This is a genomic window from Pseudomonas yamanorum, from assembly GCF_013386765.1.
In the GTDB taxonomy this organism is placed as follows: Bacteria; Pseudomonadota; Gammaproteobacteria; order Pseudomonadales; family Pseudomonadaceae; genus Aquipseudomonas; species Aquipseudomonas yamanorum_A.
Window position 1 is genome coordinate 1 of the sequence record NZ_JACARE010000025.1, and the last position, 115343, is coordinate 115343.

General features: G+C 61.3%; 99 protein-coding genes and 2 pseudogenes (1 of these 101 running past the window's edge). 43 read left to right on the top strand and 58 right to left on the bottom strand.

Annotated features, from left to right (window positions below):
• Positions 1-386 precede the first annotated feature (386 nt).
• Entirely contained in the window at positions 387-1382 is a 996-nt protein-coding gene (locus tag HX875_RS20680; RefSeq protein ID WP_177045166.1) for a succinylglutamate desuccinylase/aspartoacylase domain-containing protein, read from the bottom strand.
• 158 nt (positions 1383-1540) lie between these two features.
• On the opposite strand from HX875_RS20680, the pseudogene HX875_RS20685 reads away from it, so the two are divergent.
• Positions 1541-1969: pseudogene (locus HX875_RS20685) on the top strand (TetR family transcriptional regulator C-terminal domain-containing protein); the annotation flags it as partial.
• Here the strand turns inward: HX875_RS20685 and HX875_RS32825 are convergent.
• The 7 genes from HX875_RS32825 to HX875_RS20715 form a co-directional block, all read right to left on the bottom strand.
• Positions 1925-2923 carry a DMT family transporter gene (locus HX875_RS32825; protein ID WP_177115301.1) on the bottom strand — a complete coding sequence of 333 codons (999 nt, stop codon included), beginning with the start codon at positions 2921-2923 and terminating at the stop codon, positions 1925-1927. The pseudogene HX875_RS20685 and the gene HX875_RS32825 overlap by 45 nt on opposite strands.
• Positions 2920-3618 (bottom strand): ABC transporter permease, encoded by a 699-nt coding sequence (locus HX875_RS20690; protein WP_177045170.1) that lies wholly within the window; start codon positions 3616-3618, stop codon positions 2920-2922. Before HX875_RS20690 ends, HX875_RS32825 begins: the two co-directional genes overlap by 4 nt.
• 7 nt (positions 3619-3625) lie before the next feature.
• Complete coding sequence (locus tag HX875_RS20695; RefSeq protein WP_177045172.1) at positions 3626-4330, bottom strand: ABC transporter permease; 705 nt, start codon at positions 4328-4330, stop codon at positions 3626-3628.
• A gap of 269 nt (positions 4331-4599) precedes the next feature.
• Positions 4600-5436 (bottom strand): transporter substrate-binding domain-containing protein, encoded by an 837-nt coding sequence (locus HX875_RS20700; protein ID WP_177045174.1) that lies wholly within the window; start codon positions 5434-5436, stop codon positions 4600-4602.
• Positions 5437-5461: 25 nt separating this feature from the next.
• Positions 5462-7456, bottom strand: coding sequence for an aminotransferase class I/II-fold pyridoxal phosphate-dependent enzyme (locus tag HX875_RS33010; protein ID WP_177045176.1), 1995 nt, complete (start codon positions 7454-7456; stop codon positions 5462-5464).
• 103 nt (positions 7457-7559) lie between these two features.
• Positions 7560-8351, bottom strand: coding sequence for a CDP-diacylglycerol diphosphatase (locus HX875_RS20710; RefSeq protein ID WP_177045178.1), 792 nt, complete (start codon positions 8349-8351; stop codon positions 7560-7562).
• A gap of 70 nt (positions 8352-8421) precedes the next feature.
• Entirely contained in the window at positions 8422-9405 is a 984-nt protein-coding gene (locus HX875_RS20715; RefSeq protein ID WP_177045180.1) for an aldo/keto reductase, read from the bottom strand.
• Positions 9406-9517: 112 nt separating this feature from the next.
• Here HX875_RS20715 and HX875_RS20720 point away from each other — a divergent pair, with 112 nt between their 5' ends.
• Both HX875_RS20720 and HX875_RS20725 read left to right on the top strand, forming a co-directional pair.
• Positions 9518-10444 (top strand): LysR family transcriptional regulator, encoded by a 927-nt coding sequence (locus tag HX875_RS20720; RefSeq protein ID WP_177045182.1) that lies wholly within the window; start codon positions 9518-9520, stop codon positions 10442-10444.
• Positions 10445-10501: 57 nt separating this feature from the next.
• Complete coding sequence (locus HX875_RS20725) at positions 10502-11848, top strand: cation:proton antiporter (protein ID WP_177045184.1); 1347 nt, start codon at positions 10502-10504, stop codon at positions 11846-11848.
• Positions 11849-11851: 3 nt separating this feature from the next.
• Here HX875_RS20725 and HX875_RS20730 read toward each other — a convergent pair whose 3' ends face one another.
• From HX875_RS20730 to HX875_RS20740, 3 genes are all read right to left on the bottom strand, one after another.
• On the bottom strand, positions 11852-11992 hold the full coding sequence (locus HX875_RS20730; RefSeq protein WP_177045186.1) for a hypothetical protein: 141 nt from the start codon (positions 11990-11992) through the stop codon (positions 11852-11854).
• 11 nt (positions 11993-12003) lie between these two features.
• Positions 12004-12216, bottom strand: a complete 213-nt coding sequence (locus tag HX875_RS20735) for a hypothetical protein (RefSeq protein WP_177045188.1) — start codon at positions 12214-12216, stop codon at positions 12004-12006.
• Between the two features lie 72 nt (positions 12217-12288).
• On the bottom strand, positions 12289-12834 hold the full coding sequence (locus HX875_RS20740) for a hypothetical protein (protein WP_177045190.1): 546 nt from the start codon (positions 12832-12834) through the stop codon (positions 12289-12291).
• 413 nt (positions 12835-13247) lie between these two features.
• Here HX875_RS20740 and HX875_RS20745 point away from each other — a divergent pair, with 413 nt between their 5' ends.
• Positions 13248-14657 carry a circularly permuted type 2 ATP-grasp protein gene (locus HX875_RS20745; RefSeq protein WP_177045192.1) on the top strand — a complete coding sequence of 470 codons (1410 nt, stop codon included), beginning with the start codon at positions 13248-13250 and terminating at the stop codon, positions 14655-14657.
• Positions 14658-14659: 2 nt separating this feature from the next.
• Entirely contained in the window at positions 14660-15610 is a 951-nt protein-coding gene (locus HX875_RS20750) for an alpha-E domain-containing protein (protein WP_010169366.1), read from the top strand.
• 68 nt (positions 15611-15678) lie between these two features.
• Here the strand turns inward: HX875_RS20750 and msrA are convergent, their stop codons facing one another.
• From msrA to msrB, 3 genes are all read right to left on the bottom strand, one after another.
• Complete coding sequence (msrA, locus tag HX875_RS20755; RefSeq protein WP_177045194.1) at positions 15679-16374, bottom strand: peptide-methionine (S)-S-oxide reductase MsrA; 696 nt, start codon at positions 16372-16374, stop codon at positions 15679-15681.
• Positions 16375-16521: 147 nt separating this feature from the next.
• Positions 16522-18282, bottom strand: a complete 1761-nt coding sequence (locus HX875_RS20760; RefSeq protein ID WP_177045196.1) for a cytochrome c biogenesis protein DipZ — start codon at positions 18280-18282, stop codon at positions 16522-16524.
• 29 nt (positions 18283-18311) lie between these two features.
• Entirely contained in the window at positions 18312-18824 is a 513-nt protein-coding gene (gene msrB, locus HX875_RS20765; RefSeq protein WP_177045198.1) for a peptide-methionine (R)-S-oxide reductase MsrB, read from the bottom strand.
• Between the two features lie 299 nt (positions 18825-19123).
• On the opposite strand from msrB, the gene HX875_RS20770 reads away from it, so the two are divergent.
• Together HX875_RS20770 and HX875_RS20775 are read left to right on the top strand one after the other, a co-directional pair.
• Positions 19124-19834, top strand: coding sequence for a response regulator transcription factor (locus HX875_RS20770; protein ID WP_003217086.1), 711 nt, complete (start codon positions 19124-19126; stop codon positions 19832-19834).
• On the top strand, positions 19831-21297 hold the full coding sequence (locus HX875_RS20775) for a sensor histidine kinase (RefSeq protein ID WP_177045200.1): 1467 nt from the start codon (positions 19831-19833) through the stop codon (positions 21295-21297). Before HX875_RS20770 ends, HX875_RS20775 begins: the two co-directional genes overlap by 4 nt.
• On the opposite strand, the gene HX875_RS20780 is transcribed toward HX875_RS20775, so the two are convergent.
• Both HX875_RS20780 and HX875_RS20785 read right to left on the bottom strand, forming a co-directional pair.
• Entirely contained in the window at positions 21260-22201 is a 942-nt protein-coding gene (locus HX875_RS20780) for an alpha/beta fold hydrolase (RefSeq protein ID WP_177045202.1), read from the bottom strand. The two genes, HX875_RS20775 and HX875_RS20780, sit on opposite strands and share 38 nt — an antisense overlap.
• A complete protein-coding gene (locus tag HX875_RS20785) occupies positions 22158-22850 on the bottom strand; it encodes a helix-turn-helix domain-containing protein (RefSeq protein ID WP_177045204.1) in 693 nt (230 codons plus the stop codon). The genes HX875_RS20780 and HX875_RS20785 overlap by 44 nt, the downstream gene beginning before the upstream one ends.
• A gap of 206 nt (positions 22851-23056) precedes the next feature.
• On the opposite strand from HX875_RS20785, the gene HX875_RS20790 reads away from it, so the two are divergent.
• Positions 23057-24265 (top strand): serine hydrolase domain-containing protein, encoded by a 1209-nt coding sequence (locus HX875_RS20790; RefSeq protein ID WP_177045206.1) that lies wholly within the window; start codon positions 23057-23059, stop codon positions 24263-24265.
• Here the strand turns inward: HX875_RS20790 and HX875_RS20795 are convergent.
• The gene (locus tag HX875_RS20795) at positions 24225-26513 is read right to left on the bottom strand and encodes an ATP-dependent DNA helicase (protein WP_177045208.1); all 2289 of its coding nucleotides are present in this window, start codon (positions 26511-26513) and stop codon (positions 24225-24227) included. The genes HX875_RS20790 and HX875_RS20795 overlap by 41 nt on opposite strands.
• Positions 26510-28159, bottom strand: coding sequence for a VRR-NUC domain-containing protein (locus HX875_RS20800; RefSeq protein WP_177045210.1), 1650 nt, complete (start codon positions 28157-28159; stop codon positions 26510-26512). The genes HX875_RS20795 and HX875_RS20800 overlap by 4 nt, the downstream gene beginning before the upstream one ends.
• 189 nt (positions 28160-28348) lie before the next feature.
• On the opposite strand from HX875_RS20800, the gene HX875_RS20805 reads away from it, so the two are divergent.
• Together HX875_RS20805 and HX875_RS20810 are read left to right on the top strand one after the other, a co-directional pair.
• Positions 28349-28573, top strand: coding sequence for a YgdI/YgdR family lipoprotein (locus HX875_RS20805; RefSeq protein ID WP_177045212.1), 225 nt, complete (start codon positions 28349-28351; stop codon positions 28571-28573).
• A 120-nt stretch (positions 28574-28693) separates the two neighbouring features.
• The gene (locus tag HX875_RS20810) at positions 28694-28969 is read left to right on the top strand and encodes a hypothetical protein (RefSeq protein WP_256348145.1); all 276 of its coding nucleotides are present in this window, start codon (positions 28694-28696) and stop codon (positions 28967-28969) included.
• A 176-nt stretch (positions 28970-29145) separates the two neighbouring features.
• On the opposite strand, the gene HX875_RS20815 is transcribed toward HX875_RS20810, so the two are convergent.
• The 10 genes from HX875_RS20815 to HX875_RS20860 all read right to left on the bottom strand — a co-directional run bounded on the left by HX875_RS20815 (position 29146) and on the right by HX875_RS20860 (position 46581).
• Positions 29146-30576: a polyurethane esterase gene (locus HX875_RS20815; protein ID WP_177045214.1), complete on the bottom strand. Its 1431-nt coding sequence runs from the start codon at positions 30574-30576 to the stop codon at positions 29146-29148.
• 167 nt (positions 30577-30743) lie between these two features.
• Entirely contained in the window at positions 30744-33821 is a 3078-nt protein-coding gene (locus HX875_RS20820) for an autotransporter domain-containing protein (protein ID WP_371321492.1), read from the bottom strand.
• 149 nt (positions 33822-33970) lie between these two features.
• Positions 33971-36928: an autotransporter serine peptidase EprS gene (gene eprS, locus HX875_RS20825; protein ID WP_177045229.1), complete on the bottom strand. Its 2958-nt coding sequence runs from the start codon at positions 36926-36928 to the stop codon at positions 33971-33973.
• Positions 36929-37250: 322 nt separating this feature from the next.
• A complete protein-coding gene (locus HX875_RS20830; protein ID WP_177045231.1) occupies positions 37251-38588 on the bottom strand; it encodes a TolC family outer membrane protein in 1338 nt (445 codons plus the stop codon).
• 2 nt (positions 38589-38590) lie between these two features.
• Positions 38591-39925, bottom strand: a complete 1335-nt coding sequence (locus tag HX875_RS20835) for an HlyD family type I secretion periplasmic adaptor subunit (RefSeq protein ID WP_177045233.1) — start codon at positions 39923-39925, stop codon at positions 38591-38593.
• Positions 39926-40022: 97 nt separating this feature from the next.
• Entirely contained in the window at positions 40023-41747 is a 1725-nt protein-coding gene (locus tag HX875_RS20840) for a type I secretion system permease/ATPase (protein ID WP_177045234.1), read from the bottom strand.
• 104 nt (positions 41748-41851) lie between these two features.
• Positions 41852-42220 (bottom strand): protease inhibitor Inh/omp19 family protein, encoded by a 369-nt coding sequence (locus HX875_RS20845; RefSeq protein ID WP_177045236.1) that lies wholly within the window; start codon positions 42218-42220, stop codon positions 41852-41854.
• 74 nt (positions 42221-42294) lie between these two features.
• Positions 42295-43743, bottom strand: coding sequence for a serralysin family metalloprotease (locus HX875_RS20850; RefSeq protein WP_177045238.1), 1449 nt, complete (start codon positions 43741-43743; stop codon positions 42295-42297).
• 363 nt (positions 43744-44106) lie between these two features.
• On the bottom strand, positions 44107-45207 hold the full coding sequence (locus HX875_RS20855) for a DmpA family aminopeptidase (protein WP_177045240.1): 1101 nt from the start codon (positions 45205-45207) through the stop codon (positions 44107-44109).
• Between the two features lie 9 nt (positions 45208-45216).
• Complete coding sequence (locus tag HX875_RS20860) at positions 45217-46581, bottom strand: APC family permease (protein ID WP_177045242.1); 1365 nt, start codon at positions 46579-46581, stop codon at positions 45217-45219.
• 196 nt (positions 46582-46777) lie between these two features.
• Here HX875_RS20860 and HX875_RS20865 point away from each other — a divergent pair, with 196 nt between their 5' ends.
• Positions 46778-47572: a helix-turn-helix transcriptional regulator gene (locus HX875_RS20865; RefSeq protein WP_371321491.1), complete on the top strand. Its 795-nt coding sequence runs from the start codon at positions 46778-46780 to the stop codon at positions 47570-47572.
• 99 nt (positions 47573-47671) lie between these two features.
• On the opposite strand, the gene HX875_RS20870 is transcribed toward HX875_RS20865, so the two are convergent.
• From HX875_RS20870 to HX875_RS20890, 5 genes are all read right to left on the bottom strand, one after another.
• Positions 47672-48130 (bottom strand): REP-associated tyrosine transposase, encoded by a 459-nt coding sequence (locus HX875_RS20870; RefSeq protein WP_177045244.1) that lies wholly within the window; start codon positions 48128-48130, stop codon positions 47672-47674.
• 90 nt (positions 48131-48220) lie between these two features.
• On the bottom strand, positions 48221-49300 hold the full coding sequence (locus HX875_RS20875) for a polyamine ABC transporter substrate-binding protein (protein ID WP_010169417.1): 1080 nt from the start codon (positions 49298-49300) through the stop codon (positions 48221-48223).
• A 60-nt stretch (positions 49301-49360) separates the two neighbouring features.
• On the bottom strand, positions 49361-49702 hold the full coding sequence (locus tag HX875_RS20880) for a cupin domain-containing protein (protein ID WP_177045246.1): 342 nt from the start codon (positions 49700-49702) through the stop codon (positions 49361-49363).
• 27 nt (positions 49703-49729) lie between these two features.
• A complete protein-coding gene (locus HX875_RS20885; RefSeq protein ID WP_177045248.1) occupies positions 49730-51136 on the bottom strand; it encodes an NAD(P)/FAD-dependent oxidoreductase in 1407 nt (468 codons plus the stop codon).
• A 49-nt stretch (positions 51137-51185) separates the two neighbouring features.
• The gene (locus HX875_RS20890) at positions 51186-52001 is read right to left on the bottom strand and encodes a helix-turn-helix transcriptional regulator (protein ID WP_177045250.1); all 816 of its coding nucleotides are present in this window, start codon (positions 51999-52001) and stop codon (positions 51186-51188) included.
• Between the two features lie 260 nt (positions 52002-52261).
• On the opposite strand from HX875_RS20890, the gene HX875_RS20895 reads away from it, so the two are divergent.
• A complete protein-coding gene (locus HX875_RS20895) occupies positions 52262-52534 on the top strand; it encodes a DUF1652 domain-containing protein (RefSeq protein WP_177045253.1) in 273 nt (90 codons plus the stop codon).
• A 147-nt stretch (positions 52535-52681) separates the two neighbouring features.
• Here HX875_RS20895 and HX875_RS20900 read toward each other — a convergent pair whose 3' ends face one another.
• Complete coding sequence (locus HX875_RS20900; protein ID WP_177045255.1) at positions 52682-55150, bottom strand: UvrD-helicase domain-containing protein; 2469 nt, start codon at positions 55148-55150, stop codon at positions 52682-52684.
• 218 nt (positions 55151-55368) lie between these two features.
• Between HX875_RS20900 and HX875_RS20905 the strand changes: the two genes are divergently transcribed.
• A complete protein-coding gene (locus HX875_RS20905) occupies positions 55369-56064 on the top strand; it encodes a pirin family protein (RefSeq protein WP_177045257.1) in 696 nt (231 codons plus the stop codon).
• Positions 56065-56215: 151 nt separating this feature from the next.
• Here HX875_RS20905 and pgm read toward each other — a convergent pair whose 3' ends face one another.
• From pgm to HX875_RS20925, 4 genes are all read right to left on the bottom strand, one after another.
• Positions 56216-57862, bottom strand: coding sequence for a phosphoglucomutase (alpha-D-glucose-1,6-bisphosphate-dependent) (gene pgm / locus HX875_RS20910; RefSeq protein WP_177045259.1), 1647 nt, complete (start codon positions 57860-57862; stop codon positions 56216-56218).
• Between the two features lie 106 nt (positions 57863-57968).
• Positions 57969-59375: an aminotransferase-like domain-containing protein gene (locus HX875_RS20915; RefSeq protein WP_177045261.1), complete on the bottom strand. Its 1407-nt coding sequence runs from the start codon at positions 59373-59375 to the stop codon at positions 57969-57971.
• Between the two features lie 36 nt (positions 59376-59411).
• Complete coding sequence (locus HX875_RS20920) at positions 59412-60815, bottom strand: hypothetical protein (protein WP_177045263.1); 1404 nt, start codon at positions 60813-60815, stop codon at positions 59412-59414.
• 659 nt (positions 60816-61474) lie between these two features.
• The gene (locus HX875_RS20925) at positions 61475-62497 is read right to left on the bottom strand and encodes a zinc-dependent alcohol dehydrogenase family protein (protein ID WP_177045265.1); all 1023 of its coding nucleotides are present in this window, start codon (positions 62495-62497) and stop codon (positions 61475-61477) included.
• Between the two features lie 248 nt (positions 62498-62745).
• On the opposite strand from HX875_RS20925, the gene HX875_RS20930 reads away from it, so the two are divergent.
• From HX875_RS20930 to HX875_RS20985, 12 genes and pseudogenes are all read left to right on the top strand, one after another.
• Positions 62746-63660 (top strand): LysR family transcriptional regulator, encoded by a 915-nt coding sequence (locus HX875_RS20930; RefSeq protein ID WP_003217142.1) that lies wholly within the window; start codon positions 62746-62748, stop codon positions 63658-63660.
• Positions 63661-64006: 346 nt separating this feature from the next.
• A complete protein-coding gene (hxsD, locus tag HX875_RS20935; protein WP_122482579.1) occupies positions 64007-64306 on the top strand; it encodes a His-Xaa-Ser system protein HxsD in 300 nt (99 codons plus the stop codon).
• A complete protein-coding gene (gene hxsB, locus HX875_RS20940) occupies positions 64303-65790 on the top strand; it encodes a His-Xaa-Ser system radical SAM maturase HxsB (protein ID WP_177045267.1) in 1488 nt (495 codons plus the stop codon). Before hxsD ends, hxsB begins: the two co-directional genes overlap by 4 nt.
• Positions 65790-67025 carry a His-Xaa-Ser system radical SAM maturase HxsC gene (gene hxsC, locus HX875_RS20945; protein ID WP_177045269.1) on the top strand — a complete coding sequence of 412 codons (1236 nt, stop codon included), beginning with the start codon at positions 65790-65792 and terminating at the stop codon, positions 67023-67025. Before hxsB ends, hxsC begins: the two co-directional genes overlap by 1 nt.
• Positions 67022-67630 (top strand): His-Xaa-Ser repeat protein HxsA, encoded by a 609-nt coding sequence (gene hxsA, locus HX875_RS20950; protein ID WP_177045271.1) that lies wholly within the window; start codon positions 67022-67024, stop codon positions 67628-67630. The genes hxsC and hxsA overlap by 4 nt, the downstream gene beginning before the upstream one ends.
• A 51-nt stretch (positions 67631-67681) precedes the next feature.
• Positions 67682-68095: a hypothetical protein gene (locus tag HX875_RS20955; protein WP_177045273.1), complete on the top strand. Its 414-nt coding sequence runs from the start codon at positions 67682-67684 to the stop codon at positions 68093-68095.
• A gap of 143 nt (positions 68096-68238) precedes the next feature.
• A pseudogene (locus tag HX875_RS20960) lies at positions 68239-69388 on the top strand (IS3 family transposase).
• A gap of 145 nt (positions 69389-69533) precedes the next feature.
• Complete coding sequence (locus tag HX875_RS20965) at positions 69534-70460, top strand: LysR family transcriptional regulator (protein ID WP_177045274.1); 927 nt, start codon at positions 69534-69536, stop codon at positions 70458-70460.
• A 124-nt stretch (positions 70461-70584) separates the two neighbouring features.
• Positions 70585-71874, top strand: coding sequence for a flavin-containing monooxygenase (locus HX875_RS20970; protein WP_177045276.1), 1290 nt, complete (start codon positions 70585-70587; stop codon positions 71872-71874).
• 13 nt (positions 71875-71887) lie between these two features.
• Positions 71888-72601: an SDR family NAD(P)-dependent oxidoreductase gene (locus HX875_RS20975; protein ID WP_177045278.1), complete on the top strand. Its 714-nt coding sequence runs from the start codon at positions 71888-71890 to the stop codon at positions 72599-72601.
• An 89-nt stretch (positions 72602-72690) separates the two neighbouring features.
• A complete protein-coding gene (locus tag HX875_RS20980; RefSeq protein WP_177045281.1) occupies positions 72691-74040 on the top strand; it encodes an MFS transporter in 1350 nt (449 codons plus the stop codon).
• An 8-nt stretch (positions 74041-74048) separates the two neighbouring features.
• Complete coding sequence (locus tag HX875_RS20985) at positions 74049-74441, top strand: Rid family hydrolase (protein ID WP_177045283.1); 393 nt, start codon at positions 74049-74051, stop codon at positions 74439-74441.
• Between the two features lie 97 nt (positions 74442-74538).
• On the opposite strand, the gene HX875_RS20990 is transcribed toward HX875_RS20985, so the two are convergent.
• The 3 genes from HX875_RS20990 to HX875_RS21000 form a co-directional block, all read right to left on the bottom strand.
• Positions 74539-75423, bottom strand: coding sequence for a helix-turn-helix domain-containing protein (locus HX875_RS20990; RefSeq protein ID WP_177045285.1), 885 nt, complete (start codon positions 75421-75423; stop codon positions 74539-74541).
• The gene (locus HX875_RS20995; RefSeq protein ID WP_177045287.1) at positions 75420-76208 is read right to left on the bottom strand and encodes an aspartate/glutamate racemase family protein; all 789 of its coding nucleotides are present in this window, start codon (positions 76206-76208) and stop codon (positions 75420-75422) included. Before HX875_RS20995 ends, HX875_RS20990 begins: the two co-directional genes overlap by 4 nt.
• A 64-nt stretch (positions 76209-76272) precedes the next feature.
• On the bottom strand, positions 76273-77628 hold the full coding sequence (locus HX875_RS21000) for an MFS transporter (RefSeq protein WP_177045289.1): 1356 nt from the start codon (positions 77626-77628) through the stop codon (positions 76273-76275).
• A gap of 430 nt (positions 77629-78058) precedes the next feature.
• Between HX875_RS21000 and HX875_RS21005 the strand changes: the two genes are divergently transcribed.
• Positions 78059-78886, top strand: coding sequence for an SDR family NAD(P)-dependent oxidoreductase (locus HX875_RS21005; protein ID WP_177045291.1), 828 nt, complete (start codon positions 78059-78061; stop codon positions 78884-78886).
• A gap of 43 nt (positions 78887-78929) precedes the next feature.
• Here the strand turns inward: HX875_RS21005 and HX875_RS21010 are convergent, their stop codons facing one another.
• The 11 genes from HX875_RS21010 to HX875_RS21060 all read right to left on the bottom strand — a co-directional run bounded on the left by HX875_RS21010 (position 78930) and on the right by HX875_RS21060 (position 90633).
• Positions 78930-80366, bottom strand: coding sequence for an NAD(P)(+) transhydrogenase (Re/Si-specific) subunit beta (locus tag HX875_RS21010; RefSeq protein ID WP_177045293.1), 1437 nt, complete (start codon positions 80364-80366; stop codon positions 78930-78932).
• Complete coding sequence (locus HX875_RS21015; protein WP_003187417.1) at positions 80366-80686, bottom strand: NAD(P) transhydrogenase subunit alpha; 321 nt, start codon at positions 80684-80686, stop codon at positions 80366-80368. Before HX875_RS21015 ends, HX875_RS21010 begins: the two co-directional genes overlap by 1 nt.
• A 15-nt stretch (positions 80687-80701) precedes the next feature.
• The gene (locus HX875_RS21020; protein ID WP_177045294.1) at positions 80702-81823 is read right to left on the bottom strand and encodes a Re/Si-specific NAD(P)(+) transhydrogenase subunit alpha; all 1122 of its coding nucleotides are present in this window, start codon (positions 81821-81823) and stop codon (positions 80702-80704) included.
• A 119-nt stretch (positions 81824-81942) separates the two neighbouring features.
• Entirely contained in the window at positions 81943-82446 is a 504-nt protein-coding gene (locus HX875_RS21025; RefSeq protein WP_218171981.1) for a DUF1097 domain-containing protein, read from the bottom strand.
• Positions 82447-82580: 134 nt separating this feature from the next.
• Positions 82581-83864: an OprD family porin gene (locus HX875_RS21030; RefSeq protein ID WP_177045297.1), complete on the bottom strand. Its 1284-nt coding sequence runs from the start codon at positions 83862-83864 to the stop codon at positions 82581-82583.
• 177 nt (positions 83865-84041) lie between these two features.
• Complete coding sequence (locus tag HX875_RS21035; RefSeq protein WP_177045299.1) at positions 84042-84746, bottom strand: helix-turn-helix transcriptional regulator; 705 nt, start codon at positions 84744-84746, stop codon at positions 84042-84044.
• Positions 84747-84775: 29 nt separating this feature from the next.
• Positions 84776-85957 (bottom strand): MalY/PatB family protein, encoded by a 1182-nt coding sequence (locus HX875_RS21040; protein WP_177045301.1) that lies wholly within the window; start codon positions 85955-85957, stop codon positions 84776-84778.
• A gap of 14 nt (positions 85958-85971) precedes the next feature.
• Entirely contained in the window at positions 85972-87405 is a 1434-nt protein-coding gene (gene nhaC / locus HX875_RS21045) for a Na+/H+ antiporter NhaC (protein ID WP_177045303.1), read from the bottom strand.
• Positions 87406-87465: 60 nt separating this feature from the next.
• The gene (locus HX875_RS21050; protein ID WP_218171982.1) at positions 87466-87840 is read right to left on the bottom strand and encodes a RidA family protein; all 375 of its coding nucleotides are present in this window, start codon (positions 87838-87840) and stop codon (positions 87466-87468) included.
• Positions 87841-89022: 1182 nt separating this feature from the next.
• Entirely contained in the window at positions 89023-89496 is a 474-nt protein-coding gene (locus HX875_RS21055; protein ID WP_177045305.1) for a hypothetical protein, read from the bottom strand.
• A 96-nt stretch (positions 89497-89592) separates the two neighbouring features.
• Positions 89593-90633, bottom strand: a complete 1041-nt coding sequence (locus HX875_RS21060) for a LacI family DNA-binding transcriptional regulator (RefSeq protein WP_177045307.1) — start codon at positions 90631-90633, stop codon at positions 89593-89595.
• Between the two features lie 138 nt (positions 90634-90771).
• Between HX875_RS21060 and HX875_RS21065 the strand changes: the two genes are divergently transcribed.
• Both HX875_RS21065 and HX875_RS21070 read left to right on the top strand, forming a co-directional pair.
• The gene (locus tag HX875_RS21065; RefSeq protein ID WP_177045309.1) at positions 90772-91695 is read left to right on the top strand and encodes a TIM barrel protein; all 924 of its coding nucleotides are present in this window, start codon (positions 90772-90774) and stop codon (positions 91693-91695) included.
• Between the two features lie 20 nt (positions 91696-91715).
• Positions 91716-92885, top strand: a complete 1170-nt coding sequence (locus HX875_RS21070; protein WP_177045311.1) for a Gfo/Idh/MocA family protein — start codon at positions 91716-91718, stop codon at positions 92883-92885.
• 67 nt (positions 92886-92952) lie between these two features.
• On the opposite strand, the gene HX875_RS21075 is transcribed toward HX875_RS21070, so the two are convergent.
• Together HX875_RS21075 and HX875_RS21080 are read right to left on the bottom strand one after the other, a co-directional pair.
• A complete protein-coding gene (locus HX875_RS21075) occupies positions 92953-93822 on the bottom strand; it encodes an NmrA/HSCARG family protein (RefSeq protein ID WP_177045313.1) in 870 nt (289 codons plus the stop codon).
• Between the two features lie 34 nt (positions 93823-93856).
• Positions 93857-94792, bottom strand: a complete 936-nt coding sequence (locus HX875_RS21080) for an NADP-dependent oxidoreductase (protein ID WP_177045315.1) — start codon at positions 94790-94792, stop codon at positions 93857-93859.
• Positions 94793-94894: 102 nt separating this feature from the next.
• Here HX875_RS21080 and HX875_RS21085 point away from each other — a divergent pair, with 102 nt between their 5' ends.
• The 14 genes from HX875_RS21085 (at position 94895) to HX875_RS21150 (ending at position 110456) form a co-directional block, all read left to right on the top strand.
• Positions 94895-95770: a LysR family transcriptional regulator gene (locus HX875_RS21085; RefSeq protein ID WP_177045317.1), complete on the top strand. Its 876-nt coding sequence runs from the start codon at positions 94895-94897 to the stop codon at positions 95768-95770.
• 294 nt (positions 95771-96064) lie between these two features.
• Positions 96065-96856 carry a hypothetical protein gene (locus HX875_RS21090; protein ID WP_177045319.1) on the top strand — a complete coding sequence of 264 codons (792 nt, stop codon included), beginning with the start codon at positions 96065-96067 and terminating at the stop codon, positions 96854-96856.
• A 40-nt stretch (positions 96857-96896) separates the two neighbouring features.
• The gene (locus tag HX875_RS21095) at positions 96897-97802 is read left to right on the top strand and encodes a transporter (protein ID WP_177045321.1); all 906 of its coding nucleotides are present in this window, start codon (positions 96897-96899) and stop codon (positions 97800-97802) included.
• Positions 97803-97834: 32 nt separating this feature from the next.
• Positions 97835-98584: a DUF2092 domain-containing protein gene (locus HX875_RS21100; protein ID WP_177045323.1), complete on the top strand. Its 750-nt coding sequence runs from the start codon at positions 97835-97837 to the stop codon at positions 98582-98584.
• Positions 98581-99111, top strand: a complete 531-nt coding sequence (locus HX875_RS21105) for a hypothetical protein (RefSeq protein WP_177045324.1) — start codon at positions 98581-98583, stop codon at positions 99109-99111. The genes HX875_RS21100 and HX875_RS21105 overlap by 4 nt, the downstream gene beginning before the upstream one ends.
• A 24-nt stretch (positions 99112-99135) precedes the next feature.
• Positions 99136-100110, top strand: a complete 975-nt coding sequence (locus HX875_RS21110) for an AAA family ATPase (protein ID WP_177045326.1) — start codon at positions 99136-99138, stop codon at positions 100108-100110.
• The gene (locus HX875_RS21115; RefSeq protein WP_177045328.1) at positions 100107-101030 is read left to right on the top strand and encodes a DUF58 domain-containing protein; all 924 of its coding nucleotides are present in this window, start codon (positions 100107-100109) and stop codon (positions 101028-101030) included. The genes HX875_RS21110 and HX875_RS21115 overlap by 4 nt, the downstream gene beginning before the upstream one ends.
• Positions 101027-101494 (top strand): DUF4381 domain-containing protein, encoded by a 468-nt coding sequence (locus tag HX875_RS21120; protein ID WP_177045330.1) that lies wholly within the window; start codon positions 101027-101029, stop codon positions 101492-101494. The genes HX875_RS21115 and HX875_RS21120 overlap by 4 nt, the downstream gene beginning before the upstream one ends.
• Positions 101481-102488 (top strand): vWA domain-containing protein, encoded by a 1008-nt coding sequence (locus HX875_RS21125; RefSeq protein WP_177045332.1) that lies wholly within the window; start codon positions 101481-101483, stop codon positions 102486-102488. The genes HX875_RS21120 and HX875_RS21125 overlap by 14 nt, the downstream gene beginning before the upstream one ends.
• On the top strand, positions 102469-103968 hold the full coding sequence (locus HX875_RS21130; protein WP_177045334.1) for a VWA domain-containing protein: 1500 nt from the start codon (positions 102469-102471) through the stop codon (positions 103966-103968). Before HX875_RS21125 ends, HX875_RS21130 begins: the two co-directional genes overlap by 20 nt.
• A complete protein-coding gene (locus HX875_RS21135) occupies positions 103965-105014 on the top strand; it encodes a BatD family protein (protein ID WP_177045336.1) in 1050 nt (349 codons plus the stop codon). Before HX875_RS21130 ends, HX875_RS21135 begins: the two co-directional genes overlap by 4 nt.
• Entirely contained in the window at positions 105011-106012 is a 1002-nt protein-coding gene (locus HX875_RS21140; protein ID WP_177045338.1) for an HAD family hydrolase, read from the top strand. The genes HX875_RS21135 and HX875_RS21140 overlap by 4 nt, the downstream gene beginning before the upstream one ends.
• A gap of 76 nt (positions 106013-106088) precedes the next feature.
• Positions 106089-107675, top strand: a complete 1587-nt coding sequence (locus HX875_RS21145; protein ID WP_177045340.1) for an arylsulfatase — start codon at positions 106089-106091, stop codon at positions 107673-107675.
• 288 nt (positions 107676-107963) lie between these two features.
• A complete protein-coding gene (locus HX875_RS21150; protein WP_177045342.1) occupies positions 107964-110456 on the top strand; it encodes a fused MFS/spermidine synthase in 2493 nt (830 codons plus the stop codon).
• A 32-nt stretch (positions 110457-110488) separates the two neighbouring features.
• Here HX875_RS21150 and HX875_RS21155 read toward each other — a convergent pair whose 3' ends face one another.
• A complete protein-coding gene (locus HX875_RS21155; RefSeq protein WP_177045345.1) occupies positions 110489-111157 on the bottom strand; it encodes a DUF3313 domain-containing protein in 669 nt (222 codons plus the stop codon).
• 196 nt (positions 111158-111353) lie between these two features.
• On the opposite strand from HX875_RS21155, the gene HX875_RS21160 reads away from it, so the two are divergent.
• Positions 111354-113612 (top strand): tetratricopeptide repeat protein, encoded by a 2259-nt coding sequence (locus HX875_RS21160; RefSeq protein ID WP_177045347.1) that lies wholly within the window; start codon positions 111354-111356, stop codon positions 113610-113612.
• 23 nt (positions 113613-113635) lie between these two features.
• On the opposite strand, the gene HX875_RS21165 is transcribed toward HX875_RS21160, so the two are convergent.
• From HX875_RS21165 to HX875_RS21175, 3 genes are all read right to left on the bottom strand, one after another.
• Positions 113636-114469: an oxidoreductase gene (locus tag HX875_RS21165; RefSeq protein WP_177045349.1), complete on the bottom strand. Its 834-nt coding sequence runs from the start codon at positions 114467-114469 to the stop codon at positions 113636-113638.
• A gap of 69 nt (positions 114470-114538) precedes the next feature.
• The gene (locus tag HX875_RS21170; protein ID WP_177045351.1) at positions 114539-114721 is read right to left on the bottom strand and encodes a hypothetical protein; all 183 of its coding nucleotides are present in this window, start codon (positions 114719-114721) and stop codon (positions 114539-114541) included.
• Position 114722: 1 nt separating this feature from the next.
• Positions 114723-115343, bottom strand: the end of a protein-coding gene (locus HX875_RS21175; RefSeq protein WP_177045353.1) for an FUSC family protein. Its footprint extends 1251 nt past the window's final position; 621 of the gene's 1872 nt are visible here — the last part of the coding sequence; its start codon lies beyond the right edge, outside the window; its stop codon occupies positions 114723-114725.

Genomic DNA, 115343 nt, shown 5'->3' on the forward strand with positions numbered 1-115343 from the left:
CCCACAGTAGAACGTGCCCGCTGTAGCTTTAGATTTTGATTTTGCCTTTGCTTCACCACACTCAAGCCGGCCTGTAGGCCGCTGTGCTTTGCTTTTGATCTGCTTTTGATCTTGATCTTAGGCGCCCCGTTAAACCACGCTGGCCGAACGCAGGTAGTACGGAGCGGGTAAACCGGCAGGACGCCGGTTTAGCCGCGACGGGGCAGGGACGCCCCGTCGCGGCGGCCCGCTTCGTGCTGCCGGAGTGCGGGCACACCGAGCCTAAGCGAGGTGCCGAGTGGTGGGGCAAGAGCGTTTTGCTTACTTTTGCGCTTTTCAAAAGTGAGCCGCTGTAAGAGCGGAACCCATAGCGGCCGTTACAAAAACAACGGATATGTACACCTCTACTAAGGATCCAACACCCCCCCGCTGTAACTGTCAGACACCCGCGAACCGGTAAACTTGGCCACCACCGCCCCCTGGGACACCAACCGCTCCCGATGCCCGGTCACCATGCGCCCGGTTTGCGCCGCATACAGCACCACTTCGGAAGCCGGATCCCCAGGCCGCCGGATAATCCGTGCAAACCGCTCCCCCTCTTCCACCTGCTCGCCCAGGCCTTTCTCAAACACCAACACCCCGGCACACGGCGCCAGAATGGTCTCCATACACCCCATGTCCACCACCTGCCCCCGCCAATCGGCAATCACCGGGGCTTCGTCGATCACCCCGCTTGCACAGAGCCAGGCCCAGATACCATCGCCATCCTGCCCGGCCAGGGCGTCACTCACATCCGCCTGCCCGCGCAATTCAATGGTCGCCGCCATTCGGGGGTTGGCGTGATTGATGATGGTTTCCTCAAACGACCCGTCGCCGCCCTCGTCCCAGACAATCACCACATCCACCTGCAACGCCGCCGCCAATGCCCGGCCCTCGGGCCAAAAACTGCGGTGGATATACAGGTACGGCAGCGCTTCATCATCCGTGTGCAGGTCCAGCACCAACTCGGCATCGGCCGCCAGTTGCACCAGGCTTTTCTGCCATTGCGCCAGGTTGCTGGCCGGGCGCTCCATCGCCAATGAATGATCGAATGCCCGGTTAAAATTTTGCCCGGTGGCTTCGTGAAAACGCCCCAGCAACCGCCCCTGGCGAAACTGGCCAATGCCGAACGGGTTGGCCTGGGGCACCACCGTCACCGTGCCTTTGAGCCGCCCCTGCTCCTGGCACGCCTGCAAACGCGGCAACAGTTGGTGCAGCACCAGCATCCCGGCGATCTCGTCGGCGTGCACACCGGCTTGCAGGTGCACCCGCGGACCGCTACCGTCTCCCTCGAAGCGCCAGGCGCCGATGTGCAAGGTGTTCCCGGAATCGCCCGGGACTTGCCACGAAAGGTCTTTTGCCATGCCGTTGCCCTCCTCTTGTTGGATCTGTGGGTATATATTGAACACACGTTCAACCATGTATCTTGACCAAGGGTGTGCCTGTGACCGAAGACCGTCGCGACCTGTTGATTGCCGCCACCCTCACCAGCCTCGCCCGGGACGGGCATGCCGGCATTTCCGTGCGGCGCATCGCCGCTGAAGCCGGGGTTTCGGTGGGGTTGCTCAATCACCATTTCGGCAGCATCGATGCCCTGATCGCCGAGACCTACCACAAGCTCGCCAGCGAACTGACCACCGCCCTGTGGCAGGAAGTCGATCAGGCCCAAGGCCCGGCGGCGCGGCTGGATGCATTCCTCGCCGGGTCGTTTTCCTCACGGGTCATGGACCCGAAATTGCTCGGTGTGTGGGTGGTGTTCTGGAGCCTGATCCGCCATTCGGACCACGTGAACGACTCCCACGAAAAAAGCTACCGCGCCTACCTCGAACTGATTCGCCAATTGCTCGACGACCTGGCCGCGAGCGAAGGCTTTGTGATCCACGACACGCGCCTGGCGGCCATCGGCTTATCGGCGATGCTCGACGGACTCTGGCTCGAGTGGTGCCTCAACCCCGGCACCTTCAGCCCCGCCAACGGGCTGCACATCTGCCGCTGCTGGATACAGGGGCTGCGTCACGGAGCATTCGGCGCCGACCACGTCCTGTGACACGGGATGCCGGGCACTGAGCATGGCCAGGGTGCCGCTGATGGCGATCAGCACCGCGCCGAAGATCAGCGACACGTCCATCACCGTGCCCCACACCAGGCTCGACAGCAGGAACGCCCAGATCAACCCGGTGTACTCAAACGGTGCTAACAGCGTCGCCGTGGCCCGGCGGAAACTCGCAAACAGCAGGAACTGGCCAATGCCACCCACCAGCCCGGCGCCGAGCATACCCAGCCACGCCGGTGTGGGTGACGGTGTATGCGTCCAGGGCAGCGTCACCGCCATGCAGATCACAAACACCACGTTGGTGATCAGCATCTGTTCCAGCACTGAAGTGTTGTCGTCTACCTGGCGCAGCTGGATATAGGTAAACGCCCAGCACAGCGCCGCCGCCAGCGTCAGGCCGATAGGCAGCGGGTCGACCATGCTGCTGGGACGACAGGCGATCACCACGCCCACAAAGCCGATGATCAGCGAAAGCCACTGGCCACGACTGGCGCGCTCCTTGAGGATCAGCGCTGCCAGCAAGGTGACCATGATCGGCGCGGAAAAATACAGGGTGGTCATTTCCGCCAGGGTCAGGTCCTTGGCCGCGGTGTAGTAAAGCAACCAGGCCAGCAGCGACAGCAGGCCGCGGATGATCAACAGCTTGCGGCTGACCGAATTCCAGGCCCGCTTGAGCAGGCCAAGGCGCCCGGCGATCACGCACGCGGTGACCACCACCAGGCTGCGCCAGAACAGGATGGTGAACACTGAATAGTCGGCCACCAGCCATTTGATTCCGGCGTCCTGCAATGCCAGGAACGCATAGGCCAGCGAGCACAGGGCAATCCCTTGCAACGAGCGATCGGTTTTCATCCGGCCGACCTGCGCAACGGTGTGCCACGCCGCTCGGCAATCGCGTACAGGGCTTCAATCAGGAACGTCAGGCACAGGTAAACCCCGGCCACCAACAGCAGCGGCTGATAGATCTGCAAGGTCTGGGCACGCACCACGTTGGCGGCGCCGAGCAGGTCGACCACCGCGATGGTGGACGCCAGTGCCGTGGACTTGAGCAACATCACCGTCTCCCCCGCGAGTGTCGGCAGCAACAGGCGCATCGCTCGTGGCAAGCGCACCCGCAACAGTGCCTGGCGTGGCGTCATGCCGAACGCCGAGGCGGCTTCCATTTCGCCCTTGGGCACCGCCAGCAGGCCGCCGCGAATCACTTCACCGACGTAGGCGCCTACCGAGAGCACCAGGGCGAACACAATGTACCAGTAGCCGTCCCGCAGGAACGGCCACAGGAAGCTTGCGCGAATCATCGGGAACTGGGCAAACAGGCTGCCCAGGCCGTAGTAAAAGATGTAGATCTGGATCAGCAACGGCGTGCCCCGCAGCACGCTGGTGTACCCCAGCGCACAACGGGCCAGCCACTTGCGCCGCGACAGCCGCGCCAACGCCACCAGCACCGCCAGGGCGAAGCCCAACAGTGCCGAGATCACCAACAGCGACAGGGTCGTCTGCAAGCCCTTGGCGATCAGTCCTGCGTAATAACTTATCCACTCAGGCATGTGCGGCTCACTCGACAACCGGCATCCAGCGACGAATACGTCGTTCCAGGCGCCCGGACAGGTAGTTGGAGGCCAATGTCACCAGGTAATACAAGGCGGCGGCCGTGAGGTAGAACAACAGGTAATGCCGGGTCGAGCCCGCGGCCTGCTTGGCGGTGTACAGCAGTTCGTTGGTGCCCACCACGCTGATCAGCGCGCTGTCCTTGATCAGGTTGATCCACAGGTTGGACATGCCGGCCAGCGCGTATGGCGCCATGATCGGCAGGGTCACCCGGCGGAACAGGCCAAAGCCGCTCAAGCCAAAGGCCCGTGCCGCTTCGATCTGCCCGTGGGGAATCGCCAGGATCGCCGCGCGGAAAATCTCCGAGGCGTATGCGCCTTGCACCAGGCCCAGCACCAGGATCGCCACCAGCGGCCCGCTGATATTGAACTGCTCGAACCCCAGCCACAGCATCAATGCGTTGAGAGCCATGGAGCCTGCGTAATACAACAACAGGATCAGCAGCAACTCGGGCACCGCGCGGAACACCGTGGTGTAGCCGCGCATCAGCATGGCAATCGGGCGCGGCGCACTGAGCTTGGCACAGGCCACCACCAGGCCGATCAGCAGCCCCACCGCAAACGAGCCGGCGGAGATCTGCAGGGTCATCCATAACCCTTTGAGCAGTGCGTTGCCCCAGCCTTGCTCGCTGAAGTTGAGTAGATCGAACATCGGCGCTCCCTATTTCTATGACAAGCAATGACCCTCTGGCGAGGGAGCTTGCTGTTGCGACGGAGCTTTTGTGGCTAGGGTGTTGCTGTGGTGAGGGAGCTGTTGTGGCGAGGGAGCTTGCTCCCGCTGGACTGCGTAGCAGGCCCATTTTTTGGGGGCGCTTCGCACCCCAGCGGGAGCAAGCTCCCTCGCCACAACAGCTCCCTCATCACAAGAGCTCTCTCATTACAGCAAGCTCCCTCACCACAAAAGCGCCCCCCTCTACCGGGTTAGTTTGTGTAGGGGCTGTCACATACTTTGCTGATGTAGGCTGGCGTGTCGGCGCGCTTGCACGGGCTCACCGACACACCAAACACACTCTGCGACAGGTCAGCGTAGTCCTTGCTCACCAGCAACTCACCGATGGCCTTGTCCAGACGGGCCTTGAGTTCAGTGTCTTCCTTGCGCAGGCCAGCGCCCACGCCACGGCCGATGATCGGGTCGTAAGGCACTTCGGCGATCTCGGCCAGCCCCTGGGCTTCAGGAGTTTTCACCATCATGGCGATGGCGACACCGTCGGCCATCATCAAGTCGGTGCGCCCGGCAATCAGGTCGGCGTTGGCCGATTCCTGGGTGTCGTAGTACTTCAGGTCAGCAATTTTCTCGTAGTACTTCTTCAGGTAGTTGGCACTGACCGTGGAGATCTGCACGCCGATGATCTTGCCCTTCAGCCCTGCCGGCGAAACCTCGACAGTCGTGCCCTTCGGCCCAGCAATGCCCAGCAGCGAATCGTAGTAGGCGCGGCTGAACGCGATCTGTTTTTCACGCTCTTCGGTGACCGACATCGAGGAGAAGATCACGTCGATTTTCTTCGCCAGCAACGACGGAATAATCCCGTCCCACGCCACTTCCTTGATCTGGCACTCGGCTTTCATCAAGCCGCAGAGCTTGTGGATCAGGTCCACCTCAAAGCCCGTCCACTCGCCGTTACCGCCCTTTACCGTAAACGGTGGGTAAGGTTCTGCCGCTACCGCGAACACGATGGGTTTCTCCGCCGCCAACGCAGTACCTGCCGCCAGCATCAACACTGCACTGCTCAACCACTTTGCCAAACGTTTGGATTTCATGATCTTGCCCCGTCTTTTTTTGGAGTTAGCGAGTTTGATGCGCGTTGACGAACTGCCGGCAACGTTCACTGCGTGGGTCGATAAACACTGAGTCCGGCGAGCCGGTTTCCTCGATCAGGCCTTGGTGCAAAAACGCGACTTTGGATGACACATCCCGGGCGAACGCCATTTCATGGGTGACCAGGATCATGGTGCGGCCTTCCTCGGCCAGGGAACGAATCACCCGCAGCACTTCGCCCACCAGTTCCGGGTCCAGGGCCGAGGTGGGTTCGTCGAACAACATGACTTTGGGGCGCATGGCCAGGGCGCGGGCGATGGCCACCCGCTGCTGCTGGCCGCCGGAGAGGAACGCCGGGTATTCGTTGCGCTTGGCGGCCAGGCCGACCCGGTCGAGCAAGGCCTCGGCGCGTTCGATGGCTTCGGCACGGCTTTCCCGCAGCACCTGGATCGGCGCTTCGATCAGGTTTTCCAGCACGGTGCGATGGGGCCACAGGTTGAAGTTCTGGAACACCATGCCCAGCGTCGAGCGGATCCGTACCAGCTGTTTGGCGTCGGCCACCAGCGGTGCGCCGGGGCGGCCGTAGTTGAGTTTGATGCTTTCACCGTCCACATGAATGCTGCCCTGGTCCGGCACTTCGAGCATGTTGATGCACCGCAGCAGGGTGCTTTTGCCCGAGCCGCTGGCGCCGATCAGCGAGATCACCTCGCCTTCGTGGGCCGTCAGGGAAATGCCCTTGAGCACTTCGATATTGCCGAAGCGTTTGTGCAGGTCGAGCACCTCGATCATCTTTTTCGCGACCACCGGCTGCACGCTGATGATTTTTGCCGCAGGTTCTATGCGTGGCTCGCCGGCGAGCTTGGCGACGAAGCGGCTGATGCGCTCGCAGGCCTCGGCCAGTCGCGCTTCACCCAGGGTGAATGACAACCGCACAAAGCCCTGTGCCGGCTCACCGAAAGCGGCAGCATCCAGTACGGAAACCCCCGCTTCGCGGAACAGCCGCCAGGCGAAGTCCAGGGAACTGAGGCCGGTGTCCCGCACATCCACCAGCACGAACATGCCGGCTTGCGGGGCGCGGACATGAATGCCCGGGCAACCGGCGAGGCCGGTCACCACCAGGTCGCGGCGACGACGGTAGGTCTCACGCATGCCATGGGTGACTTCATCGTGGGCCAGCACGGCGGCGGTCGCGGCTTGCATCACAAACCCCGGCAAGCCGTACAGCATGCTCAACACCAGGGTTTCGGCGTGGGCCACCATGGCAGGTTCTGCGACGATCCAGCCGATGCGCCAGCCGGTCATGGCGTGGGATTTGGACAGGCTGCCAATCACGATGCAACGCTCGGCCATGCCCGGCAGCGCGGCCAGGCTGTGGTACTCACCGTCGAACACCAGGCTTTCGTAGACCTCGTCCACCACGACCCACAGTTCATGCTCGATCGCCAGGTCGGCAATCGCTTGCAGCTCCTGGGGGGTGAGCACCACGCCTGTGGGGTTATTGGGGTTGGAGAAGAAAATCGCCCGGGTGCGCGGCGTGATGGCGGCGGCCAGCAGCGCCGGGTCAAGACGAAAACCCGAGTCGGCGGAACACGGCACCCGCACCAGCGTTGCGCCGCTGGCCTTGAGGGTAGCTTCATAGGTGACATACATCGGGTCGAGGACGATCACTTCATCACCGGCCTGCAACAGGCACAGCGAGGTGACGAACAAGGCGTTTTGCGCACCGGCCACGGTGATGACGTTTTCAGCGCTCAGCGGTCGGGCCAGGGATTTGCTGTAACGGGCGGCAATCGCATCCCGCAGCGCCGGGCGGCCGGGAATTTCGGTGTAGTGGGTGTCGCCCTGGCGCAGGGCTTCGACGGCGGCGTCGGTGATGAACGAAGGTGTGGCGAAATCCGGGTCGCCGACACTCAGGATAATGATGTCTTCACCTTTGCTGCTGGCCTGGAACGCGGCGTGGTGGATGTCCCAGGCGGCTACGCCCTGCCCTGCAATTCGCTCAACAAAGGGTGAAAACCGCATGCCAGTGCCTCTCGTTCAATCAGAAAAAGCGCAAGCCCGCTTGTTGGCAAGCGGGGGGTTGCAGCCAACATAATTGAAACTGAACACTCGTTCAACGGCAAAATCAGCGGATGTCGTTAACAGCTAAAACAGGTCGTTGTGGTGGTTTGCCCATCAGGTTGCACTGGTGGTCTTGCAGCTCCTCGGCAGACGCCAGGTTCCACTCCTTGAGGGTCAGCCGGGTGGTCAACAGCACGAAGTTGCCATCTGCCTCGGGTGCCAGCAACAGGCTGTAGCTGGCCATGGCGTCGCCCTGGGCCTGTACGTACTCATTCAGGATGGCGAGCGGGTCACGCAGGTCGAAGTCTGCCGCCGACAGGGTACGGGCACTGTAGGTGTGCCCCTGCAGTTTCACCGGCAGGGTTTGCCAGTGCTCGTCGAGGGTCGCGGCGCGTTCGTTGAGGGTGTTGAACACATCGGGGCGCAGGCAGGCGATATGGATATGCAGCTGGTTTTGCGAGCGGCCATACCGGGAGTTGATCGCCAGCGACACATAGCGGTCGGCAATCGGCGCAGGCAGGCCGCTGGACAGTACCGCGTGGTTCTTCCAGGCCTGGGCGAAGTAATGCGGCAGCAAATCCCGGGTCAGGGCAATGTCTTCGATGCCGGTGACCTTGTCGGTGGGGATCAACAAGTCCTGATACGGGCCGTTGAGGTCCTTGAGCAGCACGAAGCCCTTGTCCGGGTCCACCTTGAGGCATGGGCTGGGGTTTTGGTGCTGGTTCTGGTCGGGCACGCATTGGCGGCTGACGATCTGCCACAGCACATCGGGGTTGCCCCGCCATTTCAAGGCGCCCGCCAACGCCGCCACACACAACAAGCCACCGATAAGCGTAAATACGGTACCGCGCTTCATGCCAAAAACCTCGACGCCAAAGGGATGTCTATTGTTGTTTTGCAACTGCCGGACATCCCTGTCGCAAAGGTTAACGTGTGGCCGGGGCCATAAATTCCGGCCCAACCGGATCTTTTATCGTGTTGGCCAGAATACGGTCGATATGTTGCAGGTCATCGGCGGTCAGTTGCCAGCCGAAGGCGTCCTCGATGCCTTTGAGTTGCTCGGGGCGGCGGGCGCCCCACAGCGCCACCGTCGGGCCCTGGTCCAGTACCCAGCGCAACGCCAGGGCCAGCACGGACTTGCCGTGGCATTCGCGGGCATACACATCCAGCGCCGCGACCGCTGCCAGGTATTGCTCAAAGCGTGGCGCCTTGAATTTCGGGTCGAGCTTGCGCACATCATCCCCGGTAAAGCGCGTGGCGGCGTGCATGCTACCGGTCAACAGGCCCCGGCACAGGGAACCGTAGGCCAGTACCACCAAGGAATTTTGCTTGGCGTACGGCAGGATGTCGCTGTCGATCGCCCGTTCGAACAGGTTGTAGGGCGGCTGCACCGTGTCCAGGTGGGTGTACTGGCGGAAGTCGTCCATTTGCGCAGGGGCGTAATTGCTCACGCCCACGGCGAGAATCTTGCCTTCGCGGCGCAATTTTTCCAGCTCGCCGGCGGTCTCTTCCTGGGCCACCAGCGGGTCGGGCCAGTGGATCTGGTAGAGGTCGATGTAGTCGGTTTCGAGGCGCAGCAGCGAGTCTTCGATTTCCTTGCGGATGCGCTGGGCCGTGGCGTTGCGGCGCACGGTGCCGTCGTCCCATTGCAGGCCGGCCTTGGTGGCGATCACCGCGGTATGACGCACGCCGCGCAGGGCCCGGCCAATCAGTTCTTCAGACAAACCGAGGCCGTACACCGGCGCACTGTCGATAAAGTTGATGCCGCTGGCCAGCGCATGGCGGATGGTCTTGATCGACACCTCACTGTCGGCACCGCCCCACATCGAACCGCCCATGGACCAGGTGCCCAAGGCAATCCGCGAGACTGCCTTGTCGATCCCCGGGATCTTGATGGTTTCGATACTCATTAAAAAAGCCTCCGCCAGAAACATTCAGTAAAAAAACGATTACTCTAGATCATCCGAGGTTGAATCGGGCTCAACGCCGCGTGAAACCCAAACCCTACAAAAGGTGCTTGATATGGCAGCGTTCAACCGCTCCGAGTTGGCCGACCTGAATGTGTTCATGGCGATCATCCGTCGCCGTAGTTTCCGGCATGCCGCCCACGAACTGGGCGTCACCACCTCGGCCCTGAGCCACACCATGCGCAACCTGGAAACCCGCCTGGGCGTCAAGCTGCTCTACCGCACCAGCCGTGCCGTGGAACCTACCGATGCCGGCGTGGTGCTGGCGGAAAAACTCAGTGCCGGCTTCGCGACGATCCAGGATGGCCTCGACACCCTTGAGCTGTACCGCGAGGCGCCGATTGGCCGGCTGCGCCTGAACGTACCCCGGGACGCGGCCGTGTTGCTGATCTCGCCGGTGCTGGGGGAATTCACCCGCACCTACCCGCAACTGCGCCTGGACGTGATGATCGAAGACCGCATGCTCGACATCGTCGCCGAAGGCTACGACGCGGGCATCCGCTATGGCGCCACGGTACCCCAGGACATGGTGGCCGTGCCGCTCACCGGCGAGTTGCGCTGGATCATGGTCGCCTCCCCTGCCTACCTGGCAACCGCCGGAACGCCCAAGGTGCCCAAAGACCTGCTCGCGCATTCCTGTGTGCGCATGTACCTGGGCGACAAGACCACCTACAAGTGGGAGCTGGGCAACGGCGCCCGCCAACAGCGCCTGGACGTGCCCGGCCACTTCAGCGCGGCCGACACCCAGACCATCGTCGATGCCGCGCTGCAAGGCGTGGGTATCGCCTACTGCCTGGAAAATCGCGTGCTATCGGAACTGGCAGACGGCGGCCTGGTGGAAGTGCTGCCCGACTGGGCCTGCATCGGCGCGCCGCTGTGCATGTACTACCCCAGTCGCCGGCAGTCGCAGCCGGGGTTGCGCCAGCTGATCGACATGATCCGCCTGAAAACCATCGGTTCGCAGTTGCTGGAATCACATTGAACCTGCACCGGGCCGCACTCCTCAAACCTGCATAGACCACGGCCTGGTGCACACCCTATGACGTTTATTCTGTGGATGGCCGTACTGGGTGCCGTCTTGCTCACCCTCGCCCTCACCTCCTCCTACCTGCGCTGGATGCCGGTCACCACGTCGGCTGTATGCCTGCTGCTGGGTATCGGCATCGGCCCGCTGGGCATGGACCTGCTGCACCTGGACATAAAGGGTTCCGCCCGCTGGATGGAGCATCTGACGGAAGTCGCGGTGCTGTTCTCGCTGTTTGTCAGCGGGCTGAAATTGCGCCTGCCACTCAAGCATCGCACCTGGCGTATCGCGTTTGGCATGGCCGGCCCGGTAATGCTCTTGACCATCCTCGGGACGTGCCTGGTGCTGCATTGGCTGCTGGGTTTGTCGTGGGGCGTTTCGCTGTTGGTGGGGGCGATTCTCGCGCCCACCGACCCGGTGCTGGCGGGCCTGGTGCAGGTCAACAACGCCCAGGACTATGACGCGCTGCGTTTCGGCCTCTCCGGTGAGGCGGGCTTGAACGATGGTACCGCCTTCCCGTTTGTGATCTTTGCGCTGATCTTCATGCAGCACGGCGGGTTCGACGGTGACTGGCTGGGCGGCTGGGTCCTGAAGAACCTGCTCTGGGCAGTACCTGCCGGGTTGCTTGTAGGGTACTGGATGGGCCGTGGCATCGGCCAGGTCACCCTCAAGATGCGTATCACCAATGCCGACAGCACCCTGTCACCCAATGATTACCTGACCCTGGCCTTGATCGCCCTCGCCTATGTAGTGGCCGAAGCCATCGGCGGCTATGGCTTTCTTTCGGTGTTTGCCGCCGGCCTCGGGCTGCGGCAGGCCGAGTTCAAGTCCACGGGCAACGCTCAAACCCCTGCCGAGCATTTGGCGCAACCGGTGGTCGGTCACATGGAGGTTGAGCCGGAGAACGCATTGCATGGGGATGTCGGGCAGTTACAGGACACGCAGATCGCCGCCGGGGTGATGATGGGCGACATGCTCGCCTTCGGCAGCCTGGTGGAACGTTCGATGGAAGTGTTCCTGGTCACGCTGCTGGGCGTGGTGCTGGCCAGCCATTGGGATTGGCGAGCGCTGGTGGTAGGCGCGGTGCTGTTTTGCGTGATTCGCCCGCTCAGTGTGCTGTCGATACCCTGGGGCACCCTGCTGGATCGCAATCAACGCGGGCTGGTGGGCTGGTTCGGGATTCGCGGGATCGGCAGCATCTACTACCTGTTCTACGCCATCAACCATGGGCTGGTGGGCACCAGCAGCACCGTGGCGGTGAACCTGACGCTGTCGGTCATTGCCCTGAGCATCATCGTTCATGGCCTCAGCACACAGCCGATGCTGGTGTGGTATGAACGACGTGCCCAGGCACAACGATGAGGGCTATTCCTGGTTTTCGGTGTTGCCGACGTCGGCGGCATCATCCAGGTCGTTAAGCGGTACTTCGGCATCATCCATCAACGAGCCCGGGTCTTCATTGCCCGGGTCATTGAGTTCATCGTCATCTTCCAGGTCTACAGACATGACCGTCTCCTCTAACCGCCTTGGGTATCGATATCGGCATCGGTTTCAGGCTTGGGCTCGCGCTCGGGCTTGAAGTCTGGACTGTAGTCGTTTTCTTTGGCTTTTGGGTCGGTGGCAGGCGCTGGGTCTTTGGGCGCGTCTGCGCCTGTGCCCGGTGCCGGCTCGCCGCGGTCGATGGCCGGGTCGTTACGGTTGCTGACTTGGGGATCGTTGTCTGTGCTCATGGCTCACCTCTGTTGAAAAACGCAGACTGCGTAAAGGTAAGGTCGTGCGCCGTGGGATGAAGTTCCCGTAAGTTATGAACCCGGGTTGTCCACCTGGATATAGAACGCATAGGCCCCCAGGATTACCCAGAACACCATGAACAGCCACGGCGCACGCATCGAGAACAGCAGCGACTTGCGATAGCCCTTGTGGGACGACTCCATTTCACTGAACAGCGGCGATTCATCATAGGCCAGGCCCATGACCGGCTCGCTGCGCAGCAGTTCGCTCTGCTTGTAGTGCCAGTGATCGATGATGTCGTACGCCGCCCGAATGCCCGGCCAGGCGTTCAGGGAACTGAGGATGCCGAGCATCGCCAGGAATACCGGCACCACCAGGGTGAACAGCTTGCCCCATTCCGGGTTGAGGTTGCCCATGCCGGAAACGAAGGCGATCACCAGGAACGACTGCGCCGTGAGGTAGGCGTCGGTGCGGTTGGCCAGGATGCTGGTTTCGTACTGGATCTCGCGCCGGTAGAAATCGAGACGGTCCTTGGGCGAACCGAAAATCTTCGCGTTGTGTTCGCTGTGGTCGGTCTGGTTCGACTCCGGAGTGTCGGGTGAAATGATTCTGGGCACATCCGTGCTCCGTGCTGGCATTTGAAGCAGTTTAGAAGAACCGGGCTGGTGCAAAGTTCAAGTAATCAGTGCACCGTTTTGAGGCGATAGAGCTACATCTGTGGCGAGGGAGCTTGCTCCCGCTGGACCGGGACAGCGCTCCAGTGCACAGCGCTCTCATTCCTTTTTGGGGCCGCTGCGCAGCCCAGCGGGAGCAAGCTCCCTCGCCACAAGGTGGATGGCACAGGCATTGCTTTATTGATTCATCTGCCCGGATACAGGAGCAATCGTTACCCCCCGACCCAGAGCCCACCCCAAAAGAAAGTAAGGACCAGGTCTGCTGGCACCATCAGCCACGGGCTCATAAAAAAATGCGTTTTCTAAAGCGGCAGTGCCAAAGCGCAGTTAGTCCCGGCACTGACAAGGTAATTGGAATGGCTCGATCTTTCTTTGATGAAATGAATGACGCACAAGGCGTTTGCCGTGCGCACTATCAGGAATTCTCCCGCTGGCTGGCCAATACGCCGCCAGAACTGCTGGCCCAGCGCCGCCGTGAAGCCGACCTGCTGTTTCACCGCGCCGGGATCACTTTCACCCTGTATGGCGACGAGCAAGACACCGAGCGCCTGATCCCCTTCGACATCATCCCCCGCAGCATTCCCGCCAGTGAGTGGAGCGTCATCGAGCGCGGCTGTATCCAGCGGGTGAACGCACTGAACATGTTCCTTGCCGACATCTACCACGACCAGCGCATCATCAAGGCCGGGATCATCCCCGCCGACCAGGTGCTGGGCAACGAGGGTTACCAGAAGGCGATGGTCGGGCTGGACCTGCACCGCGATATCTACTCGCACATCTCCGGGGTCGACCTGGTACGCGACGGCGACGGCACCTACTACGTGCTCGAAGACAACCTGCGCACCCCCAGCGGCGTGAGCTATATGCTCGAAGACCGCAAGATGATGATGCGGTTGTTCCCCGAGGTGTTCGCCAAGCAGCGCATCGCCCCGGTGGACCACTACCCCAACCTGCTGCTCAAGACCCTGAAAAGCTCCAGCCGCCTGGACAACCCGAATGTGGTGGTGCTGACGCCGGGGCGCTTCAACAGCGCGTTTTTTGAACATGCGTTCCTGGCCCGGGAAATGGGCGTGGAGCTGGTGGAAGGCGCCGACCTGTTCGTGCACGACCTCAAGGTGTTCATGCGCACCACCGACGGCCCCAAGGCCGTGGATGTGATCTACCGCCGAATCGACGACGCGTTCCTCGACCCGCAAGCCTTCAACCCCGACTCGATGCTCGGCGTGCCCGGCCTGGTGGCGGCCTACTGCGCAGGCAATGTGGTGCTGGCGAATGCCATCGGTACCGGCGTGGCGGACGACAAGTCGATCTACCCATACGTGCCGGAAATGATCCGGTTCTACCTGGATGAAGAGCCGGTGCTGCAAAACGTGCCGACCTTCCAGTGTCGCAAGCCGGATGAGCTGTCCCACGTCCTCGCGCACCTGCCGGAACTGGTGGTCAAGGAAACCCAGGGCTCCGGCGGCTACGGCATGCTGGTGGGCCCCGCCTCCACCGCTGCCGAGATCGAAGACTTCCGTCAACGCATCAAGGCCCGCCCCCACGCCTACATCGCCCAACCGACCTTGAGCTTGTCCACCTGCCCGACCTTTGTCGAAAACGGCATCGCGCCACGGCATATCGACCTGCGGCCGTTCGTGCTGTCGGGCAAGGAAACCCGCCTGGTACCCGGCGGCCTCACCCGCGTGGCACTGCGTGAAGGCTCATTGATCGTCAACTCGTCGCAAGGCGGCGGAACCAAGGACACCTGGGTGGTGGAGGGCTGAGTATGCTGAGTAGAACCGCCGCAGATCTGTATTGGATGTCCCGTTACCTGGAGCGTGCCGAGAACCTGGCGCGCATGCTGGAAGTCAGTTATTCGCTGTCATTGATGCCCCAGGCCGGGCGCAGTGACGGGCTGGATGAGTTGGCCATGTCGTTGCTCAGCAGCGGCACCCTGGACAGTTACCTCGAACGTCATCAGCAACTGGATGCCGAGCGCATGTTGCACTTCTTCGCCCTGGATGAGGAAAACCCCGCGAGTATCTACAACTGCCTGCGGGCCGCCCGGGGCAACGCCCATGCGGTGCGCGGCCGGATCACCGCCGACATGTGGGAAAACCTCAACGCCACCTGGCTGGAGATGCGCAGCATTGCGGCCGGTGGGCTGGCGCGCCATGGCATCAGCCACTTTTGTGACTGGGTGAAGCAGCGTTCGCACCTGTTTCGCGGGGCGACGTCCGGGACGATCATGCGCAATGACGCGTATCGGTTTATTCGCCTGGGCACGTTTGTCGAGCGGGCGGATAACACCTTGAGGCTGCTGGACGCACGGTATGAGATGTTTGGGGAAGAGTCCGAAGAGGTCAGTGATCTTTCGGCGCGTGGGTATTACCAGTGGAGCGCGTTGTTGCGGGCCCTGTCGTCGTTTGAGGCGTACACGGAGCTGTATCCGAATGCGCTGAATGCACGGTCGGTGTCGGAGCTGTTGCTGTTGCGCAGTGATGTGCCGCGGTCGTTGCATGCGTGTATTGAGGAATTGAGCCATATCCTGGCGGACTTGCCCGGGAGTTATGGGCGTACGGCGCAGCGTTTGGCGGCGGAGTTTGAGGCGCGGCTGAGGTATACCGGGATTGATGAGATTCTGGAGGATGGGCTGCATAGCCGGCTGACGGAGTTTATCGACACCGTGCGGGAGTTGGCGCGGGCGATTCATAGTTCGTATCTGGAGGTGGTCTGAACACCGGTGCAGAACCCATGTGGGAGCTGGCAAGCCAGCTCCCACCTTTGAAATGTGCTGGGGTTGGGTTATTGGTTTTTCACCAGTACGGGCTCGGCGCGGTATTGGTCGGGGAACAGTTTTTTCAGCTGTTTCACCTTGGGCAGGTCGTTGATCACGATGTACGGGTAGGACGGGTTTTCCGTCAGGAAGTCCTGGTGGTACGACTCGGCCGGGTAGAAGGCTTTGCCCATCTCGATCCTGGTCACGATCGGCTTGTCGAAGGATTTGGCCGCGTCGAGCTGGGCGATGTAGGCCTGGGCGACTTTTTGCTGTTCGGCATTCTGGGCAAAGATCGCCGAGCGGTACTGGGTGCCGCTGTCCGGGCCCTGGCGGTTGAGTTCCGTGGGGTTGTGGGCCACTGAGAAGTAGATCTGCAGCAGCTTGCCGTAGCTGACCTTGCTCGGGTCGTAGGTCACGGAGACGGACTCGGCATGGCCGGTGTCGCCGCCGCTGACGCTTTCGTACTGGGCGGTGCTGGCCGCGCCGCCGTCATAGCCGGAGACGGCGTTTTTCACGCCCTGTACGTGTTGGAACACGCCCTGCACGCCCCAGAAGCAGCCGCCGGCAAACACGGCGGTTTGCAGGTTGCTGCCGTCTGCCGGCAGGTCCATGGCCGGGGGCGCGATGGCTACGGCGTCGTCGGATGGGCCGAAGGAGAAGGCCGAGCTGTGGCCAACGAAGGCGGCGAATGCCAGCGCTGGTAAATATTTGAATAGCTTCATAAGGTTCACTCCAAAAAAGGCTGATCAAACCCGGTCAACTGTGGGGGCTGGCTTGCCTGCGATGGCGGCGGTGAATTCAACACCGCTATCGCAGGCAAGCCAGCTCCCACATTGATCGGGTTTCCACTCCAGGATTTCGCTGTTGGCTTAGCCGAAGGTGAAGGCGTAGGCCGCCACTTGCGGGTCAATAAATTCGATGGTGAATGTCCGGTCCTTGACGGCGCCCGGCTGGCGCACCAACTGGTACAAGCGTTGTTCGGTCACGGTGCCGCTGCCATCCGGGGCGACGTCGGTGCCGTGGGCATCCCCCGGCGCCTGGCCGTCGACGGTGACTTTGAAGCGCACCGGCTTGCCGTCGGCGCCAGGGCCCAGCACCAGGTGCAGGTCTCGGGCGTGGAAGCGGTAGACGATCTTGCCGTTGGCCGCCGCGAGGGTGGCTTGCTGGCCGCCCACGTTCCATTGGCCTTCCAGGGTCCAGTCATTCAGGGCCAGGTTGCCGGCCGCCGGGTAATTCACGACCTTGTCGGTACCCAGGGTGGCGGTGGACACGAAGTTCTCGGCGCGCTGGAAGCCCAGGTAGGTTTCCGGCGATTGCACTTCGTTCATGTCCGGTGCGGCCTGGATGCCTTTGGCGTCTGCTTCGATCAAGCCTCCCGCCACCTTGGTCGCGCCGGCTTCACGCAGCAGCTGCTGGATAACCCGTTCGGACTCGGCGTAGTCACCCTCGCCAAAATGGTGGTAGCGGATCTGGCCCTTGGCGTCGGCAAAGTAATGCGCCGGCCAGTACTGGTTGTTGAAGGCGCGCCAGATCTTGTAGTTGTTGTCGATGGCCACCGGGTAGGTGATGCCCAGGTCCTTCATGGCCTTGGTGACGTTGTTCACGTCACGCTCGAAGGCGAATTCCGGGGCGTGCACACCGATCACTACGAGGCCTTGATCGCGGTACTTCTCGGCCCAGGCCTTGACGTACGGCAAGGTGCGCAGGCAGTTGATGCAGGAGTAGGTCCAGAAATCCACCAGCACTACCTTGCCTTTCAATGCCTCGGCGGTCAGGGGCTCGGAGTTCAGCCATTGCACGGCGCCGTCCAGCGGCGGCAACTGGCCTTCCACCGGCAGTGCGTCGCTATGGTTGGCAGACATCATCATCGCGCCACCGGCCATCATCGCCCCGCTCTTCTGTTCGGGCTTGGCGCCGAGTTTCTCCACCAGGCTTTGTTCCAGGCCACCGGTGGACGCCGTCGACAGGCGCGCCAGGATCCCGGTGTCCAGGCCCAGGGCGATCGCCGCCACACCGGCCAGCATCAACGCACCCAAGCCGCGACGCAGCCATTCACCGGCGCCCAGGGAGCGCTTCATGAAACCGAAGACTTTACCGCCGACCAGCAACGCCAGGGCCAGGGAGGTGGCAGCGCCGGCCGCGTAGGCCAGCAAGAGCAAGGTAGTGCCGATACTGGCGCCCTGCAGCGCGGCGCCCGTCAGCACCAGCCCCAGGATCGGCCCGGCGCACGGCGCCCACAGCAGCCCGGTGGCCACGCCGATCAGGAATGAGGCGCCTGGACGCGGCCGCGAATCGGCCCCGGCGGCTTCCGACAGGCGACTGCCTGCGGCCACCAGTGGCCGGGTCAGGCGCTCGGACAGGCTGGGCAGCAGCAGCGTCAGCCCGAATAGCGCAACAAACAGCAACGCGAGCCAGCGACCGTACTGATTGACTTGTACCACCCAACCGCCGCCCACCGCCGCGAGTGAGGCGACCAGGGCGAAGGTCATCGCCATCCCCAGCAACAGCGGCAAGCCACTGCGCAAAAACGGCTGGCCGGTGCGAGCGAAGACAAAAGGCAGAACCGGCAGGATGCACGGGCTGACAATCGTCAGCACGCCGCCCAGATATGCGAGAACCAAAAGCCACATGGGGTAGACCCTTATAGGAAGACATTGAATTAAGCCGCGGTGAACGTCATGGCTGCGCCGTTCATGCAGTAGCGCAGGCCGGTGGGGGCTGGGCCGTCATCGAACACGTGGCCCTGATGGCCGCCACAGCGGCGGCAGTGGATTTCCTTGCGTACCACGCCGAAGGAGGTGTCGACGTGGCTGGCCACGGCGTTTTCCAGGGGTTGCCAGAAACTTGGCCAACCGGTGTGGCTTTCGAATTTGGTGGCTGAGGAATACAGGGGCAGTGCGCAACCGGCGCAGGCGAAGGTGCCGTTGCGGTGTTCGTCATTGAGGGCGCTGCTGTAGGGGCGTTCGGTGCCCTCCTCCCGCAGGATCGCGTATTGCTCGGCGCTCAGCAGGGTGCGCCATTCGGCGTCGGTGTGGCTGACTTCGAAGTTTTCGGCGGCTTCGGCTTCTGCGATCAGGGCGGGGCCGGCGTTGATTTTTTGCAGCAGGCCGCCGGCGGTGACTGCAAGGCCGAGGCCGCCGCCGGCGAGCAGGATCTGTCGACGTGAATACATGAGTTTCTCCTAAGCTCCAACTCTATATGGCCGGCAAATGACCCTGTGGCTGGAACTGTGGCGAGGGAGCTTGCTCCCGCTGGGGCGCGTAGCGGCCCCAAAAAACCGGGAGCGCTACGCACTCCAGCGGGAGCAAGCTCCCTCGCCACAATGATTGGGTTGTGTATTTTTGCCATTGCGAGGGTGAAGGTTAGGCCTGCTGTGGTCGCGGAATCCTCACGCAGAGTTAAACAATTCGTGATAACTACACTGTTGCAAAAGCCGCACAATGCGCGAATCAAGAAGACAGGTTTTTATCAATGGATCAGCCCAAACGTGTCCTGGTGGTCGAGGACGATGCCCATATTGCCGATTTGATCTGCCTGCACTTGCGGGACGAGCAGTTCGAGGTGGTCCACAGTGCCGACGGCGATGAAGGCCTGCGCCTGCTGGAACAAGGCGGCTGGGATGCGCTGATCCTCGACCTGATGTTGCCCGGCGTCGACGGCCTGGAAATCTGCCGGCGCGCCCGGGCCATGACGCGCTACACGCCGATCATTATCACCAGTGCCCGTTCCAGCGAGCTGCATCGCATCCTGGGCCTGGAGCTGGGGGCCGATGATTACCTGGCCAAGCCGTTTTCCATGCCGGAGCTGGTGGCGCGGGTCAAGGCGCTGTTGCGCCGGGTCGACGCCATGGCACGCAACCTGAAGATGGACGCCGGCAGCCTCGACCTCGGCCAGTTGTTCATCAACCCGCTGACCCGTGACGCCACCCTGCAAGGCCAGCGGCTGGATCTCACGCCCCGGGAGTTCGACCTGCTGTATTTTTTCGCCCGTCAGCCGGGCAAGGTGTTTTCGCGCATGGACCTGCTCAACGCCGTGTGGGGCTACAGCCACGAAGGCTATGAACACACGGTCAACACCCACATCAACCGCCTGCGGGCCAAGGTCGAGGCCGACCCGGCCAACCCGGCGCGCATCCTCACGGTGTGGGGCCGTGGCTACAAATTTGCCGAGCAGTCGGCATGAGGCTGACCCTTACCCAACGCCTGTCCCTGGTGTTCGCCCTGCTGCTGCTGATTTGCAGCGGCACCTCGGCGTGGCTGCAAGTGCGCTCCAACCACATGCATGAACTGGAAGTGGTGCAAGGCCTGTCCCGCGACCTGGCCGCACACATCGCCCGTGATACCCAACTGATGGACGCCGATGGGCTCAAGCCGGACGCGGTGCGCAACCTGTTCAGCCAGTTGATGCTGGTGAACCCGAGTGTCGAGGTGTACCTGCTGGACATCAACGGCCGCGTGGTCGGCAATGCCGCCCCCAGCGGCCACCTGCGCCGGGACCAGGTCAACCTGGAACCGGTGCGCCGTTTCCTCAGCGGCGCGATGCTGCCGATCCTCGGCGACGACCCGCGCAGCGTCGACGGCCTCAAGGTGTTCAGCGCCGCGCCGCTGCGGGTCAACGGCCAGCAAGCCGGCTACTTGTATGTGGTGCTGCTGGGCGAAGCCCATGATGTGTTCGACGCCAGGGACGCCACCGGCATGGCCTTGAACATCGCCCTGTGGTCCATCGCCCTGGTGGCATTGCTGTGCCTGTTGGCGGGCTTGACCGCATTTGCCTGGATCACCCGGCCGCTGCGGCAGTTGACCGAAAAGATCGGCCAGTTCGATATCAATGGCGCACCGAAAGTCCTGCAAGCTGTGGCCCCGGAGGTTACCAGCCAGGATGAAATCGCCGTGCTCGACCACGCCTTTGTACAGATGGAGAACCGCCTGGGCGAACAATGGCGCGCCATCACCCATCAAGAGCAGGAACGCCGGGAGATGGTCGCGAATATTTCCCATGACCTGCGTACTCCATTGGCCTCCTTGCATGGCTACCTGGAAACCCTGTCCCTGAAAGACGCCAGCCTGACCCCACAGGAGCGCCGGCGCTACCTGGGCATCGCCCTGGACCAAAGCCGCAAGGTGGGCGGCCTGGCCCAGTCGCTGCTGGAACTGGTACGCCTGGAGCACGGTTTTGTGCAGCCGGTGATCGAAGGGTTCTCGTTGCCCGACCTGGTGCAGGACATCTTCCAGAAATTCGAACTCACGGCCGAAGCCCGCAGCATCACCCTCACCGCCAGCCTGCCGCCTGTGGTACCTACCGTATTGGCGGACCTGGGCCTGATCGAACGGGTGCTCACCAACCTGTTGGATAACGCCCTGCGCCACACGCCGCTCAATGGCAACGTTGAAGTGACACTGGCGCCCAGGGCCGGTCTTGTTGAAGTGACCGTCAGCGACAGCGGCCCGGGGATCGCGGCGGATTTGCGCGAAGGCCTGTTCCTGCGCGCGTTCACCATTGGCGGCGCCCGTCGTGATGGCGGGCTGGGCTTGCGCATCGTGCACCGGATTTTGCAATTGCACGGCCAGGAAATCCGCCTGATTGATGTAGCTGGGCGCGGCGCGACCTTCACGTTCGCCCTAGAAACCCGGCCAGCAGTTCGTTGACCTTGGCCCCCTGCTCGTTCTGAATCCAGTGGCCGCAGTTGGCCAGGACGGCTTGTTGCAGATTCGGCACGGATTCGGGCATGCGCTTGAGGGTGTGGGCTTCGAACACGCCCACCGGGTCGCGGTCGCCAATCAGGAACAGCGTCGGTTGCAGCACCTGCTTGCCGGCGAGAAACTCGGTGCGTTGCCAGTTGCGCTCGAAGTTGCGGTACCAGTTCAGCGGGCCGCGGAAGCCGTCGCCGGCGAAGGTCTGTACATACACGTCGAGGTCCTGCTGGCGACACCACGCCGGGAGCTTGCCCGGCAGTGAAACACCTTCCAGCAAGGTGGCGCTGGCGGGTTTCTTCTGCAGGAACACATCCTGGTCCTGCATGAACAAGCGCAAGGTCCGCTCGATATCGGCATCCAGTTCCTTTTCGGCCACACCCGGCGTCTGGAAGTACAGGATGTAATTGAAGCGATCGGCATACAGCTCACGCATGATTTCGATCACCGGCCTGCGGGAGCGCCCGGCAAAAGGCACCGACATCGTCACCAGCCGGGTGACGCGCTCAGGCTCCAGCAACGCCAGGTGCCAGGCCACCACGGCGCCCCAGTCATGCCCGACCATGACGACCTGGCGATGCCCGAACAGGTCCATGGCGCCCTGGATATCGGCGCACAGCGTCAGCAGATCATAGTCGGCCACTTCCGGCGGCGCGCTGGATTGTCCATAGCCGCGCATTTCCGGGACAAACACCCGATAACCCTGGGCCACCAGCGCCGGAATCTGCTCGCGCCAGGAGTGCCAGCACTCGGGAAACCCATGCAGCAACCACACCGGCGGGCCGCCCTCGGGCCCTGCGATGTGCACGTTCAGTTCAATGCCGTTGACCTTGACCTTCTGCTGCTGGATATCGCTCATCACGGGGTTCCTTGTGTGGGGTACGCTCGCGGTATTCCCGGGGAGAACAGGCCATCACGCGCTTGAAAGCATTGCTGAAGGCGCTGTCTGACTGATAACCCAGGGCCTGGCCGATCGTGGACACGCTGTTGTCGCTGGCTTTCAACGCCTGCACTGCCAGGTGCATGCGCCAACCGGTCAGGTACTCCTGCGGTGCCAACCCCACCCGTTGCTTGAAGTGCAAGGCAAAGGTGGAGCGGGATTGACTCGCCACATCGGCCATTTCACTCAATGTCCATCGGCGGGCCGGCGCGGCGTGAATTTCCCGCAACACCGGGGCCAGCCTCGGATCGTTAAGCGCCGCCAACCAGCCGGTAGTACTGGCGCCCATGGAAGATTGATAGAGCCGCAGGATTTGCACCAGCATCATTTGCGCCAAATGCTCGGTCATCAATGCCGCGCCTTGCAACGGGCTGGCGTATTCCCGGGCCAGGCGCATCGGCACCGCGAGCCCTTCCACCTCCAGCCAGCAACTGCCCTCCACCACCGCGTTGAACTTGATGCCGTCCGGCGCCGCGAAATTGATGGCCCAGGTGCCGCCAGCCTTCAGGCCGGCGAAGGTCGAGCGATGGCTTTTTAGCAGTGCCAGCACATCGGAAAGGGTATCCATAAAAGCTCCGGACGATCGCGACAGAAACACGGACTCTAGGGCATTCCGCGTCCGGGCTCCAGCGGGGAACCTAGGCTTCCCATAAGGAGATTTTTCATGACTGAAAAACAAACCCCAATCGACAGCGGCTGCAACATCACGTTGTAGTCCAGGGCTCTAGTGTTCATATTTGGCAGCCCTGCACTGCCAAAGAGTGAGCCTGACCCATGCAGCCGCCTGCCCGACACCTTGTGCCCCTTGCCGCCGCCCTTTGCGCCACCCTCGCCTGCGCCGACAGCCCGGACCCGCTGCTCACCAAGCGCGTGGATGCGGTGGTCGACAGTGCCATTGCCGACAAACGCCTGGTGGGCGCAGTGGTGCTGGTGCTGCGGGACGGGCAGCTGGTTTACCACCGTGCTGCCGGCTTGGCGGACCGCGAAGCCGGGCGCCCGATGACCGAAGACACGATCTTTCGCCTGGCATCGGTCACCAAGCCATTGGTTTCGGCCGCCGCAATGCACCTGGTGGACCAAGGCCGTTTGCGCCTGGACGATCCGGTCAGCCGCTGGCTGCCCGACTTCAAGCCCAAGCTGGCCGATGGCACCACCCCGGTGATTACCGTCAGCCAGTTGCTCAACCATACCGCCGGCCTCAGCTACGGATTCCTGGAAAGCCCGCACGGCCCGTACCGCACCGCCGGGGTTTCCGATGGTTTGGGCGAGCCGGAGATCGGCTTTGCCGAAAACCTGAAACGCATCGCCAGCGTGCCCCTGAGTTACCCGCCGGGCAAAGGCTGGCGGTATTCGATGGCCACCGATGTGCTGGGTGCGGTGCTGGAAAAGGCGTCCGGCCAGAGCTTGCCAGCATTGGTCCGCGAATCGGTGACCGAACCGCTTGGGTTGCGCGATACCGGGTTTGCCGTGACGGATCTCAAGCGCCTGTCCGCCGCCTATCAGGATGGTTCACCGCAGCCGCTACGGGTGGTCGACAAGGCCACCATCACCTCGGGCGACAGCACCGCACTGTTTGATGTGCGGCGGATTCTCGATCCTAAGGCCTACCCTTCCGGCGGTGCCGGCATGGCCGGGACGGCAGGTGATATTGCGCGGTTCCTGGAAACCATTCGCAGGGGCGGCGCACCGATCCTGTCGGCGCACAGTGTGCAGTTGATGGTCACCGATTCGGTGGGCGCCAACCCTCCAACCCAAGACCCAGGCTGGGGGTTCGGTTATGGCTGGGCGGTGCTGGATGACCCTGCGCTGACGGGCACACCGCAATCGCGGGGCACCTTTGAATGGGGCGGCGCCTACGGTCACAGCTGGTTTGTCGACCCGCTGCAAAAGCTCACGGTGGTTGCACTGACCAATACGGCTTACGAAGGCATGTCCGGCCTGTTCACCCATCAGTTGCGGGATGCTGTGTATCCGCCGCAGTGATCGACCACCAGCGCGGCAACAACTGCCGTACCCGGGCTTCACCAAAACGGTCATCGATCAGCATCACCACGCCGCGGTCCTGCTGGCTGCGAATCACCCGGCCCGCGGCCTGCACCACCTTCTGGATACCCGGGTACAGATAGGTGTAGTCGTAACCGGCACCAAAAATCGCGCCCATCCGCAGTTTGAGCTGCTCATTCACCGGGTTCAGTTGGGCCAGGCCCAGGGTGGCGATGAATGCGCCGATCAGCCGGGTGCCCGGCAGGTCGATGCCTTCGCCGAAAGCCCCGCCCAGTACCGCAAAACCGATGCCCTGGCTGTGCTGGGTGAACTGGTCGAGAAACCCCTGGCGCTCGGCCTCGGCCATGCCCCGTGACTGGTGCCACAACGGGATGTGCGGGTGCCGCTCGGCGAGCAATTGCGCCACTTGCTGCAAATAATCGAAGCTGCTGAAGAACGCCAGGTAGTTGCCCGGCGCCTGGGCAAACTGGGTGGCGATCAGCTCGACGATGGGTTCCAGGGACGCCTGGCGGTGGACGAACCGGGTGGAGATCCGGTCGACGATATGCACCTGCAGCTGTTCGGCCTTGAACGGTGATTCCACGTCGACCCAGGCGGTGTCGGGCGGCATTCCCAGCAGGTCTGCGTAGTAATGGCGCGGGCTCAGGGTCGCGGAAAACAGCACGCTGCTGCGGGCCGCCGTCAAGCGGGGGCGGATGAATTCGGCGGGCACCACGTTGCGCAGGCACAGGGTCGATGAGCTGCGTTTGCCGCTGAGTTCGCGCTTGCTGATGTCGAAGATGAAGTGTTCGTTGAACAGCTCGGCGACCTTGGCAAATTGCAACGCCTCGAAGTAGAAGGCTTGCAGGTCGCCATTCAGGGCTTCGGGATGGTCGTTGAAATATTCGCCCATGGCGCTGGTGCACAGGCTCAGGGCTTGCAGCAGTTTGTCGGGCTTGCGGGCGTAAGCCTGATACGGCGCGACTTGCTCCTTGTGCAGGGCGTTCCATTCACGGTTCAGGCGCTGCAAGGATTTCTTCAGCGGTTGCGGAGCGGTGTCGCGCAAGGTCTTGAGGCTGTACTGATCGAGGGCGGCGCTGTACATCGAGCGGCCGCGCTCCACGAGGTTATGGGCCTCGTCCACCAGCACCGCGACCCGCCACTGGTTGAGCTGGGCCAGGCCGAACAACGTGGCGCCGAAGTCGAAGTAGTAGTTGTAGTCGGCGATCACCACGTCGGCCCAGCGCGCCATTTCCTGGCTCAGGTAGTAAGGGCACACGTCATGGGCCAGGGCGACTTCCCGCAAATTGCGCTGGTCCAGCAGGCGTACCCTGGACGCGGCTTCGCGGGCGGCGGGCAGGCGGTCGTAAAAGCCCTTGGCCAACGGGCACGAATCGCCGTGACAGGCTTTGTCCAGGTGTTCGCAGGCCTTGTCCCGCGCGACCAGTTCCAGCACCCGCAGCGGCAATCCCGGGCTGCTGTCGTACAGCACCTGCGCCGCATCCAGCGCCAGTTTTCGGCCCGGGGTCTTGGCGGTCAGGAAGAACACCTTGTCCAGTTGCTGGGGCGCCAGGGCCTTGAGCATCGGGAAGATCGTGCCCACGGTCTTGCCGATACCGGTGGGCGCCTGGGCCATCAGGCAACGGCCGGTGCTGACGGCCTTGTAGACGGTTTCCGCCAGGGAGCGCTGGCCCGGGCGAAACGCCGCATGGGGAAAGCCCAGGGCGGCCGCTGCGGCGTTGCGGGCTTCACGCTGATGCATTTCCTGTTCGGCCCAGCCGAGGAACAGGGCGCATTGCTGATTGAAGAAGTGTTCCAGGTCGGCGGCCTGGAAGGATTGGCTCAATAGGGTTTCGTGCTCGCCGACAATGTCGAAGTACACCAGCGCCAATACAATCTCCGACAACCCGAGCTTCCGGCACATCAGCCAGCCGTAGACCTTGACCTGGGCCCAGTGCAGTTGCCGGTGGTTGGCCGGCTGCTTGGCCAGGTCGCCGCGATAGGTTTTCACCTCTTCCAGCTGGTTGCGGTCCGGGTCGTAGCCATCCGCCCTGCCCCGGACTTTCAACTGAAGGTATTCGCCCTCAAGGGCCACTTCGTTCTGGTAGTGGGCACTGCGCCGCGACGCCACGGTGCGGTGGCCGACAATCCCTTCCTGGGCGCTGGGGGATGGCGTAAAACGCAGGTCGAGGTCGCCGACCTTGGCGGTGAATTCACATAACGCACGCACCGCAACGCTGTAGCTCAAGCCACCTGCTCCGCCCAGCGCACATAACACACGGTCACGGGCATCTGGTGTTCGCCGCAGAATTCCAGCCAGCGCAGTTGGTTGTCTTGCAGGCGGTCACCGGGGCCTTTGACTTCGATCATGCGGTAGGTTTTTTCTTCGGGCCAGAACTGGATCAGGTCAGGCATGCCGGCGCGGTTGGCGCGGATATCCAGCAGCAGGCGCTCGAACCAGTGGCGCAGGTGCACGGCGGGCAGGCAATCCAGGGCCTGGTCGAGCAGTTCTTCGCTGAGGACGTTCCAGAACACGAAGGGCGACTGAATGCCCCATTTGTCCACGTAGCGCTGGCGGATCGTGGCCTTGTAGCGCTCGTCGCCGAGTTGGTCCAGGCATTCGGCAAACAGCTCGGCCCGCCGCTGATGAAAGTCCTCACTGTGCAGGTCCACCGGACCGCGCTGGAATGGGTGGAAAAACGACCCCGGCAACGGCGCGAAAATCGCCGGCCAGCACAGCAAGCCGAACAACGAGTTGATCAGGCTGTTCTCGACGTAATGCACCGGCGCGCCGTGGTCGCTCAGGTGCGCCTGCACGCAATACTCCACCGACATCAGCGGCTCGGGGGCCGGCAGTTCAAGGTCCAGGCGCACGATCTCGCGGGGTTTTACCCTGGGCACCGCCGGTTCACCCAGTTTGCGCCCCAGCCTGGGTATGACCCGCAACAGATGCTGCTGCTCGGCGGCGCTTTCCGGTGCCAACTGCGCCTCACGGGCCAGGCGCATCGCCTGGGCAAAGTCCTCCTGGCGCTCCAGCACCCGGATCAGCCGCGCCCGGGCGCCGGGATAGGTGCAGCCCCGGTAGATCGCCTCGGCCAGGGCCAGCTCGGCGCTGCGCTCACAGTATTGGCCCACTTGAAACAACAGCTTGGCCCGACGCTTTTCCAGCCAGGGGTTGTCGGTGTGCAAGGTGGCGATATTTTCCAGCACCACCTCCAGCGGCTCGCCCGCCTCAAAGGCTTGCTGGCACTGGTGCAGGAACAGGAAGCCATGCACATCGTCACGGCTGCGCAGACCGCGGGACTCGGCGCAGAACTCGACTTTCTCGTAAGTGAAAATCCCCAGGTCCGCCAGCACAAACTCCGACCAGTCCTGATAGAGATTGCCGAAGAACATCAGCCGCAAGCGGTCGCACAGGTCCATCACGGTCAGGCTGTAGAGCTGGTCGGCGAGGTCCGGACACCACGCCTGAAAGCAGCGCGCTTCGCAGAACTGCGCTGATAGCTCCTCGAGCCAGTCAGCCTTTTTCGCCTTGGGCTGCTCGATCCAGGGTTTGAACGTCGCGAGGATTTCGGCTTTCTGCAACAGGCCGAACAGTTCGTCGAACGACAGCAGGCACTGATCCGTCACCCAACCCTGTTCCAGCAAAGGCACGACCGCCTCCTGTGCTGCACCGATCTCGGCATAGTTGAGTTTGCCAGCGCGAAAATGCATGCCCTTGCGCATCACCATACGTACCAGCAAGGCCTGGGACGCCTGGGGCAAGCTGTCAAATTGCTGAATGAAATGCGCTTCTTCCGGGGCCAGTAAATCGGCATAACGCTGCCCCAGCCAGTCGAGCACCTGGCGGAAGTTGTGCAGGTAATACAGCGGGTTTTCAAGGGGATTGGGCATTTCACGCACTGAATCAAACACTGGTTATGCATACAGAGTGCCGTCCCTGAGCGGCTGTTGCAATCGGTAATAGATCAAAGGCACACGCAACTTTTTGCGTAATAATGATCAGATGGCTGTCAGCCACATTAAATGTGTCTCCCCCCGACTGCTCAGGCACGGGGTTTTCGAAGGGTCAGGGTAAGGGTTATGAGCATGAAGAATTTAGGTCTGGCACTGGGTATGTTGACGATGCTGGTATTGGCCGGTTGCTCCACGCAAACCGTGGTGACGTTGCAGAACGGTACCCAATATTTGACCAAGGACGTACCGAACGCGAAGACCGCGGATGGTTTCTACGAGTTCACCGACATCGCCGGCAAGCATGTACGGGTCAAGGCCGCCGACGTTGCGACCGTGATCAAAGAGAAATAAAGCAGTAATCCGCCCTCGGGCAGCGCAAAAAATAAACAGATTTTCACCGAAGGATTTTCCCCGTCGCCGCGTTTAACCGATCAACCACCTTCAACTTCGAGGGTGGTACGACGGAGAACCATGGCCATGACATTCATGTCCCGAGCGGTGCGCGCTCTGCTATTCATTCCCTTGATGTGGGCTGCGCTGGCGAGTACGCCGGTGTTTGCCGACACCATAATCATCCGCCAGGCGCCCTCGCGCGTGGTGATCGTGCAACCCCCTCCTCCCGGCTACTACGGCCACTGGGGTTATGGCTACGGCCCGCGAGGCTACTGGCCACACGGTCATTACTACGGCTACGGCTACGGCCAACCCCATCGCCCGTACTGGAACCACGGCCACTACTGGCGATAACCCAACGCCCAAACCCTGAATAACCCGGTGCTGACTAACCCTATGCTGATTAACCCTAGCTGACTAACCCTGTGGCGAGGGAGCTTGCTCCCGCTGGGGCGCGAAGCGGCCCCAAAAAAAGGGCCTGCTACGCAGTCCAGCGGGAGCAAGCTCCCTCGCCACAACAGCAGCGCTATTTAGCCGATGGAAATTCCATCGCCCCAAACCCCGCCCAGCCCAACCCCCACCAGCGTCACCGAATCCGCGCCAAAACTCAGCACCGTATCGCCACCCACCACCTTGGCGTGATCACGCCAGTCGGCACTGCCCTCCACGTCCCGGAACACCAGCTTGTCAGTGGACTGATACCCGATCACCCGATCCTGCCCAAACTGCCCGCTGAACAGAAAAGTGTTATGCCCACTGTTATCGCGGATCGTGTCATTGCCCTTGCCGCCCTCGATAAAGTCCACGCCCTTGCCCCCCTGGATCAGGTCATCACCGTCACTGCCAATGATGAACGTATTGCCCTTGTGAGGCTCGGCATTGCGGTTGAGGTCCTGCACCCAGGTATTGGCCCGGGCCGGGTCTGACAGGTTGGCCACGATAATCGTCGAATCCCGGCTGGTCAGGTCGTAGAACGCCGAGTCCAGCACCCGGCTCATGCCATCCCCGTAGGCCGTGGGCAAATGGGAAATCCAGGTCGGCACATTGACGATGGAAAACGGCAGCACATTCCACAGCGTCGACGCATAGTGATCGTTGAAGCTGACGATATTGTCGGTGGTCGACTCATGGGGCTTGTCGTGCACCCCCAGTGACGAAAAGTTGAACGACGAACCGTCCAGCGCCCGAAATACCGGGTCATTTTCATAGCCGATGTTCAGCACTTTGTCGCCGCTGCTCTGGGTCGGCGAGGCGTAGGCCACGTAGTTGGAATCCTTGTAGAACCCCGACCATTTATTGCCGCTCAAGTCGGCCATGCTGTTGACCGCCAGGCCACCCAGGCTGTGGCCGCTGACCACCACATCCTTGCCCGTGAGCCCTTGGCTGGCGGCATACGCCGCGACATCCTTGAGCAAGGTGCCAAACGCCTCGCCCGCGTAGTTTTTCGCGTAATCCTTCGGCCCCAGCGCCGCCAGCAAATCACTGACCAAATCGCCAATCGAGTCGCTGATCAGGGTTTCCCGAGGCCCGGAAGTCCCGCGAAAACCGATGCCGATTTCCAGCAACTTGCCGTCGCCATCGTACTTGCCCAACACTTCGACCTGAGCCGTGGTGTAGCCGGCCTTTTCACCGAAAAACGTGCCCCGGGCATCGACCTTGCCGCCGTAGCCCAGGGTGCTGGCACTGATGGGCGTCCAGCCGGCCTTGTTGACGGCGTCGAGGGCGGCCTTTTCCGAATCGAGGTTCCAGGGAATCCCCGGAATCACCCCCTGGGAATCGGTACTGCCCAGCAACGCGCCCACCAGCGTCGCCGGCAGGCCCAGGCCAAACCCGTTGTGTTGATAGCCCACGGCAAAGCCGTTATCCAGGTTGTGATAGGAGTACAACGTGATCGCCATGGCATCGGCGAACAACGCTTTGGAGCCCTCGGCCCCGAGGTTTTTATAGTCAAAGACACCCATGGTATTGCCTCTCTTTTGTTGGAATTGTCGAGAAAGCCACATCTGCACAAATTGACGATTGGAACAGAGTCCATGTGGGAGCGGGCTTGCCCGCGATGAGGCCGTATCAGTCGATGCATCGTTGACTGACCCGACGCTATCGCGGGCAAGCCCGCTCCCACAGGTGTTTAGAACGCCCAGTCGAGGCTCAAGCCGACGCCATGGACTTTCTCCTTGCTGGCCAGCAGGCCGTTGTAATCTAGATTCACCTTCGCGTCCTTGCTCAGCGCCAGGCTGACCCGCGCGCCCACCAGGGCCGCATCACGCACCATCGGCGAACTTTCCACGGAGAACGACGAGCCGCCCGACGCAAACGCCAGGTGCCGCTCGGAGTCGACGCTGCTCAGGTTGTGCTGCCAGCCCAACGTGCCGGAAAGCTCCAGTTGCTGGTGATCGCTCACATTCAGGGTTTTCAACGCCCGCACACCCAGGGTGCTCAAGACCACGTCGCGACTGTCATCCCCGCCCTTCAGCGCTGCCGCATCACCCTTCTCGGTAAACCCGTCGGCATCCAGGTGCACATACGCCAGGTTGGCGAACGGCTCCACGGCCAGCGGTTGCAGGTTCAGGCGATACGCCGCTTCGGTAAACACCTGGGTGCTGCGGGCATCCACCTTGGCTTTCTGCTTGCCGGCGACTTCACCGTATTGCAGCTCGCGCTTCACATCGGCGCGGTGCCAGCTGTAGGTTGCGCCACCGCTCAAACGCAAGGCGCCGATCTCGTGGCCGGCATACGCACCCAGGTGATAGCTATCGACCGATGCGCGGGAGTGGGTGTCACTGCCCATGTTCAGCGAGGTGTCGCTGTAGCCCGCCACCAGGCCCAAACGGGTGTCTTCATCCAGCGCGCCGTCCACACCCGCCAGCATGCCGCCGATGGAGGTGGTGTAGCCCGCTGTGTCGCTACGGCTGTCGGTCTTGCCCCAGGCGCCGAGGGCCTTGACCCAAACGTTGCCGCGGCTGTCGATAGTCTCGGTCGATGCGCCCATTTCGCCTTGCTGCAAACGCTCACCCACGGCTTCGCGCAGGTAGCGGTTGTCATTGACCAGCGCGGTTTCCAGCGCCGGGTAGATTTCCCCGGACAGCTGCTGGAACGCACCCTGGGCCGACGCCGCATTCGGCGACGACAACAGGCTTTCATACACCGCGTTACCGGCGCCCAGCTGTTCAGCGGCCGCTGCCACCGAGCGTTGATTCGGGGTAGCCGCCACGCTGGCGAAGGTGTTGGCGTTGCGCGCCACGTCCAGTTGCACGCCGTTGGCGGCGTAGTTCAGGGTGCCGCCGAGAAACAGGTAGTTGGGCAGTACCGAACCGAAGCTGCCAGTAATGCCGCCGGCGGCCTGAAGGATGTTGTACTGCCGACCGATCAAGCTTTCGGCCTGGGTCTGGGTCAGCAGTGTCGGGCTGTTTTCCAGGGCCAGGGTCACGGTGCCGCCGCTGAGGGTGGCCTTGCCACCGGCGACGATGCGATCACTGTTGGTCGCCGACAGCTCCACCGCATAGGTAGAGCCCGCCGCAAAGTTCACATCCCCCGCCACATTCAGGGTGCCGATGGAATTGCCCGGCGCCACGGTACCGCCGCTGTTGGCGGTGAGTGAACCAATGTGCCCGGAACCGCCCACTACCCCGCTGCTGCCCACGGTGACGTCGGAGGTGATCGAGCCATTGACCGCCAGCAACCCTTGATTGACCAGGGTCGGGCCGCTGTAGGTGTTGGTGCCGGTCAGCACCAGCGCGCCAATACCCTGCTTGGTCAGGCCGCCATGCCCGGAGATGTCGTTGCTCCACACATCCAGCCCGCAATGCACGTCGGTGCAAAGACGCTGGGTCGGTTTACCGGCATCCACCACGGCGCCAATCCCTGGCAGGTCCGCGACGAATTGGCCGGAGCCGTAGGCGCCGTCGATACGAAACTCGGCTGGAATATCCTCAGCCGTCACAAACATCCCCGGGCCGTTGATGGCCTTGCCCAGATTGATCATGCCCCAGCCGTACAGCGAGTCGATGCCCGGTGCGCCGAGGTCGGTCGCGGTGGTTTTGAGCAGCGTGGAAATCTGGTCGCCGCTCATGTACGGGAAGCGCTCCATCAACACCGCCGCGCTGCCGGCCACATGCGGCGCGGCCATGGAGGTGCCGTTGAAGTTGGCGTAGTCGGTGGTCAGGTTTTCCAGGGTGGTGCCGTTGATCACCGAGCTGTAGATCTTGGTGCCGGGCGCCGCGACGCAAAAGCTCGCGGCATAACCGCAGCGTGAGGAGAAGGTGCTGATCACGTACGGGTCGGCACTGGCGGTGTCGGGGTTCTGCTGCAAGGCCGCCACCGACAACCAGTTGGGTGCGATCTCCGGCACGAAGTACGCCAGGCCCGAAATCGCATCCGGGTTGTTGCGGTTGTAGTCGTTGCCGGCGGCAAAGATCGTCAGCACGCCGCTGCGGGCCGCATCGATCGCGCCTTGATAAGCGCCGCCTGCGATCGTGCCAAGGATCGGACGGATGTTATTGAACTGCGCCTGGGCTTCATTGACCGTGAAGTTGGGGAACGCCGGATCACGCCCGCCCTTGGCGTACTGGTCACCGATCCCAATGCCCCAGCTGTTGTTGATGATGCGCGCACCGCCGGCCACCAACGCGTCCCAACCGGCTTTGTAGACCGCGCCGTCGTTGCCCAGGATGATCCCGTCTTCGGGGCCTGGGTCGCCGTTTTCGGCGCTGATGATTTGCGCATCGAACGCCACGCCATGCATCGGCCCGCCATCGCGATTACCCGCAGCAATGCCGCCCACATGGGTGCCGTGGTTGCCGAGCTTGCCGTTGGAGCCCAGGGACGGCGTGCCGTCATAGCGAAAGGCATCCCCGGCCTTCACCGGGATGTACGGGTCGGTGTATTGGCGGATGCCCTCGGTCACGATCGTGACCACTTTGCCGGGGCTGGCGAACTCCGGATGCTGGGCGTACACCGGCTGGTCGAAGATCCCCAGTTTCACGCCCTTGCCGGTGTAGCCGGCGGCGTAGGCGGCGTCTGCATGCACGGCGCCCAGCCCCCAGTCGGCCTTGAACTCATTGCTGCGCCAACTGGCAGCGTCCCCCAGTTTCCCGGTTTCGACGTAGGGTGCGGCCTGGGCGGTACCCAGGCTGGCCAGGCAACACAGCAACGCGCCGTATGGCACGCAACTCCTGGCCTTGAGCGGGTAGCCCGGGCCTGTTGGGATGGCGGATTGAAACCTTCGTTTTTTTGTTTTCACGGTGGACTTCCTTGTAGGAGCGAGCTTGCTCGCGATGATCGTTAACGATGACTCGGGCTGCGGTGCCTTCACGTTTTTCGCGAGCAAGCTCGCTCCTGCATGAAGAGGCGCAGCGTTTAGAACTGCCAGTCCAGGCTCAACCCCACGCCCTGGATTTTTTCCCGGCCAGCCAATTGGCCGGTGTAGTCGAGGTTGACCCGTGTGCTTTTGCTCAACGCCAGGCTCGCCTGCACGCCCACCAATGCCGCATCGCGCATCAGCGGCGAGCTTTGCACCGCAAACGACGGCCCACCGGCGACAAACGCCAGGTGCTCTTCGGACTCGACGGCACTCAAGCTGTGCTGCCAGCCCAACGAACCGGAAACGTCCAGTTGCTGCCGGTCATTGAGGGCCAGGGTTTTCGACGCCCGCAGGCCCAGGGTGCTCAGCACCGCGTCGCGGCTGTCACTGCCACGCGCCAGGGCGGCGGCGTCGCCTTTCTCGTGAAAGCGTTCGTTGTCCAGATGCACGTAAGCCAGGTTGGCGAACGGCTCAAGCGCTACGGATGGCAGGTTCAAGCGGTAGGCGGCCTCGGTAAATACCTGGGCGCTGCGTGCATCCAGCTTGGCCTTCTGCTTGCCGCTGACCTCGCCGTACTGCAAGTCACGTTTCACGTCGCCGCGATGCCAGCTGTAGGCGCCGCCGACGCTCAAGCGCCAGTTACCCAGCTCATGCCCGGCATAGGCGCCGAGGTGGTAGCTGTCGATGGACGCCGAGGAGTGAGTGCCACTGCCCATGTTCAGCGAGCTGTCGCTGTAACCGGCCACCAGCCCGGCACGGGTCTGCTCGTCCAGGGCGCCGTCGACACCGGCCAGCATGCCGCCCAGGGAGCTGGTGTAGCCCGCGGTTTCGCTGCGGCTGTCGGTCTTGCCCCAGCTGCCGAGCGCCTTGACCCACACGTTGCTTTCACCGGCCACCGGCGTATGGCGCAGGCGATCGCCCACGGCGTCACGCACTTGGCGGCTGTCATTGATCAACATCGTGCCAATGGCCGGGTAGATTTCCCCGGACAGTTGCCGCAAGCCCTGTTGCGCTGTGGCCAGTGAGTCCGAGCGCAGGATGCTTTCATACACCGGGTTGCCGGCGCCCAGTTGCTCGGCAGCCGCCGCCACCGAACGCTGGTTACGGGTGGCGCCGACACTGGCAAAACTCGCGTCACTGCGGGCAATGGCCAGTTGCACTCCGTTGGCGGCATAGTCCAGCGTGCCGCCCAGGAACAGGTAGTTGGGCAACACGGCACCGAACTGTCCCTGGATTCCGCCCGCCGCCTGCAGGATGGTGTACTGGCGCCCCACCAGGCTCTCGGCCTGCTGCTGGCTGAGCAGGGTCGGACTGTTTTCCAGGGCCAGGGTCACGGTGCCGCCGCCGAGGGTAGCCTTGCCGGTGGCGATGATCTGGTCGCTGCTGGTGGGGGTGAGTTCGACTGCGTAGGTGGAGCCGGCGGCGAGGTTCACATCCCCGGCCACCTGCAGGGTGCCCACGGAATTGCCCGGCGCCACGGTGCCGCCGTTATTCACCTGCAAGGCCGCGATGCGACCGGAACCGCCCAAGGTGCCGCTGTCATTGACCGTCACGGCAGAGGTCAGTGAACCGTTCACCGCCAAACGGCCGCCGTTCACGGTGGTGGGGCCACGGTAGGTGTTATCACCCGTCAGGATCAGGCTGCCCGCGCCGGACTTGATCAGGCTGCCTTCGTAGATACGCTGGGCCGCTGCCGCCGCCCGGGCTGTACCGACGGCGTAGTCGGTCTGGTCCTGCTGACTCGCACCCGCCCCCACGCCGTTTTCCCAGCCCTTGTCGCGCAGGGTTTGCTGCCAGGCCAGGGTTTCCACACTGTCTTCGGCCTGACGCTGGATCAGCGCCTTGTCGGAGATCGCGTTACTCCACACATCGCCCTGCCCGGCCGCCAGCGTGACCGTCATGGGGCCCAGCAGTTGCCCAGGCCCATGCATCGCCCGGCCCAGGTCCGGCACGCCCCAGCCGACCTGGGTGGTGGGTGCGTCAGTGACCGCGCCATTAAGCTGGGTGGCCGTGGTCAACAACACCTGCAAGGCCTGTTCGTTGTTCAGGTACGGGTAGCGTTCCATCACCAGCGCCAGTGCACCGGTGGCATGGGGTGCCGACATGGATGTGCCGGATTTCACCCCGTAGCCGCCCTCGGGAATGGTGCTGTTGATCAACGCTCCCGGCGTGGAAATGCACCAGTACTTGGCGATGCCGCACTGGTTGTATTTCTGGTTATTCGCCTTGTCCAGGCCCGACACCGCCAGCCAGTGACCTTCCAGTTCCGGCTGGAAATACGGCAAGGCCGAACGCACGCTGGCGTTGGCGTAGCCGCTGTTGCCGGCGCTGAACACGTTGATCACCCCGGCCCTGGCCACATCGGCGGCGGCGTCGAGCCAGGTGTTCTGGTTGTAATGCTGGGCATAGGCCGCGTGCAGGTCGCCCAGGGTCTGGTAGCTGACATCCTTGGGCTGGCTGCCCCAGCTGTTGTTGATCGCGCGCACGCCGGAATCCACCAGGGCGCTGTACACCGCCTGGAAGTACTTGGGGTCCGGTGTGGGGCCAAACAGGAAACTGTCGTTGGCGTTGGTGTTGCCGACGTAGATCTGCGCGTTGTACGCCACGCCGTGCATGCCCACGCCATCCCGGGCCGCGCCCATGGTGCCGGTCACATGGGTGCCGTGGGAGTCGTTGTTGGGGTTGAGGGCGCCGGTGGTGTTGAACGGGCTGCCATCGACGTAGGTACCGCTGGCGGTGACCGCGTGATAGCGGTCCTTTGAGGCTTCGGGATGATCGGGGTCAAAACCCGAGTCCAGCGCGCCGATCTTCACGCCACTGCCGGTGATGCCAGCCGCGTAGGCCTCATTGGCTTTCATCCGGTCCAGACCCCAGTCGCTCTGGAACTCGGCCGAACGCCAACTGGCGGGATCGCCCGGTTTGCCGGTTTCGAGGTACTGCCCGTGGGCCGCCACGGACAGCAGCAGCAAGGAGCCTGCGGTGAAGGGTTTGAAGCGAGGTGAATCGGTGATCATGAAGAGTCCTTTTTCTTATTGTTGAAATACCTGTGGTGAGGGCGCGCCCTGTGAGAAGGGAGCTTGTTGTGGTGGGGGGGCTTGCAGTGGCGAGGGAGCTTGCTGTGGCGAGGGAGCTTGCTCCCGCTGGAGTGCGCAGCGCTCCCAAAGATTCTGGGGCCGCTACGCAGCCCAGCGGGAGCAAGCTCCCTCGCCACAGCAAGCTCCCCGCCACAGCAAGCTCCCCACCACTGCAAGCTTCCCCACCACTGCAAGCTCCGCCACCACAACAAACTTCCCCACCACAGAAGCCCCCTTGCACCAGGCAATACTCATCCAGGCATCAGCGGCTCATAGGCCCGAACGCCTCATCCACCTTCGCCAGGTCGGTATCGCGCAAATTGCCCGCGTAGTAATGCAACTTGGTCCAGGCCATCAGGTAGTCGTAGCGCGCCTGGGCCAGGTCGCGACGGGTGCTGTACAGCTGCTGCTCAGCGTTCAGCGCATCAAGGTTGACCCGCTCGCCGCCGAGGATGCTTTGCTTGGTCGACACCACCAGCGCTTCGGCCGAGGTCAGTGCCTTTTGGTAGGCGCGCAACTTGCTGACGCCCGACAGGCAAGCGCTGAACTGGCGCCGCAGTTCGATCAGGGTCTCGCGGGTCTTGCCTTCCAGCTCGTACTCGGCCTGCTCCATGGCGCGGCTGGCCTGGCGGGTGGAGGCCGAGACGCCGCCACCGGCATACAACGGCATGCTGACCTCGATGCCGATGGTGTTGGTGTCGTAGCGCTGGTTGTAGGTGTTGCCGCTGTCGGATTCCTGCTGCCGCGAACTGGCATAGGCCGTGACCCGCGGCAGGTGCCCCGAACGGTTGCGCTCCACTTCATAACGCGCCACTTCCACGGACTGGCGTTGCGAGGCCAGGTTGGGGTTGTTGGTCAGCGCGAGTTCGTGCCAGGTGTCGTAGTTGGCCGGGGTCAGGGTGAAGGCGGCAAACCCCGGGTTCAGCGGCGCCAGGTCGGTGATGTTGACGCTCTGCACGCCAATCAGCGCCCCCAGTTCCCGCAACGAAGCGTCTTGCTCATCCAGCGCCTGGATTTCCTCGGCGGTGGCCAACTCGTAACGGGACTCGGCTTCCAGGATGTCGGTGCGGGTGCCTTCGCCCTGCTGGAACAAATGCTGGTTCTGCTGGAACTGTTGCTCGTACGCCTTCTTCTTGGCGCGGGCAATATCGATCTGGTCCTGGGCGAACAGCGCCTGGGTGTAATAGGTCAGCACCCGCACCAGCAGCGCCTGGCTCTTGTCGCGAAAACTCTCGTCGGCAAACAGCGCCTGGGCCACGCCCTTGCGGTAGTTGGCATAGGCTTCGTAGTCGAACAGCGGCTGTTGCAGGGTGAAGGTGGAGCCGTAGCTGTTGTAGTTGCGGTCATCGTGATAATTGCCGCCGCGCCCGTCGGGCAAGGTGGCCTGGGAGTTGTTGCGGCCCTTGTTGTAGTTGTACGACAGCTTGGGCAGCAGGCCGGCGCGGCCGATGGTGCGGTTCTCCAGGCCGGCGTCGCGTTCCTTGATGGCGCCAAGGAACACCGGGTCGTTGCGCAGGGCTTGCTCGTAGACATCGAACGGGCCCATGGCCGCCTGGGCGCTGCCGCAGGTGAGTAACAAGGCGATGAACATCGGCTTCATGTTCATTCCTCGGTCAACGCCGAGCCGGCGCGGTCCAGCAGCGGCTTGAACAGGTAGTTGAGCAAGGAGCGCTCGCCGGTGCGGATGAACATCTCGGCGGGCATCCCCGGCTTGATCACCAGGCCATGGAGTTTTTCCAGGGCGCTGCTGCCGACCGTGGTGCGCAGCACGTAGTAAGGCATGCCGGTTTTTTCGTCGAGCATCTGGTCGGCGGAGATCAGGCTCACCTCCCCCGGCACCCGCGGCGTGCGGCTTTGGTTGAAGGCAGTGAACAGAATGTCCACCGGCAAGTGAGTGCCGACTTTGTCCACCAGGTGCACCGGCAAGCGCCCTTCCACTTCCAGCCGGGTGTCCTGGGGCACGATTTCCAGCAGGGTTTCACCGGCACGCACCACGGCGCCCTCGGTGTGCACGCTCAGGTTGACCGCGATGCCATCGGCCGGGGCGTTGATCTCGCTGTGCTGCAGGTCGAAACCGGCGGAGGTCAGTTGCTGTTCCAGGGTCAGGCTGCGCAGTTGCGCGTCGGCCAGCTGGCTGCGGACTTCCTTCTGGTACTCCTCGCTGTGCTGCTGCAGCTTGAGGCGCGATTCGAGGATCCCCTGCTCCACCCGCCCACTTTCGCCGGTGTTCTGCGCCAGGTCCTGTTGCACCTGGGACAGTTGCCGCTGGTATTCCATCAAGCGGTTGCGCGGGATGTAGCCGTTGTCGGCCAGGGGTTGCAGGTTGTTCAGTTGGTCGCGCAGGGATTGGGCCTGGGCGGTCAGGTCGCTGCGGGCGCGGCGCATGCCGTTGAGTTGCGCGGTGGCGCCTTCGATACTCGCGCGAATCCCGGCCTGTTCCCGGGCGAAGGCTTCGCGGCGGCTGCTGAACAGTTGGCGTTGGCCTTCCAGCACCAAGGCCAGGGCTGGATCCGGGTTACCGCTCAGCTGCGCCGGAAAAGTGATGATCGATTGGTTGTCACGCTCGCTCTGCCAGCGCGCCACGCTGGCCCAGGCCATGCGGTACTGGGCTTGCAGGGAGTGCACGTCAGCCTGGTTTTGGGTCTGGTCGAGCTGGAACAGTGGCTGGCCTTGCTTCACCGCTTCGCCTTCACGCACCAGAATCCGGCTGACCACGCCGGGGCTCAGGGTTTGCACGGCCTTGCGTTTGCCCGAGACCACCACCGTGCCTTGCACCGGAATCCCCTGGTCCAGCGGCGCCAGGCTGGCCCACAGGAAAAAACCGCCGGCGCCGATCACTGTCAGCAGCCAGCCCATGCGGGCAAAAAAACGTGCGTCGTGCTCGGGGTGAGTCTGTTCGTAATCGCGGTTGATTTGAATGCTGCTGTCGCTGCTCATGCGCCTGATCCTTGCGGCTTGATGAAAAACTGTAGGAGCGAGCTTGCTCGCGAAAAGCCCGAGGGCGCCGTGTTGATTCAGGCTGCCCACGTCATCGTTAACGACCTTCGCGAGCAAGCTCGCTCCTACCGCTGGGCTGTTCTCGCTGGCCGGACAGCGCCCGCAGCACGTCCTGGCTGGGACCGAAGGCCTGCATGCGGCCTTCGTTTAGCACCAGCAGCTTGTCAGCCTGGGCCAACGCCGAGGAGCGGTGAGTCACCAGCACCACCGTGCTGCCCTGGGCTTTCATCTGCATGATCGCGCTGGCCAGGGCCGCTTCGCCCACGGTATCGAGGTTGGAGTTGGGCTCATCCAGCACGATCAGGCGCGGGCCGCCGTACAGGGCACGGGCCAGGGCCACCCGCTGTTTCTGGCCACCGGACAGGCCGCTGCCCTCGTCACCGAGCACGGTGTCGTAGCCATGGGGCAAGCGCAGGATCAGTTCGTGCACGCCGGCTTGCTGGGCGGCCTGCACTACTAACTGCGGGTCGGCTTCGCGAAAGCGTGCGATGTTGTCGGCGATGCTGCCGCTGAACAGTTCGATGTCCTGAGGCAGATAGCCGATATGCGGGCCGAGGTCGTCGCGGTCCCAGCGATGGATATCCGCGCCATCCAGGCGCACGGTGCCGGCCAGGGTTGGCCATACGCCCACCAGTACGCGGGCCAAAGTCGATTTGCCGGAGCCAGACGCGCCCAACACACCGAGGACTTCGCCGGCAGCCAGGTTGAAGCTGACCTGATGCAAGGTCGGCATACGCCGCCCCGGCGGCCCCGCGCTGACCTGCTCAAAACTCACATTACCCTTGGGCGCCGGCAAGGCCATCTGCTCGCACTGGGGCGGGAACTCGCGCATCAGGTTATCGAGGCGCTGGTAGGCCAGCTTGGCCGAGCTCCATTGCTTCCACACGGCAATCAACTGGTCGATGGGACTCAACACCCGGCCCATCAGGATGGAACCTGCGATCATCATCCCGGCCGTCATGTCGCCCTTGATCACCAGCAACGCCCCCAGGCCCAGCACCAACGATTGCAGGCACAGGCGCAGGGATTTACTCAGGGAACTGATGATCGAACCCGTGTCGCTGGCCTTGTTCTGCAAACCGAGAAACTGCGAATGCACCTTGAACCAGCGCTTGCGCAACGCCCCCAGCATGCCCATGGCCTGGATGGTCTCGGCGTTGTGCAGGTGGCTGGTGGCCAATTGCGTGGATTGCTGGGAATACCCGCTGGCTTCACCCAGAGGTTTTTTGGTCAGGTATTCGTTGAGGCACGCCAGCCCGATCAGCAGCACCGCGCCTGCGCTGGCCAACACCCCGAGCCACACGTTGAACAGGAAGATCACAAACAGATAGATCGGAAACCACGGCGCATCGAAAAACGCGAACAGCGCAGGCCCTGTAATGAACTGGCGGATATGGGTCAAATCCCCCAGGGATTGCCCGCCGTGGCCTTCACCCCGTTGCAGGTTGCGTTCGAAAGCGGCCTTGTACACCCGCAGGTTGAAGCGTCGTTCCAGTTGGCTGCCGATGCGGATCACGATAAAGCTGCGGATCACTTCCAGCACGCCGATAAACGCAAAGAAGCCCACCACCATCAGCGTCAACATCACCAGGGTGGTTTCGTTCTGTGAAGACAGCACGCGGTCGTAGACTTGCAACATATAAATCGACGGCACCAGCATCAGTACGTTAATCAATGCCGTGAAACAGCCAATACTGATCAGAATGCTTTTGTAATCGCCAAGTGCTTTAAATAGTGGTGCAACGGGAGTGGTCTTCGCCATGTTGCCTGATCTTCCCTGAGCCTGATGACGCGCAATAGTTTGCCCAGCGCCCCAATAAGGCGCGAGCAAACATTAAAATCGGGTTATAGCGTTATAACGAACTCTTAGGGTGCGCGTTGTAATAACAACACGGCGCCGGATTTGGAACGGCCCTCATATTCGCCTTCTTTCTGGCGATTCAAGTGAGTAATGCCCGTGCCCTCGGCATTCATCAACCAAATACCATCGGGAGTCGGCGTCCAACTAACGGGGGCTTCTCCCAGCCATTGCCCGGCGCACGCGACATCGCCGCCCAATGCATTGGCCTGTTCAATCAAATCCAGCGCGCACACCTGTTCCTGCTGGTGCAGCGCCCAATGCCCGGCCAGTTGCGCGGACGTAGGTAAAACCAGACTGCTTGCCATTGCTGAGGCTCCTGCCGACATAAGCAATACCTGGAAACACCAGGCCACTGTAGTGCGAAATAACGTCATCACCATCGCCCGTTCAAGGGGTGGATGCAAGGGCAGAGGGCAGCGCGTGTGCGCCGCCCTCCTTTACACGTGTATCAAGCCACTATGTCGCTGACGGCTGCCTGGCCAACGGTGGTGACGAGGAAATCCGCCACGCCGTGCCCGGAGAAGTCTACGGCCAGGGTGCCCAGGTTGGTACCCGAGGCGTAGGACAACACCGCATCGCCGGCATGCCCGGTAAATGCATTGACGAAGGTCAGGCCTGCACCTTTGGTGATGCCGCTAAGGTCGATCTTGTCCGAACCCGAGGTGAAGTCGAAGATCTTGTCGGATGCGCCTGGCTTGGAGTCCGAGCTGGCACCGAACACGAAGGTGTCCGAGCCTGCGCCGCCCCACAGCTGGTCTGCACCGCCGCCGCCGTAGATGATGTCGTTGCCGGCACCGCCTTTGAGGACGTTGGCTGCAGCGTTACCGATCAGCAGGTCGTTGCCCGAGCCGCCGATGGCGTTCTCCACGGTCACACCCTGGGCGATGGAAACGTTGCCCACCAGGCCGCCAACGTCGGAGAACGAGCCTGCATTGAGGTTGATCTTCTGGTTCTGGGTAAAACCGGAGAAGTCCAGGGTGTCGTTGCCACCACCGTCCCACACCGAGAACACCAGCTTGTCGGCCGATGACGTGGCGCTGAGGAAATCACGCCCGGTGTTGGAGTTGAAACCGTAGGTGGTGTCGCCGGCGCGGGTGTTGTAGTTGGCGCCGTAGAGTTTCTGGATCGCGGCAATGTCGTCGATCAGCGGGCCGGAAGAGTAAGCCTCTACCCCGCCTTTGCTGAAGTTCTGGTTGGTGTTGCTCTCGCTCCAGTAACTCATGACGCTGTAGCCACGCGTGTCCTGTCCATAGTCCGCGTCTTTGTACGAAGGGTTGCCGGTCCCGGCGTTGTAGTCGCCAGGGTGATCCAGGCCCAGGGTGTGGCCGATTTCGTGAGTCAGGGTCTGGCGGCCATAGTTGTTCAGGTCTGGCGTTTTGTTCGGCGTGTAGCTGCTGTTGGTCAGGTACCAGGAGGTGCCGTCAAGGCCGCTTTCGTTGTACTTGGCGTTGGTGCCCGGCAGGTACGCAAAGGCTGCCGCGCCGTCCTGGCCGCCGCTGTAGTTGCCGAAGGTCATGTGGAAGTCACCGCCCGAGGCTTTCTCGGTGAAGGTCACGTTGGCCACATCGGCCCAGGATTGCATGGCCAGTACGGCCTGTGCTTTCTGCTGGGTGTTGAACTGGCTGAACCCGGTGATCCCATGCTTGTTCATGGTCGCGTTCGAGGCCGAAGTCAGGAAGGTGTAGGTGAGGTCGATCTTGCCGTTGCCATCCACGTCCCGGTACGCGGCGTTCTCACGCAGCAGGTGGTCAGCAGCCTGGTCAACGGTGAACGAAGGTTTGCCATTGACCGTGAGGTTACCGCCACGATCATATTGATGGCTAAAGCTATCGATTTGCGTATAGGCAGTACTTGCTTGAGCCGCCGACACAATAGCTTTGTCTTTTACTTTTGACATAAACGTACTTCCTTGTTTGCAAGTGGAACAGTTTTTGTCCGATAGAACCCACTCTGGCGAGTAAGTCCTATCACTCGCCCCTTTTGAAGGCGAAAGAAAACTGACACAACTTGAAATCATTCGTCCAGCGCTATTTTTGCCGGGCAAAACATGGCGCAGTGAACAATTCCTGCAAACGCTGGCTAGTCGCGGCTTATAAAAAGACCACTATTTAAATATTAAATATCGCTAAAGCGGTTTTATATGGAATGGATCCAAAGTATTGACTGGGGTGCACTAAGAAAGTGTCACCGTGTCATAGTTAGTATTAACTGGCCACTATCTAAGTCTTGTCCCGTATTACCGGGACAAGACTTAAAGTATTTATTGGCCCTTCCACCCTGTTTGGCGCAATGCCTGCAAGAGTGCCTGCGAGTCCAGCGCCGGCACCCGCACACCGTGGTCGGTGGTCATCTCTTCACCGGCCACGATGGCATTGATGATCGCTTCTTCTACCGCCTCTGCCGCCGCACTGAACAACGGCGAAATGTGGTCGTTATTGACCATTTGCAGCGGCGTACTGAACGGCACGCCCTTGCGCCCATAGTCGGCCACCGGCAAATCCTGGTTGCCAGTGGCGAACGCCAGGAACAGGTCCCCGCTGGAATCCTCGGTGCCGCCGCCCGTGCGCGCAATGCCGATGGAGGCCCGCTGCGCCAGGCGCTTGCACTGGTGCGGCAGCAACGGTGCATCGGTAGCGATGATCACCACGATGGAGCCCATGCCGGGGGTGCCGCGATCGGCGAACGGTGACGGGATGTCCATCAGCTTGCGCCCTACCGGATAACCATCCACCCGCAATTCCTGGCGCTTGCCATGGTTGGCCTGCACCAGCACGCCCACGGTCCAGCCGCCCTGCTCCGCCGGAAGCCGCCGCGACGCCGTACCGATGCCGCCCTTGAACTCATGGCAGATCATCCCGGTGCCGCCACCCACGGCGCCCTCCGCCACCGGCCCGGATTCGGCGTTGGCCAGCGCCTCACGCACATGTTCCGGGCCGACATGCTGGCCCCAGATGTCGTTGAGCAAGCCGTCGTAAGTCTCCATCACCACCGGCATGCACCAGTACACCGCCGGGTCGGCCAGGCTTTCGCGCTCCAGGGCGATCAGGGTGTCGCGCACAATGCCGATGCTGTGGGTGTTGGTGATGGCCAGCGGCGTGGTCAGCAACCCCGATTCGCTGATCCATTCCAGGCCGGTCGCATCGCCATTGCCATTGAGCACGTGGTAGCCGGCAAAGCACGGTTGATACCGCGCGGCACCGGCCCGCGGCTGGATCGCCGTCACGCCGGTACGCACCTGCTTGCCGTCGATGCGGGTGTTGATGGTGCTATGGCCGACCCGAACCCCAGGAACGTCGGTGATGGCATTCAACTCACCGGGCGTGCCCAGTCCCAACGTGATGCCCAATTGCCGTGCGCGCATAACCACTCCTTACAATTTCTGAAACGCCGGACTCAACCGGCCACTGATGCAATACAGGATCACCGACAGCGCCAACAGGCCGATGATAATCATGATGTCGCGACCCGAGGCGGCAATCGCCAGGGTCACCAACAGGTAGCCGGCGCCCAGTACCGCCAGCAACGCCGGCACCGGCCACAACGGCATGCGATACGGGTGCTCACGGTCACGCAGCAATACCCGGCTCATCAACGCACTCAGCGCGACGATCAGGTACACCAGCATGATCAGCAGCACGCTGAAGGACGTGAGGTCCGCCAGGTTGGAGCTGAAGCTGAGCAACGCCGAAGGGATCGCCAGGAACAGCGTAGCCAGCCACGGTGAATCCCAGCGCGGATGAATCCGCGTGAACAGTTTGTTGATGGTCGGCGTCCACAGCGCATCGCGGCCGCTGCTGAACACCACCCGGCCAATCTGGATCACGATGGCGACGATGGCGTTGAACACCGACAGGAAGATCCCGGCACTCACCAGTCGTGACAGGGTTTCATTGCCGTGACTGGTCAGCAGATAGCCGATGGGATCGGGGCTGCTGATCATCGCGCTGAGGGATGGCGCGCCGATCAGCAGCGCGGTGATGGGCACCAGCTCGATCACCACCACCAGGCCCAGGGACCACAGCACCGCCTTGTGCACGCCCTTGCCGCCGCACTTCATGTCTTCCGCCAGCAGCACCGCCGGGCCGTAGCCATTGAACGAGAACAGGCCGATGCCCACCGCACCGATCACCAGCGCCCAGGGAGCCAGGTGCAGCACACCGTTTTCGACAATCTGCGGCTGCAGCAGCACGCTGACCGGCTGCACCGGGTTGCCGAAGCCGATAAACACGATCACCAGCAACGCCGCCACTTCCAGCAGCAGGCAGGTGCCGGTGATCCAGGCATTCAGCTTGATATTCAGGATGCCCAGGGCGTAACTGCACACCACGATGACCAGGGCCACGGTCTGTGAATCGAATGTTGTGCCCAGGGCGTTATTCAGGTACGTCGCCGCCCCGGTTGCCAACACCGGCGGGATAAACAGCAACATCACCAATACCGTGAGAAACGTCGCGTAGCCGGCCATGCCGCCGAACACCCGCTTGGCGTACACGTATTCGCCGCCGGCGCTGTTGTGGGCGCGGCCGAGTTCGGCGTAGCAAAAGGCAAACATCAGCGCGAGCAGCCCGGCCATCACAAACGCCAGGAACACCCCGCTGCCGGCCTGCTGGATGGCAAACGGCGCAATCACGAAAACGGAACTGGCCGGGGTCACCGCCGAGACGGTGATGGCCACTACATCGAACACGCTCAAGGTGGGTTTCAGCACGCCGTCGGGCGTGGAAGGAGCACTCATATCGTTATCCTCTTGATTGTTCTTGGTTTGAGGCAGAAACGAAAAGGCAAAGCGACGCAGGGTATGTTCCCCGCTGACTGACGGCCAACTTAAACGCTGCGCACAGAGCGGCCAATTCCCCTATTGGAGTACTCCCCTTGACGCCGCCGGGCAAAAGTCGAACCCTTGCGGCCTAATCCTTTGCGTGGAGCTGCACATGAGCCTGTTCAGGGAAGTCGGCATGCACGCAGGGCTGGGCCGTACCGTCGCGCAGATCGGCACCGAACGCTTCTGGAAGCAACTGGTGCTGTTGCTGCACCAGTGCGTGCCTTTCGATAATGCCCTGGCGATCTTCTACCCCGCCGATGGCCCGCCCCAGGCGCTGGAGGAATACGACGCGCAACCGAGCAGTAAACCGGCGTCGATGCTGGTTTATCTCAATGGCCTGTACTTGCTCGATCCGTTTTTCCAGGCGTGTCGCGAAGGCTATGCCAGCGGCGTGTACCGGCTTGAAGAAGTGGCGCCGGACCATTTTCGCCAGAGTGAGTACTTCCTCAATTACTTCCACGACAACGTGCTGGAGGACGAAGTGCAATTCATCCTGCAACTGCCCGGCGCGGGGACGTTGTCGCTGTCGTTGGGCATGCAGCGATTGTTTAGCGGTGAGGAAACCGGGTTGATGACGACGTTGGCGGCCTGGGTGCTGCCGTTGATGCAACAGCATTGGCAGCAAAGTACTCAGCGGGTGGCAGCCCCTGCGCAAATGGCCAGCCAGATTCGCGATGCGCTGAGTCATTTTGGGAGTGGGGTGTTGTCGGAGCGGGAGCTGGAGATTGCGCGGTTGGTGCTGCGCGGGTTTTCTTCGAAAGCCATGGCCGAGCGGCTGAGTATTTCACCGGACACGGTCAAGGTTCATCGTCGGCACCTGTATGCCAAGCTGGATATCTCGTCGCAGCCGGAGCTGTTTTCGTTGTTTATCCAGTCGTTGGGGCATGATCTGGAAAACCCTTAGGTTCGGCGGTGTGGCTACGCAGCCTCGCTTGGGCTCGACAGCTGCTACGCGGGGTGAGCCGTAGCAGCTGTCGAGCTTTAGCGAGGCTGCGTGAGGCCCTCAAAGCCACCAAACATCCCAAAGCGGATAATCATGCACGCGCCTCACCAACCCCGCGCGAATCGGATTAAACACCACATAACGGGCGAAATCCTTCAGATCCTCCTCACGCCGCACACCTCTATCGTGATAGCCCTTCTGCCAGAGTCGGCCACGACGCCCAAGCGCACGATTGACCGTCAAACTGCTGCGCGATTTTATTCGGCACATCAACTCGGCCAACGACTTGTCGTGCAGTTGAACCAACCAGTGAAAATGATCCGGCATCACCACAAACGCGAGTGAATTCGCCCACTGATCTTCATGTGCCTGCCGAAACTCTTTGACGAGCAGCCGCCCGACTTGCCAATCGCTGAAGATCGGCAAGCGCTGGTCGACCACGGCCGTCAGCAGATACACACCGCCAATCTCTGAGGCCCTTCCAATCCGCAAACGTCCAGACTTGTTTGATACAGGCATTCCTTGCCTCCGAATCAACATTAGGAGGCAAGGAATTTAGAGGGCGCAGGGCTTAAAGGCAGCCATTGATGATCGACGAAATGTTGCCAATCAACGGCCGGTACGAATGGTGTTCCACACCCGCGTACGAATCCGGTCGATGTTCAGCGGCATCGCTTCCAGTGCAAACAGCTTGCCCATCATTTCCGGGCTTGGGTACACCTTGGTGTCGCTCTTGATCGCCGGGTCTACCAGGCTGTCTGCCGCTGCGTTGCCGTTGGCGTAGTGCACGTAGTTGGTGATGCTGGCCATCACTTCCGGGCGCAGCAGGTAGTTCATGAACGCATAACCGGCCTTCTCATCCGGTGCGTCGGCGGGCATGGCGACCATGTCGAACCAGATGGCGGCGCCTTCCTTGGGAATGTTGTAGCCGATGTTCACGCCGTTCTTGGCTTCCTTGGCACGGCTTTCGGCCTGGAGGATGTCGCCGGAGAAGCCGACGGCCACGCAGATGTCGCCGTTGGCCAGGTCAGCGGTGTATTTCGAGGAGTGGAAGTACGCCACGTATGGCCGTACTTTCATCAGCAGGTCCTCGGCCTTTTTGTAGTCTTCGGCCTTCTTGCTGTGGTGCGGCAGCCCCAGGTAGTTGAGCGCCGCCGGCAGCAGTTCCGGGCCGTTGTCGAGGATCGCCACGCCACATTTCTGCAGCTTTTGCATGTTTTCGGGCTTGAAGATCAGGTCCCAGGAATCCACCGGGGCGTTGTCGCCCAGCACGGCCTTGACCTTGTCGATGTTGTAGCCGATGCCGGTGCTGCCCCACAGGTACGGGAAGCCATGGGCGTTGCCCGGGTCGTTGTTTTCCAGGGCCTTGAGCAGCACCGGGTTGAGGTTCTTCCAGTTGGGCAGCTGGCTCTTGTCGAGTTTCTTCAGCGCCCCGCCCTGGATCTGCCGGGCCATGAAGTGGTTGGAGGGAAACACCACGTCGTAGCCGGATTTACCGGTCATCAACTTGCCGTCGAGGGTTTCGTTGCTGTCGTACACGTCGTAGGTGAAGCCGATGCCGGTTTCTTTCTGGAAATTCTTGGTGGTGTCGGGGGCAATGTAGTCCGACCAGTTGTAGATCTTCACCGTCTCGGCGGCTTGGCTGAGGGTGGCGACAAATACCAGCGGCAACAGGGCAATGGGTCTCATGGTTCGATTTCCTGGCGGTTTTAGGGCTGTTTTTATGGCAGGCGATCAAAGATCAAAGAATCAGAGGATCAATACATAGGTCTTGCGCACGGTTTCCTGGATGTCCCAGATACCGGTGCTGTTGGCCGGCAACATCAGTGCGTCGCCGGCTTCTATGTGGAGCATTTCCCCGTTGTCGGGGGTGAAGGTGCAGCGTCCCTGGATAAAGTGGCAAAACTCCTGGGCTACGATCTGCCGGCGCCAGCGCCCGGGCGTGCACTCCCAGATGCCGGTTTCCACGCCGTCACTGCGCTCCACGCTCAGGGTCGAGGCCACCGCCACCGGTGTGCCCAACGGCACGGCGACGGGCGAGGAATCCGGCAAATGGGCGCTGAGTGTGTCTTTGAACTGGGTAATGCTCATGTTCATACCTGTGGTGATTGAAACGACTTAGTGCATGAAACCTTCCATGAACCCGGCGACGCCGCTGGCCAGCTTGCGGCGCCACGGCGCGGTGTTGGGGTTGGCCAGCACCTGGTCTTCGTGGACAAAGCTGCGAATGATTGCGTTGTAACCCAGCCAGCGGCAGGGTTCCGGTTCCCAGGCCTTGAGCCCGTCCAGCCGGCCCGGCTGGATGACCCACGGCTGCTGTACCAGGGGCGTATCGAGCCCCAGGATCAAGTCCGCCAAGGTGCGGCCGCCCAGATTGCTGGCCCCTACGCCCTCGCCGCCGTAACCACCGGCCAGCGCAATGCCTGCCGCGTGATCGCAAAGCATGTGTGGTTTGAAGCGTCGGGACATGCCCAGGTTGCCGCCCCACGCGTGGGTGATTCGGACTTTTTTAAGCTGCGGAAATAGCTCGCCGAACAGGTAGCGACGCAGCTCGATTTCGCCCTCGGTGAGCTCGAAGTTGTGCCGCAACTTGCCGGCAAACTGATAACCGCCACGAGCACCGAACACCAGGCGGTTGTCTGCCGAGCGCTGGCCGTAGGTGACCTGGCGGCTGCTTTCGCCGAAGGCCTGGCCCCGGCTCAAGCCAATCTCATCCCAGGTACTGGCCGGCAACGGCTCGGTGGCGACGATCAAGCTCTGCACCGGCAACTGATAGCGGCCCAGCGGAGCCAGGGTGGTGGCATACCCTTCAACCGCCGGCACCACCCAGGAGGCGCGCACCGAGGCTTTTGCCGTGCGCAAGCTGCCGGACTGCCAGTGGGTAACGGGGCTGTTTTCGTAGATCCTGACGCCCATCTGCTCCACCACACGGGCCAGGCCGCGCACCAGCTTGGCCGGGTGAATCGTGGCGACGTGGGGGGCATAGATGCCGCCGTAGGGCTTGGCAATGCGGATTTGTTCGGCCAACTGCTGCGGGCCGAGCCAACGGTAATCGTCCTCGGTCAGGCCCTGGCTGTGGAGTTTGGCCAGGTACGCCCGCAGGGTGGTTTCCTGTTCGGGATAACGCGCGGCGCAATACAGCACGCCGCCCTTGCGGTAGTCGCAGTCGATGCCTTCACGCTCGATCACCTGGGCCACTTCATCGGGAATCGCGTGCAGCAGGTCGAACGAGGCCCGGCGCTGCTCCGGGGACAAGCCGGCCAGCAGCCGGTCTTCCCCCAGCAGGTTGCCCATCAGCCAGCCGCCGTTACGGCCTGAGGCGCCAAACCCGGCGGTTTGCGCCTCGATGATGGCGATCTTCAGCTCGGGAGACTGGCGCTTCAGGTAATACGCAGTCCACAGCCCGGTGTAGCCGGCGCCGATAATGGCCACGTTGACGTCCAGGTCCTGTTCCAGGGACGGCCGCGCCACCAGCGGCTCGTCCAGCTGGTCCATCCATAAACTGATATTGCGCCATGCAGGCATGCCAAGCTCCACCACCACACTTCGATGGCGGTGATCCTAGAGCCTGGCCTCAGGGACTGTCTTGCGCGCGTGCACGCAGGGAAATTTGTTTGACGTAGGCCTTGGGCGACTGGCCGGTGTGCTGGCGGAAACAGCTATAGAACGCTGACGTTGAATTGAAACCGGCAGCAAACGCCAGTTCGTCAATGCGGATCGGCGGCGTGGCCTTGTCCAGTGCCGCCAGCAGGTGCTGGAGACGCGCCTGGTTGACGTAGCGATAGAAACTTTGGCCCAGCACCTGGTTCAACAGGTAGGAAATCTGGTTGCGGCTGTACCCGCACTCCTTCGCCACTCGCTGCAAATCCAGCTCGGGGTCCAGGTACGGTTGCTGGCGCTGGAAGTACTGCTGCAAGTCATTGGCCATGTAGCTCAATTGCTGGGGCGACAGGCCCAGGCGGCTGACGGTCGGGCGTGTGGTCTCGCTGCGGCTGGAGGACTGCTCGTGCACCAAAGACGCGTATTCGTTGACCCGCCAGATCAGGCCGTCGCGCACGGTGATGGCTTCGCTGGTACGAAACGACACCAGGCCCTGGCCACCGCGCAAGGTGATGCGGTACTGGATGAACGCCGTATCGCCGTCGGCGCGAATGCGGTCGGTGTGCTCGATCGCTTCATCCGCACCACGGGGCATGCTGGCTTGCAGGTACTCACGCAGTTCGCCTGCCCCTACGACCCGGTTCTGGAAGAAATCGTGGTACTGGATGTCCGGGTGGTAGTACGACATCACGCCGTCCAGGTCCCGGTGTTTCCAGCACAAATGATGGCGCAGCACCAGCTCTCCGGTGGCTTGGGTCTGCAGTGAATCATCCGGGACGAAGTCGGGCATGGGGCGCTCAAAGGCTGGTGGAACCAGCGAGCTTGCCGAACTTTCCAGGTGGCTTCAATGGCCAATTGACAGTTCTGACTAATGGCCTTTCGCCCACTAATGCGTAGGACATGACCCACATCAACTTTCTTGAAAACAACCGCCGAACGGGACAAAAAAACTCCCCTGCCGGATGCGAACGAATGCTATTTTTAGAGCTCAAGACGGCCATGACCAGTGACGGTGATGGCGCCCCTGCAGCGAGCTAAAGGAAGCGCTCAATGAACAAGGTGGGCAACATGAATAAAGTGACGTTCCCCAACGCCTGCCAGCTGATGCGCTGGCATTTTCATCCCATGGGCTTTGAGGCGAGCATGGACGCTCCCGGCAGTATGATCGCCCGCCTGTTCGACCGCGCCAGCGGAGAAACCCTGATCGCCATTGCCGGCATTCCCTGCGCCACCGTCATGAACGCTGCCGACGTGGAGCGGATCATCGAAGCCGTGGAGGATGAGCTGGAGTCGTTTGTGCTGCCGTTGTCGTTGCGGGCTTAATCTGGCGGCGCGAGTACCCTGTGGCGAGGGAGCTTGCTCCCGCTGGACCGGGCTGGCGCTCCAGTGCGAAGCGCTCCCAGGATTTTGGGGCCGCTTCGCAGCCCAGCGGGAGCAAGCTCCCTCGCCACAGCAGTTTGATGTCACTGCTTATGAATTCTGGGTGCGCTGGTCATCAAAAAACGCTTTGTCCCCGGCCACCCGGTCCGACGCCTTTGGCACATTCACCCCTTGGCCATCCTGGCTTTCGACATACCAATAGCAATGGCTCACCGCCCGGGTAATCCCCACATAGGCCAGCCGCAGCACTTCGTCTTTTTGCGCGCTGTCGTAAGGCTCGGTGTCGCCGTCCTTGCCCAGGCCCGCCAGGCGGTACACCTGGTTTTTGTAAGGCGAACAGGTCAAGTGCTGGCAATCTCCCAGCAGGAATACCGCATCCGCTTGCAGGCCCTTGGCACTGTGATAGGTCAGTTGCTTGAGCCGGCGGGCGTCATACGGCAAGCTAGAATCCACATTAACAACAGACTGAATATGCTCTTGTATCAATAGCTTATCGCTGCTTTTTCGATACAGCATTAATATCGAGTCACCCTTTTGGTAGTGCGCCAGCAGTTGCTGGCCCAACGCCGCGTCGTCACGATCACGCACCGTGACAGGCACCAATGCTTTCGGGGTTCCACTCGCCTTGGCTTTCTTGCCGCTGATGGCCGGGGCAGCACGCACGATGTGTTCGGCCGCGTCGATAACGTGCTGGTGGCTGCGGTAGTTCTCGCCCAGCATCACCCGCGTGGTCGCCGGTGACGGGAATTCCTTGTTGAACTCCATGAAGTACTTGGGCGAACTGCCCCGCCAGCCATAAATCGACTGCCAGTCATCCCCCACGCACAACAGCGAAGAACGCTGGGCGCCACGGCCCACATGCATGGCCGGCCCGCGACTGCGGATCTCCCGCAGGCTGGCGCGGATCCACGAGACGATCTGCGGGGATACGTCCTGGAACTCGTCGATCATCAGGTGCGACATCGGCCGCAGCAGCGGGTCGCTGAGCAGCTTGAGGTTTTCCGGGGTGTTTTCGCCGAACAGCGAGAACATCCGGTTGTAGGTCATGACCGGTGGTGACTGGTCCAGCAGATGGTCTTCCAGGGCCTTCCAGAAAATGCTCAGGGCTTCGAAGTAAAAACGGTCCGGGTCGTCCTTGGCAAAGCTCATCTTGCCGACGGCGGTGGGCACGTCCAGCCCGAGGTTTTCGATAAACCCGGCGGCGGCGACAAAGCTGTCCAGCAGCGGCGCTGAACCCAGTTCGCCCTTGACCTTGTAATCGAAGCCCGGGCCCGCTGTGGCATCGCCCGCCAAACTGCTCAGAAGTCTCTTGGATGATTCGTAACTCTCAAACCATATCAACGGCTTACGGCAGAAAGCTTGAAACAGAGTGCGCTTGACGGCCCACTCTGCGCGTACCGAGAGCTTCGAACCGGGACGGCTGACCTGGGCGTTTTCCCGCGGGTCGAAACCCAGCACTACCCAGGCATCCAGCTCGGCAATGTAACCATGGCAGTGAAACTGTGCGCCGTTTATGTCGAAGGTCTGGCGATTGGGCTCGATGCCCTTGATCGGCCAGGCGCCGGCGCGAAACCACAGGTCTTCGATCACATCGCAGAGTTCTTCATCGCGCTTGGCCGCCAGTTCGGTCACCGCCACGCGCTTCTGCACGTCCGGATGGTCCCGTTCCAGTTCCTTGAGTTGCAGGGCATGCCGCGCCAAAGGGGCAATCAGCTCGCGAAAGCGCGCGTGGCGGCCATGCAACTGGTGATAGCAGGCATTGAGCTGCTGGCGCTGGGCCTCGTTGATCCGCAGTTCAAAGGGGTTGCTGTCGGCTTCATCAAAGCCCGCTTCGGTGCGGGTATTGAGGTTCTCAAAAGCTTGCAGCCGCTCAAGGCCCGGCAGGCTGCGCACCATCGGCAGAATGCGCGAGTGAAAGGTGCGCACCACCGCTTGCGCCTCTTTCATACCAAGGGGTTGGCCCCACAAGGCGAGAATTTCCATGAGCTTGTTGATGAAGTCCTTGCGCGACTCGCGGGTGAAAGTCACCACGGTCATCGAGCTCAGCTCAAAGCCCAGGTAATGGGTCAGCAGCAGGATACGCAGCACCAGCGAGGTCGATTTACCCGCGCCGGCGCCCGCGATCACTGAGGTGGACGGCGTATCACTGAAGATCATCTTCCATTGGGCCACGCTCGGCTGGGCATGGGCCGGCAGCAGGCGTGCCACGTCGGCCTTGATGCGTTTCTTCAATTCGGCGGTCAATGGCAGGCGCCAGTCGTCGAACAGGTCGTCGTCGACACCCGGCGCAGTGTGTTCATCCGGCCGAAAGTCGCGAATCAGCAGGACCTGACGGCCCTCTTCGATGCCGTCCGCCTTGCCTTCCTGATAACCGTACTCCACGCCTGCCGTATGGCCGCTGCGAAAGCCGTCGGCCTGGCCATGCAGCCAGGAGAATCGATGCTGGGCGCGCAGGCGCGTGAGGCCGTGGCCGAATAATCGGGCGGCCAGCCGTTTCAACAGGGGCATTTCGGCCAGTGGCCGCAGTTCGGGAGGCAGATCGGGGGTGTGTTGCGGCACGCGGACTCCTGCGATGCTTTAACTCGGACAAGAGCCCTATGTTCGCCGCAAATGCCCCTCAGTTCCAGCCAATTGCTTTGGGCTCATGCAGTTAGGCGATGAAGTGAAGATAAGCTCTGAGCATCGGCATCGAAGCATTCGATAGGAATCCTGCATTTTTTACGCTTTTTATCGATCTGGCGCTGATGGATCATGGCCCCCATCCACAGGAGACGATCATGCTCGAACTTCGACCTTTCAACACCCTGGGCGGCGCCAACCATGGTTGGCTGGACGCTCACCACCACTTTTCCTTCGCCGAATACCACGACCCCAAGCGTATGCACTGGGGCAACCTGCGCGTCTGGAACGATGACCTTATCGCGCCAGGCACCGGCTTTCCACAGCACCCGCACCGGGACATGGAAATCATCACTTATGTGCGTGAAGGCGCCATCAGCCATGCCGACAACCTGGGCAACAAGGGCCGTACCGAGGCCGGCGACGTGCAGGTGATGAGCGCAGGCACCGGGATCGCCCACAGCGAATACAACCTGGAAGCCACGCCGACCAAGATTTTCCAGATATGGATCATTCCCAACGAGGCCGGTTTACCGCCGTCGTGGGGCGCCAAGCCGTTTCCGAAGGGTGACCGCGAGGGTTTTGTGACCTTGGCCAGTGGCAAGGCCGGAGACAGCGAAAGCCTGCGTATTCGTGCTGACGCACGGCTGGTGGCGGCGAACTTGAAAGCCGGTGAAAGTGCCGAGTATCGGCTGGACAGCGGGCGCCGGGCGTATCTGGTGCCGGCCACCGGGGTGATTGAAGTCAATGGCTTGCGTGCACAGGCTCGAGACGGTGTGGCGGTTGAAGATGAGCCGGTGCTGCGGGTGACGGCGGTTGAAGACAGCGAGATCGTGTTGGTCGACCTGGCTTGACTGAATTTAAATGTGGCGAGGGAGCTTGCTCCCGCTGGAGCGCGTAGCGCTCCCAAGATTTTGGGGCCGCTTCGCAGCCCAGCGGGAGCAAGCTCCCTCGCCACACAAGCTCCCTGCCACAGGTTAATCAGTCACAGGTGCAATTGGGGTGTCAGTTAGACGAGATCGCCCCGTCCACCAACACCTGCGCCTCTTCCACCAGTTGCTTGAGGTGATCCTCACCCATAAAGCTCTCGGCGTAGATCTTGTAGATGTCCTCGGTGCCCGATGGCCGTGCGGCAAACCAGCCGTTTTCGGTCATGACTTTCAGCCCGCCAATCGCCTGGTCGTTACCCGGCGCATGGCTGAGGATCTGCTGGATGCTTTCCCCCGCCAATTGCTTGGACGTTACCTGGTCCGGCGACAGCTTGCCCAGCAAGGCTTTCTGCGCCGGGGTGGCCTTGGCGTCGACGCGGATTGCGAAGGGTTCACCCAGCGCGTCAGTCAGCCCACGGTAGATCTGGCTCGGGTCCTGGCCTTTGCGCGAGGTCATCTCTGCCGCCAGCAATGCCGGGATCAGGCCGTCCTTGTCGGTGCTCCAGACGCTGCCGTCCTTGCGCAGGAATGAGGCCCCGGCGCTTTCTTCGCCGCCAAAACCCAGGGAGCCATCGAACAGGCCATCGGCAAACCACTTGAAGCCCACCGGCACTTCGTACAGGCGGCGGCCAATGCGCTTGGCGACGCGATCGATCAAACCGCTGCTGACCACGGTCTTGCCCACGGCCGCATCCGCACGCCACTCAGGACGGTTCTGGAACAGGTAGTCGATGGACACCGCGAGGTAGTTGTTCGGCGCCAGCAAGCCACCGGACGGTGTCACGATGCCGTGGCGGTCGTGGTCCGGGTCGCAGGCAAAGGCCACGTCGTAACGGTCCTTGAGGCCGATCAAGCCTTGCATGGCGTAGCTGGAGGACGGGTCCATGCGGATCTGGCCGTCCCAGTCGACGCTCATGAAGCGGAAGGTCGAATCGACTTCGGTGTTCACCACGTCGAGGTTCAGGCGGTGATGCTCGGCGATGGCCGACCAATAACGCACCCCTGCTCCACCCAGTGGATCAACGCCCAGGCGCAGGCCAGCGCTGCGGATCGCATCAAAGTCGATGACGTTGACCAGGTCGGCCACGTAGGTGTTGAGGTAGTCGTGGCGATGGGTGGTGTCGGCCTTCAGCGCCTGGGCGTGGGTGATGCGCTTGACCCCGGCCAGCTTGTTGCCCAGCAGTTCGTTGGCCTTTGCTTCGATCCACTTGGTGATGTGGGTATCGGCCGGGCCGCCGTTGGGCGGGTTGTATTTGTAGCCGCCGCTTTGTGGCGGGTTATGGGACGGCGTGATCACGATGCCGTCGGCCAGGCCGCTGGTGCGGCCGCGGTTGTAGCAAATAATGGCGTGGGAAATCGCCGGTGTCGGGGTGTACTCATCGCCTTCGGCGAGCATCACGTGCACGCCATTGGCGGCCAGCACTTCCAGGGCGCTGGCGCCGGCTGGCGTGGACAGCGCGTGGGTGTCCAGACCGACGAACAACGGGCCGTCGATGCCCTGGGCTTCACGGTAAAGGCAAATCGCCTGGCTGATGGCAAGCACGTGCCATTCATTGAAGCTCAGGTCGAACGAGCTGCCCCGGTGCCCGGAGGTACCAAAGGCGACGCGTTGGGTGGAGATCGCTGCATCAGGCTGGCCGGTGTAATAGGCCGTTACCAGTCGCGGGATGTCTACCAGCAGTTGAGCTGGTGCCGGCTTGCCCGCAAAAGGACTGAGAGTCATGCATAAACCTCTGAAAGAGAAGGATTCGGAAAAAGAGTGCAGTTTACTGGGAGTTGGACTGCTCCGCGACGTTATAAATCCTACAACAATCAGCGAAATTTCATTCTTATTCGGTCTGCGCCTGCTTCAACGCCAGGGCCAGGTCACCCAGAGCATTCCCCAGGTTATGCGCCCCGTCGAAGGTATGGCTAAGCCGCAGATGCTGGCAGTGCAGACCGCTGATGCTGAATAACTCCCCCGGCGCGATCACCACCTGCCGGCCCAGCAGCCGCTGAAACACCTGGCGCATGTCCACCGCCGCCCGCGAGCGCAACCAGAAGGTCGCGCCAGCCGCCGGCATCCGGTAGGTCACCTGATCCCCCAGGTGCTCATCCAGGCGCAGGCTCATCAGCCGGGCCTGCTCCTTGAGTTGCGGTCGCAAGTCCCGCAGGTGCTGGTCGATCCGCCCGCTTTGATAAAGCCGCGCAATCGCCCGCTGGCGGATAGGCGACAGGCAGAATGCGCGCAGCAGGAACTGGCGTTGCAACTCACTGCTGAGATGACTCGACAGCAAGTAGCCAAAGGGCGCCTCCGGGCCGAGCATTTTCTCGAAGGTGGAAAACACCATCAGCCGCTCGGGGTTGGCCAGGTCTCGCAGTGGGCTGATCGGCTGCTCGAAGCCCAGTTCGCCATAGCTGTCATTTTCTAACAGCCAACAGCCATGCCGGTTCAGTAACCCCACCAACTGCATGCGGTCAGGGTTGGGCAGCGCGATCCCTGACGGCAGGCTCACGCCCGACGACAACAGCGCCAATTGCACCGGCTCGTGGGTCAGCAATTGTTCTAGCAGCATCAGGTCCAGGCCGCCCTGCGCCGTAAAAGGCAGTTCGATGATCCTTACGCCCGCCCCCTGCAACAGCCGCAGAATCAGCCAATCACAGGGTGACTCGACGATGACGGCGGCGCCTTTGAGCCCGAGCACCTCAATCAGGATTTCGAGCACCCCGCGCAGATCGGCACCGATATACACCTCGTCCGCCTGCCAACAGCGCGTCGGCGACGAGGTGTAGCGGGCCGCGAGGGCCGCGCGCAGTTCCCAGACGCCACACGGCTGCGACCAGGGCTGCAAATGGCGCGGGTAGTGACGCAACAATTCACGCTCCAGCAGCAACAGTGCCCCGTCCAGAGACGCCCCCAGTGCCGGTTCATCGGCGCTGAGCACCAGCATGCCCGGGCGGCGCGCACTGGCGTAGAGACGCTCCAGCAGGTCGCCACCGTTGCTGCCTGGCGGTTTATTCAACACCGGCCAGGCGTAATAGCCCGACTTGGCCACCGAATACACCCGGCCTTCCTTCTCCAGCAGCGAATACGCGTATTGAATGGTCGAGATCGACACATTCAGGCGCACCGACAGCTGGCGCAATGAGGGCAATTTCACCCGGGCCTCGGCGCCGACCTCGCTGATGAGGTTGATCATGTAGCGATACACCGCCTGGTAGGCGAACTCGGTTTGCCGGTCGTCCTTGAGGCTCATCGCGCTTCGCCCGCCGTTACACTCGGCGCCACCCCCTTAACGCCCTGACAGCTGGCAGGTTGCCATGGCCGGCGTGTCCGACTGCGGCACCATAGTGGCGGATCGCTTGCGATAGAGATGTTGGAGCAAGTCGAGCGGTAGCCCGCTGACGTCGGTCACCCATTGCGCCAACATATCGGCCACCGGCTTGCCTTGCAGTGCCTTGTGCAGCTCAGGGAGTGCCACCAGCATGCCGGGATGGCATTGGCGCAAAAAGCTTTCGAGGCGCTCGCCGTGCCGGATAAACGGCGAGAACATCAGGCAATTCAGCTGGCTTTCCTCCAGCCCAAACAACTCGTGGGCGTACCCGGCAGACAAGGCGCGACCCTCGGCAGTGGCTGCCCGGGCAATCAGGTGTTCGCTAATCTGCTTGCGTCGCATGAACGGCGTGGCCTGCTGTACAAACCCCAGGACGCCCTCCTCATAGTCCAGTTCCCGCAGGGACTCTGCCTGCAGGCCCCGCAGGTGGGCCATCAGCAGCGGGTTCACGTGGCTCGGGTGGCTGAAATGAAAGCCAAACTCGTCCGTCTGATAGGCCAGGAACTGCCGCAGCAACGGCCCGGACGCGTAGTCGACCGCCTCCATCAGGTCCGCAACGCAGATGTAGGCGAGATGGCGGTGGCTGTCCTTGTCTTCAGGGGTACCGTCGGCGTAGTGCTCGCCGTACAGGTCTCGGTAATACCCGTCGCTCCACTCATCCATGCGCGCGAACAGTCCGCTGAGCACCCGGGGTTGCCGCGCGGGCACCACAACGCTGGCCGACAGCGCCGCCTTCTTCAGCCACGCCAGGTACGCCCGTTGCTTGCGTGAGGAATCACCGCTGACCAGCGCATGCACCCCGCCGTTCCATGTGGTCACGCGCTGGTAAAAGTCGCCGAGGGCCAGGTAAGCGTCACTGCACAGCGTCTGGCCAAGGTCCGCCGACGTCATATGCCCCACCATCAACAGGTTGCGCCGGCTGCTGTCGCGCGCTGTAGCGGCTGCCGGTCGCAGGTGGTTGAACGGCAACACCTCCTGATTCTCCACCATCAGCAGTTCCACCCGAGGGTCATCATGCAGGAACAGCGCGCTGTAGCCGCGATGCAGGGTGTCCAGCGCGGTTTGCGTCATGCCGGCATGGCGCAAGGTGGCGACGCGCAATTGAAAGGTCCGGGGCGTGCGGCCCGCGAGTGTCAGTTGTGCCGCACGCAGCAAGGTCAGGACGTAGCTGCTGCCGGGGCCGGTGCCGTGGGCGACCAACACCCTGTACTCACCGAGCCGCTCAATGCCGCCTGCCGCCACGACGATTCGTTGAATCAACAATTGCAGCGAAGTGCGCTCTGTTCGAGAGAAATGCCCTACCAAGCGTTGCAGTACTTGTTGATAGACATAGTTCATGGCTTGCTCGTGAATTGCGCTCATAGTTCTACTACCTGAGTTGAAATATCAGTTTCGGGCAACCGTTAACGGTATTTGCCAGACCTGTTGTTTCCATAGGGGGTGTTGTCTATTGCAACATGTGACATTTAATCGAGATTAGCACCGGACCATGCCCGCCAATCGGCGTATCGGGGCTTCCAGTCCCGGACAAGCGCCAAGCAGTCGAGGCGCAGAGCTCAAGCGGGCGGTCTTAGGAAGGCTCTTACAACTTCCTACCCTGTTTTAACTTACAAACTAAAGAAGCATCTGACGCAACCAACTTTAATAATGCTTTTCCGCATGAGCGGGCATACGAAACGTTATTGGGCTTAACGGATGCGCGGAGTAGTTTCAGATATTCAATCATTGCTCAATCCTTGAGATGAAAGTGACGGGGCAATTATCAGCGCTTGAATAATGATTAACAGATACAGAACCTGGGCTAAAACCAGTGCAGATGAGCACGCGCCAAGGGTCGGGATCGTCCAGACACGACAACGCCGCGCTGGGATTCAGGGCGGCGTCAGGGGGAAGCGGGTGATTTACCGGGCTCAAGGCCTTGAATCCCGGGTCAAACAGTCGGCAGGTTAAATCCTGTCAAATGGCGCATTTACCCCATGCGCCCGGGGGCAGGAAGACTCGCTTGAGAATATTCCCACAGATCAAACAGCTTCTACCTGCAAGGCAACCCGCTCACGGCATGGACATTCGTCCATGTAACGGTGCGCTTCGACGAACTGGCTGAACGGAAATACCGTGGTTTTCAGCGGTACCAGTACCTTGTCGGCCGTCAGTTGGTTGATGTCACGCAGGGCACGCTGCAAGGCCACCTGGTCCTGGATGATGCCCAGTTCCGGTTTGCCGGTGAAGTTACCGATGCAGTGCACAAAGAACTGAATGTTCTTCTGGAAGGCTGCGCAGGCCGGGAATGGCGTCTGGTTACCACCTTGCAGGCCATACAGCACCAGGCTGCCACGGGGCGCCAACACATCACCCAGCAACGACATCTGCGGGCCACCCAAGCCATCGAACACCACGTCCACGCCGCGGTTGTCGGTGAACTTGTTGACTTGCATCAGCAGGTCCTGTTCTTCGGTGACGATAACCTTCTCCGCCCCCAGGGACAGCAGGTATTCACGCTCGTCGCTGGTCTTGGTTGCAGCAATCACCCGCACACCCAGGGCTTTGCCCAGTTGCACGAACGAGGGGCCGGCGCAGTGGCTGGCGTCCGTCACCAGGGCGAATTGCCCGGGTTTGACTCGTGCCAGGTCCATGTACGCAAAGTAGGCAATCAGCAGCGGCGTGTAGTGCACGCTGGCTTCGATCGGGCTCAGGACATCCGGGTACCGGGTCAGGGCCGAGCGCGGCAGGACGATCTGTTCGCCGTACACCGGGTAATCATTCGGGCTCTCGGCCGGGAAACTGGCGACCTTGTCACCTACATTCAGGTCGTCAACGCCTTCGCCAACGGCCACAACCACGCCGGCCATTTCATGACCCAGGCCTGATGGCAGGCGGGCATGGGACGACGCCAGGTTCTGGCGCCACAGAATGTCGTACCAGCTGATGCCAATCGCCTCGACGCGCACCTGCACTTCGCCCGGTGCGGGCTTAGCGGCTGCATGCTCTTCGCATTTGAGCACCTCGGCCGGACCAAACTTGTGAAAACGGATCGTGCGGGACATCGCAAACCTCGTCAAAGTAACCTCTATTGCCATGAACTCTATCTGGGCTTTCGGAGCAAGACCACCGGTCGCCGTTAATAGTCGACATGCCTGTCATTGATTCCGCACATACGGAAAACGTACCAAGCCATGTAGGAAAACTGAATTAGCCGGTGCAGAGTACCAGCCTTTCCCCGTAAGATTCATGCCGGTCATTGTTCTTATATGACCGCTCCCGTCAAGTTTACTGACGCCGCCTGGGACACAAGATGAACCGTAACGACCTGCGTCGTGTCGACCTCAACCTGTTGATCGTATTCGAAACCTTGATGCATGAGCGCAGTGTGACCCGCGCTGCCGAGAAATTGTTCCTGGGCCAGCCGGCCATCAGCGCCGCGTTGTCGCGCCTGCGGGGCCTGTTCGACGACCCGTTGTTTGTGCGTACCGGGCGCAGCATGGAGCCATCGGCCCGTGCGGTAGAAATCTTCGCCCTGCTCTCCCCGGCCCTGGACTCGATCTCCACGGCCGTCAGCCGCGCGTCCGAGTTCGACCCGGCCACCAGCACCGCCGTATTCCGCATCGGCCTGTCGGACGACGTCGAATTCGCCCTGCTGCCCCTGCTGCTCAAACGCCTGCGGGCCGAAGCTCCCGGCATCGTGCTGGTGGTGCGTCGCGTCAACTACATCCTGATGCCGGGCCTGCTGGCCTCCGGCGAAATCTCGATTGGCGTGAGCTACACCACCGACTTGCCGGCCAACGCCAAGCGCAAGGTACTGCGCCGCAGCAAGCCGATGCTGCTGCGGGCCGACAGCATGCCCGGCTCCATGAGCCTGGACGACTTCTGTGCTCGGCCCCATGCCCTGGTGTCGTTCGCCGGGGATTTGAGCGGGTTTCTGGATGAAGAACTGGAGAAACTGGGCCGCAAGCGCCATGTGGTGCTGGCAGTGCCGCAGTTCAACGGGTTGGGCACGTTGCTGGCGGGTACCGATATTGTCGCGACCGTGCCGGACTATGCCGCAGAAGCGCTGACCTCTGCAGGTGGTTTGCGGGCCGAGGAGCCGCCACTGCCGGTGCGCACGTTTGAGTTGCACATGGCGTGGCGTGGGTCACAGGACAATGATCCGGGGGAGCGTTGGTTAAGGTCGCGGATTCAGATGTTTTTTGGGGATCCTGACAGTCTTTAGGGGGGCGTCTGGCAGACTGTTCGGCTGATCATTTCTGCCTTTCCACAAACCACGGAGCTCCATTCACTTCCAGTGGATTGCTACGTTGGGGGCACATTTGAGGGCATGCTTTGGATGGTTTGAAAAGGATGCCCCCAGCCTTGGGCCAAGTGGGCTATTGATGAGGATGGATACACTAAGGGAGATGTGGATCCTCGCCCCTACCCATATCAATGACCGAGCCCTAGTGAACGCACCACCCACCACGCTGAACAAATGCGTGCAAATGTAAAAAATTATGATGGCATAATGCCTTGGCAACCGGCAAAATCCACACGTTCCCAACGGACTTGAAGGACCGGTTCCGATGACATGGCCAGTCACGCTGAAACTCGACAGCGCAGCCTACCCGCTCAGCGTGGTGCAACGCGCCGCTTACTCCCTGGCCGACACTGTCGCGATCCAGGTCGGTATTGAAGCCAATCAGATAAGCCTCACGGCCCGCCCCGCTGAAGTTAGGCTAACGCTTTCCCCGGAGCAGGCTCACTCGCTGATCCTCCAGCATCTGAACGACTTCGCCCTCCGCGACCATATCAACCGCGAAACTACAGGGTTGCGCGAAGTACTGGCTCGAGCCGCGCTCGCTGGATGTGGGATTTCGCAGTGACACTAATTGCGACAGATTCCAAGCACTACCGCTTGCTGCCTTTTCGATTCATGCGCATGAACACGGGACATGACCGTGACATCCTGCTCACCTCCGATACCGGTGAGTACATGCACGTGAACGACGCTCAATTACGAGCCCTCAGTTACTTCGAAGTTCAAGCAAGTACGCCTTTTTACAAGGACCTGCTGGCCCGCCACTTCATCTATGAACCAGGCCGCCACGACCCGTTCCCGGAAATGGCCGCGCAGTATCGCAGCCGCAAGGACTTCCTCTTCCAGGGCCCTGCACTGCACTTGTTCGTGGTTACATTGCGCTGCAACCACACCTGCCAGTACTGCCAGGTGTCGCGGGCCCCTCTGGGAGGATCCGGCCACGACCTGTCGGAAACGGATGCACAGGCGGCGGTCGATCGCCTATTCGAATCGAACGCTCCCGCCCTGACTGTGGAGTTTCAGGGTGGCGAGCCGCTTCTGGCCTTCGAGCGCGTCCGCCAGATTGTCGAATGGGTCGTCGAACGGAACGTGGTCGAACAACGGGATATCCAGTTCGTCATCACCACCACACTGCACCACCTGACGGAGGAAATACTCGACTTCGCAGAAGAATATCGCATCCAGTTTTCGACCTCGCTCGATGGGCCGGCGCCCTTGCACAATGCCAACCGCCCTACCCCGTCACGAGACTCCTACGAGCGCACTGTAAAAGGCATCCAGTGGGTCCGTGAACGCTTTGGCCATGATGCAGTTTCCGCGCTGACCACGCTGACTTCAAGAAGCCTCGAACAGCCTGAAGCGATCATCGATGAGTATGTAAGCCAGGGCTTCTCCAGCATCTCGCTTCGACCTCTGAGCCCTTATGGGTTTGCCACCAAGAGTGCCCATCGACTTGATTACCCTATTGAGCGATACCTAGCCTTCTACAAGAAGGCACTGGCCTATTTGCTGCATATCAACCAACAGGGCGTATACCTCTCAGAGAGTTATACGAGCCTGTTGCTGAAGAATATCCTGACACCCTTCTCCTCCGGCTATGTAGACCTCCGCTCCCCTGCTGGCGCTGGCACTGCGGCGCTGGTTTACAACTATGACGGTTACGTCTATCCAGCGGACGAAGCCCGAATGTTGCTGGAGATGGGTGAAGAAGGCTTTAGGCTCGGCACCGTACACCAACCCTTGTCTGAATTACTCGCATCGCCCGTTATGAATGCGTTGCTCGCCAGTGGTGTAGCAGAGGCGCTGCCGGGCTGCTCCGACTGCGCACTTGTCCCGTACTGTGGTGCCGACCCTATCGAACACTATGCCCGCCAAGCCGACCCGATCGGACACCGAGTGTTCAGCAGCTTCTGCAAAAAGAACATGGGGCTGCTGAAACATCTTTTCGGCCTGCTTTGCGATGGCGACGACAACGTCCAAAGGGTGCTGCTGTCTTGGTTGAACAGGCGCTCTTACAACGATGTTCGATTTCCGGGTTACAGGGGCTGATGGCGATGCTACGCAAAGATACCCACTTCGAAATCCATCATCTTAATGAGCCGAAACTGCTCAAGGTCATCACTCTGGATGAGTTCATCGAACAAGGCTTGGCTGTTTGTGCCGGAAACGCTGACTTCGGTGATCTGCTACTTTGGCTACCAAACCAAGAAAGGCTAAGAAGCCCGAACTTGCTTTCATTGCCAGTGGGTGGATTCCTGACCCCAGAGCCATTGATTGGCGACTTCGATAGCGCGCAGCTACACCTGCACACACCCAAAGATGCGGATGTCGTGCAGCCCGGCGATGTCATTGCCATCACACCCGGCAACGCTTTGGTGCGAGTGCTCTATCGACGAGGCTCGGACAGCAACCTGCTGTTTATGACCGATCGTTGCAATAGCCTCTGTCTAATGTGCTCGCAGCCGCCCAAAGATATTGATGACCGTTGGCATATCGAGGAGAACCTACGGCTAATCGACCTGATGGACCAGGGCGAGGAAAATGTGGGAATCAGCGGCGGAGAACCAACGCTTTATCGCGATGGCCTGCTCGAAATTCTGGCCAAGTGCAAAGCCGTTTTGCCGCAGAAATCCATTCATGTGCTCAGTAACGGGCGTCTGTTCCAAGCCCCGAGCTGGATCGCTGCGCTTTCTTCCATCGGTCACCCTCAGTTGAGCTGGGGCATCCCGCTGTATGCCGACAATGCCGAAGACCATGACCATGTGGTGCAGGCTCCCGGCGCGTTTAGCGAAACCCTGCAAGGCCTTTACAACCTGGCGCGCGCCAACCAGATCATCGAGATACGCGTGGTGCTCAATCGCCTGACCGCGCCACGCTTGCCAGAGCTCGCCCACTACGTGTTCAGGAACCTGTCCTTCGTGCGGCATGTTGCGCTGATGGGTATCGAAAGCACCGGCCTGGCCAGGAAAAACTACGAAGATCTGTGGATTGACCCGCTGGACTATCAGGAGTCGTTGAGCCAGGCCGTGTATTTCCTGTTCAACCGCGGAGTGCCGGTTTCGATCTACAACCTGCCCCTGTGCCTGATCCCGGCCCACCTCTCGCGTTTCGCCCGGCAGAGCATCTCGGACTGGAAGAACCTGTTCATCGATACCTGCCAGCATTGCGCAGCCGTCAAACATTGCTCCGGCTTCTTCAAATCCCACACCGACCGCTGGCAGAGCCGCGGCGTACGACAACTATCGACAGAGGCCTTTAGCGCCTACGCAAGGAGTGCACAGTGAAATTGCTTGACCGCTGGAAAGTCCTGATCAGTGGGATCACCCTGCTGCCGATGGCAGGTACCACCCTGGCACAGGCAGGCAATATGTCGCTCGCCGATGCGAACTGGCAGCCTTCCGACAAGCTGCAACCCCCGGTATTTGCCGATACGCTCAATGTGCCAGACGCCGTGAACATCTATGCGGCACATCGCTCGCACAGTTCACATAGCTCCCACAGCTCGCACAGTTCTCACTACAGCGGCTCGGGTGGCTATAGCGCACCTCGCTACTACAGCCCACCCGCTACCAGCACCCGAAGCTACAGCGCGCCGAGTGCTTCGAGCAGCACCCCAAGCAGCAACAGCCTTTATCAGTCGTCTGGCACTACCAGCGGGACAAGTTCGAGCACGCCTAAGAGCCGCGCGACCAATGAGCAGAAAAGCAACCTGGTCACCCGTGTGCAGACCGCGCTGATGGTGCGCCAGTATTACCAAGGCACCATTGATGGGGTGATGGGCAAGACGACACGTGGTGCGTTGATGGCCTTTCAGATGGACAGTGGGCTGACCGTGAATGGCCGGATGGATACTCCATCGCTGAATGCGTTGGGTATCAAGATTCCATAAGTCGCCTCAGGTTAAAGCTAGCGTCCGTTCAGCAACGAAGGAATTTATCCCATGCAGCACATAATTCAAGTCGACAACACTCTCTGGGCATTGATCAGCCGCCTGCAGGGCAAGGAGCTGCAAACACCGTCGCGTAGCGCCCGTTTCCGTATTACGACCGTTGATGCAAATCGCGTTATGATTGAGACCGGATCGGAAGACTCGCAGTTGGCGCTGACTCGAGCAGCTTTCCAGCAAACGTTGGACTACCTCGCCGGAAACAATCATTTCGGCCAAGCACAAGCGGTGGAAATCAGCTCTAACCATACGTACGAAAAAGCCGGCCCACTTTGCCAGGCTGCTCGTTACCGAGCAGAAGGCAAGCCGGGGCGTACCAACATCACCTACATTCTGCCGATTCTGGAACAATGCCATGCAGTCGGAATCCGTTCAACCACCCCAAACAGCACTTGGTTACTGCCCTGAGCCAGGTTATATGCCTCCTTTAAGGCCTAAACTTGGTCGACCTAAGATAACAGCCGTAGTTGGTTAACAAGCTATGTAAACTGAATCGCCCCTGGTTTCGTAGACACCTCTTTGCCTTAAACTGAGGCCAATTAGGAGGTGTCATGAGCAACCCGCGTTACCCCGAAGAATTCAAAACCCAAGCGGTCAATCAAGTGACTGAAAAGAAGCTGCCTGTCGCTGATGTAGCGGCACGTCTTGGCGTGTCGACGCATAGCCTCTATGCCTGGATAAAGCGCTACAGCAAACCTCAAGAGGAGCGGCAGCAGGACGATGATCAGCACGCTGAACTGCGTCGTCTGCGAGCGGAACTCAAGCGGGTCACTGAAGAGCGAGACATCTTAAAAAGGCCGCCGCGTACTTTGCCAAGGAGTGCGGCTGAAGTACGCCTTTATCAAGCAGCGAGCAGGCGACTATTCCATACGACGGCTTTGCCTGACGCTGAAAGTCCACCCCAGTGGTTATTACGCTTGGTTGTCTGAGCCGCAATCTGCACGCGCTAAAGACGACCAGCGATTGCTGGGTTTGATCAAGCATTCATGGCTGGAGAGCGGCGGAGTTTATGGCTAGCGCAAAATTCATGACGATCTGCGCGAGGTCGGTGAAGATTGTGGTCGGCATCGTGTGGCGAGGCTGATGCGTCTTGAGGGTCTGCGCTCTCAGACAGGGTATCGACGACGCCCTGGAAAGTACGGCGGTAAGCCAGCGGTTGCCTCACCCAATTTGCTGAAGCGCCAGTTCGATGTCGTAGAACCCAATAAGGTTTGGGTCACCGACATCACCTACATTCGTACTTATGAGGGCTGGCTGTATTTGGCTGTGGTCCTGGATCTGTTTTCTCGTCAGGTCGTTGGCTGGTCAATGAAGTCGCAAATGACCAGTGATTTGGCCATTGATGCGTTATTGATGGCGGTTTGGAGGCGTAAACCGAAACAGGAGGTGATGGTTCACTCCGACCAAGGCAGCCAGTACAGCAGCACCGATTGGCGCAGCTTTTTGAAGGCGAACAATTTAGTTGCCAGCATGAGTCGCCGAGGCAACTGTCATGACAACGCCGTGGCCGAGAGCTTTTTCCAGCTTCTAAAGCGGGAACGAATCAAGCGGAAAATCTACACCACGCGGGAAGATGCTCGTAGTGATGTGTTCGATTACATCGAGATGTTCTACAACGCAAAACGCCGGCATGGTTTCAACAATCAGCTGTCACCGATAGAGTTTGAAAAGCGTTACGCAATGAGCTTGAAAGGTGTCTAGAAAATCCGGGGCGATTCAAGATGTGTCAAATGGAAGGACGATTTTCACTTGGGAAGAGGACGGGTATTCAGGACAATAGCCTCACGCCGCTTCGCGATACGCCCGATGTATGCCATGTTGTGCAAAATTGGTGATGGTCAGCCCTATGACACTGCAACAGCTCAACTACTTTCTCGCCGCTATCGAGCACGGTACGTTTTCCAAGGCCGCCGAGAGCCTGCACATTTCCCAACCCTCACTCTCCGAGCAGATCCTGCGGCTGGAGGAGCACTTGGGCACCCATGTGTTTATCCGCACCAACCGCCGGTTGATGTTGACCGAGGCCGGCAGGCGTCTGCAGCCGTTTGCGCAGGGCATGGTGACCTCGGCCCGCCAGGGGTATGAGGCCGTGCAGGCCGTGCGGGAATTGTCTGGCGGGGTGGCCAGCTTCGGCACCTTTGGCACCGCGCATCACTATTTTCTCACCGACTTGATCGAAGAATTCCGCACGCTGCACCCGGACATGCGCATCAAGATTGTCGGCTACAACTCGTCGGAGATCGCCGAGCTGGTCAGCCAGGGCGAGATTGAAGCCGGCCTGGTGATGCTGCCGATCAAGCAGCAGAACCTGACGGTCAGCGAGCCGGTGTGGTCGGCCCAGGTGGGGTATATCAGCGCCGACCCGGAACGGCTCAAAGGCCCCAAGACCATCAATGACCTGGCCGTGGCGCCGCTGATTCTCACCGAAGCACGCTGGCGCTCGGCCGACCCGATTCGCCGCCTGCTGGCGCAACTGGCGGCCAAGGGCGGCGAAGTGCTCGACCCGATCATCGAGGTCGAGCACCAGATCACCGGTTTCGAGCTGGCCGCGCGCGGGCTCGGTGATGTGATTGCAACGCGGCCGATCCTGCACCACCTGGGCTTCAACGACCGCCTCGGCTGGGTGCCGATCACCCCGGCGATCTTCGAGGTGTTTGGCTTCATTCACCGCCACGACACGCCCATCTCGCCGCCGACCCGCGTGCTGCTCAACCTGATGCGCACGCACCTGAGCCGTATCCAGAACCGCTACGCACACCTGGAGTCGTTCTAGCTATAGGCGATCCCTATAGGACGCACATGACTTGCCCCATTCATCCGCTCAGCCCTTGACCGGATACTCATTCCACGGACGCCAACAATAGGCGCTTCCAACGTTCGAGTAATGGGGAGTCATAATGTCCAATCAACCACGCTACTGCATCATCGGTGCCGGCGCCGCAGGCCTCGCCGCCTTGAAGACCATGACCGACGCGGGCTTTCAGGTGGACTGTTTTGAAAAGTCCGCACAGATCGGCGGCCACTGGAACACCGACTACGATGCCTTGCACCTGATCACGCCCAAAAGCAGCTCGTTTTTCGACGGTTTCCCCATGCCCGCCGACTACCCGGTGTACCCGAGCCGCGACCAGATCAAGACCTACATGAACGCCTACACCGACCAGTTCGGCCTGCGTGAAAAAATCACCTTCAACACTGCGGTCAGCGCCATCAAGCCTTTGGGCGACAACGGTGAAGCCGGTTGGGACGTGACCCTGGCCGACGGCACCACCAAGCGCTACGCCGGCGTGCTGGTCGCCAACGGGCATTTGTGGGACTGCAAGGTGCCGGAAGTCGGCAAGCGGTTTACCGGAATTTCGATTCACTCCGGCGAATACCGCAACGTGCAGCAGATCAAAGGCAAGGTGCTGGTGGTGGGCTTCGGCAACTCCGGCTGCGACCTCGCCGTGGATGCTGCACAGGCGCGCCTGGACACCACCATCGCGATCCGCCGTGGCCAGTTGTTCCAACCCAAGACCGTGTTCGGCCTGCCCCGTGGCGAGTTGCCGTTGCTCGGCCAACTGGCGCCGGAACAACAGAACATGATCATGAACATGCTGATCATGGCCAGCGTCGGCACCCACAAGAATTACCCTGGCCTGCCAGCCCCGGAAACCTATGACCTGGACGCGCAGCCACCGGTGGTCAACACCCTGTTGCTGTACTGGATTCAGCACGGTCGCATCAAGGTCGCGCCAGGCATCGACACCATTGAAGGCAAGACCGTGACCTTCACCGATGGCAGCCAGGCCGACTACGACACCATCCTCTGGGCCACCGGCTTCAACACGCGTTTGCCGTTCCTCGATGAGAGCCTGCTGCAATGGCGTGACGGCGCCCCGCTGCGCACCGCCGCGATGACCCTGCCGACTAACCTTGAAGGGCTGTTCTACATCGGCCTGGGCGCGCCACGTGGCCCGCAATGGCCGGTGTATTGCGAGCAGACCAAGCTGGTGATGCGCTTCCTCAAGCTGCGCGCCTCAGGCATGAAAGGCCTCGCCGCCAAGTTCGCCCAGCTGCAAACCGCCGACTCGCGCATCGACATCGTCAAACGTGAATGGCTGGCCAACTACCAGGAAACCCAGAACCAACTGGACGTCCTCGAATTGGCCCTGCCCGCTCCTGCCCCACAACCTCAACTCGCCTGATCGGATACCCACTATGAACAATGCACCGAACGCCAGCGTCATCATCACGGGCACTTCCTCAGGCATGGGCCAGGCCGTCGCACAACGCTTCCAGGATGAAGGCTGGCATGTGGTCGCCGTCGATGTGACCCCCAGCAAACAAGCCGCCAGCGCACTGTTTTCCCCGGTAGTCGGCGACATCACTCGCGAAGACACCCTGACCGATGCCATTGACGCCGCCCTCGACAGCAAGGCGCCCTTGCGGGCCGTGATCAACGCCGCCGGGATCTTCCCTACCTCGTCCCTGGACAGCTTCAACGAAGCGCTGTACCGCAAGATTTTCGACATCAACGTGCTCGGTTCGCTGAACATTGCGCGCATCGGCAGCCGTCACCTTAAAGCCGCGGGCGGCGGCGCCATCGTGTTTTTTGCGTCGGTGGATGCCTTTACCGTGTCCAAAAACCAACTGCTGTATAGCGCCTCCAAGGCGGCCGTGGTGGCGATGACGCGCTCGCTGGCCATTGAGTTGGCCGACGACAACATCGTGGTCAACGCCCTGGCCCCGGGCTGGGTCGACACCGAAGGCACCCGCGCCGGTGGCCGTATCGAAGCCGCTGTCGCTTCCATCCCGCTCAAGCGTGCCGCCAAAGTTGAAGAAATCGCCGACTGGGTCTGGCAACTGAGCGCCAAGCCAGGTTATGTAACCGGTGAATCGCTGTGCATCGCCGGTGGTGTGTTTATGCGCTGACCCGCTGCCTTGCAGGCCCCACGCGCCAGACGTGGGCCTGACTCCCTATTGACTGCTGCCTCACTACAATTATTCCAGAGGGCAATATCATGGGCGAAGTTTACGCTTCCTCGTCTCACCCCGATTTTTCAGCCGCGCGTGCGCCGGCCCAACCCGCTCCCAAGCGCCTGACCAAAGCCGTGGTCGGTGTGACACTGGGTAATATGGTCGAATGGTTCGACTTTGCGCTGTACTCCTCCCTGGCGGGCATCATTGGCAAAACCTTTTTCCACGACGACAACCCCACCACGCAGTTGCTGGCGATCTACGCCACCTTCGCCGCCGGCTTCCTGATTCGCCCCCTGGGCAGCCTGGTGTTCGGCCCGATTGGCGATAAATACGGGCGCCGCACGGCACTGTCGCTGAGCATTAGCCTGATGGCCATCGCCACGTTTGCGATTGCGCTTATCCCCAGCCATGACAGCATCGGCATCTTCGCGCCGATCCTGCTGATTTTGATGCGCCTGCTCCAAGGCCTGTCTACCGGTGGCGAATACGGCGGTTCCTGCACCTTCATCGCCGAACACGCGCCAGATAAACGCCGTGGTTTTTTCACCAGTTGGCTGGAGTTCGGCAATATCTCCGGCTTCCTGCTCGGCGGTGCAGTGGTCAGTCTCTTTACCCTGGGTTTGGGTGACGAGGTGATGCAGGCTTGGGGCTGGCGCGTGCCGTTTGCGATTGGCGGCCTGCTCGGCCTGATCGCGCTGTACCTGCGCCTGGGCCTGGAAGAAACGCCGGTGTTCAAGGAGATCCAGGCCAGCGAAAAACTCAACAAAGCCAACACGCCCAAGCAAAGCCTATTCAGCCTGTTGGTCAATGAGTGGCCGAAAATCCTGCAGTGCATGGGCCTGGTCACCGTGTTCAACGTGACCTACTACATCATCCTCGGCTACATCCCCGGCTACCTGGAAAACGTGCTGGGCTACAGCAAGTCGTTTGCCATGTCCCTGGGCATGACCGCGACGCTGTTCATGCTCGTTCTGATCCCCGTGTCCGGCCTGCTCGCCGACCGCCTCGGGCGCAATCGGATGATCATCAGCGGTTGTGTGTTGCTCATCGTGATGGCGTTTCCCTGCTTCATGCTGCTGCACACCGGCAACGCTGCATTCCTGCTCGCGGCGCTGCTGATTCTCACGCTGTCGCAGTTGTTCTTCGAAGGCGCGATGCCGGCGACCATGACGTCATTGTTCTCCGCACGGGTGCGCTTCAGCGCCCTGGCCCTGAGCTACAACGTCGCGGTGTCGCTGTTCGGCGGCACTGCACCCTTGATCAATACCTGGCTGATTTCCACCACCGGCAACCAGATGATCCCCGCCTGGTACCTGATTGCGGGTGCTGTGGTCGGCCTGGTGTCGATCCTGTTCGTCAAAGATTCCACCGGCAAACCCCTCCCAAAATGAGAGCTACCATGACCAGCAAAACCGCAACTCGCCAGAACATTTCCTCCGGCGGCCAGTATGAATCCGTATTCGGTTACTCCCGCGCCGTGCGAGTGGGCAACCACCTGCATATCTCCGGCACGTGCGCGTCGCCGGACTACGAGCACAGCAATGCCTACGAGCAAACCCAGGCCATCCTGGTGACCGTGAACAAGGTGTTGGCCGAAGCCGGCATGAGCGCCGAGGACGTAGTGCGCACCGTGGTTTACCTGCGCGACATCAACGATGCAACGCCGGTGGCGAAGGCCCACAGCGAAGTGTTCGACAGCATCCGCCCGGCCAGCAGCCTGATCCAGGTGGACTCGATGCTGCGCCCTTGGCAGAAAGTCGAGATTGAAACCTACGCGATCGTCGCCGACTGAACCGAGCTCACGCTCATAGAGTGTAAGAAACACCTGTGGGAGGGGGCTTGCTCCCGATAGCGNNNCGCTATCGGGAGCAAGCCCCCTCGCACATTTTTTATGCGTGGCGTTTCTGGCGAAACAGCTTGGGCGAGATGCCTGCGTGGCGTTTGAAAAACCGTGTGAAATACGCTGGGTCATCAAAGCCCAGTTCATCGGCCACCTGGCTGATGGTCAGGGTGGTGTAGATCAGCAGACGTCGGGCTTCGAGCATCAAGCGCTCATGCAGGATGTGCAATGCATTGCTGCCAGTCAGGCGCTGGCAAACCTGGTTCAGGTAAGTGCCGGTAATGCCCAACTCATTGGCCAGGGCTTCGATACCCAAGTGTTGTTTGAAGCACTGCTCGACGCGCTTCTGAAAACGCTGCAAGTGGTGATGGCCCTTGCTCTCACACGCTCGCTGCGGCGTATCACCGACGCCGACCAGGCGCGCAATCTGCACCGCCAACACTTGGGTCAAGCCCTGCAGAGCAGCATCCCGCCCCACACCCGGCTCGCTGTATTCGGCGTGCAACAGGCTGAACAAGCTGTCGAGTAAGGCCGCCTGGGGTTGCCCTGCGAGAGGGTGATGGCGGCCGCGCTCGAAGGGTTCGCCAGGCGGTGTGAGTTCATCAAGGAAGGTTTTGTGCACCGCCACCGAGTAGCCATCCGCACCCGGTTCCAGGTCAAAACCATGGATGGCCATCACCGGCACCACGATCAATGCCGGCCCGTTCAACGCATGCCGCGCCGCTTCCAATTGCAGCACCAGTGCGCCACTGCGCAAGTACACAAAGTGCACCAGGTCGGCGTGGCGATGGTTGGGGATATGCCAATCCAGGCGCCCGCTGCGCTCGCTGATCAACTCGCTGTGCAACGGCTCGGGCGTGGCCCACGGCAATATCTCGCCGTACAGCTTGAAGGTCGGTACCGTGCGCTGCAAGGCATCGGGCAGCGCCCTCATACCAAACCCAACGCCTTGCGCGCCTGGGCGATGGACGCAGCATCGATACCGGCGAACAGGTTTGCCGCGCTCTTCACCACGCCGGTGCAGTGAGCAATGCCCACCATGGCTTCCAAGTACTTGAGGGCCACGGTCGAAGAATCCACAACCGGCACGTTGGTCCCCGTGACCTGGCAATAGCCGATGCGACGCAGCAAGGGGCCGTAGTAGGCGCAGCCCACCAGGATCACATCGGCGCCCTCGGCGATGCACTGCTGCGCCACCGCTTCTAGCCGGGGAATAAACGTTGCGTCGGGCGAATGGGTCGCTTCCAGCAGCAGGTCAGCCGTGGAGTACGGCTTGATCGTGCGCACTGGCTGGCGAATGCAGCGATCGGTCAGGCCGTAGCCAACAATGTCGCGCTCGATGGCTGCTGCGGTTTTATCCGAGACGGTGATCACCGCAAAACGCTGGCCCATGGCGAGCGCTGCCAGCATCGACTGCTCGCCCACCGAGGCCACCGGGATATCGAGCATTTCACGCGCTTCCCATAACGGGTCATTCCAGCAACCGAGGAATACACCGTCGTAACCGTTAGCCTGGGCCTGGATCGCCGCTTCCACCATCAACACCGAATTCAGGTGCTCGGCGTATAGCGAGCGGGTAAAGCCGCCGCTGTTGTCGAGAAAACGGAAGTCCAGTTGCACACCCTGGGCCACAGCGCTGCCAACGGTTTCATGGATGGTGTTCCACAACGGTTCAAGGGCCGCGTTACGGCCCGTGGGGTGAATCCAGCAGAGTTTCATCGCGCGTCATCCTGTGGGCGAAAAAAAACCGGCGAACCGAGTCGCCGGCAACGAGGAAACAGCTTCAGGGCATCGGTTTACCGGTGCGGTCTTCGGTCATCAGGATAGCGACCAATCCCACCACAGCGGCGCCGATCAGGTAGTACGCGGGGATCATGGTGTTGCCGGTCTGGCCAATCAACCAAGTGTTGACCAACGGCGCGGTACCACCGAACAACGACACCGACAGGTTGTAGCTCAAGGCCAGGGCACTGAAGCGCACCGGCGCCTTGAACAGCGACACCAGGGTGGCGCCCATCGCCCCTTCAAACAGGAGCTGGGCAACCAGCAGGCCGAGCACCGCGACATACACCAGCACCACGTTGTGGGTCTGCAGCATGGTGAACGCCGGGATCGAGAACACGATCAGCAGGATGCAACCCAGAGCGATCAGGCGCTTGCGCCCTACCCGATCCGCCAGCAACCCGGAGAACGGCACCAGCAGCAACATGCTCAGGGTCCCGACCATGCCCAGCACGCTGCCGAAGCTGGCGGAGTAGCCCAGCTCGTTGGTCAGGTAGCCCGGGATGTAGCCCAGCACCACGTAGTAGCAAACGTTATAGATCGCCACCAGGCCCATGCTCTTGACCAGGTTGGGCCATTCTTCCACCAGCATCGACATCAGGCTGCGCTTGTTGGCCACCTGCTTGCGTTCGTTCTCTTGCAGCTCCTTGAAAATGGGTGTTTCTTCCAGGTTCAGGCGCAGGTACAAGGCGATCATGCCCAGCAAGCCGCCGATCACAAACGGCACACGCCAGCCCCAGGCCCGCATGGTTTCTTCGCCCAGGGCGAGCATCAACGCACTGACCACCACACCGCCAAGCAGGAAGCCGGACAAGATGCCGACCTCCAGCCAACTGGTGAGGAAACTGCGGCTCTTGTCCGGGGCATGTTCGGCAATAAAAATCACCGAGCCGCCGTACTCGCCGCCGGTGGACAGCCCCTGCAACATGCGCATCGCCACCAACAATATGGGCGCCGCGATGCCAATGCTTTCATAGGAGGGGATGAGGGCAATGCAGAAGGTTGCCACCGCCATGAGCGCGATGCTGAGGGTGAGCGCCGCGCGGCGCCCATAGCGGTCGCCGATGGGGCCGAACACTAGGCTGCCCAATGGCCGCATCAGGAAGCCGGCGGCAAAGGTGGCATAGATCGCAATCAATTGCGTGGTGCGGCTTTCGCTGTGAAAGAAGATGTCGCCGATCAATACCGCCATCGACGAATACAGCGCGAAGTCGAACCACTCCACCATATTGCCCAGCGTCACGCCGAGCACGGCTTTATTCAAGGGCTTGCTGTTGGACTTGCTCTGTTGCGCATGGGGGTCACTACCCGCCTGCCCTTCGATCAGGCCGGGGGCTGCTGTCGATGTACCGTTCATGGTGCACGCCTCTGAAATTATTGTAGTTCGTGGCAGAGTGGTGGACGGGTCAATCACTCAAGGAGCGGCACGGCAGGATCGAGTCTTGGCTGCGATCTTCTGCAATGTGGCCGGCCCATGGGTACAGAGTGATCAGGAGCCCGTGGCGCATTGTTGCGCCCTTTTTGCGGGGGAATGAACGGGGCGAATCCAGTGGACTGTATAGGCAAGCCCTATACCTGACGATGCAGTCAAGCGGCGCTGTAACGACCGCGCAACAGCGTCTATTCCGTGGGCGTTCTGCCGCGAAGTGTGGGCTGCAGTTATCCAGCCGCAGTTAGGAAAAGTGCAATTTTGCGCAGGTTTCTGCCCTTATCTTCGCCGGCTGACTCATGAAGACTACAGGCGTCCTTTTCGGGTTTTTTCGCGATCAACCTCAGGAGATTCAACAATGACAACGCCCTCCTCCACCCACACCGATTGGCTTGGCATTGCCGGCAAGGTCTGTGTCGTCAACGGTGCCGCCAGTGGTATCGGCGCCTCGATCGCCAGTGCACTGGCAGAAAGCGGCGCCCATGTGGTGCTGCTCGATCGCAACCTGCAGGGCTGTGAAGCGTTGCAACACACGTTGAACGCTTACTCTGGCCGTACGTTGAGCATCGCCTGCGATATCGCCGATGAATTCCAGGTCAAGGCTGCAGCCGAACGTGTCGCCCAAGAGTTTGGTGGGTGTGATGCGCTGGTCAACGCTGCGGGCATCCTGCGTGCGGCCAACCTGGCCGATATCGAACTGGCCGACTGGAATACCCTGCTGTCGGTCAACCTCAATGGCTACCTGCTCTGCGCCCGGGAGTTCGGGCGCCAGATGCGTGAGGCCGGTGCCGGCAGCATCGTGCATATCAGCTCGATCTCAGCGCAAATTCCCCAGCCCTACAGCGGTGCGTACTCGCCGAGCAAGGCCGCCGTGGAGGCGCTCTCCAAGCAGCTCGCAGTTGAATGGGGGCCGTACGGCATTCGCAGTAATTGCGTTGCGCCGGGGATGATTCGTACAGCGCTTACGGCTGCGTATTACGACCACCCAGGCATCACCGAAGCACGCGAAGCCTTTACGGCGACGCAACGCATCGGCACGCCCGAAGACATCGCCAACGCCGTGCTGTTTTTGCTCAGTGAGCGCTCGTCCTACATCAGCGGCACCGAGGTCGATGTGAATGGCGGGCTGTCCTGCATGTTGATGGGCAAGATCCCACGGCCAGGGTTTGCGGCGACCGCTAAATAACTCTGGCTCACGTAGGAAACCGGCCCGTTGCAGGCCGGTTTTTTTATTCGACGGCTTTGACCATGTCTTCGATGACCTTCTTGGCGTCACCAAAGACCATCATGGTCTTGTCCAGGTAGAACAGCTCGTTATCCAGCCCGGCATAACCACTGGCCATCGAGCGCTTGTTGACGATGATGGTCTTGGCCTTGAACGCTTCGAGGATCGGCATGCCGGCAATCGGCGAATTTGGATCGTTCTTGGCGGCCGGGTTGACCACGTCGTTCGCGCCGAGCACCAGGACTACGTCGGCCTGGCCGAACTCCGAGTTGATGTCTTCCATCTCGAACACCTGGTCGTAAGGCACTTCCGCCTCGGCCAGTAGGACGTTCATATGGCCAGGCATACGGCCCGCCACCGGGTGGATCGCGTACTTCACGGTCACGCCGCGATGGGTCAGCTTCTCTGTCAGCTCTTTCAGTGCGTGTTGTGCGCGTGCCACCGCCAAGCCGTAGCCCGGGACGATAATCACGGTGTCGGCGTTGGTCAGCAGGAAGGTTGCATCATCAGCCGAACCGGATTTGACCGGGCGCGCTTCTTTAGAGCCTGCAGCAGCACCGGCATCCGGCGCATTACCGAAACCGCCGAGCAGTACATTAAAGAAGGAGCGGTTCATCGCCTTGCACATGATGTACGACAGGATCGCGCCGCTGGAGCCTACGAGCGAACCGGCGATGATCAGCATCGAGTTGTTCAGCGAGAAGCCGATACCCGCCGCTGCCCAGCCGGAATAGCTGTTGAGCATCGAGACGACTACCGGCATGTCGGCGCCGCCAATCGGGATGATGATCAGCACGCCCAGCACGAAGGCCAGGGCCAGCATCACGGCGAAGGCCGTGAGGTTGCCGGTGAGCATGAACGCCAGACCCAGGCCCAGCGTCAGCAGCCCAAGCACCAGGTTCAGCTTGTGCTGCCCACCGAACTGTACCGGTGCGCCCTGGAACAGGCGGAACTTGTACTTGCCCGACAGCTTGCCGAACGCGATCACCGAACCGGAGAAGGTGATGGCACCGATGGCGGCACCAAGGAACAGTTCCAGGCGGTTGCCCGCAGGGATCGCGTCGCCCAGGTGTTTGACGATACCGAGGGACTGCGGCTCGACCACTGCAGCGATGGCGATAAACACCGCAGCCAGGCCGATCATGCTGTGCATGAACGCTACCAGCTCGGGCATCTTGGTCATTTCCACGCGCTTGGCCATGATCGAACCGGCGGTGCCGCCGACCAGCAGGCCGACGATCACGTAGCCGATGCCGGCAGTCGCCAGCTCAGCACCAAGCTTATAGATGAGGCCCACGGTGGTAAGCACCGCCAGCGCCATGCCGAGCATGCCGAACAGGTTGCCGCGTCGCGACGTGGTGGGGTGCGAAAGGCCTTTGAGGGCCTGGATAAAGCAGATCGACGCGATCAGGTAGAGCGTCGTGACCAGATTCATGCTCATTACTTCGGCGCCTCTTCTTTTACTTTCGGGGCTTTCTTCTTGAACATCTCCAGCATCCTGCGCGTCACCAGGAAACCGCCAAACACGTTGACCGCCGCCAGGGCCACGGCCAGCGTGCCCATGGTCTTGCCCAGTGGCGTCACGGTGAGTGCCGCAGCGAGCATGGCGCCGACGATCACAATCGCCGAAATCGCGTTGGTCACCGCCATCAATGGGGTGTGCAGCGCGGGTGTAACGTTCCAGACCACGTGGTAACCGACATAGATCGCCAGCACAAAGATGATCAGGTTGTAGATACCGGGGGAGATAAGCTCTTCCATCGTCTGAATCCCTGCTTAGGCGTTTTTGCGGATGACTTGGCCGTCGCGGCACATCAGGCACGCGGCGACGATGTCGTCTTCGAGGTTGAGTTCAAACTGCCCTTCCTTGTTGAAGACCAGCTTCAGGAAGTCCAGCAGGTTGCGTGCGTACAAGGCCGACGCGTCGGCGGCGACGGCGCCGGCGAGGTTGGTCGGGCCGCAGATGATCACGCCGTTTTCCACGATGGTTTCATCGGCCACGGTCAGCGGGCAGTTGCCACCTTGGGCTGCAGCGAGGTCGATGACCACCGAGCCGGGCTTCATCTGCGCGACGGTTTCGGCGCTGAGCAGGGTCGGTGCCTTGCGGCCCGGGATCAGCGCGGTGGTGATCACGATGTCGGCCTGCTTGGCGCGTTCGTGCACGGCCAGGGCCTGGCGCTGCATCCAGCTGGTAGGCATGGGGCGCGCGTAGCCGCCAACACCGACGGCGCATTCGCGTTCTTCGTCGGTCTCGTAGGGCACGTCGACGAACTTGGCGCCGAGGGATTCGATCTGCTCTTTTACTGCCGGGCGCACGTCAGACGCTTCGATCACGGCACCCAGACGTTTCGCCGTTGCGATGGCCTGCAGGCCAGCAACGCCGGCGCCGAGAATCAACACACGCGCAGCCTTAACGGTACCGGCAGCGGTCATCAGCATCGGCATGAAACGTGGGTAGTGATGGGCGGCGAGCAGCACGGCTTTGTAACCGGCAATGTTGGCCTGGGACGACAGCACGTCGAGGCTCTGGGCCCGCGAGGTGCGCGGCGCGGCTTCGAGTGCAAAGGCGGTGATGCCCTGCCCGGCCAGCTTGGCAATGGTTTCGTTGCTGAACGGATTGAGCATGCCCACCAACACGGTGCCGCTATTGATCAGCGACAACTCGCTGTCGCTGGGCGCCACCACCTTGAGAATCAGCTCGGCGCCAAACGCATCGCTGGCGCTGCCAATGGTTGCGCCTGCCGCTTCATAGGCACTGTCGACAACGCTGGCCTTGATGCCAGCGCCGCTTTGAACAGTGACCTTGTGGCCCTGGCCGATCAGCTTCTTGATGGTTTCCGGGGTGGCAGCCACCCGCGTTTCACCGGTACTTGTTTCGAGCGGTATTGCGATGTGCACTTTCTTATTCTCCTGCCCCATGACTATCAGCAGGGGATTATCCACGGCGCTATCGGCCGGATGAAGACTGCTTATACGGTGCCAACCATAGGCGATGGCTATGGTCAGTGCAGCGGGTTTCACCCGCGCGCACTGCGCATACCGGTTTCACTCCAATAACGGTTCATCACGCTGGCCAGGAAGCCGCCAATAACACCCAGTGACAATGCCACGGCCAGATCCAGCAACGTCGAGAGCGAGGGCGGCAGGTGTGATGCGAAATAGCAGACAGTCCCCAGGAAGTAGCCCAGCACGTTATTGAACACGGGCACCCACTTCAGCGCTAACACCAACAAGGTGACCCCCAGCGCAACCGGGATAACCGTCAACGCGCCCAGGCTGGACGCCATGAGTTCACTCGCCAAACCGGCCGTGACACCTATGCTCAGCCCTCCCAGGACGCAGCCCCAATTAACCACCCCCTCGCGCGCAGAAGGCCCACGGGTAAAAAACGTGATCCAGCCGATAAACATCGCCCACACCGGTACATGAATCAGCAGTGCACAGAGCGTAGCGATGAGACAGGCCAACACCGACTCACCCACGATCGCCTTGATGGGATTGATCGATACACAGAGGCGCATAACCCTCACTTCTCGCTAACGTAAAAAAAGCCCATTGGGCTGAAAAAGCACGACGGCCATGTGCATGGATGCGCCAGGCACATGGCCGTCAGCAAGCTGATCGCGATCAGACCGATGAACGCACTAAGGCCTCATCAGAAAATCTGAATCGGATAATCCACAAACACACGCAGCTCGTTGCCACTGCTGTTGTAATCGGAGGACTTGTTGGAAACGCGCAGGATCGAACTTCGCAGTTTTACACTCAGGTTTTTTGCCGGCCCACTTTGCACCACATATTTGAACTGGTTAAAAATTTCGCGCTCGCTACCTTCCGAAGTCGTGGCCGTCGAAATATTATCGCCCCGCACATACGCGACATTGTAGGTAAGACCTGGAACACCCAGCGCAGCAAAATCAAACCCATAACCCAACTGCCAGCTGCGCTCGTCCTTGGCGTTGAAATCCGACCAGAAGGAATTGGCCAGCGCGACCGTGTTACCCCCATCCCCAACGCCGCCACCGCTCTGATAGCGGCCATAGGGATAACCGAGGTTACTGTCACCCGTGCTGCGTTGATGGGCGACGGTGAACGCGTGTGGACCGGTTGCGAACGTGGCGGCCAGGCTCCAGATCTTGTTGTCGTCACCCTCGGCACCGCTTTGGCTTGCATAGGCGTCGTCCAGTTTGGTGCGGTAGCCATTGAAGTCGAAGGTCAGGGACTGGCCGGGGTTCAGCGCCAGCGCGTAATTGAGGTTGACGTATTGTTTCGTCAACACGTCTTCCACATCGGATGCATACAGCGCTACCTTGAATCGCTCGGTAAATTGGTAACTGCCGCCCACTACATTGATCGCCTTCAAATCACCGCTATCACGACCTTGTGCACTCTTGCGCGTTTCGGCGGTAAAGTGCCCGGCATTCAACTCCAGCCCCTGGACCTCCCTCGAAGTGATCAAGGTACCGGTATAGCTTTCCGGGAGCAGCCTTGAATTGTTGTAATTCAGCACCGGGAGGCTCGGCATCTGGTCGCCAACGGTGAACACCGTGCTGGAGAGACGGAATTTGATCGCCGCACCGCCCTTGGACAGGCTATCCGCCGCATCCCCGCTATCGCCCTGCTTGAAGAAGTCGATGCCACCCCCGCCACTGCGACCTTTACCGCCATCCAATCGAAGCGCATACAGACCAAACGCATCCACGCCCACTCCAACGACACCTTGGGTGAAACCGGACGAGAAGGTGCCGATGGCAGCCTGGCCCCATTCCGCCTTATCCGTCTCGCCATTTTTGTAGTCGCGGCTGATGTAGGCGTTACGCAGTAGCAGGTTGAGGCTGCTGTCTTCGACAAAGCCCTTTGCCGCCTCCTGATCCCCCGCCATCGCGTGGGCGGTAACTACCGCACCCACTGCAATCAGACAAACATGCTTTTTCAACATTTTATTTTCCTTATTATTAAGTTGACCACATTCAATTCATACGCCCACACACCACCACTCCACGGCACTTCTCCAACAAGCGGAAAGTTGCCACAAACCTGAATAACGGAAACAGGTGTACCTACTGGCTTACCCCTTCACGGGACAAGCCAACTTATGACGTTCAGTTAGTTAAACTTAGACGCTCTGCGCGCCATCTTCCTGCAGTGCACGAATATGCATATACACGGTATTCTTGGAGACACCCAAAACTTCAGCCACTGCCACCACGGCCCCTTTCAACTTGAAAACGCCTTGCTCTTCAAGAATAGCGATAAGCGTTTTGTTGTAGGCGTTCGGTGATGCCAACGTCATTTCAGCGACTTTCTTCTTGGCGGCCTCCAGCGCCGTCATGATCGTATCCTGGACATCCACCGCAAAGTTTTCGGAAACACCATTGCCGTTCGCGGTACCCATCTGCACGAAGTTGGCAAGTATGTCCTGCAACGGTGTATTCAAATGAAAGTTGATGCACAGCAATCCAATCGGCAGATTTTGGCTGCCGCGAATAATGATAGTGGTCGACTTCAACGGCTCGCCTTTTCGGGTTTTACCAAAATAGCTGATGCCTTCGACGCCCTCTTCATCATTGATTTTCCCCAGCATTCCCAGCGCCAAGTCGGTAATCGGCGCCCCCGCCGTTCGGCCTGTGTGGTGACCGTTTATGATCTTGATGACGGAAGCGTCGAGATTTTCCAAACTGTGCAGCACAAATTCATAGCCCCCCCCCAAGTACTCCGCGAGCCCGTCCAGCACTTTTGCGTGAGACTCCAGAATCACTCGGTCAGTGGCAGTCAACTTAACGGGACCCGCACCTGGTTTTGTTTTTTTATTGGTCGACATAACGTGGAAGCGGACCCCGCACAGAGAATTTAATAGGCTTCAAACGCCGCCAGTATACGGTTCAAACCCTCCCTCAAGGTAGCCTGCGGGCAAGCCAGGTTCATGCGGATGTGGCCCTCACCGCCCTGGCCCAACAGGTGGCCGAAGGTCACGATGATATTGGCATGTTCCTCGAAAAAATCCTGCAACTGAGGACGGGGCAACGCCCATCCGGAACAATCAATCCAGGCGAAATAGGTGGATTCCGGCCGGCAAACGTACACATCGGGAAAGTGAATGCCGAAGAACTCATAGAGAGACTCGAAATTGGCGGCCACATGCGCCATGAGCTCAGCCCGCCACAGGTCGCATTCCCTGAACGCAGTTTCAGTGGCGACTTGGCCAAACAGTGAACCGCCGTAATACATATTGCTGCGCTGCTGCTCCTTGGCGATTGCCTGCCTGATGGCCTCGTTCTCGGTAACCATCAGCGAATGTTTGAGCCCCGTCAGGTTGAACGTCTTGCTCGCCGACAGCAGCGTGACCGTATTCAGCGACGCACTGGCGGATAGCGATGCCATCGGGGTAAAACGCACACCCTCGTACAGCAGGCCGTTGTAGACCTCATCCGAGACAACACGGATTGCGTGACGACTGCAGATGTCGTGTAAGCGACCGAGCTCTTCAGGGGTCCAGACTCGCCCAACCGGGTTATGGGGATTGCACAACAGGAGGATCCTGGTCTTGGCCGTAATCACTTGCTCTAGCTGGTCGAAATCGAACCTGTATGTTTCCCCGTCAAACAACAAAGGATTGGCCACTGCCACGCGCTGGTTCGCACTGATCAGTTCGGCAAAGATGTGATGCACCGGCGGCTGGAATATCACCTCGTCGCCGGCCTCACTCAACGCCTCGATCACCGGCTGCATGGAGGCATACACCCCCGTGGAAAACTGCACCCACTCAGGGTTGATGGCCCACTGAAAGTTGCGCTGCAAATAGCCCACCACCGCCTCATGGTAGGGCTGCTGCTTGTACGGATAGCCGAAGTGGCCTTGCTGGGCCGTCGCCACTAACGCTGATACCACCTCGGGGGCTGAGGCAAAGTCCATGTCCGCGGTGCCAAAGGACAACAGAGTATCCCGCCCTTTGCGCTCGAACTCGAACTCCCACTTCGAGCGGCTCAGGCCTGTTGGGTTAATCGGCGTCTCAAAATCGTAATGCTTGTTCATTCTCACGTCTCTTTTCAAACCGCTGCGGCGCGCAATACCAAAGGACGGATTTTTTGCTCGCGACGAAACACGCCAATCCCCAGATAGCCGCAGATAACGGAAATCACAGGCGTCATATAGGCAATGAAGGTGTAGGGGCCATAGTCGAACATACTGACGCCCAGCACCGAAGCATAGAACACGGCGGAGACGTCCCAGGGAATCACGGCGCCGACCATGGTGCCGCTGTCTTCCATGGTTCTGGACAACACACTGGAATGAACATCGCGGTCCTCGAACGCCTCACGGAAGGCCACGCCCGGCAAGGTGAGCGTGCAGTACTGCCCCGCCCCGCCCAGCATCAAGGCCAGACAGGCAACAGTGGTCGACAAAATCAGCCCACCGATGCTGGTGGCGTAGCGCAACAGGCCGTTCATCAACACGGACAGGATGCCCTGACGGTCCAGAATCCCGCTGATAATACCGGCGCACAGGCACAGGTAAACCGTGAACGCCATGCTCAGCGCGCCGCCCCGGGTCAGCAGTTTATCCACGGCCTCGAGGCCGGTCTTGCTGACAAAGCCATTCATGCCACTGGAAAGCACATGGGAAAAGCCCGAGCCCTGGAACACCAATGCACACACGATGCCCAGCACGATGCCACCCACAAACACTGGAATCGCGGGCTTGCGCAGGGCACTGAACACCAGCACAAACAGCGGCGGCGCGAGCAACAGTGGGTTAATTGTGAAATGTTCCTTCAACCCATCGGTCAGCATCAGGACCGTATGAATATCGGATGAAGTCGCGGCGTGCACATGGCCCAGGTAGGTAAACAACACCAGGCTGATCACCGTGGCCGGTATCGTGGTGTTCATCATCGACAGAATATGATCAATGAGATTGGTGCCGGTACTCGCTGCCGTCAGGATGGTCGTTGACGAGATAGGCGAAAGTTTTTCCCCCACCAAGGCCCCGGAAATAATCGCACCGGCGGTAATTGCCAGAGGAATGCCCAAGCCTTCGGACACGCCCATCAATGCCAACCCGACAGTGCCAGCCGTGCCCCAGGATGTACCGGTAGTCAGGCACGTCAGCAGGCAGACAAGGAAAGTCAGCGGCAGAAAATAAGCCGGGTTAATCAGCTTTATGCCGTAGTACAACAGGGTTGGAACACTGCCCGCCTCGATCCATACCGCGATCATGATCCCGACAAGAATCATCATGAAGGTCGCGGGGAAAACCCGGTTTATCCCTTGTAAGGCTGAAGCCTGTATATCAACCCATTTATAGCCCAGGTACAAACTGAACAAACTGCTGACACACAGGGCTGCCATCAATGCCATGACGATTGGGACATCGTTCATCACCAGTGTGATGACGCAAGCCAGTGGCAAGAAAAAGCCGACCGCGGCTTTTGTTAATGTCATCGGCTGCCGTGTGACCGGCGCATCAGAACTGTTACGCATACTTTCACCTGTTTTTTATATTGTAGTTATGGTTAAAGCGGCTACTGATTGCGGCGGCTCTTAATCAAGCACGGCAATCGCCTCGATCTCAACGAGCACTCCTTTCGGCAACGCCTTTGCGGCGATGCAGGACCGGGCGGGTTTGGAAACAAAGTACTGTTCGTAGAGCGCATTGAAGACGGCGAAGTCGGCCATATCGCTGAGGAAGCACGTGGTCTTGATGACATTGCCGTAGTGAGTGCCGGCTTCGGTGAGGATCGCCTCGAGGTTCTTCATCACTTGCAGCGACTGAACTTGAATATCAGTGCCGACGACCTCGTTTGTCACAGGGTCCAACGGAATCTGCCCGGAAACGAACAGCATGTCGCCATGAGCCTTCGCTTGTGAATAAGGGCCAATTGCTGCTGGGGCCAGAGGGGTGTTGATGGTTTGCAAAATCCAGACTCCTGAAAACACTCACGCCAAGGGAAATTTGGCTTGAGCGGATCTTAGACTGAACATTTGTTTATCGGCAATACTTTTTTTCACTCTTAAAAATAAAACCGTACGTAGTGTTGCGATGTGAGATCAATGCGTGCCGACCGAACACCTCTGTGAGCGTGTTTGGCTGATCGAGAAAAGCTGCAGGATGAACCAGCCCAGAATTTGATGGCCGGCGTCACGCAGCACTGCAAGCCTTTCGGGGAAGCGATCGGATTCGAATAGCAGGAAGTCGAAATCAAACGTCGGCACCACAAACACACCAAAACCGGCCTAGCTCAGCGTGTCAATCTTGCGTCCAGCTCGTTTCCAGAAGGTGAGGATTCCACCGAGAGCCAGCCTTTCTGTAGGCGAAAAAATGTGAAAATAAAAAAGGGGGCGCGAGATAAAATCTCGCATCCCCTTGAATTATATGGTCGGGACGGAGTGATTCGAACACTCGACCCCTAGCACCCCATGCAAGGGGTGTTTTCGGCACCTCTGACAATATCAGCTCAATGCATTTTTCGACCTACTGGAAACGCAACACGCCAAAGGGCACCGGCACCAGGGCTCTGGCCATTCCACCCGGCGATTGCAGCCCGAGGGTGGTGTCGGTTTCCGGTCCATCTCGGCATCACGATCTTGGCGATAGTGGACGGCGCCATCATCATGTGGCCGAGCGCGGCAAGTTGCGGCTTGCGCAAACCAAGCGTCCGGGTTTCCCGAGCGGCCAAGTTGAAATTGAATTAATGCAACTGCCAGCGAACGACGGAAGCGGTGTAGTCCTACCAGGCGCTTGGTGCCCTGCCCTGGGCAACTAATCTTCGAGGCATCCCCGTGCAAGCCGAGCCTGACGTACACTGAAAGCCATCGACGACCACCCTGCTCCGCCTCAGAGATCGCCAATCTCGATCGCCCGCATATCCCCGCGCTACTGGGGGCAAAACTGGGGGCATATTTTAGTTTTTCCGCCCTGAAAATACTGCGCTAGAGCCCAGTCAAAATGTTTTTCGGGGATCCTGACAGTCTCTAGGCTGCGTGAAGTTAGCGTAACCCACGCAGGCACACGCCATCGCTCCCCCACTGAAGCGTGGGAGCGATCAACCCGAAACTTCCCCCATGCACGACTATAAATGAGAAGAATTGTATAAAAAGCTACTCTCTGACCTCAGAAAACGTAACCACTGGACCGTATTCCTGATCAGATATTATCGCTTGCACGCAAAACTTCCTTTCTGGAAATTTACTCAGCAACACCATCCTCCATGACTGGGCAACAATCCTGCACAGCTGTTCATACACAGCTTCATCCACCCTGTCAGTGCAGCCGCCAAACACGTCATACAGATGCATATGGTTCAAAAGTTTCTCAACCGCCACCACATCGTTATTACAATTTTTCATCCACCTGGAGTACGCCTCAACAGTAAATCCACTTTCCAGAAACACACCCGACTCATGAAAAACAAAATCTGGAAACAAGACCTTGCAAAACATCAAGGCATCTTCAGGGTGTACAACATCACTGATATAAGACAACCCATCCAGCTCGGACTGATCCCGCCACTGGCTTTTCCACTGCTCGTACTTTGGAGAGCTGACAGAATCTATACTGTTAATTATTTTCATGGAATTTCCTCTGCGCTAACGCTCCGTGGAGGTTTTTTACTTGACGGTGATTGTGCCCTGAGCGATCCATCTGGCAAATCGTTGCGACCATAGTCACTAGATGCTCTCGCTGACATCAATTTGTATGGGCACTATCACCCTGTCGACAAGGCTGGAGCCCGATACCGCGGCGACCAGAGCGTTCACCGCCTGCTCTGCCACCGCCACCACCGGATGAGAGAGCACCGCCTGCACCAGATCAGCTTTCAGCGCTTCCCGGGTCAGCGGCGTCAGGTCATGACACACCACCACCGGAAGCCTGATCTTCTGCTGCTTGAGTTCGCGCAATGCACGCAGCACCCCTGCGACACCACCGCCGGCCACGTACAAGGCGGCGAGGTCGGGCTCCCCGCTCAGCAAATCCAGCGCGTTGCCATAGGCGAAATCATCGTCCTCAAGGGTCAGGCGTGAGGCGAGTAACTCCCAATCCGGTGAATGATTGGACAGGTAGCTGCGAAAGCTCAGCTCACACAACTCCTGGCACTGGAAACGCTGACTGCTGACCATCACCGCTGCCGAGCCCGGCTGCCTTGCCAATCGGGTGACGAACCAGCCCGCTGTGCGTCCCATCAACCGATTATCGAGGCCGACGTACGCTGGGCCGGCCAGTTCCGAAATCAACGCGACCACAGCAACGCCCGCGTCCTGCAGGCGGGCGATGGCCTCCCGCACCAGCGGATGATCGACCGCCACCACCCCAACGCCGTCGACTTGTTCACCCATAGCCTGGATGCGCTGCGCCACCGTTGCCGGATCAAGGTCGTCCAGGTAACCGATGACCACACGGATGCGCGCCCGCGCAAACGTGGCCGAGGCGTTGGACAGCGCTTGTGCGAGCCCTTGGTAGAACGCCACGCCGCTCTTCTGCAACAGGAACCCCAGCCGCACCGTCGGCTTGTCATTCAGGACCCGTTGTTCGATGACCCCTTTGGCATGGAAGCCCAGGCGTGCCGCCGCCGTGGCAATGCGATGCGCCGTGTCGGTACGCACGTCTGCACGCAGATTCAGCACACGGTCGACGGTGGAGAGGCTGACGCCGGCTTCACGCGCGACATCCGCCATGGTGGGGCGCAGTTTTCGACGAGGCTCTTCTGACATGTTTTGACATCTCTTTTTCGCAATCATGAAGGGTTTTGACAGAGTTATCCAGCCTCCCGTAGCGGTGCTCCACCCCCCTGAAATAGCATCGTCACAGGCTGAACAGTCCACTCATAACAAAAACACCGGAGTGTATCGATGACCATCCACATCTCTACGGCGCCCTGCTGCTGGGGCGTCGACGATGTAAAAAATCCTTATCTGCCAGCGTGGCGCGACGTGCTCGGTGAGGCCAATGAAGCGGGCTATCGCGGGATTGAGTTAGGCCCCTATGGTTACTTGCCGCTTGACGCAACGGTGGTGGCAACAGCCCTTGGCGAAAACCGCCTGCATGTGGTGGCCGGGACGATTTTCGATGATCTGGTAAACCCCGCGAACCTGCCGTCGCTGCTCAGGCAAACCCGCGATATCTGCGAATTGCTCAAGCAACTGCCGCCCATCGACAAGGAGCCCGGCCAGCGCTTTGCCGGTCCTTACCTGGTGATCATCGATTGGGGCCATGAGGACCGTGACTACGCTGCCGGCCATTCAGAGCTGGCTGAACGCCTGGATGATGGCGCATGGCAAACCATGGTGGAGCACATCCGGGCCATCTGTCAGATCGCCTGGCATGACTACGGCATTCGCCCGGTTATTCACCCGCACGCCGGGGGTTACATCGAGTTTGCCGACGAATTGGCGCGGCTGGTCGAGGACATTCCCGACGACGTCGCCGGGCTCTGCCTGGATACCGGGCACCTCTACTACGCGGGCATGGACCCGGCGGCTGCCTTGCGCGCTTACGCCGACCGGCTGGATTACATCCATTTCAAAGACATTGACCAAGGCGTTTTTGACGACGTGATGAAGCAGCGCATCAAGTTCTTCGACGCCTGTGCCAGGGGCGTGATGTGCCCCATCGGTCGCGGCGTTATCGATTACCCGGACCTGTATCGTCTTATCCAAACCCTGGGCTACGAGGGCTACATCACGGTCGAGCAGGAACGCGACCCTCGAAACGCCAATGGCAGCCTGGAAGATGTCCGATCCAGCCGCACCTACCTGGCAACCGTCGGTTTCTGACCCCACACGAGGTACACCCCATGATCAACGGCAGCAAACGAATCCCCCAACCCATCCGCTGGGCCATGGTCGGCGGCGGCAGCCAGAGCCAGATCGGCTACATCCACCGCTGCGCCGCACTGCGTGACAACAGCTTCGCACTGGTGGCGGGCGCATTCGATATCGATGCGGCGCGCGGCCGCGAATTCGGCGAGCAACTGGGGGTCGAGCCCGAACGCTGTTACGCCGATTACCTGAGCCTGTTCGAACAGGAAGCCCAACGGCCAGACGGCATTCAAGCGGTGTCGATCGCCACCCCCAACGGTACGCACTACGCCATCACCAAGGCAGCGCTGGAAGCCGGGCTGCACGTGGTGTGTGAAAAACCCCTGTGTTTTACCGTCGAGCAGGCCGAAACCCTGCGTGAACTGTCGCATAAGCAAAACCGCATCGTCGGCGTGACCTACGGGTATGCCGGCCATCAACTGATCGAGCAAGCCCGGCAAATGATCGCCGCCGGTGAACTGGGCGACGTGCGCATGGTGCACATGCAGTTCGCCCACGGTTTCCATAGCGCGCCGGTAGAGGCCCAGAGCCAGGCGACGCAATGGCGTGTCGATCCGCGTCAGGCGGGCCCGAGCTACGTGCTGGGTGACGTCGGGACGCACCCGCTGTACCTGTCGGAAGTGATGCTGCCTGACCTTAAAATCAAACGCCTGATGTGCAGTCGGCAAAGTTTCGTCGCCAGCCGCGCGCCCCTGGAAGACAACGCCTACACCTTGATGGAATACGAAGGCGGCGCGATGGGCATGGTCTGGTCGAGCGCGGTCAATGCCGGCTCCATGCACGGCCAGAAAATCCGCGTCATCGGCTCTCGCGCCAGTCTCGAATGGTGGGATGAGCGCCCTAACCAATTGAGCTTCGAGGTCCAAGGGCAGCCCGCACAAATACTCGAGCGCGGCATGGGTTACCTGCACCCCGATGCACTGATCGACGATCGCATTGGCGGCGGGCATCCGGAAGGTTTGTTCGAAGCCTGGGCCAATCTCTATTACCGCTTTGCCCTGGCCATGGATGCGACTGACCGCGCCGATACCCAGGCCCTCAGCGCGGTGCGTTACCCAGGCATCGACGCTGGCGTCGAAGGCGTGCGGTGGGTCGAGCGCTGCGTGCTGTCGGCCGACAACGACTCCGCCTGGGTCGTCTACTAAGGCGGTATGGACCGAGTACGGGGCGGACATGTTCACCAAAGCATGATTCGCCCCCTGCCCCGACCGTTTATGCCTGGGCAATCGCCTCGCGAACGAAGTCTTCATAGGTGCGCAATGGGTGCCCAATGATGGCCTCCAATCGCTCCACTGTTCCGTCAGCGGCTTGCATGCCGAACACCTGGATACCCGCCATCATCAGGCGCATGTCATACGCCAGCCAGGCCGGACCGTACGAAGCCAACTGCCCCTCGAAAGCGGCTACATCATCACCGCCATAGGCAACCTCACGCCCCAGGGCTGCGCTCCAGGTCTTTGCCACGTAGGCGCCAGTCAGTGCTTTCGGCCCGACCAACTCCAGCGTTACACGATCGAGAGCAGAAGATGCGTTGTCGCGTCTCAGCAGTTCTGCCACGGCGACATCGGCAATATCGCGCGCATCGATCATCGAGACGCCGGCCGAGCCGATTGGCATCGGGTACACCGAGTAGTTCTGGATCGTCTGCCGGACCATGAGGTCGTTTTGCATAAAGTAAGCGGGACGCAGAATAGTCGCGGGAATGTCGAGGCTTTCGATCATGCGCTCAACGGTATGCTTGCCGGTGAAGTGCGGAACATTGGTGAACTTGTCGGCATGAATCACCGACAGGTAGACAATGCGTTCGATGCCAGCTTCCTGGGCGAGGTTCAGCGTGATCAGGGCTTGCGTCACCTCATCGGGCGTCACGGCGTTGAGCAGGAACAGCGTGCGCACCGACGACAGCGCGACGCGCATCGACGCGACATCGGTGAGGTCTGCAACCACCTCAGTGACGCCGGCCGGAAATTCGCGTTTACCGGGTTGGCGCACCAGGGCTTTGACCTCGGCCCCCGCGCCGGCAAGCCCCTGAGTGATGAGTGAACCAATGGTGCCCGTGGCGCCGATAACAAGAATGCTCATGTTTGAATCTCCTGCGATGGATAGTTAGGGTGAGTCAGCGAGAGAAGTCGGCCACGACCTTGCCGGTTCCTGAGGCGCTGCGATTGCGTTCGATGGCTTGCGGGATGTCACTGAATCCGACGACCTCGCCAATCCGGGACTGCAGCGTGCCGCTGGCGATTTCCTGGGCCAGCGTCTCCAGCAATGCCGGATCTGGCTTGTTCATGAACCAGAGGCCGCGGCGATTTGCCGGTGTGCGCGCCAGAATGTCGGGGGATGAGGTGCCAACAATCACGCCGTTTTCCGCCAACACTTGCCACGAGCGATCCAGTACCTCTCCCCCGACGTAGTCGAGCACCAGGTCGATGCCCTGGATGACGTCCTCGAAACGCTGGGATCGATAGTCAATGACGTGGTCCGCGCCCAGGCGGCGCACATACTCCAGGTCGGCCGTACCGGCCGTTACGAAGACTTCAGCGGCGGCGCGCTTGGCGTATTGCACGGCATAGGCGCCCAGTGCGCCCGCCGCGCCGTGAATGAGGATTTTCTGGCCGGGGTGAATCGGCCCGGCGTGGTGAAGACTCTTCCAGGCGGCGACGGCGGCGACGGGAATCGCCGCAGCCTGGACGTCGTCCAGGGTTTCAGGCGTCAAGGAAAGACTCGCTTCGCTGACGGTCACTAATTCGGCGTACGCGCCCAGCCCACCCATCGCGCCCATGACTCGGTCGCCAACACGAAAGCGCGTGACACCGGCACCGACCGCCTCGATGACGCCCGCCATTTCGGCGCCGAGGACGATGGGCAGTGGCAGCGTAAAGGCACTTCGCACCAGGCCTTCACGGACCTTCCAATCGATGCCGTTCACGCCGGCGGCTCGAACGCGAACCAGCACCTGGCCTTGTGCTGGTTCAGGCTTTTCGATCTCGGTCACTTGCGCGGCGTCAGCGCCGCCGTAGGCTCGGATCAATACAGCGCGTTGCAGTGTGTTCATTGCAATTCCTCGTCTTGCGTTGCGATGACGAGAAGATAGGCTGTTGCACAGATAAAGCAGAGACACCAAAATGCAGACACTTCGTTTCAAAAATGGAACACCATGAACCTGAACGCGCTGATCGATTTCATGCTCGTCGCAACGAATGAGGGGCTGGGGAAGGCAAGCCGTGCGAGCGGTATCTCGAAAGCCACCTTGTCGCGACGAATCGCCGACCTGGAAGAGCAACTGGGCGTGAGGCTGATCGAGCGCAGCGCTCGCGGCTTGAAGCTCACCGAAGCCGGCGAAAGCCTGATGGCCCGCACAGAAGGCCCGTTGGGCGAGGTGGCCGAAGCGATGAAGGCCGCCCGTGAGGGCTTATCGATACCTCGCGGACGCCTGCGTGTGGCCTCCCCGGTGCTGTTCTCCCAGCTTGCGATGGGCCGTATCGGCGTCGAATTCTGTAGCGCCTACCCAGAGGTCGAAATCGAAGTCGTGGCAGAGGATCGCCTGGTCGACCTGGTCGAGGAACACTATGACGTCGCGATTCGGGTCAACCCGAGCCCGGACAGCCGTTTGGTCGGCCGCTGCTTCGCCAAGGACCGGCTGGTGGTTGTGGCGGCGCCTGAAGTGCCCAAGCCTATGCCCGGCGCAATCAGGCCCGTGCCCTGCGTCGTAATGTCGAGTTTTCAGCCCACCCACTGGAGCCTCGATGGAGGGCAGTTGATCCTGGATCCGATCCCGAAGCTGCGGTTCTCTTCGTTACTGATGGTTCGCGATGCGGCTATCGCGGGCGGTGGCGCAGCGTTGATCCCCCAGTCCATCGCCTGGAACCAGCTTGCCCGTGGCGAGTTGGTGCAGTGGGGCACGGTCTCTGGTGAAGAGCCGGCACTCTGGGTATTGCATACATCCAGGCGCCTTGCTGCGCCGAAAGTTCGCGCTTTCGTCGACTTCATGTGTGCGAAATATCCGGACATGTCGTTGGTTCTGAAGGGCTAGAGGGCCGGAACCAGGGTGTGCCTCATTCGGTAGGTGGGCTCCATATTTGCGAAACTATTGGAGTGTCCGCTTTTGGCCAAGCGCTGTAAGTACGTCTGCTCGATCTCGCTGTAATCCTCAAAGAGCCCGTGATAACTCCCGCACAAACCAACTAATTCTTTCGGTTAACTAGCGAGTCTGGATTTTGCTGCTAGCTTAAAACGACATGTCCTACAAACAAGTTCGAATAGGGGCAGCCCCTTAGCCTTCATCAATGCGCTATCGGGTTTATTTCCAGGGAATTGGGGAGCCACCATGCTCAGGTCACCGTCTGCCCCGGCAATTTTGCTGGCGGCTTCAGTGTTGCCCGCGTCCTGGGCGTGGGCCGATAACGCCGACACGGCCAACAAGAGCAACAACCCGCTGAACCTCGCGCCGGGTGCGAATCTGCAGGATTACTACAGCCCCAGGCTCTTCGACACCAATGCCCACACCAATGACCTGTTGCTGCGGGGCACATTGCCTATAGCGCCGTCGGATGTCCTGGGCGTACCCCAACTGTTGCGCGCTACCCTGCCCGTCAGCACCCGGCCCGATCCCCACAGCGGCTACAGCACCGGGATTGGCGACCTGAACCTGTTCGATATCTTCCTGCTCAAGACTGAAGGCGTGCAACTGGGCATCGGCCCGCAAATCACCGCGCCCACCGCCGAGCACGACGAACTGGGCACCGGCAAATGGCAGGCCGGCCTGGCCGCCGTCGCCATCGATGCTTCCCCAAGAGGACTGCTCGGTGCGCTGGTGCAGTACCAAAGTTCGTTCGCCGGCGACCGCGGCCGGCCCCATGTCGAAAGCGCCACGTTCCAGCCGTTCATCATGCATAACCTGCCCAAGGGCTGGTACCTGCGCTCCACCGGCACCTGGACCTTCGACCTGAAAAACGACACTCACTACATTCCCATCGGTTTCGGTGCCGGCAAGGCCTGGAAAGCCGGCGGCAATATCTTCAACGCGTTTTTAGAACCGCAATGGACCGTCGCCCGCAAGGGTGATGACTTGCCCCAATTCACGCTGTTCGCCGGGATCAACGTGACGTTTGGAAAATAAGGACTGTTTAAGCGTGCTGGTATTTAGAAGGAGTAGAGCCATGGCTTCACGTAGTCAACTGAGTGCGTTAACGGCCGCCACGCTGGCACTCTTGCCAGGAATAGGGTTTGCCGACAATGCCAGGGATTGGCAGAACACCCCGACGGACCTGAACATGGTGTTCGGCTACTACAACCGGATCGACACCAACACCCCGATCGACACCACGCTGCCGATCACCGGCCTGTCGTTGAATGCCGACCTTTACCTGTTCCGTTTCGCCCGTTCGTTCGGCATCGACGGGCGCAGCAGCGCCATCCAGTTTGTCCAACCCTATGCCGACGTGTCGGCCTCCTTCGACAATGCGCAGTACTTCAGCGGTACCAAGCGCAACGGCGGCATGGGCGACACGCAGATCGTGTTCGCCCATAACATCTTCGGCGGCCCGGCACTGACGGCCCAGGAGTTCGCCAGCTGGAAACCCGAGACGTTCCTCACCGGCGCGCTGTGGATGACCATGCCCACCGGTGACTACGATAAAGACCGTGTCATCAACATCGGTTCCAACCGTTGGGTGTTCAAGCCGGAGCTGGGCTTCGGCACGCCCATCGGCCCGACCTGGCTTGAAATCAACACCTACGTCTCGCTGTTCGGCGACAACAAGGACTACCACGGCGACAGCAAGCTGGAGCAAAAACCGCTGTACGCCATCGAGGGTCACTACAGCTACACCATCAACCGCGCGCTCTGGGTCTCGCTGGACGCCACCTACAACCGGGGCGGCGAAAGCCGGATCGACGGCGACTGGCAAGACAACAAACAGGAAAACGGCCTGCTGGGCGCCAGCCTGGGGTTCATGCTGTCACCGCAATTTGGCGGCCTGATTGCCTATAACGATACGGTTTCGGAGCGCACCGGGTCGCCGGATGTGAACACCTGGACGTTCCGCCTGCAGTACGTCTGGTGAGAGCCACTTTCATGGAATGAACGGAGTGCGCCATGTCCCGTATGCATCTCGCGCGTTTATTGCTGACAGGCCTGCTGGTGAACGCCCACACCGTCTGGGCCGACGAACTGGAACCCAAGGCTCTCACAGCCTTGGAGCAGATGGGCGGCTACCTGCGCAGCCTGCAGCAGTTTCGCATCGACGCCCACAGCCACACCGACCAGGTGCTGGATAACGGCCAGACCATCGAATTCAGCCACCAGACCCGCCTCGCGGCGATGCAGCCGGACAAGCTGCAAGTCTCGGTGGAAAGCGACGGTGAGCGCCGCAGCCTGTTCTACAACGGCAAACGCTTCACCCTGTACGACAGCCGCAGCGGCTACTTCGCCAACCAGGCCGCGCCGGCGAACATTGGCGGTCTGCTCGACCAGTTGAGCGAACGTTATGGCATCGAGTTGCCCCTGGCCGACCTGTTCCGCTGGAACCCCGGCACCGCCCAGGAGGTGGGCATCAGCAACGCCGTGTTGATCGGCAGCGAAACCATCGACGGCCAGACCTGCACCCATTACGCCTACCGCCAGCCGGACATCGACTGGCAATTGTGGATCCGCCAGGGCGCGCAACCCTTGCCGTGCCGGCTGGTGATCAGTCGCCGCGACACCGCCGAACATCCCCGGCACAGCGTCAATTACCTGTGGCAACTCAACAGCCCACCCGCGCCCAAGGACTTTGAGTTCACGCCCCCGGCCGGCGCCCGCGCGGTGCCCTTGCAGCAGTTGGAGCCCCACGGAGAGCAGCCATGAAAAGCACTTCGGCGCTACTGACCGCGAGTTTGCTGCTGATGCTGTTCGACCCGCTGGCTGCCCAGGCCTGGCAACTGCGTGGAGGTGGTGGTGCACGCACGTTCGTGGTGCCCCGTGGCGGCGGTGGCGGTTACCGCCCGCCGATGCCTGCGCCGCACCCGATGCCCGCACCCCGGCCGATGCCGCCAATGCCTGCGCCACACCCGCAGCCCCATCCTAAACCAGGGCCGCATCCCGAGCCTGGCCCGCATCCGTATCCAGGGCCACAACCGGGGCCGCATCCGATGCCACCTCCTCCGCCGCCATCCCACGGAGATGACTGGTACCACCCATGGGCCGCCGCTGCCGTCGTCGGCGCAACCACGGCGACCATCCTCGCCATCGGCACCCGGGTCACCACGGTGCCGGTGGATTGCGTCTCGGTGGTCGCCAATGGCGTGGCCTACCAGCACTGCGGGCCCACCTGGTACCAGCCGCAATACGTCGGCAGTTCCGTGCAGTACATCGTGGTCGCCGCGCCCTGGTGACCCACCGTTTCAAGGAAGACTGTGATGACAGCGCTCAATGATTTAACCGCCCTGCAAGCCAGCATCGCCGAGAGCGTGCTGGGCCAGGACCAGGTGATCCGCCAGATCCTGATCGGCCTGCTGGCCAACGGTCACCTGCTGCTGGAAAGCCTCCCGGGGCTGGCCAAGACCCGCACGGTCAAGGCCCTGGCCCGGCACCTGGACGCGAAGATGAGCCGCATCCAGTTCACCCCCGACCTGCTGCCCTCGGACATCACCGGCGCCGAGGTGCTGCACCAGGTGGACGGCCAGAACCAGATCCGCTTCCAGCCAGGCCCGCTGTTCGGCAACCTGATCCTCGCCGATGAAATCAACCGCGCCCCGGCCAAGGTCCAGGCGGCTTTGCTCGAAGCCATGGAAGAACGCCAGATCACCGTGGCCGGCGCCAGCCACCCGCTGCCCGAGTTGTTTATCGTGGTCGCGACTCAAAACCCCATCGAACAGGAAGGCACCTACCCGCTGCCGGAAGCGCAGATGGACCGATTCCTGATGAAAGTCCTGCTGGACTACCCCAGCGCCGAAAACGAAAGCCAGGTGCTGCGCCTGTTGCGCGAAGAAGAGCAGCACGCCGCCAGCGCGACGACCCAAGGCTTCACCCTGGCGCCCGAGGTGATCTTCGCCGCCCGCCAGGAAGTCAGCGCGATCCAGGTGTCCCCCGCCATCGACCGCTACCTGATCGACCTGATCAACGCCACCCGCCATCCCGCCGACTACGACGCCGACCTGGCGCGCTGGATCAGCCTCGGCGCCAGTCCCCGTGGCGGCATCGGCCTGGACCGCGCCGCCCGCGCCGATGCCTGGTTGCAAGGCCAGGCCTTCGTTACCCCGCAAAACGTGCAGGCCGTGGTGCACCCGGTGCTGCGTCACCGCCTGCAATTGAGCTACGACGCCGTAGCCGATGGCGTCACGGCTGACCAGGTGCTGGACCGCCTGCTGGGCAACGTGGCGATCCCGGCATGAACGCCGACGGCCTGGTCTACGTGTCCCTGGGGCAGTTGATGGCCCTGCAGTTCCAGGCCCGTGGCCTGAGCTTTGTGGCGCGCCAGCCCCAGGGCAGCATCCTCGCCGGCAACCACGCCTCGCGGCTGCGCGGGCGCGGCTTGAACTTCGATGAGCTGCGGCGCTACCAGCCCGGCGATGACCTGCGCCACCTGGACTGGCGTGCCTCGCTGCGTACCGGCAAGCCGGTGGTTCGTACCTTTACCGAGGAGCGCGATCGCCCGGCGCTGATTGTGGTCGACCAGCGCATGTCGATGTTTTTCGGCTCGGTGCGCAGCTTCAAATCCGCCGTCGCCGCCGAGTTGGCGGCATTGGCAGCGTGGATGGTGTTCAACGCAGGCGACCGGGTCGGCGGCCTGGTATTCAACGATGAGCGTATCGACAGCGTGGCGCCGCTGCGCAGCCGCAAGCGCGTCGAAACCCTGTGCAGCCGGATCGTCCAGCAGAACACCGCGCTGAGCGCCGGCAATCCGGACCATGAGGCCGACGGCCAGCTCGACAAGGTGCTGCAACAATGCCTGGCACTGGCCGGGCATGATCATTTGATCTGCATCGTCAGTGACTTTGCCGGTGCTGGCGAGCGCACCCTGCAATTGATGCGGCAACTGTCGGCCCACAACGATGTGATCGCCCTGCAAGTCTACGACCCACTGGCGCTGAACGTGCCCGACACCGGGCACCTGATGGTCACCCAGGGCCAATTGCAGGTCGAGCTGGCGGTACAGAAACGCCAGGTGCGCCAGCCCCTGGGAGACTTTCTCGGCGGCCGCCTCAAGGACGTCGCCAGCCTGTTGCGCCGCAGCCAGGTACCGCTGCTGATGATCAGCACCGCGCGGCCTGCGGTTGACCAACTGCGCGACGAATTGGGCAGGCGCCGTTGAACGCCAACGTCCCCAGCATTGAACAGCTCAAGGAGTTGGGCCTGCCCGCGCCGGTCAGTTACTGGCCGCAGACATGGGGCTGGTGGGTGCTGCTTGGGATACTCGCCATTGTGCTGCTGGCGCTGGGCATCCGCGCCTGGCTGCACTGGCGGCGCAATGCCTATCGCCGCGAAGCCTTGGCGCACCTTGATGCGATCGAAGACCTGCGGGAGTTGCCGGCACTGCTCAAACGCGTGGCCCTGTCGATGCCCCTTGCGCCTGAAGAACACCAGCGCGTGCCAACCTTGAGCGGCACCGCCTGGCAGGCCTTCCTGCTGCGCCATGCCCGCACGCCGCTGCCGGAGGATTTCAGCCGTCAACTGGCGAGCCTGGCGTACGGACCAGCCGATATTTCCAGCGCACAACGGGAACAGCTGTTGGCCCAGTGCAAAGCCTGGGTGGAGCATCATCATGTGGCAGCTTGATTACCCCTGGCTGTTACTCGGGCTGCCGCTGCCGTGGCTGGCCTACCGATACCTGCCGGAATACCGCGAAGCCCGCAGCGCCGTGCGCGTGCCGTTTTTTGCCAGCCTCAGCCGGGCGGTGGGACAGACGCCGGCGGCCAGCGGCATCCGCACCAACCGTCTGCAACTGCTGCTGAATCTGCTGGTCTGGGCGCTGTTGGTAGTGGCCATTGCCCGCCCGGTGTGGATCGAAAAACCCATCGAACGCCAACAGCCGGTGCGCGACCTGATGCTGGCCATCGACATCTCGCAGTCCATGGAAACCCAGGACTTTACCGACGCCAACGGCCAGAAGATCAACCGCCTGGCGGCGGTAAAACAGGTGGTGCACGGGTTTATCCAGCGCCGCCGGGACGACCGTATAGGCCTGATCCTGTTTGGCAGCGGCGCCTATCCCCAGGCGCCGTTGACCCTGGACCACGCCAGCCTGTCCCTGCTGCTGGATGACAGCGGCATCGGCATGGCCGGGCCCAATACGGCGATTGGCGATGCCATCGGCCTGAGCCTGAAACTGCTGGACCAGGCCCACGAGCAGGAGAAGGTGCTGATCCTGCTCACCGACGGCAACGACACCAGCAGCGCGATCCCGCCCGACCACGCGGCATCGATGGCGGCGGCCAAGGGCGTGGTGGTTCATACCATCGGCATTGGCGACCCTGGCGCCTCGGGTGAGGCCAAGGTCAACCTCAGCGCCCTGCAACAGATTGCCGAGGCCACCGGCGGGCGGTATTTCCGGGCCGAAAACCGCGACACCCTGGACCAGGTCTACGCCACCCTCGACCAGATCACCCCGCACCAGGTGAAGACCCTGAGCCACCAACCCAAGCGCGACCTGTTCTGGATGCCCCTGGCGGCGGCGATCAGTGTGTTGGCGCTGTATCACCTGGTCGCCGCGTTGTGGCCGCACCTGAGACGGCAACGGCGGGAGGTCCGCGATGGAACTCAACCTCAGTGACTTCCACTTCCTGCGTCCGGCCTGGCTGTTGCTGGCGGTGCCTGGCTTGTTGCTGCCGTTGCTGTGGCGGCGCAGCAAGGACCTGCAACGCCGGCTGCGGGGCAATATCGCGCCGCACCTGTTGCCGCATTTACTGCTGACGCCTAAGGATTCCCATCGCCTGAGGCCAGTGCATCTGGTCAGCGCCTTGCTGGTCCTCGGCGCGCTGGCCAGCGCCGGGCCTACCTGGGAACAGGACCGTCCCGACTTCCTGGAGAACCGTGCGCCGCTGATCATCGCCCTCGACCTGTCGCCGTCGATGGACACCGCCGACGTGCCGCCTACCCGCCTGCAAGCCGCCAAACACAAGTTGCAGGACCTGGTGCAGCGTCGCCAGGGTGCGCGCACCGCGTTGATCGTGTACGCCGGCAGCGCGCACCTGGTGTTGCCGCCGACGGACGACCCGGCGCTGCTGGACAGTTTTATCCAGGCCCTGGCCACCGACCTGCTCAGCAAACCCGGGCGCGATGTGGCCGGGGTGATCGACCAGGCCAAACGCCTGCTGGCAGCTGAAAAAGCCCCCGGCAGCCTGTTGCTGATCACCGACGGCGCCGATCCTGCCCAACTGCCGCAGCTCAAGCAGCACCTGGCGGACAGCCCGTTGCAGGTGCTGGTACTGGCGGTCGGCGTCAACTTCGATGCCGGCGCCTTGAAGCAACTGGCGTCCGCCACCGACGCGCCACTGGGCAGCCTGACCCTCAACGATGACGATCTGGACTGGGTGGAGCTGCACGCCCAGCAGCATTTCCAGAATGCCGACGAGCAACAGCGCAACCTGCAATGGAAAGACGCCGGTTACTGGCTGTGCTGGCCGCTGCTGCTGTTTGCGTTGTTCAGCGTGCGCCGGGGCTGGAGCCTGAACTGGATGGCGGTGCTGGTGCTGGGGGTGTTCCTGCAACCTGCACCGGCCGAAGCCAATGCCCTGACCGATGCATTTTTCACCCGCGATCAACAGGGCCGCTGGGCCTTCGAGCACCACCACTACCCCGCCGCCGCCGGGCTGTTTGTAGACCCGTACTGGAAAGGCATCGCCGCATACAACGCCGCCGACTATGACCTGGCCCTGGCGACGTTTTCCCAACTCGACACGGCCCAGGCCGCGTTTTACCGGGGCAATATTCAGGTACGCCGCTTCAAGTTCGACGACGCTATCGCCGCCTATCAACAAGCCTTGCAGCTACAGCCACAATTCCCCGAGGCCAGCGCGAACCTGGCCCTGGCCCTGGCGCTGAAGAAGGACACCGAAAACGCCTCGGACAACGCCCCCGAGGTCAAGCCGGATGCGATCAAGTTCGACAAGGCCGCCGGCAAGGGCAAAAGCAAGGCGATCGAGACGGAGCAGGCGAGCAACGATGCGTTGTGGCTGCAGAACCTGACGACCTCCCCGGCAAACTTCCTGCGGCGCAAGTTCAGCCTGCAGGACCAGGGAGCGCAGCCATGAACCGTCTCTGCTGGCTGTTACTGCTGGTGACGGGCCCGTTATGGGCGGTCGAGCCGCAACTGCGGGTGCAGGCACAACTGGTGCCCGGCAATGACGTCGTAGTGGGCGAGCAGGTGCAACTGCAGGTCGATGTGTTGACCGACAGCTGGTTTACCGCCGCCGCCAACCTGCCGCCCTTGCAGCTCCCCGGTGCACGAGTGCAGGCACCGGACGGTGAGGCTGAACACCTGAACCAGGTGATCGAGGGCAAGACCTTCTACGGCATGCGCTACCGTTACCGCATCACGCCTGCGGTGGCCCGGACCTTTGAGATTCCGGCGCTGACGGTGCAGGCCCAGCCCGGTCAAGCCACTGCGCCGTTGAGTGCGCAGACGGCACCGCTGTCATTCCAGGCCACCCAGCCGCCGGGGTTCGATCCCGGAGAAACCGTATTGGTGGCCGATGGTTTGCGCCTGACCCAAACCCTCACCCCCACACCGCTCAAGGTCGGCGACACCCTCACCCGCACTCTCACCCTGCAAGCCGACAACACCCCTGGCCTGTCCTTGCCACCGCCTGACCAGGCCCAGGTGAAAGGCCTGCGCCGCTACCCGCAATCGCCCATCATCAGCAACCTGGATGATGGACGCGGCCACATCAGCGGCGGCCAACGCATCGACCGCCAGGTGTACCGCGTCGAGCAAGCCGGCCATTACCAACTGCCCGCCATCAGCGTGAAATGGTGGGACAGCCGCAACCATCGCCTGCAAGTCACACGAGTGCCCGAGGTCAGCGTCGAGGCACAAGCGGCGAGCGCCTACACCCCGGCATTTTCCATTGCCGAAGACCTCAAGCAACTCGGGCAACACAGCCGCTGGCAGTTATCGCGGCACGGGTTGGCGTGGGGCACTGCCGTGGTGGTGTCGGTGCTGGCGGCGTACCTCGTGCATGGCATCTGGCCACGTATTCCGCCGCTGTGGCGACGTGGCTGCGGGGCGTTGCGCTGGCTGTTTCGTCGGCTACGCTTGCTACCACTGAACCCTCGTCGCGAAAAGGATTTCCCATGACGTCTCTCCGTTCTGTCCTGCCCCTTCTCCTGCTGTTCAGCCTGCCGGCCCTGGCCGCCGACCCACTGCCGTCGTGGAACGAAGGCCCGAGCAAAAAACACATCATCGAATTCGTCCAGGCCGTGACGGCCGAAGGCTCCAGGGACTACGTAAAACCCGCCGAGCGCATTGCCGTATTCGATAACGACGGCACCCTGTGGACCGAGCAGCCGGCCTACTTCGAGGTGCTGTTTGCCTTCGACGAAATCAAACGCCTGGCGCCGCAGCACCCGGAGTGGAAAACCACCCAACCGTTCAAGGCGGTCCTCGAAAACGACCATCAGGCCCTGGCCCAAAGCGGCATGGACGGCCTGCTGAAAATCATCGGCGCAACTCACACCGGCCTTACCACCGACGCCTTTATCGACAACGCCAAGACCTGGCTCACCCAGGCCCGCCACCCGAAAACCGGCAAGCCCTACACCGAGATGATCTACCAGCCGATGCTGGAGATGCTCGACTACCTGCGCAGCCAGCAATTCAAGACCTACATCGTTTCCGGCGGGGACACCGCCTTCATGCGCGCCTTTGCCGAGGTGGTCTACGGCGTGCCGCCGGAGCAGGTGATCGGCTCCAACTTCGTCACCGCGTTCCAGATCAAGGACGGTGCGCCGCAGGTCCTGCGCACCGCCAAGCTGGCCCACAACGACGACGGCCCGGGCAAGCCGGAAAGCATCGACTCGATCATTGGTCGCCGGCCGATCCTGGCCTTCGGCAACTCCGACGGCGACCTGCAGATGCTGCAGTGGACGGCTGCAGGCGCTGGCAAACGCTTCATGGGCCTGGTGCACCACACCGACGCCAGGCGCGAGTGGGCCTATGACCGCAACTCCCAAGTCGGGCGCCTGGACAAGGCGCTCGATGAGGCCAAGACAAAAGGCTGGACCGTGGTGGACATGGCGACCGAGTGGAACCGTATCTACCCCTTCGAGCCGGCTGTGCAAAAGCAGGTGCAATAAGAAAAGACGTCGCGATGGACTGTACTAAACGTTGGTCGCAGGCACTGCGACTCAAGCCGAGAAAGGAGCAAGTCATATGACTCGCATACGCAAGTGGCTGCCGAAACTCGCCCTGGTGGCGGTATCGGTGATGGGGGTCTCGGCATCTGCCTGGGCCGCCGACAAGCCGAATATCCTGGTGATATTCGGCGATGACATTGGGCAAACCAACATCAGCGCCTATTCCATGGGCGTGGTGGGTTACAAGACCCCGAACATCGACCGTATCGCCAAGGAAGGCATGATGTTCACCGACTACTACGCGGAGAACAGCTGCACCGCCGGGCGTTCGTCCTTTATCACAGGCCAGACGCCGTTGCGCACGGGCTTGTCCAAGGTCGGCGCGCCCGGTGCCTCCGTCGGCTTGCAAAAGCGCGACATCACCATTGCCCAGGCACTCAAGTCCCTGGGGTACTCCACTGGCCAGTTCGGCAAGAATCACCTGGGCGACAAGGACGAGTACTTGCCCACCAACCACGGCTTCGATGAGTTCTTCGGCAACCTCTACCATCTCAATGCCGAAGAAGAGCCCGAACGGCCTTACTGGCCCAAGGACGATGCCGAATTCGTCAAGGCCAACTCCCCCCGTGGTGTGATCCACAGCTTCGCCGACGGCAAGATCGAAGACACCGGCGCCTTGACCACCAAGCGCATGGAAACCATCGACGACGAAACCACCGCCGCCGCCCAGGCGTTCATCAAGAAACAGGCGGAGGCCAACAAACCGTTCTTTGTCTGGATGAACACCACCCGCATGCACCTGTTCACCCACGTGCGCGAGTCGATGAAGGGCCAGAGCGGCATGCCCGGCAACGAGTACGCCGACGGCATGCTGGAGCATGACGGCGACGTCGGCAAACTCCTGCAAACCCTCGACGACCTGAAAATCGCCGACAACACCATCGTGGTCTACACCACCGACAACGGGCCGAACCAGTTCTCGTGGCCGGACGCGGCGACCACGCCGTTCCGTAACGAGAAAAACTCCAACTGGGAGGGGGCCTATCGCGTACCGGCGATGATTCGCTGGCCAGGCAAGATCAAACAGGGGGAGGTGTCCAACGAAATGTTCTCGGGCATGGACTGGTTCCCTACCCTGCTGGCTGCCGCGGGCGATACCGAGGTGAAGGACAAGTTGCTCAAAGGCTGGGCACCCACCGCGGGCGGTGCCAACTTCAAGGTGCACCTGGATGGCTTTAACCAGTTGCCCTACTTGACCGGCCAGCAGCCCAAGGGCGCGCGTAACGAGTTCTACTACTTCAACGATGACGGCGTGCTGGTGTCGATGCGCTTCGACAACTGGAAAGCGGTGTTCTGCGAGCAGCGTGCGCCGGGCGGCTTCAAGGTCTGGAGTGAGCCGTTCGTGTGCCTGAGGGTACCGAAGATCCTCAACTTGCGGATGGACCCGTATGAGCGCGCCGATGTGGTGTCTGACCAGTACTACGACTGGACCACGAAAAATATCTACCTGGTGGCAGTGGCGGTCACCAAATCGGCGAAGTTCCTCGAGACGTTCATCGAGTACCCGCCGAGCCAGAAACCGGCCAGCTTCAGCGTCGACCAGATCCGCGCAGCGGTGGATGCGAAGATTGCTGAAAAAATGAAGGCTAATCCGGCGCAATAGCCGTTGAGCGCCGTTCTCGCGAGCGGCGCGTAACCTGTGGTGAGGGTGCTTGCTGTGGTGAGGGAGCTGCTGTGGCGAGGGAGCTTGCTCCCGCTGGGCTGCGCAGCAGCCCCAATCCAGACAACACGGTGTTTTCAGGTAAATCGTGGTGTTTGGTTTTGGGGGCGCTTCGCACCCCAGCGGGAGCAAGCTCCCTCGCCACAGCAAGCACCCTCGCCACAGCAGCTCCCTCACCACAGCAAGCTCCCTCACCGCACTTTGATCTGTATTTGCATAAGGCTATTTGCAATGTCGTCACGCACCGCCAGCAAACCCGCCGCATTGGCTCACACCTCCACCCCCCTGGTCCCCGCCCTGCTGCTGTTCATCTCCGGCATGGCCGCGCTGGTGTACCAGGTGTTGTGGATCAAGCAGCTGTCGTTGGTTGTGGGCGTTGAGGTGTACGCAATCACCACCGGCATCAGCGCGTTTTTTGCCGGGCTGGCGTTGGGTGGCTGGCTGTTCGGACGCTGGGCAGATCGCCTGTCGCGACCGTTGCTGCTGTATGCAATCCTCGAAATTCTCGTCGCCGTGCTCGGCGTGGGCGCCACTGTCGCCCTGAGCATGGCCGCCAGCCCGTTTGCCTGGCTGGAGCAACACATCGGCCTGCTGGCGTGGTTCCTGCCGTTTGTGCTGGTGGGCATCCCGGCGCTGTTGATGGGCGGCACCTTGCCGGTACTGGTGCGCTCGCTGGACATCGACCCCAAGGCCCTGGGCCAGGCCGGCGGCCGCCTGTATGCGGCCAACACCGCGGGAGCCATTGCCGGCACCTTGCTCAGCGCCTTCGTGCTGATCGCCACGTTCGGCGTGCGCGGCAGTGCCCTGGTGGCCGCGATGCTCAACCTGCTGGCCGCCGTCGGTGCGCTGATGTATGTGCGGCGTCACACGCCCACGCCGATCACTCACACTCGCAGCACCCAACCGGCGCGCCTGGCCCTGGTGCTGTATGCCATCGCCGGTGGCGTGGCGCTGGGCTACGAGGTGGTGTGGTCGCAATCCATCGTCCAGTTCATGAGCACCCGCACCTATGCGTTTGCCGTGGTACTTGCCACGTACCTGGCCGGGCTGTTTATCGGCAGCCAGTTCATGGCGCGACGGGTAGAACGCATCCGTGACCCATGGGGCGTATTCGGCCTGCTGATCGCCGGCGCCGGGCTGGTAGCCTTGCTGGAAATCGCCCTGCTGGGCCGCTGGCTGGTGCTCCTGCAAACCCAGGCCGAAGCCCTGGTGCTGAGCCTGGGCGGCGCCGAACTGCCGGGCATGAGCGCACGCTTTGCAGTGGCGGCACTGTGCATCGTGTTTGTGCCCACCCTGCTGCTCGGCGCCGCCTTTCCCCTGGCTCTGCGCTTGAGCGTGGGCAGCGAGCAGGTGGGTCGGGATGTCGGCGCCGTGGTGGCGTTCAACACCCTGGGCGGGATTGTCGGGGTGATGCTCTGCGGTTTTGTGCTGATTCCCTGGCTCGGGCTGGTGCGTACCCTGGGTTTGCTGGCCGTGATTGCCGGCGCCATCGGCTACATGGCCGTGCGCCGTGGCCACGGGGTGAAGAAAGGCCGGCGCCAGGCGGTGGTCGCTCTCGGCCTGCTGTCACTGGCAGTGGCGCTGCTGACCCCGGTGGACCGCCTGGCCAAGCTGCTGCCCGGAGCACGCAATGCGAGCCTGGCGTTCTACCAGGAAGGTCGCGGCGCCACTGTTGCCGTGGTCACCCAGGGCCAGGGCGCGCGGAGTTTTCAGCGCCTGTACATCCAGGGCGTGTCCAACACCGGCGACGCCATGCCGTCCCTGCGCTATATGCGGGTCCAGGCGTTGTTGCCGCTGTTGATCCATAACGGCGAGCCCCGTTCGGCTCTGGTGATCGGCTTCGGCACCGGAATTACTGCCGGGGCGTTGCTGCGCTATCCGGGGCTTGAGCACCGGGTGGTCGCCGAGTTGCTGCCATCGGTGATCCAGGCGGCGCCGTTGTTCAAGGGCAACTTCAACGCCGCCAATGACCCGGGTGTGGATGTGCGCCTGCGGGACGGTCGCCAGGAACTGCTGCGCAACCCACAGGCCTACGACCTGATCACCCTCGAACCACCGCCACCGTCGGCGGCCGGGGTGGTCAACCTGTACTCCCGCGACTTCTACCAATTGGCCGCCAGGCGCCTGGAGAAAAACGGCCTGCTGGCCCAGTGGCTGCCGCTGCCGACGCAAAACCTCGAGGACTCACAGTCCCTGGTGCGCAGTTTCCTCGACGTGTTCCCGTACGCCACGTTGTGGACCAGCGAGTTCCACGAAATGCTGCTGGTGGGCTCCATGGAACCCATCGACCTGGATGCCACGCGGATTCGCCAGCGCTTTGAGCAAGCTACCGTGAGCAGCGCCCTCGGCGATGTGGGCATTGATTCGGCCGCCACCCTCCTCGCCACCTGGGTCACCGATCGCCAGGGCCTGGAGCGCTTTGCGGGCAATGCGTTGCCGGTCACCGATGACCGGCCGCGTATCGAATACGCACCCTGGGTACGCAGTAAAGAGATCGCGCGGGTGTTGCCGGCACTGCTGGATTTGCGGGTGCCTGCGCCCTTGCTGAATGCAGACCCGGGGTTCACACGGACGCTGGCCAGCGAACAACAGCGCCTGATGCAGTTTTATCGCGCCAGCCTGCATGCCTACGACGGCGACCGCGCCGCCTGGGGTCGGGATATCCAGGCGGTGTTGCAGCAAGACAGTGCCAACCCTTATTACCGCTGGTTTATCGGCCAGTAGTCGCCCGGGGCGCGAGCCCCGGGCACAGCACTTCAGCGTTTGAGCTTCAGGTACGACTGGTGCAGGTCCGAGGCCCAACCATCGATCACGCTTTTGACGTCATCGGCCTTCATCACCTGGGAGTCGTTCGACAACGGCTTGCCGGTGCCTTTGCGCACGACCTGGGCGATGACCTTGCCGCTGCCGCCATCCAGGAACTGGGCTTCGGTGCCCAGGGTGGTTTCCTGGTCGCGAATCCCGGTACCGGTGCTCACCGCGGCCGCCACCAGGGCGACGGGAATGTACTCATACGGCTTGAGGCTTTCGGTCTTGCTGCTGACCGCCGTGATGGCGGCCCGCACCACGATCACCCCCGGGCCAGGCCCGTTGGCCAGCGGCAGGGACTTTTCCAGTTCGCGCTTGAGGGCCTGGTTGTAGTAGCTGTTGATGCCCTGCAAGGTGCTGTCGGGAATTTTCGTAGTGGCTTGCGGCTTGGGGTAGAACTGCGTGGGTTCGATGTAAACGGCGGTATAGCGGCTCAGGTTCAGGTCGGGGTCAACCCAGCGCATCACTTCTGCCCCCGACGGCGACTTGGCCTCCTTGAGGTGGCTGTAGTCGGAGAGAAACCCGGAGTATTCGTCCGGCTGCGTCACCTTGCTGGAACATCCCACCACCCCGATTGAGGCAATGCATACGGTGCCGATCATTAGTCCTAGCTTCATCGTCGAACTCCCTGGCTGTCATCGAAGGAACACTGAGCTTGTAGGTATAGCCAACTCTGGAAAAATAGCCCGCCTCACCTTGCAGGTTGCGAGCTATTTCACAGCACACATTTGACAGGCATGCGCCCAACGTCAAAGCTGCACAAAGCTTAAGCGCGCCACTAGAGCGTCAATGCATCGGACATCGGAAGTCGCAATGCCCAAGCCTGACAATAAAGCCGTACCTCCCCGTGATTCATCCAGCCGTTACCTGTACCCCGTCGTGATCGCCTTGTTGCTGTTGGCCATGGCCGGGATCTGGTTTTTTCTCCAGGCCAGCACGCCCAGGCTGCCCGTGGCGGCGCCGGCACCGGCGCCTGTGACCCAGCCTGTGGCGGTCGTGCCCCCGGCAACCATGGTCGATGAGCAGCAATGCCAGGGCTGCCACCAGGCCCAGGTCAAGGACTGGCAAGGCTCGCACCACCAGTTGGCGATGCAGGCTGCCACGCCGGAGACGGTGCCGGCCGACTTCAACGATGTGTCGTTCAGCAGCGAAGGCGAGACCACCCGTTTCTCCCGTCGGGGCGACGAATTCTGGGTCAATACGCCCGGTGCCGACGGCAAGGCCGCGGACTTCAAGGTGGCCTATACCTTCGGCATCGCACCGTTGCAGCAATACCTGATCGAGGTCGGCGACGGGCGCTTGCAGGCCCTCGGCGTGGCCTGGGATACGCAAAAAAACCGCTGGTTTCACCTCTACCCGGGCCAGGGCGTGAACTTCAAGAACCCGCTGCACTGGAGCAAACCCAGCCAGAACGCCAACTTCATGTGCGTGGAGTGCCACACCACCGGCTACAAGCGCAATTTCGAGGCTGCCAAAAACAGCTTCGACAGCCAGTGGAACAGCCTGGGGGTCGGCTGCCAGGCGTGCCATGGCCCGGCGTCGAACCATGTGGCATGGGCTGCGAAAAAAAGTGACTTGCTGCATGCAGGCTTTGCCGTGAACCTGAAGGACAAAGACGCCACCGTCGAGCTCGAAACCTGCGCCCGTTGCCACGCCCGCCGTGCTCCCCTGGGAGACGGCTATACCGTCGGCAACCGCCTGATGGACGACTACCTGCCCAGTGTCCTGACCCGCGAGCTGTACGCGCTGGACGGCAAGATCAAGGATGAAGTGTTCGAACACGGCTCCTTCGCCCAAAGCAAAATGGCCGACAAGGGCGTGCGCTGCAGCGACTGCCATAACCCCCACAGCGCCGAACTCAAGGCCCCGGGCAATGGCGTGTGCCTGCAATGCCACAACACCGCAGGCAAAACCCCGGTGCCGACGGTGGACGGTCGCGGGTTGCAGGCCAAGAACTACGACTCCCCCGAACACACCCGCCACGCAGCCGGCGAGCCGGGTTCGTTCTGCGTCGATTGCCATATGCCGGGCAAGTTCTACATGGGCAATGACTGGCGGCACGACCACAGTTTCAGCATCCCGCGGCCCGGGGATAAGGTCAGCGAACAGTTCAAGCTATGGAGTGCCAGCGAACCCGAGCATGCACCGCGTTACGCCGAGAGCATGGCGTTGATCCGTGGCGGCCAGCCGGGTGCGGCGCAGGCGCTGTATGACCAGTTGGCACGCAACGACCTGCCAGCGATCCAGCGCGCGACCCTACTCGCTGAACTGCCCAACTACCCGAGTGAGCAGGCGTTGAAGCTGGCGACCAGGGAGCTGGGCAACCCGGCGCCGCAGGTACGTGAGAGTGCAGTGCGCGCGATCAGTGCGTTCCTGCCGCCACCTGAGCGGGTGGCGTTGTATGGACCGTTACTGCGGGACCCGGTGCTGGCGGTGCGGATCATCGCCGCCCGGGACCTGTTGAGCGCGTCCGGACAAGGCCTTGGGCCGGCCTGGGACAAAGCGATCGTGGAATACGAAAATGTGCAACTGAGCCTTCTGGAGCGGGCCGAAGCCAACCTCAACCTGGCCATGCTGTATCAGGCCAGCGGCCGGGGCGACAAGGTTGAAGCACAACTGCGCACCGCGTTGCTGCGAGACCCGGACTTCTTCCCGGCGCTGGTGACCCTCGCGCAATGGCTGGAAGCCAATGGTCGGTCACAGGAGGCGCGCACGCTGATAGCGGACAACCTCAAGCAGCATCCGGAGGCGGCACTGTTGCAGCACACTCAAGGGCTGATGCTGATTCGGGCCGGGGATACGGCCAACGCCATGCCGCACCTGCGCGAAGCAGCACGGCTGGAGCCGGCGAATCCACAGTACAACTACGTGCTGGCGGTTGCGCTGCATGACAGCGGGCACGTGGATCAGGCCTGTGAGCAACTGGAAAAGCTGCTGGCGTTGCAGCCGTATAACCGCAATGCACGGCTGTCGCTGATCCAGTACTACCTGGAGAACGGAAAAGAGCCCAAGGCGCAGGTGGTGATGCAGTCGTGGAAGAAGCTCAACCCTGGAGATCCGGCGTTGAAGTGAACCGGGCTCCTTCATGCCCCCGCTCAACCATCCGTAGAACGCGTCAACGCCTCCCACTGATCGATATCCCGCAGCGATTGCGCGAGCTTTTCCCGCACATACCCCAGCGCATCACTGCCCAGCAGCAGGTGCGCCGGTGGGTTGTCGCTGGCAATCAGCGTCAACATCGCCTGCGCGGCTTTTTGCGGGTCACCCAATTGGTGGCCGCTTTTCGCTTCCCGCGCCTGGCGCACCGGATCGAAGCTGGCGTCGTAATCGGCAATGCTGCGGGGCGTGCGCTGCATCGAGCGGCCGGCCCAGTCGGTGCGAAACGAGCCCGGCGCCACGGCCGTGACGAAAATGTTGAATGGCTTGAGTTCCTTGCTCAGGGTGTCGGAGATGCCCTCCAGCGCGAACTTGCTGGCGCAGTAGTAGGCGATGCCCGGCATGGTAATGGTGCCGCCCATGGACGTGATGTTGATGATGTGCCCGCTGCGGCGCTGGCGGAAGTACGGCACGAAGGCCTTGGTCACGGCAACCGCGCCGAATACGTTGACGTCGAACTGACGACGCATTTCTTCCAGCGGCGACTCTTCGAAAATGCCTTCGTGCCCATAACCGGCGTTGTTCACCAGCACGTCCACCGGGCCGAAGCGGGTCTGCACCTCGGCAACGACGCTGTCGATCCGCTCAAAGTCGGTGACATCCAGGATTACCCCATGGGCACGTTCTGCAGACAACGCTTCAAACCCTTGCAAGGCCTCCTGGTTGCGTACGGTGCCAATGACGCGGTGGCCGGCAGCCAATGCCTCTGCTGCCAGCGCTTTGCCAAAGCCGCTGCTGATGCCGGTGATGAACAGGTTTTTTTGCGTACTCATAGGAAATGGCCCTCGGTGGATGTGTACCCATGGTAGCCAGGTAATCAGTGTCGACCTATGCCGGTAAATCTATGAGGCTTGCCTATTCCTATGATCCTTGCGAGCCACCGCCCGCTGCTCAGTGAGTTGTTTCTGCTCTTGCTTGAATTGCTGCTGCCAGCGCGCCAGCGCTTCAGCCCCGTCCGATGCCTGCACCGTTACCGGCGCAGACACGATCATCCCGAAAAGCGTCCAGACAAGGAGTTGCTTCATTTCATCTCACCTTCGTTGTGTTTGCTGAAACCTGTGTGTACTGGTCGAGCAGCCCGGCCAAATCCTGGTAGCAAGCCGCCAGCTCGTGGGCGCCCAACCGGGTCAATGACCTGGAGGTTCGCCGCGCCTGGGCCGCGCTGACAGAAGAATGGGCGGCGTACCGGGAAATGCGCCGAGCGCCGGTTTGTGCGCATCTGGCGATCAATGAGTCAGGCTCCAGGTCGCGGGTCTTGCGGTGCAGTAACCTCAACTGTCGACCCAACTGAAGCGACACGGCACCCGCCTCATCGGTGCCCGACACCGCCTGCAGGGCAACGAGGCGTTGCTGTTGGGTGGCCTGCCACTTCAGCAGGTCCATACGATGCCCATGACGCAGCAACCGGCGCGTGTCGTTATGCAGTGCCTTGCGCAGGACGTGGGCGTGGCTGGCGGGTTTTCCCGGCAGCAGCTGGAAGGCCAACAGGCAGATGGCAAGCGTCACCATCCAGGCGAGGGCCTGATTGGCGAAGTCGGTGAAGTCGTATTGGGCGGTCCCGGCGGTACCGACCAGCGTGTTGAAGGTAATCAGGTAGGCGATGCCTTGCAGGGCATGGCGCGCCCGGGTGGTGGCATGAATCCCGAC

Excerpts from the sequence above, each read along its gene's own strand:
- HX875_RS21090 (WP_177045319.1), top strand. The coding sequence starts at position 96,065 with ATGCTCAGGTCACCGTCTGCCCCGGCAATTTTGCTGGCGGCTTCAGTG.
- HX875_RS20920 (WP_177045263.1), bottom strand. The coding sequence starts at position 60,815 with ATGAGCGCAATTCACGAGCAAGCCATGAACTATGTCTATCAACAAGTA.
- HX875_RS20930 (WP_003217142.1), top strand. The coding sequence starts at position 62,746 with ATGAACCGTAACGACCTGCGTCGTGTCGACCTCAACCTGTTGATCGTA.
- HX875_RS20715 (WP_177045180.1), bottom strand. The coding sequence starts at position 9,405 with ATGAGTATCGAAACCATCAAGATCCCGGGGATCGACAAGGCAGTCTCG.
- HX875_RS20965 (WP_177045274.1), top strand. The coding sequence starts at position 69,534 with ATGACACTGCAACAGCTCAACTACTTTCTCGCCGCTATCGAGCACGGT.
- HX875_RS21030 (WP_177045297.1), bottom strand. The coding sequence starts at position 83,864 with ATGTTGAAAAAGCATGTTTGTCTGATTGCAGTGGGTGCGGTAGTTACC.
- HX875_RS21110 (WP_177045326.1), top strand. The coding sequence starts at position 99,136 with ATGACAGCGCTCAATGATTTAACCGCCCTGCAAGCCAGCATCGCCGAG.
- HX875_RS20985 (WP_177045283.1), top strand. The coding sequence starts at position 74,049 with ATGACCAGCAAAACCGCAACTCGCCAGAACATTTCCTCCGGCGGCCAG.
- hxsD (WP_122482579.1), top strand. The coding sequence starts at position 64,007 with ATGACATGGCCAGTCACGCTGAAACTCGACAGCGCAGCCTACCCGCTC.
- HX875_RS21035 (WP_177045299.1), bottom strand. The coding sequence starts at position 84,746 with ATGTCGACCAATAAAAAAACAAAACCAGGTGCGGGTCCCGTTAAGTTG.
- HX875_RS20975 (WP_177045278.1), top strand. The coding sequence starts at position 71,888 with ATGAACAATGCACCGAACGCCAGCGTCATCATCACGGGCACTTCCTCA.
- HX875_RS21150 (WP_177045342.1), top strand. The coding sequence starts at position 107,964 with ATGTCGTCACGCACCGCCAGCAAACCCGCCGCATTGGCTCACACCTCC.
- HX875_RS20805 (WP_177045212.1), top strand. The coding sequence starts at position 28,349 with ATGAGCATGAAGAATTTAGGTCTGGCACTGGGTATGTTGACGATGCTG.
- HX875_RS21005 (WP_177045291.1), top strand. The coding sequence starts at position 78,059 with ATGACAACGCCCTCCTCCACCCACACCGATTGGCTTGGCATTGCCGGC.
- HX875_RS20770 (WP_003217086.1), top strand. The coding sequence starts at position 19,124 with ATGGATCAGCCCAAACGTGTCCTGGTGGTCGAGGACGATGCCCATATT.
- HX875_RS20790 (WP_177045206.1), top strand. The coding sequence starts at position 23,057 with ATGCAGCCGCCTGCCCGACACCTTGTGCCCCTTGCCGCCGCCCTTTGC.
- HX875_RS21070 (WP_177045311.1), top strand. The coding sequence starts at position 91,716 with ATGATCAACGGCAGCAAACGAATCCCCCAACCCATCCGCTGGGCCATG.
- HX875_RS20885 (WP_177045248.1), bottom strand. The coding sequence starts at position 51,136 with ATGCCTGCATGGCGCAATATCAGTTTATGGATGGACCAGCTGGACGAG.
- HX875_RS21085 (WP_177045317.1), top strand. The coding sequence starts at position 94,895 with ATGAACCTGAACGCGCTGATCGATTTCATGCTCGTCGCAACGAATGAG.
- HX875_RS20970 (WP_177045276.1), top strand. The coding sequence starts at position 70,585 with ATGTCCAATCAACCACGCTACTGCATCATCGGTGCCGGCGCCGCAGGC.
- HX875_RS20850 (WP_177045238.1), bottom strand. The coding sequence starts at position 43,743 with ATGTCAAAAGTAAAAGACAAAGCTATTGTGTCGGCGGCTCAAGCAAGT.
- HX875_RS21095 (WP_177045321.1), top strand. The coding sequence starts at position 96,897 with ATGGCTTCACGTAGTCAACTGAGTGCGTTAACGGCCGCCACGCTGGCA.
- HX875_RS20680 (WP_177045166.1), bottom strand. The coding sequence starts at position 1,382 with ATGGCAAAAGACCTTTCGTGGCAAGTCCCGGGCGATTCCGGGAACACC.
- HX875_RS20750 (WP_010169366.1), top strand. The coding sequence starts at position 14,660 with ATGCTGAGTAGAACCGCCGCAGATCTGTATTGGATGTCCCGTTACCTG.
- HX875_RS20840 (WP_177045234.1), bottom strand. The coding sequence starts at position 41,747 with ATGGCGAAGACCACTCCCGTTGCACCACTATTTAAAGCACTTGGCGAT.
- HX875_RS20745 (WP_177045192.1), top strand. The coding sequence starts at position 13,248 with ATGGCTCGATCTTTCTTTGATGAAATGAATGACGCACAAGGCGTTTGC.
- HX875_RS21115 (WP_177045328.1), top strand. The coding sequence starts at position 100,107 with ATGAACGCCGACGGCCTGGTCTACGTGTCCCTGGGGCAGTTGATGGCC.
- HX875_RS21125 (WP_177045332.1), top strand. The coding sequence starts at position 101,481 with ATGTGGCAGCTTGATTACCCCTGGCTGTTACTCGGGCTGCCGCTGCCG.
- HX875_RS20695 (WP_177045172.1), bottom strand. The coding sequence starts at position 4,330 with ATGTTCGATCTACTCAACTTCAGCGAGCAAGGCTGGGGCAACGCACTG.
- HX875_RS20925 (WP_177045265.1), bottom strand. The coding sequence starts at position 62,497 with ATGTCCCGCACGATCCGTTTTCACAAGTTTGGTCCGGCCGAGGTGCTC.
- HX875_RS20775 (WP_177045200.1), top strand. The coding sequence starts at position 19,831 with ATGAGGCTGACCCTTACCCAACGCCTGTCCCTGGTGTTCGCCCTGCTG.
- HX875_RS20700 (WP_177045174.1), bottom strand. The coding sequence starts at position 5,436 with ATGAAATCCAAACGTTTGGCAAAGTGGTTGAGCAGTGCAGTGTTGATG.
- HX875_RS21000 (WP_177045289.1), bottom strand. The coding sequence starts at position 77,628 with ATGAACGGTACATCGACAGCAGCCCCCGGCCTGATCGAAGGGCAGGCG.
- HX875_RS21105 (WP_177045324.1), top strand. The coding sequence starts at position 98,581 with ATGAAAAGCACTTCGGCGCTACTGACCGCGAGTTTGCTGCTGATGCTG.
- HX875_RS21130 (WP_177045334.1), top strand. The coding sequence starts at position 102,469 with ATGGAACTCAACCTCAGTGACTTCCACTTCCTGCGTCCGGCCTGGCTG.
- HX875_RS21160 (WP_177045347.1), top strand. The coding sequence starts at position 111,354 with ATGCCCAAGCCTGACAATAAAGCCGTACCTCCCCGTGATTCATCCAGC.
- HX875_RS20860 (WP_177045242.1), bottom strand. The coding sequence starts at position 46,581 with ATGAGTGCTCCTTCCACGCCCGACGGCGTGCTGAAACCCACCTTGAGC.
- HX875_RS20690 (WP_177045170.1), bottom strand. The coding sequence starts at position 3,618 with ATGCCTGAGTGGATAAGTTATTACGCAGGACTGATCGCCAAGGGCTTG.
- HX875_RS21135 (WP_177045336.1), top strand. The coding sequence starts at position 103,965 with ATGAACCGTCTCTGCTGGCTGTTACTGCTGGTGACGGGCCCGTTATGG.
- nhaC (WP_177045303.1), bottom strand. The coding sequence starts at position 87,405 with ATGCGTAACAGTTCTGATGCGCCGGTCACACGGCAGCCGATGACATTA.
- HX875_RS33010 (WP_177045176.1), bottom strand. The coding sequence starts at position 7,456 with ATGCGGTTTTCACCCTTTGTTGAGCGAATTGCAGGGCAGGGCGTAGCC.
- HX875_RS20905 (WP_177045257.1), top strand. The coding sequence starts at position 55,369 with ATGCTCGAACTTCGACCTTTCAACACCCTGGGCGGCGCCAACCATGGT.
- HX875_RS20780 (WP_177045202.1), bottom strand. The coding sequence starts at position 22,201 with ATGAGCGATATCCAGCAGCAGAAGGTCAAGGTCAACGGCATTGAACTG.
- HX875_RS20890 (WP_177045250.1), bottom strand. The coding sequence starts at position 52,001 with ATGCCCGACTTCGTCCCGGATGATTCACTGCAGACCCAAGCCACCGGA.
- HX875_RS21025 (WP_218171981.1), bottom strand. The coding sequence starts at position 82,446 with ATGCGCCTCTGTGTATCGATCAATCCCATCAAGGCGATCGTGGGTGAG.
- HX875_RS20720 (WP_177045182.1), top strand. The coding sequence starts at position 9,518 with ATGGCAGCGTTCAACCGCTCCGAGTTGGCCGACCTGAATGTGTTCATG.
- HX875_RS20865 (WP_371321491.1), top strand. The coding sequence starts at position 46,778 with ATGAGCCTGTTCAGGGAAGTCGGCATGCACGCAGGGCTGGGCCGTACC.
- HX875_RS21055 (WP_177045305.1), bottom strand. The coding sequence starts at position 89,496 with ATGAAAATAATTAACAGTATAGATTCTGTCAGCTCTCCAAAGTACGAG.
- HX875_RS21145 (WP_177045340.1), top strand. The coding sequence starts at position 106,089 with ATGACTCGCATACGCAAGTGGCTGCCGAAACTCGCCCTGGTGGCGGTA.
- HX875_RS20995 (WP_177045287.1), bottom strand. The coding sequence starts at position 76,208 with ATGAAACTCTGCTGGATTCACCCCACGGGCCGTAACGCGGCCCTTGAA.
- HX875_RS20980 (WP_177045281.1), top strand. The coding sequence starts at position 72,691 with ATGGGCGAAGTTTACGCTTCCTCGTCTCACCCCGATTTTTCAGCCGCG.
- HX875_RS21010 (WP_177045293.1), bottom strand. The coding sequence starts at position 80,366 with ATGAGCATGAATCTGGTCACGACGCTCTACCTGATCGCGTCGATCTGC.
- HX875_RS20895 (WP_177045253.1), top strand. The coding sequence starts at position 52,262 with ATGAACAAGGTGGGCAACATGAATAAAGTGACGTTCCCCAACGCCTGC.
- HX875_RS20760 (WP_177045196.1), bottom strand. The coding sequence starts at position 18,282 with ATGTGGCTTTTGGTTCTCGCATATCTGGGCGGCGTGCTGACGATTGTC.
- eprS (WP_177045229.1), bottom strand. The coding sequence starts at position 36,928 with ATGATCACCGATTCACCTCGCTTCAAACCCTTCACCGCAGGCTCCTTG.
- HX875_RS20830 (WP_177045231.1), bottom strand. The coding sequence starts at position 38,588 with ATGAAGCCGATGTTCATCGCCTTGTTACTCACCTGCGGCAGCGCCCAG.
- HX875_RS21060 (WP_177045307.1), bottom strand. The coding sequence starts at position 90,633 with ATGTCAGAAGAGCCTCGTCGAAAACTGCGCCCCACCATGGCGGATGTC.
- HX875_RS21140 (WP_177045338.1), top strand. The coding sequence starts at position 105,011 with ATGACGTCTCTCCGTTCTGTCCTGCCCCTTCTCCTGCTGTTCAGCCTG.
- HX875_RS20810 (WP_256348145.1), top strand. The coding sequence starts at position 28,694 with ATGGCCATGACATTCATGTCCCGAGCGGTGCGCGCTCTGCTATTCATT.
- HX875_RS21065 (WP_177045309.1), top strand. The coding sequence starts at position 90,772 with ATGACCATCCACATCTCTACGGCGCCCTGCTGCTGGGGCGTCGACGAT.
- HX875_RS21040 (WP_177045301.1), bottom strand. The coding sequence starts at position 85,957 with ATGAACAAGCATTACGATTTTGAGACGCCGATTAACCCAACAGGCCTG.
- HX875_RS21100 (WP_177045323.1), top strand. The coding sequence starts at position 97,835 with ATGTCCCGTATGCATCTCGCGCGTTTATTGCTGACAGGCCTGCTGGTG.
- pgm (WP_177045259.1), bottom strand. The coding sequence starts at position 57,862 with ATGACTCTCAGTCCTTTTGCGGGCAAGCCGGCACCAGCTCAACTGCTG.
- hxsC (WP_177045269.1), top strand. The coding sequence starts at position 65,790 with ATGGCGATGCTACGCAAAGATACCCACTTCGAAATCCATCATCTTAAT.
- msrA (WP_177045194.1), bottom strand. The coding sequence starts at position 16,374 with ATGAAGCTATTCAAATATTTACCAGCGCTGGCATTCGCCGCCTTCGTT.
- HX875_RS21155 (WP_177045345.1), bottom strand. The coding sequence starts at position 111,157 with ATGAAGCTAGGACTAATGATCGGCACCGTATGCATTGCCTCAATCGGG.
- HX875_RS20845 (WP_177045236.1), bottom strand. The coding sequence starts at position 42,220 with ATGACGTTATTTCGCACTACAGTGGCCTGGTGTTTCCAGGTATTGCTT.
- HX875_RS20785 (WP_177045204.1), bottom strand. The coding sequence starts at position 22,850 with ATGGATACCCTTTCCGATGTGCTGGCACTGCTAAAAAGCCATCGCTCG.
- HX875_RS20710 (WP_177045178.1), bottom strand. The coding sequence starts at position 8,351 with ATGAAGCGCGGTACCGTATTTACGCTTATCGGTGGCTTGTTGTGTGTG.
- HX875_RS21165 (WP_177045349.1), bottom strand. The coding sequence starts at position 114,469 with ATGAGTACGCAAAAAAACCTGTTCATCACCGGCATCAGCAGCGGCTTT.
- HX875_RS20915 (WP_177045261.1), bottom strand. The coding sequence starts at position 59,375 with ATGAGCCTCAAGGACGACCGGCAAACCGAGTTCGCCTACCAGGCGGTG.
- HX875_RS20990 (WP_177045285.1), bottom strand. The coding sequence starts at position 75,423 with ATGAGGGCGCTGCCCGATGCCTTGCAGCGCACGGTACCGACCTTCAAG.
- HX875_RS20735 (WP_177045188.1), bottom strand. The coding sequence starts at position 12,216 with ATGAGCACAGACAACGATCCCCAAGTCAGCAACCGTAACGACCCGGCC.
- msrB (WP_177045198.1), bottom strand. The coding sequence starts at position 18,824 with ATGTATTCACGTCGACAGATCCTGCTCGCCGGCGGCGGCCTCGGCCTT.
- HX875_RS20870 (WP_177045244.1), bottom strand. The coding sequence starts at position 48,130 with ATGCCTGTATCAAACAAGTCTGGACGTTTGCGGATTGGAAGGGCCTCA.
- HX875_RS20815 (WP_177045214.1), bottom strand. The coding sequence starts at position 30,576 with ATGGGTGTCTTTGACTATAAAAACCTCGGGGCCGAGGGCTCCAAAGCG.
- HX875_RS21075 (WP_177045313.1), bottom strand. The coding sequence starts at position 93,822 with ATGAGCATTCTTGTTATCGGCGCCACGGGCACCATTGGTTCACTCATC.
- HX875_RS20725 (WP_177045184.1), top strand. The coding sequence starts at position 10,502 with ATGACGTTTATTCTGTGGATGGCCGTACTGGGTGCCGTCTTGCTCACC.
- HX875_RS20835 (WP_177045233.1), bottom strand. The coding sequence starts at position 39,925 with ATGAGCAGCGACAGCAGCATTCAAATCAACCGCGATTACGAACAGACT.
- HX875_RS20730 (WP_177045186.1), bottom strand. The coding sequence starts at position 11,992 with ATGTCTGTAGACCTGGAAGATGACGATGAACTCAATGACCCGGGCAAT.
- HX875_RS32825 (WP_177115301.1), bottom strand. The coding sequence starts at position 2,923 with ATGAAAACCGATCGCTCGTTGCAAGGGATTGCCCTGTGCTCGCTGGCC.
- HX875_RS21170 (WP_177045351.1), bottom strand. The coding sequence starts at position 114,721 with ATGAAGCAACTCCTTGTCTGGACGCTTTTCGGGATGATCGTGTCTGCG.
- HX875_RS21080 (WP_177045315.1), bottom strand. The coding sequence starts at position 94,792 with ATGAACACACTGCAACGCGCTGTATTGATCCGAGCCTACGGCGGCGCT.
- HX875_RS20855 (WP_177045240.1), bottom strand. The coding sequence starts at position 45,207 with ATGCGCGCACGGCAATTGGGCATCACGTTGGGACTGGGCACGCCCGGT.
- HX875_RS20800 (WP_177045210.1), bottom strand. The coding sequence starts at position 28,159 with ATGCCCAATCCCCTTGAAAACCCGCTGTATTACCTGCACAACTTCCGC.
- HX875_RS20875 (WP_010169417.1), bottom strand. The coding sequence starts at position 49,300 with ATGAGACCCATTGCCCTGTTGCCGCTGGTATTTGTCGCCACCCTCAGC.
- HX875_RS20880 (WP_177045246.1), bottom strand. The coding sequence starts at position 49,702 with ATGAGCATTACCCAGTTCAAAGACACACTCAGCGCCCATTTGCCGGAT.
- HX875_RS20955 (WP_177045273.1), top strand. The coding sequence starts at position 67,682 with ATGCAGCACATAATTCAAGTCGACAACACTCTCTGGGCATTGATCAGC.
- HX875_RS21015 (WP_003187417.1), bottom strand. The coding sequence starts at position 80,686 with ATGGAAGAGCTTATCTCCCCCGGTATCTACAACCTGATCATCTTTGTG.